The sequence below is a fragment of the Burkholderia sp. Bp9140 genome (assembly GCF_003853425.1).
Taxonomy (GTDB): domain Bacteria; phylum Pseudomonadota; class Gammaproteobacteria; order Burkholderiales; family Burkholderiaceae; genus Burkholderia.
This window is the reverse complement of record NZ_QTPQ01000031.1, coordinates 1-104,565: the sequence shown is the minus strand read 5'-3', so window position 1 is coordinate 104,565 and position 104,565 is coordinate 1. Positions and strand designations below refer to the sequence as shown.

At 67.2% G+C, this 104,565-nt stretch carries 105 protein-coding genes, 5 tRNA genes and 2 pseudogenes; 64 read left to right on the top strand and 48 right to left on the bottom strand.

The features are described 5' to 3' along the window. Positions 1 to 102 (top strand): annotated as a pseudogene (locus tag DIE21_RS24945) (electron transfer flavoprotein subunit alpha/FixB family protein); the annotation flags it as partial. 385 nt (positions 103 to 487) lie between these two features. On the opposite strand, the gene DIE21_RS24940 reads toward DIE21_RS24945, so the two are convergent. Beyond that, positions 488 to 1,774, bottom strand: coding sequence for a D-amino acid dehydrogenase (locus tag DIE21_RS24940; protein ID WP_124500202.1), 1,287 nt, complete (start codon positions 1,772 to 1,774; stop codon positions 488 to 490). 145 nt (positions 1,775 to 1,919) lie between these two features. Between DIE21_RS24940 and DIE21_RS24935 the strand changes: the two genes are divergently transcribed. Continuing rightward, on the top strand, positions 1,920 to 2,408 hold the full coding sequence (locus DIE21_RS24935; RefSeq protein WP_006762687.1) for an Lrp/AsnC ligand binding domain-containing protein: 489 nt from the start codon (positions 1,920 to 1,922) through the stop codon (positions 2,406 to 2,408). A 91-nt stretch (positions 2,409 to 2,499) separates the two neighbouring features. Next, on the top strand, positions 2,500 to 3,678 hold the full coding sequence (locus tag DIE21_RS24930; protein ID WP_124500201.1) for a PA0069 family radical SAM protein: 1,179 nt from the start codon (positions 2,500 to 2,502) through the stop codon (positions 3,676 to 3,678). Between the two features lie 17 nt (positions 3,679 to 3,695). Here DIE21_RS24930 and DIE21_RS24925 read toward each other — a convergent pair whose 3' ends face one another. Together DIE21_RS24925 and DIE21_RS24920 are read right to left on the bottom strand one after the other, a co-directional pair. Continuing rightward, positions 3,696 to 4,163 (bottom strand): NINE protein, encoded by a 468-nt coding sequence (locus tag DIE21_RS24925; protein WP_124500200.1) that lies wholly within the window; start codon positions 4,161 to 4,163, stop codon positions 3,696 to 3,698. Positions 4,164 to 4,273: 110 nt separating this feature from the next. Then, positions 4,274 to 5,413, bottom strand: coding sequence for a sorbosone dehydrogenase family protein (locus DIE21_RS24920; RefSeq protein ID WP_124500199.1), 1,140 nt, complete (start codon positions 5,411 to 5,413; stop codon positions 4,274 to 4,276). Positions 5,414 to 5,567: 154 nt separating this feature from the next. Between DIE21_RS24920 and rpsP the strand changes: the two genes are divergently transcribed. The 6 genes from rpsP (at position 5,568) to DIE21_RS24890 (ending at position 9,695) form a co-directional block, all read left to right on the top strand. After that, a complete protein-coding gene (gene rpsP, locus DIE21_RS24915) occupies positions 5,568 to 5,822 on the top strand; it encodes a 30S ribosomal protein S16 (RefSeq protein WP_006476550.1) in 255 nt (84 codons plus the stop codon). A gap of 42 nt (positions 5,823 to 5,864) precedes the next feature. Beyond that, positions 5,865 to 6,542 (top strand): ribosome maturation factor RimM, encoded by a 678-nt coding sequence (rimM, locus tag DIE21_RS24910; protein ID WP_124500198.1) that lies wholly within the window; start codon positions 5,865 to 5,867, stop codon positions 6,540 to 6,542. Further along, complete coding sequence (trmD, locus tag DIE21_RS24905; protein WP_124500197.1) at positions 6,542 to 7,336, top strand: tRNA (guanosine(37)-N1)-methyltransferase TrmD; 795 nt, start codon at positions 6,542 to 6,544, stop codon at positions 7,334 to 7,336. Before rimM ends, trmD begins: the two co-directional genes overlap by 1 nt. 133 nt (positions 7,337 to 7,469) lie before the next feature. Then, a complete protein-coding gene (rplS, locus tag DIE21_RS24900) occupies positions 7,470 to 7,862 on the top strand; it encodes a 50S ribosomal protein L19 (RefSeq protein WP_006753174.1) in 393 nt (130 codons plus the stop codon). A gap of 87 nt (positions 7,863 to 7,949) precedes the next feature. Beyond that, positions 7,950 to 8,636 carry a CoA pyrophosphatase gene (locus tag DIE21_RS24895; protein ID WP_124500196.1) on the top strand — a complete coding sequence of 229 codons (687 nt, stop codon included), beginning with the start codon at positions 7,950 to 7,952 and terminating at the stop codon, positions 8,634 to 8,636. Positions 8,637 to 8,756: 120 nt separating this feature from the next. Beyond that, on the top strand, positions 8,757 to 9,695 hold the full coding sequence (locus DIE21_RS24890; RefSeq protein WP_124500195.1) for a CobD/CbiB family protein: 939 nt from the start codon (positions 8,757 to 8,759) through the stop codon (positions 9,693 to 9,695). A gap of 77 nt (positions 9,696 to 9,772) precedes the next feature. On the opposite strand, the gene DIE21_RS24885 is transcribed toward DIE21_RS24890, so the two are convergent. From DIE21_RS24885 to DIE21_RS24875, 3 genes are read right to left on the bottom strand one after another with little or no spacing between them, the layout of a single operon-like run. Further along, complete coding sequence (locus tag DIE21_RS24885; protein WP_124500194.1) at positions 9,773 to 10,090, bottom strand: putative signal transducing protein; 318 nt, start codon at positions 10,088 to 10,090, stop codon at positions 9,773 to 9,775. Between the two features lie 48 nt (positions 10,091 to 10,138). Next, positions 10,139 to 11,080: a ribosome small subunit-dependent GTPase A gene (rsgA, locus tag DIE21_RS24880; RefSeq protein ID WP_124500193.1), complete on the bottom strand. Its 942-nt coding sequence runs from the start codon at positions 11,078 to 11,080 to the stop codon at positions 10,139 to 10,141. Next, positions 11,077 to 12,336: a M48 family metallopeptidase gene (locus tag DIE21_RS24875; protein ID WP_124500192.1), complete on the bottom strand. Its 1,260-nt coding sequence runs from the start codon at positions 12,334 to 12,336 to the stop codon at positions 11,077 to 11,079. The genes rsgA and DIE21_RS24875 overlap by 4 nt, the downstream gene beginning before the upstream one ends. A 99-nt stretch (positions 12,337 to 12,435) precedes the next feature. Between DIE21_RS24875 and orn the strand changes: the two genes are divergently transcribed. Further along, positions 12,436 to 13,056, top strand: a complete 621-nt coding sequence (gene orn / locus DIE21_RS24870; protein ID WP_124500191.1) for an oligoribonuclease — start codon at positions 12,436 to 12,438, stop codon at positions 13,054 to 13,056. 34 nt (positions 13,057 to 13,090) lie between these two features. On the opposite strand, the gene mog is transcribed toward orn, so the two are convergent. Together mog and yjgA are read right to left on the bottom strand one after the other, a co-directional pair. Beyond that, positions 13,091 to 13,699 (bottom strand): molybdopterin adenylyltransferase, encoded by a 609-nt coding sequence (gene mog / locus DIE21_RS24865; protein ID WP_124500190.1) that lies wholly within the window; start codon positions 13,697 to 13,699, stop codon positions 13,091 to 13,093. Next, the gene (gene yjgA / locus DIE21_RS24860; protein WP_311767465.1) at positions 13,683 to 14,303 is read right to left on the bottom strand and encodes a ribosome biogenesis factor YjgA; all 621 of its coding nucleotides are present in this window, start codon (positions 14,301 to 14,303) and stop codon (positions 13,683 to 13,685) included. The genes mog and yjgA overlap by 17 nt, the downstream gene beginning before the upstream one ends. 128 nt (positions 14,304 to 14,431) lie before the next feature. Here yjgA and pmbA point away from each other — a divergent pair, with 128 nt between their 5' ends. Next, on the top strand, positions 14,432 to 15,802 hold the full coding sequence (gene pmbA, locus DIE21_RS24855; protein ID WP_124500188.1) for a metalloprotease PmbA: 1,371 nt from the start codon (positions 14,432 to 14,434) through the stop codon (positions 15,800 to 15,802). 137 nt (positions 15,803 to 15,939) lie between these two features. Here the strand turns inward: pmbA and DIE21_RS24850 are convergent, their stop codons facing one another. Both DIE21_RS24850 and DIE21_RS24845 read right to left on the bottom strand, forming a co-directional pair. Then, positions 15,940 to 16,440, bottom strand: a complete 501-nt coding sequence (locus DIE21_RS24850; RefSeq protein WP_124500187.1) for a dihydrofolate reductase — start codon at positions 16,438 to 16,440, stop codon at positions 15,940 to 15,942. Between the two features lie 302 nt (positions 16,441 to 16,742). After that, positions 16,743 to 17,072, bottom strand: coding sequence for a hypothetical protein (locus tag DIE21_RS24845; protein WP_124500186.1), 330 nt, complete (start codon positions 17,070 to 17,072; stop codon positions 16,743 to 16,745). Between the two features lie 510 nt (positions 17,073 to 17,582). On the opposite strand from DIE21_RS24845, the gene DIE21_RS24835 reads away from it, so the two are divergent. Both DIE21_RS24835 and DIE21_RS24830 read left to right on the top strand, forming a co-directional pair. Further along, positions 17,583 to 18,980, top strand: a complete 1,398-nt coding sequence (locus DIE21_RS24835; RefSeq protein ID WP_124500185.1) for a sigma-54 dependent transcriptional regulator — start codon at positions 17,583 to 17,585, stop codon at positions 18,978 to 18,980. A 41-nt stretch (positions 18,981 to 19,021) separates the two neighbouring features. Continuing rightward, positions 19,022 to 19,993, top strand: coding sequence for a thymidylate synthase (locus tag DIE21_RS24830; RefSeq protein ID WP_124500184.1), 972 nt, complete (start codon positions 19,022 to 19,024; stop codon positions 19,991 to 19,993). 108 nt (positions 19,994 to 20,101) lie between these two features. Here the strand turns inward: DIE21_RS24830 and DIE21_RS24825 are convergent, their stop codons facing one another. Beyond that, on the bottom strand, positions 20,102 to 22,627 hold the full coding sequence (locus tag DIE21_RS24825) for a DUF6600 domain-containing protein (RefSeq protein ID WP_124500183.1): 2,526 nt from the start codon (positions 22,625 to 22,627) through the stop codon (positions 20,102 to 20,104). 162 nt (positions 22,628 to 22,789) lie between these two features. Beyond that, positions 22,790 to 23,497, bottom strand: a complete 708-nt coding sequence (locus DIE21_RS24820) for a helix-turn-helix transcriptional regulator (protein ID WP_124500182.1) — start codon at positions 23,495 to 23,497, stop codon at positions 22,790 to 22,792. Positions 23,498 to 23,671: 174 nt separating this feature from the next. Here DIE21_RS24820 and DIE21_RS37335 point away from each other — a divergent pair, with 174 nt between their 5' ends. Then, a complete protein-coding gene (locus tag DIE21_RS37335) occupies positions 23,672 to 23,812 on the top strand; it encodes a hypothetical protein (protein WP_185642838.1) in 141 nt (46 codons plus the stop codon). Between the two features lie 144 nt (positions 23,813 to 23,956). Continuing rightward, entirely contained in the window at positions 23,957 to 24,469 is a 513-nt protein-coding gene (locus DIE21_RS24815; RefSeq protein ID WP_014897688.1) for an acyl-CoA thioesterase, read from the top strand. Between the two features lie 54 nt (positions 24,470 to 24,523). On the opposite strand, the gene fumC is transcribed toward DIE21_RS24815, so the two are convergent. From fumC to DIE21_RS24800, 3 genes are all read right to left on the bottom strand, one after another. Beyond that, a complete protein-coding gene (gene fumC, locus DIE21_RS24810) occupies positions 24,524 to 25,918 on the bottom strand; it encodes a class II fumarate hydratase (RefSeq protein WP_124500181.1) in 1,395 nt (464 codons plus the stop codon). A gap of 219 nt (positions 25,919 to 26,137) precedes the next feature. After that, positions 26,138 to 27,526, bottom strand: a complete 1,389-nt coding sequence (gene norM / locus DIE21_RS24805; protein ID WP_124500180.1) for a multidrug efflux MATE transporter NorM — start codon at positions 27,524 to 27,526, stop codon at positions 26,138 to 26,140. Positions 27,527 to 27,655: 129 nt separating this feature from the next. Beyond that, positions 27,656 to 27,874, bottom strand: a complete 219-nt coding sequence (locus DIE21_RS24800; protein WP_006753074.1) for an RNA-binding S4 domain-containing protein — start codon at positions 27,872 to 27,874, stop codon at positions 27,656 to 27,658. A gap of 280 nt (positions 27,875 to 28,154) precedes the next feature. Between DIE21_RS24800 and DIE21_RS24795 the strand changes: the two genes are divergently transcribed. Next, positions 28,155 to 28,565 carry a hypothetical protein gene (locus DIE21_RS24795; protein ID WP_124500179.1) on the top strand — a complete coding sequence of 137 codons (411 nt, stop codon included), beginning with the start codon at positions 28,155 to 28,157 and terminating at the stop codon, positions 28,563 to 28,565. Positions 28,566 to 28,682: 117 nt separating this feature from the next. On the opposite strand, the gene DIE21_RS24790 is transcribed toward DIE21_RS24795, so the two are convergent. The 7 genes from DIE21_RS24790 to fdxA form a co-directional block, all read right to left on the bottom strand. Continuing rightward, a complete protein-coding gene (locus DIE21_RS24790) occupies positions 28,683 to 29,459 on the bottom strand; it encodes a DUF4088 family protein (RefSeq protein ID WP_124500178.1) in 777 nt (258 codons plus the stop codon). A 159-nt stretch (positions 29,460 to 29,618) separates the two neighbouring features. Further along, entirely contained in the window at positions 29,619 to 29,957 is a 339-nt protein-coding gene (locus DIE21_RS24785) for an AzlD domain-containing protein (protein ID WP_044844796.1), read from the bottom strand. Continuing rightward, the gene (locus DIE21_RS24780; protein ID WP_124500177.1) at positions 29,954 to 30,727 is read right to left on the bottom strand and encodes an AzlC family ABC transporter permease; all 774 of its coding nucleotides are present in this window, start codon (positions 30,725 to 30,727) and stop codon (positions 29,954 to 29,956) included. Before DIE21_RS24780 ends, DIE21_RS24785 begins: the two co-directional genes overlap by 4 nt. A gap of 120 nt (positions 30,728 to 30,847) precedes the next feature. Then, positions 30,848 to 31,810: an AraC family transcriptional regulator gene (locus DIE21_RS24775; RefSeq protein WP_124500176.1), complete on the bottom strand. Its 963-nt coding sequence runs from the start codon at positions 31,808 to 31,810 to the stop codon at positions 30,848 to 30,850. Positions 31,811 to 31,870: 60 nt separating this feature from the next. After that, on the bottom strand, positions 31,871 to 32,356 hold the full coding sequence (locus DIE21_RS24770) for a CreA family protein (RefSeq protein WP_124500175.1): 486 nt from the start codon (positions 32,354 to 32,356) through the stop codon (positions 31,871 to 31,873). 107 nt (positions 32,357 to 32,463) lie between these two features. After that, positions 32,464 to 32,539 (bottom strand) — tRNA-Asn (locus DIE21_RS24765). A gap of 103 nt (positions 32,540 to 32,642) precedes the next feature. Beyond that, on the bottom strand, positions 32,643 to 32,966 hold the full coding sequence (gene fdxA, locus DIE21_RS24760; RefSeq protein WP_006753067.1) for a ferredoxin FdxA: 324 nt from the start codon (positions 32,964 to 32,966) through the stop codon (positions 32,643 to 32,645). A 267-nt stretch (positions 32,967 to 33,233) separates the two neighbouring features. Here fdxA and pncB point away from each other — a divergent pair, with 267 nt between their 5' ends. The 5 genes from pncB (at position 33,234) to rmuC (ending at position 39,209) form a co-directional block, all read left to right on the top strand. Then, entirely contained in the window at positions 33,234 to 34,433 is a 1,200-nt protein-coding gene (gene pncB, locus DIE21_RS24745) for a nicotinate phosphoribosyltransferase (protein WP_124500173.1), read from the top strand. Positions 34,434 to 34,519: 86 nt separating this feature from the next. Then, positions 34,520 to 35,182 (top strand): lactate utilization protein C, encoded by a 663-nt coding sequence (locus DIE21_RS24740; RefSeq protein ID WP_124500172.1) that lies wholly within the window; start codon positions 34,520 to 34,522, stop codon positions 35,180 to 35,182. Between the two features lie 50 nt (positions 35,183 to 35,232). Then, on the top strand, positions 35,233 to 36,663 hold the full coding sequence (locus DIE21_RS24735; protein ID WP_124500171.1) for a sodium:proton antiporter: 1,431 nt from the start codon (positions 35,233 to 35,235) through the stop codon (positions 36,661 to 36,663). A gap of 81 nt (positions 36,664 to 36,744) precedes the next feature. Beyond that, the gene (locus DIE21_RS24730) at positions 36,745 to 37,734 is read left to right on the top strand and encodes a D-glycerate dehydrogenase (protein ID WP_124500170.1); all 990 of its coding nucleotides are present in this window, start codon (positions 36,745 to 36,747) and stop codon (positions 37,732 to 37,734) included. Continuing rightward, positions 37,731 to 39,209, top strand: coding sequence for a DNA recombination protein RmuC (gene rmuC, locus DIE21_RS24725; RefSeq protein ID WP_124500169.1), 1,479 nt, complete (start codon positions 37,731 to 37,733; stop codon positions 39,207 to 39,209). The genes DIE21_RS24730 and rmuC overlap by 4 nt, the downstream gene beginning before the upstream one ends. A gap of 98 nt (positions 39,210 to 39,307) precedes the next feature. Here rmuC and DIE21_RS24720 read toward each other — a convergent pair whose 3' ends face one another. The 6 genes from DIE21_RS24720 to DIE21_RS24695 form a co-directional block, all read right to left on the bottom strand. Continuing rightward, positions 39,308 to 39,793: a GNAT family N-acetyltransferase gene (locus DIE21_RS24720; RefSeq protein WP_124500168.1), complete on the bottom strand. Its 486-nt coding sequence runs from the start codon at positions 39,791 to 39,793 to the stop codon at positions 39,308 to 39,310. Continuing rightward, positions 39,790 to 40,065 carry a hypothetical protein gene (locus DIE21_RS24715; RefSeq protein ID WP_006476519.1) on the bottom strand — a complete coding sequence of 92 codons (276 nt, stop codon included), beginning with the start codon at positions 40,063 to 40,065 and terminating at the stop codon, positions 39,790 to 39,792. Before DIE21_RS24715 ends, DIE21_RS24720 begins: the two co-directional genes overlap by 4 nt. 37 nt (positions 40,066 to 40,102) lie before the next feature. Continuing rightward, on the bottom strand, positions 40,103 to 41,398 hold the full coding sequence (glp, locus tag DIE21_RS24710) for a gephyrin-like molybdotransferase Glp (protein WP_124500167.1): 1,296 nt from the start codon (positions 41,396 to 41,398) through the stop codon (positions 40,103 to 40,105). 106 nt (positions 41,399 to 41,504) lie between these two features. Further along, on the bottom strand, positions 41,505 to 42,122 hold the full coding sequence (mobA, locus tag DIE21_RS24705; protein ID WP_124500166.1) for a molybdenum cofactor guanylyltransferase MobA: 618 nt from the start codon (positions 42,120 to 42,122) through the stop codon (positions 41,505 to 41,507). A 28-nt stretch (positions 42,123 to 42,150) separates the two neighbouring features. Further along, positions 42,151 to 43,263, bottom strand: a complete 1,113-nt coding sequence (moaA, locus tag DIE21_RS24700) for a GTP 3',8-cyclase MoaA (protein ID WP_124500165.1) — start codon at positions 43,261 to 43,263, stop codon at positions 42,151 to 42,153. Positions 43,264 to 43,395: 132 nt separating this feature from the next. Next, a complete protein-coding gene (locus DIE21_RS24695; RefSeq protein WP_124500164.1) occupies positions 43,396 to 46,542 on the bottom strand; it encodes an Rne/Rng family ribonuclease in 3,147 nt (1,048 codons plus the stop codon). 721 nt (positions 46,543 to 47,263) lie between these two features. Here DIE21_RS24695 and DIE21_RS24685 point away from each other — a divergent pair. Genes DIE21_RS24685 through DIE21_RS24670 form a run of 4 tightly spaced genes read left to right on the top strand, consistent with a single transcriptional unit; the run spans position 47,264 to position 50,345 of the window. Further along, positions 47,264 to 48,268 carry an RluA family pseudouridine synthase gene (locus tag DIE21_RS24685; RefSeq protein WP_124500163.1) on the top strand — a complete coding sequence of 335 codons (1,005 nt, stop codon included), beginning with the start codon at positions 47,264 to 47,266 and terminating at the stop codon, positions 48,266 to 48,268. A 5-nt stretch (positions 48,269 to 48,273) separates the two neighbouring features. Further along, positions 48,274 to 48,933 carry an HAD-IA family hydrolase gene (locus DIE21_RS24680; RefSeq protein ID WP_124500162.1) on the top strand — a complete coding sequence of 220 codons (660 nt, stop codon included), beginning with the start codon at positions 48,274 to 48,276 and terminating at the stop codon, positions 48,931 to 48,933. Further along, complete coding sequence (locus tag DIE21_RS24675; RefSeq protein ID WP_124500205.1) at positions 48,930 to 49,340, top strand: Rieske 2Fe-2S domain-containing protein; 411 nt, start codon at positions 48,930 to 48,932, stop codon at positions 49,338 to 49,340. Before DIE21_RS24680 ends, DIE21_RS24675 begins: the two co-directional genes overlap by 4 nt. A 12-nt stretch (positions 49,341 to 49,352) precedes the next feature. Next, a complete protein-coding gene (locus DIE21_RS24670) occupies positions 49,353 to 50,345 on the top strand; it encodes a S49 family peptidase (protein WP_124500161.1) in 993 nt (330 codons plus the stop codon). A 70-nt stretch (positions 50,346 to 50,415) separates the two neighbouring features. Here the strand turns inward: DIE21_RS24670 and DIE21_RS24665 are convergent, their stop codons facing one another. Beyond that, positions 50,416 to 51,138: an SAM-dependent methyltransferase gene (locus DIE21_RS24665; protein WP_124500160.1), complete on the bottom strand. Its 723-nt coding sequence runs from the start codon at positions 51,136 to 51,138 to the stop codon at positions 50,416 to 50,418. Further along, positions 51,135 to 51,764, bottom strand: a complete 630-nt coding sequence (locus DIE21_RS24660) for a Maf-like protein (protein ID WP_124500159.1) — start codon at positions 51,762 to 51,764, stop codon at positions 51,135 to 51,137. The genes DIE21_RS24665 and DIE21_RS24660 overlap by 4 nt, the downstream gene beginning before the upstream one ends. Before the next feature lie 255 nt (positions 51,765 to 52,019). On the opposite strand from DIE21_RS24660, the gene DIE21_RS24655 reads away from it, so the two are divergent. The 22 genes from DIE21_RS24655 (at position 52,020) to nagZ (ending at position 71,909) form a co-directional block, all read left to right on the top strand. After that, positions 52,020 to 52,655: a DUF177 domain-containing protein gene (locus DIE21_RS24655; RefSeq protein ID WP_124500158.1), complete on the top strand. Its 636-nt coding sequence runs from the start codon at positions 52,020 to 52,022 to the stop codon at positions 52,653 to 52,655. A gap of 98 nt (positions 52,656 to 52,753) precedes the next feature. Then, positions 52,754 to 52,933 (top strand): 50S ribosomal protein L32, encoded by a 180-nt coding sequence (gene rpmF / locus DIE21_RS24650; RefSeq protein ID WP_006051932.1) that lies wholly within the window; start codon positions 52,754 to 52,756, stop codon positions 52,931 to 52,933. Positions 52,934 to 53,062: 129 nt separating this feature from the next. After that, on the top strand, positions 53,063 to 54,169 hold the full coding sequence (gene plsX / locus DIE21_RS24645) for a phosphate acyltransferase PlsX (protein ID WP_124500157.1): 1,107 nt from the start codon (positions 53,063 to 53,065) through the stop codon (positions 54,167 to 54,169). Then, positions 54,170 to 55,159: a beta-ketoacyl-ACP synthase III gene (locus DIE21_RS24640; RefSeq protein WP_124500156.1), complete on the top strand. Its 990-nt coding sequence runs from the start codon at positions 54,170 to 54,172 to the stop codon at positions 55,157 to 55,159. It abuts the gene before it with no gap. Positions 55,160 to 55,244: 85 nt separating this feature from the next. Next, the gene (gene fabD, locus DIE21_RS24635) at positions 55,245 to 56,177 is read left to right on the top strand and encodes an ACP S-malonyltransferase (RefSeq protein ID WP_124500155.1); all 933 of its coding nucleotides are present in this window, start codon (positions 55,245 to 55,247) and stop codon (positions 56,175 to 56,177) included. Positions 56,178 to 56,213: 36 nt separating this feature from the next. Further along, on the top strand, positions 56,214 to 56,963 hold the full coding sequence (gene fabG / locus DIE21_RS24630; protein ID WP_006752487.1) for a 3-oxoacyl-ACP reductase FabG: 750 nt from the start codon (positions 56,214 to 56,216) through the stop codon (positions 56,961 to 56,963). A 145-nt stretch (positions 56,964 to 57,108) separates the two neighbouring features. Further along, the gene (acpP, locus tag DIE21_RS24625; protein WP_004197638.1) at positions 57,109 to 57,348 is read left to right on the top strand and encodes an acyl carrier protein; all 240 of its coding nucleotides are present in this window, start codon (positions 57,109 to 57,111) and stop codon (positions 57,346 to 57,348) included. 162 nt (positions 57,349 to 57,510) lie between these two features. Continuing rightward, entirely contained in the window at positions 57,511 to 58,743 is a 1,233-nt protein-coding gene (gene fabF / locus DIE21_RS24620) for a beta-ketoacyl-ACP synthase II (protein WP_124500154.1), read from the top strand. 12 nt (positions 58,744 to 58,755) lie between these two features. Continuing rightward, positions 58,756 to 59,220: a protein YgfX gene (locus DIE21_RS24615; RefSeq protein ID WP_124500153.1), complete on the top strand. Its 465-nt coding sequence runs from the start codon at positions 58,756 to 58,758 to the stop codon at positions 59,218 to 59,220. A 91-nt stretch (positions 59,221 to 59,311) separates the two neighbouring features. Next, positions 59,312 to 59,911 carry an RNA polymerase sigma factor RpoE gene (gene rpoE, locus DIE21_RS24610; RefSeq protein ID WP_006752490.1) on the top strand — a complete coding sequence of 200 codons (600 nt, stop codon included), beginning with the start codon at positions 59,312 to 59,314 and terminating at the stop codon, positions 59,909 to 59,911. Positions 59,912 to 59,999: 88 nt separating this feature from the next. Further along, complete coding sequence (locus DIE21_RS24605; RefSeq protein ID WP_124500204.1) at positions 60,000 to 60,617, top strand: sigma-E factor negative regulatory protein; 618 nt, start codon at positions 60,000 to 60,002, stop codon at positions 60,615 to 60,617. 5 nt (positions 60,618 to 60,622) lie between these two features. Further along, positions 60,623 to 61,675 (top strand): MucB/RseB C-terminal domain-containing protein, encoded by a 1,053-nt coding sequence (locus tag DIE21_RS24600; protein WP_124500152.1) that lies wholly within the window; start codon positions 60,623 to 60,625, stop codon positions 61,673 to 61,675. A gap of 16 nt (positions 61,676 to 61,691) precedes the next feature. Beyond that, positions 61,692 to 63,191 carry a DegQ family serine endoprotease gene (locus tag DIE21_RS24595; RefSeq protein ID WP_124500151.1) on the top strand — a complete coding sequence of 500 codons (1,500 nt, stop codon included), beginning with the start codon at positions 61,692 to 61,694 and terminating at the stop codon, positions 63,189 to 63,191. 7 nt (positions 63,192 to 63,198) lie between these two features. Beyond that, complete coding sequence (locus DIE21_RS24590) at positions 63,199 to 63,435, top strand: glutaredoxin family protein (RefSeq protein ID WP_124500150.1); 237 nt, start codon at positions 63,199 to 63,201, stop codon at positions 63,433 to 63,435. A 234-nt stretch (positions 63,436 to 63,669) separates the two neighbouring features. Continuing rightward, positions 63,670 to 65,463 (top strand): translation elongation factor 4, encoded by a 1,794-nt coding sequence (gene lepA / locus DIE21_RS24585; RefSeq protein WP_124500149.1) that lies wholly within the window; start codon positions 63,670 to 63,672, stop codon positions 65,461 to 65,463. A 16-nt stretch (positions 65,464 to 65,479) separates the two neighbouring features. Next, positions 65,480 to 66,373, top strand: a complete 894-nt coding sequence (gene lepB, locus DIE21_RS24580; RefSeq protein ID WP_124500148.1) for a signal peptidase I — start codon at positions 65,480 to 65,482, stop codon at positions 66,371 to 66,373. 153 nt (positions 66,374 to 66,526) lie between these two features. Continuing rightward, positions 66,527 to 67,795 carry a ribonuclease III gene (gene rnc / locus DIE21_RS24575; RefSeq protein ID WP_124500147.1) on the top strand — a complete coding sequence of 423 codons (1,269 nt, stop codon included), beginning with the start codon at positions 66,527 to 66,529 and terminating at the stop codon, positions 67,793 to 67,795. 60 nt (positions 67,796 to 67,855) lie between these two features. Then, positions 67,856 to 68,755, top strand: coding sequence for a GTPase Era (era, locus tag DIE21_RS24570; protein ID WP_124500146.1), 900 nt, complete (start codon positions 67,856 to 67,858; stop codon positions 68,753 to 68,755). Then, positions 68,742 to 69,581 (top strand): DNA repair protein RecO, encoded by an 840-nt coding sequence (recO, locus tag DIE21_RS24565; RefSeq protein WP_014897645.1) that lies wholly within the window; start codon positions 68,742 to 68,744, stop codon positions 69,579 to 69,581. Before era ends, recO begins: the two co-directional genes overlap by 14 nt. Further along, positions 69,578 to 70,354, top strand: a complete 777-nt coding sequence (gene pdxJ, locus DIE21_RS24560; protein WP_124500145.1) for a pyridoxine 5'-phosphate synthase — start codon at positions 69,578 to 69,580, stop codon at positions 70,352 to 70,354. Before recO ends, pdxJ begins: the two co-directional genes overlap by 4 nt. A gap of 69 nt (positions 70,355 to 70,423) precedes the next feature. Further along, a complete protein-coding gene (gene acpS / locus DIE21_RS24555) occupies positions 70,424 to 70,864 on the top strand; it encodes a holo-ACP synthase (RefSeq protein WP_124500144.1) in 441 nt (146 codons plus the stop codon). Positions 70,865 to 70,880: 16 nt separating this feature from the next. After that, a complete protein-coding gene (gene nagZ / locus DIE21_RS24550) occupies positions 70,881 to 71,909 on the top strand; it encodes a beta-N-acetylhexosaminidase (RefSeq protein WP_124500143.1) in 1,029 nt (342 codons plus the stop codon). Positions 71,910 to 72,059: 150 nt separating this feature from the next. Here nagZ and DIE21_RS24545 read toward each other — a convergent pair whose 3' ends face one another. From DIE21_RS24545 to earP, 3 genes are all read right to left on the bottom strand, one after another. Continuing rightward, entirely contained in the window at positions 72,060 to 73,445 is a 1,386-nt protein-coding gene (locus tag DIE21_RS24545; protein ID WP_124500142.1) for a sigma-54 dependent transcriptional regulator, read from the bottom strand. Between the two features lie 271 nt (positions 73,446 to 73,716). Beyond that, entirely contained in the window at positions 73,717 to 74,274 is a 558-nt protein-coding gene (efp, locus tag DIE21_RS24540) for an elongation factor P (protein ID WP_124500141.1), read from the bottom strand. Positions 74,275 to 74,411: 137 nt separating this feature from the next. After that, positions 74,412 to 75,599 carry an elongation factor P maturation arginine rhamnosyltransferase EarP gene (gene earP / locus DIE21_RS24535; protein WP_124500140.1) on the bottom strand — a complete coding sequence of 396 codons (1,188 nt, stop codon included), beginning with the start codon at positions 75,597 to 75,599 and terminating at the stop codon, positions 74,412 to 74,414. 76 nt (positions 75,600 to 75,675) lie between these two features. On the opposite strand from earP, the gene uvrC reads away from it, so the two are divergent. From uvrC to DIE21_RS24505, 6 genes are all read left to right on the top strand, one after another. After that, positions 75,676 to 77,706 (top strand): excinuclease ABC subunit UvrC, encoded by a 2,031-nt coding sequence (gene uvrC, locus DIE21_RS24530; RefSeq protein WP_124500139.1) that lies wholly within the window; start codon positions 75,676 to 75,678, stop codon positions 77,704 to 77,706. A gap of 107 nt (positions 77,707 to 77,813) precedes the next feature. Then, the gene (gene pgsA / locus DIE21_RS24525) at positions 77,814 to 78,401 is read left to right on the top strand and encodes a CDP-diacylglycerol--glycerol-3-phosphate 3-phosphatidyltransferase (protein WP_059447979.1); all 588 of its coding nucleotides are present in this window, start codon (positions 77,814 to 77,816) and stop codon (positions 78,399 to 78,401) included. A 145-nt stretch (positions 78,402 to 78,546) separates the two neighbouring features. Next, positions 78,547 to 78,622: transfer RNA gene (locus DIE21_RS24520), tRNA-Gly, on the top strand. 52 nt (positions 78,623 to 78,674) lie between these two features. Then, positions 78,675 to 78,750, top strand: a tRNA-Gly gene (locus DIE21_RS24515). Between the two features lie 51 nt (positions 78,751 to 78,801). Continuing rightward, positions 78,802 to 78,877 (top strand) — tRNA-Gly (locus DIE21_RS24510). 101 nt (positions 78,878 to 78,978) lie between these two features. Beyond that, positions 78,979 to 79,052: transfer RNA gene (locus DIE21_RS24505), tRNA-Cys, on the top strand. A gap of 156 nt (positions 79,053 to 79,208) precedes the next feature. Here DIE21_RS24505 and DIE21_RS24500 read toward each other — a convergent pair. After that, positions 79,209 to 79,411: pseudogene (locus tag DIE21_RS24500) on the bottom strand (transposase); the annotation flags it as partial. Between the two features lie 266 nt (positions 79,412 to 79,677). Here DIE21_RS24500 and DIE21_RS24495 point away from each other — a divergent pair. Further along, positions 79,678 to 81,198: a sensor domain-containing diguanylate cyclase gene (locus tag DIE21_RS24495; RefSeq protein ID WP_124500138.1), complete on the top strand. Its 1,521-nt coding sequence runs from the start codon at positions 79,678 to 79,680 to the stop codon at positions 81,196 to 81,198. Positions 81,199 to 81,320: 122 nt separating this feature from the next. Here DIE21_RS24495 and DIE21_RS24490 read toward each other — a convergent pair whose 3' ends face one another. From DIE21_RS24490 to DIE21_RS24470, 5 genes are all read right to left on the bottom strand, one after another. Beyond that, positions 81,321 to 81,611, bottom strand: a complete 291-nt coding sequence (locus DIE21_RS24490) for a hypothetical protein (protein WP_124500137.1) — start codon at positions 81,609 to 81,611, stop codon at positions 81,321 to 81,323. A 137-nt stretch (positions 81,612 to 81,748) separates the two neighbouring features. Next, complete coding sequence (locus DIE21_RS24485; protein ID WP_124500203.1) at positions 81,749 to 82,078, bottom strand: hypothetical protein; 330 nt, start codon at positions 82,076 to 82,078, stop codon at positions 81,749 to 81,751. A gap of 577 nt (positions 82,079 to 82,655) precedes the next feature. Next, positions 82,656 to 82,988, bottom strand: coding sequence for a hypothetical protein (locus DIE21_RS24480; RefSeq protein WP_260426740.1), 333 nt, complete (start codon positions 82,986 to 82,988; stop codon positions 82,656 to 82,658). Between the two features lie 442 nt (positions 82,989 to 83,430). After that, complete coding sequence (locus DIE21_RS24475) at positions 83,431 to 83,979, bottom strand: GNAT family N-acetyltransferase (protein WP_124500135.1); 549 nt, start codon at positions 83,977 to 83,979, stop codon at positions 83,431 to 83,433. Further along, on the bottom strand, positions 83,976 to 84,635 hold the full coding sequence (locus tag DIE21_RS24470; RefSeq protein ID WP_124500134.1) for a helix-turn-helix domain-containing protein: 660 nt from the start codon (positions 84,633 to 84,635) through the stop codon (positions 83,976 to 83,978). The genes DIE21_RS24475 and DIE21_RS24470 overlap by 4 nt, the downstream gene beginning before the upstream one ends. 149 nt (positions 84,636 to 84,784) lie before the next feature. Between DIE21_RS24470 and DIE21_RS24465 the strand changes: the two genes are divergently transcribed. Both DIE21_RS24465 and map read left to right on the top strand, forming a co-directional pair. Then, complete coding sequence (locus DIE21_RS24465) at positions 84,785 to 85,021, top strand: ParD-like family protein (protein ID WP_124500133.1); 237 nt, start codon at positions 84,785 to 84,787, stop codon at positions 85,019 to 85,021. Continuing rightward, a complete protein-coding gene (gene map, locus DIE21_RS24460; RefSeq protein WP_124500132.1) occupies positions 85,021 to 85,827 on the top strand; it encodes a type I methionyl aminopeptidase in 807 nt (268 codons plus the stop codon). The genes DIE21_RS24465 and map overlap by 1 nt, the downstream gene beginning before the upstream one ends. Before the next feature lie 121 nt (positions 85,828 to 85,948). Here the strand turns inward: map and DIE21_RS24455 are convergent, their stop codons facing one another. Together DIE21_RS24455 and DIE21_RS24450 are read right to left on the bottom strand one after the other, a co-directional pair. Next, complete coding sequence (locus DIE21_RS24455; RefSeq protein ID WP_124500131.1) at positions 85,949 to 86,461, bottom strand: GAF domain-containing protein; 513 nt, start codon at positions 86,459 to 86,461, stop codon at positions 85,949 to 85,951. Positions 86,462 to 86,607: 146 nt separating this feature from the next. Further along, on the bottom strand, positions 86,608 to 87,525 hold the full coding sequence (locus tag DIE21_RS24450; protein WP_124500130.1) for a LysR family transcriptional regulator: 918 nt from the start codon (positions 87,523 to 87,525) through the stop codon (positions 86,608 to 86,610). 110 nt (positions 87,526 to 87,635) lie between these two features. On the opposite strand from DIE21_RS24450, the gene DIE21_RS24445 reads away from it, so the two are divergent. Together DIE21_RS24445 and DIE21_RS24440 are read left to right on the top strand one after the other, a co-directional pair. Continuing rightward, complete coding sequence (locus tag DIE21_RS24445; protein ID WP_124500129.1) at positions 87,636 to 88,502, top strand: pirin family protein; 867 nt, start codon at positions 87,636 to 87,638, stop codon at positions 88,500 to 88,502. A gap of 127 nt (positions 88,503 to 88,629) precedes the next feature. Continuing rightward, the gene (locus DIE21_RS24440; RefSeq protein ID WP_124500128.1) at positions 88,630 to 89,121 is read left to right on the top strand and encodes a GNAT family N-acetyltransferase; all 492 of its coding nucleotides are present in this window, start codon (positions 88,630 to 88,632) and stop codon (positions 89,119 to 89,121) included. A gap of 14 nt (positions 89,122 to 89,135) precedes the next feature. On the opposite strand, the gene DIE21_RS24435 is transcribed toward DIE21_RS24440, so the two are convergent. From DIE21_RS24435 to DIE21_RS24425, 3 genes are read right to left on the bottom strand one after another with little or no spacing between them, the layout of a single operon-like run. Continuing rightward, positions 89,136 to 90,008, bottom strand: a complete 873-nt coding sequence (locus DIE21_RS24435; protein WP_124500127.1) for a cytochrome c oxidase assembly protein — start codon at positions 90,006 to 90,008, stop codon at positions 89,136 to 89,138. Between the two features lie 10 nt (positions 90,009 to 90,018). Continuing rightward, positions 90,019 to 90,459, bottom strand: a complete 441-nt coding sequence (locus tag DIE21_RS24430) for a copper chaperone PCu(A)C (protein WP_124500126.1) — start codon at positions 90,457 to 90,459, stop codon at positions 90,019 to 90,021. Positions 90,460 to 90,467: 8 nt separating this feature from the next. Continuing rightward, positions 90,468 to 91,112 (bottom strand): SCO family protein, encoded by a 645-nt coding sequence (locus DIE21_RS24425; protein WP_124500125.1) that lies wholly within the window; start codon positions 91,110 to 91,112, stop codon positions 90,468 to 90,470. 568 nt (positions 91,113 to 91,680) lie between these two features. Here DIE21_RS24425 and otsB point away from each other — a divergent pair. Beyond that, a complete protein-coding gene (otsB, locus tag DIE21_RS24415) occupies positions 91,681 to 92,433 on the top strand; it encodes a trehalose-phosphatase (protein WP_124500123.1) in 753 nt (250 codons plus the stop codon). Continuing rightward, complete coding sequence (gene otsA, locus DIE21_RS24410) at positions 92,430 to 93,809, top strand: alpha,alpha-trehalose-phosphate synthase (UDP-forming) (protein ID WP_124500122.1); 1,380 nt, start codon at positions 92,430 to 92,432, stop codon at positions 93,807 to 93,809. The genes otsB and otsA overlap by 4 nt, the downstream gene beginning before the upstream one ends. A gap of 110 nt (positions 93,810 to 93,919) precedes the next feature. Here otsA and DIE21_RS24405 read toward each other — a convergent pair whose 3' ends face one another. Further along, positions 93,920 to 94,804 carry a patatin-like phospholipase family protein gene (locus tag DIE21_RS24405; protein WP_124500121.1) on the bottom strand — a complete coding sequence of 295 codons (885 nt, stop codon included), beginning with the start codon at positions 94,802 to 94,804 and terminating at the stop codon, positions 93,920 to 93,922. A 210-nt stretch (positions 94,805 to 95,014) separates the two neighbouring features. Then, positions 95,015 to 96,844: an ABC transporter ATP-binding protein gene (locus DIE21_RS24400; protein ID WP_124500120.1), complete on the bottom strand. Its 1,830-nt coding sequence runs from the start codon at positions 96,842 to 96,844 to the stop codon at positions 95,015 to 95,017. 561 nt (positions 96,845 to 97,405) lie between these two features. On the opposite strand from DIE21_RS24400, the gene DIE21_RS24395 reads away from it, so the two are divergent. From DIE21_RS24395 to DIE21_RS24380, 3 genes are all read left to right on the top strand, one after another. Next, positions 97,406 to 98,470, top strand: coding sequence for a glycosyltransferase family 4 protein (locus tag DIE21_RS24395; protein ID WP_026044940.1), 1,065 nt, complete (start codon positions 97,406 to 97,408; stop codon positions 98,468 to 98,470). Between the two features lie 237 nt (positions 98,471 to 98,707). Then, positions 98,708 to 99,508, top strand: a complete 801-nt coding sequence (locus tag DIE21_RS24385; RefSeq protein ID WP_124500118.1) for a hypothetical protein — start codon at positions 98,708 to 98,710, stop codon at positions 99,506 to 99,508. A 37-nt stretch (positions 99,509 to 99,545) separates the two neighbouring features. Next, the gene (locus DIE21_RS24380) at positions 99,546 to 100,010 is read left to right on the top strand and encodes a DUF2214 family protein (RefSeq protein ID WP_124500117.1); all 465 of its coding nucleotides are present in this window, start codon (positions 99,546 to 99,548) and stop codon (positions 100,008 to 100,010) included. Between the two features lie 222 nt (positions 100,011 to 100,232). On the opposite strand, the gene gudD is transcribed toward DIE21_RS24380, so the two are convergent. Then, positions 100,233 to 101,585 carry a glucarate dehydratase gene (gene gudD / locus DIE21_RS24375; protein WP_124500116.1) on the bottom strand — a complete coding sequence of 451 codons (1,353 nt, stop codon included), beginning with the start codon at positions 101,583 to 101,585 and terminating at the stop codon, positions 100,233 to 100,235. A 367-nt stretch (positions 101,586 to 101,952) separates the two neighbouring features. On the opposite strand from gudD, the gene DIE21_RS24365 reads away from it, so the two are divergent. Next, positions 101,953 to 102,714 (top strand): FadR/GntR family transcriptional regulator, encoded by a 762-nt coding sequence (locus DIE21_RS24365; protein ID WP_124500115.1) that lies wholly within the window; start codon positions 101,953 to 101,955, stop codon positions 102,712 to 102,714. A gap of 216 nt (positions 102,715 to 102,930) precedes the next feature. Here DIE21_RS24365 and DIE21_RS24360 read toward each other — a convergent pair whose 3' ends face one another. After that, positions 102,931 to 104,079, bottom strand: coding sequence for a branched-chain amino acid ABC transporter substrate-binding protein (locus DIE21_RS24360; protein ID WP_124500114.1), 1,149 nt, complete (start codon positions 104,077 to 104,079; stop codon positions 102,931 to 102,933). Between the last annotated feature and the right edge of the window lie 486 nt (positions 104,080 to 104,565).

Below are 104,565 nucleotides of genomic sequence, written 5' to 3'. Positions count from 1 at the left end.
ATCAACAAGGATCCGGAAGCGCCGATCTTCAGCGTGGCCGATTACGGCCTCGTCGGCGATCTGTTCGCGCTCGTGCCGGAACTCGTGAACGAGCTCGGCTGACGCGGCATGCCGCTTCGGCGGTAAGTTACGCAGCAAGACAAGGGGCGCGATGAGCGCCCCTTTTTTTGCGCCACGGCCGGAGTGGGCGAGGGCATTCTTCGATGCGAACGAAGATCGCGATCACGCAATGCTGCGACGAACGTGTCCTGATGCGGTCAGGCAGGCAGGCCGAAGCGTCGATCGTCGGCGCGAAGGGCAACGAGAGCGAGCTCGCCGTGATGGCGGACCCGTTCCGGTCCGGCGACGCGTTCCCTGCAACGAAAAAGGCGCCTCGCATGAAAAACACCCCAAGGGTTGGATTCGCATCCAACTTTTGGGGTGCAGTTCAGCAGGGCGCCCTTTCGTTGATGCCGCTCCGACCCTTGCCGCAGCGGGCCGTTCCGGCTTATGCGTATGCCGGGCGCGGCTGGCCGGCCACATCCTTCAGGTAGCGATGCACCGACAGGTCGTCGGCCTGGATCGCCGGCTTCTTGCCCGAGATCAGGTCGGCGAGCAACTGGCCCGACCCGCACGACATCGTCCAGCCGAGCGTGCCGTGGCCGGTGTTGAGGAACAGGTTCGAGACCGGCGTGCGGCCGACGATCGGCGTGCCGTCCGGCGTCATCGGGCGCAGGCCCGTCCAGAACGTTGCCTTCGACGTGTCGCCGCCGCCCGGGAACAGGTCGTTCACGCACATTTCGAGCGTCTCGCGGCGCGCTGTGCGCAGGTTCTTGTCGAAGCCGACGATCTCGGCCATGCCGCCGACGCGGATGCGCTGGTCGAAACGCGTGATCGCGATCTTGTAGGTTTCGTCGAGCACCGTCGAGACGGGGGCAGCCGCCTCGTTGACGATCGGCGCGGTGATCGAATAGCCCTTCAGCGGGTAGACGGGGATCTTCATCAGGTTCGAGACGAAGCGGGTCGAGTACGACCCGAGCGCGACGACGTACGCATCCGCGCGCACCATCTCGCTGCCGCACTGCACGCCGGCGATCTTGCCGCCCGCGATCGCGAGCGCGTCGATCGGCGTGTTGTAGCGGAACTTCACGCCGAGCGATTCCGCGAGCGCCGCGAGGCGCGTCGTAAACAGCTGGCAGTCGCCCGTTTCGTCGCCCGGCAGGCGCAGGCCGCCCGTCAGCTTGTGCGACACGGCGGCGAGCGCCGGTTCGGCATGCTTCAGTTCGGCCGGCGACAGCAGTTCGAACGGCACGTTCGCTTCCTGCAGCACCGCGATGTCCTTCGCCGCGCCGTCGAGTTGCTGTTGCGTGCGGAACAGCTGCAGCGTGCCGCCCGTGCGGCCTTCGTACTGGATGCCCGTGTCGGCGCGCAGCGCCTGCAGGCAATCGCGGCTGTATTCGGCGAGGCGGACCATGCGGCCCTTGTTGACCGCATAGCGCTCGGCCGTGCAGTTGCGCAGCATCTGCCACATCCACTGGAGCTGGAAACGCGTGCCGTCGAGGCGGATCGCAAGCGGCGCGTGCTTTTCGAACATCCACTTGACGGCCTTCAGCGGCACGCCGGGCGCGGCCCACGGCGCGGCATAGCCGGGCGAGATCTGGCCCGCGTTCGCGAAGCTCGTATCGAGTGCCGGGCCGGCCTCGCGGTCGATCACCGTGACTTCATGACCGGCGCGCGCGAGGTAATACGCGCTTGCCACGCCCACCACACCGCTGCCCAGAATGACGACTCGCATAGCTGCTCCAGATGGAAGGATTCAGGTCGAGGCCGGGCGCACCTGCGTCTCCGTGTAACCTCTATCTGATCTAGTTTTTTGCGCTATGGTATTGTCGAATGTGTAGGTTTTGTTATCGTATTTTTCAGGTTTTCAGCATAAACAAATGAGAACGCAACGCCAGCCAGTACGCTCGCTCGACAAGCTCGACCGGCGCATCCTCAAACTGCTCCAGGACGACGGCCGGATGGCGATGAAGGACCTCGCGGAACAGGTCGGACTGACCGTGACGCCATGCATCGAGCGCGTGCGGCGCATGGAGCGCGACGGCGTCATCACCGGCTATCACGCACGCGTCGATCCGGGCCAGCTCGGCGCCGCGTTGCTGGTGTTCGTCGAGATCACGCTCGGCCACAAGGGCGGCAACATGTTCGAGCAGTTCCGTCGCGAAGTGATGAAGATCGACGAGGTGCTCGAATGCCATCTCGTGTCCGGCGACTTCGACTACCTGATCAAGGCGCGGATCGGTGAAATGGCCGACTATCGCAAGCTGCTCGGCGACATCCTGCTGCAGCTGCCCGGCGCGGTGCAGTCGAAGAGCTATGTCGTGATGGAGGAAATCAAGGAGACGCTGACGATTTCGGTCGGCGAATGACCGCGGCTGCGACCCGCTGTCGGTCCTTCTATCCCGCCCTTGGCATGCTGCACCCAATACTGTATAAATATACAGTATTGGGTGCAGGCGAATGGGTGAGCGCATGGACGGTCGGTCCGACAACGAATTTCCGATAGCGCCGCCGGCGCCCCGCAAGGGGCGCGGTGCGGTCGACAACCTCCAGGGGCGGTACGAAACGGCGCTGCGCGAAGCGGTCGACGACGGCTGGACGCATGAATCGGACGACGCCGATCTGCCCGCTTCGCTGCGCACACAGGTGTTTGAGGAGCGCGCAAAGAGCATCCTGACGCACAACCAGTCGCCGGACATTCCGTTCAGCGTGTCGCTCAATCCGTATCGCGGCTGCGAGCATGGCTGCATCTACTGCTTTGCACGGCCGACCCATAGTTATCTGGGCCTGTCGCCGGGGCTCGATTTCGAGAGCCGCATCTATGCGAAGGTCAACGCGGCCGAACTGCTCGAGCGCGAGATTTCGCGCAAGCGTTACGTGCCGGAGCCGATCGCGCTCGGTGTCAATACCGACGCATACCAGCCGGTCGAGCGCGATCTGCGCATCACGCGCAGCGTGATCCAGGTGATGCACGATCGCGGGCTGCCGTTCGCCGCGATCACGAAATCGTCGCTGATCGAGCGCGATCTGGACCTGCTGGCCCCGATGGCCGAACGCGGGCAGGTGATGGCCGCGGTCACGATCACGACGCTCGACGCCGATCTCGCGCGCACGCTCGAGCCGCGTGCGGCGACGCCGGCGCGCCGGCTGCGCACGATCCGCGCATTGCGCGACGCGGGCGTGCCGGTGGGCGTCAGCATCGCACCGATGATCCCGTTCGTCACCGAGCCGGACATGGAGCGCGTGCTGGAAGCCTGTGCGGAAGCCGGTGCGACGCATGCGAGCTACATCATCCTGCGGCTGCCGTGGGAGGTCGCGCCGCTGTTCAAGCACTGGCTCTCCGCGCATTTCCCCGATCGTGCGGAGCGCGTGATGAACCGCGTGCGCGACATGCGCGGCGGGAAGGACTACGACTCGGATTTCTCGAAACGGATGAAGGGGGAGGGGATCTGGGCCGACCTGTTGCGTCAGCGTTTCCGTCAGGCCGTGAAGCGGCTCGGGTTGAACGAGCGCGCGAACGGCATTCTGGATCTGTCGCAGTTTCGCTGTGCGCCGGCGGCCGGGGCGGCAACTCGGCGTACGGTGGCGGGCGCAAGCGGCGCGAAGTCGCGTGACGACATGCAGTTGAGCCTGTTCTGACCGACGCGTGTCGGCGTTTACTGCGAAATCTGCTTCGCCGCCTCGACTTGCGATTCGAAATACGTCTGGAACGACAGCGCGAGCGCGGTCATCAGCAGGAACGCGCCGATCAGCAGCGAGAAGATCACGATGAAGATCACCGTCCAGCCCGACCGGCTGTGCTTGCCCGTATCGGCATTGAATTGCGCGTCCCATTTTTCGTCGGGGCGCAGGCCGTAGACGAGCGCGGCGAGGAACGCGGCCAGCAGCGAGATCGCACCCGGCACGGCGAGCCACCAGCCGAGGCCGGCGCTGCGCTGGGTCGCGGCGAGCAGCATGAAACCCGGAATCCCGACAATCGTCGCGAGCAGGTGCGCCCAGCCGTACATGTCGCGCAAGCCGTACAGGTAGAAGCGGTGCGCGCCGAGTGAACCGAACAGGAACGCGAGGGCGGCGGTGAGCGTCTTGGAGCGGAAGCGGCGGGACGGTGCGGTGCTGCTGGACATGGGTGGCGGCGGATTGTCGTTGGCATGGGCGGCCGGCAGGCCGGCGCGGGGCGCTCGGCCCGGCACGCATTCTACGATGCCCGGTCGGGCCCGGTCACCCCTCGCCTGCGTCAAGGTGCCGCATAGGTGACGCGGTAGATGGCGCCCGCGTAGTCGTCGCTGACGAGCAGCGAGCCGTCCGGCAGCGGCAGCACGTCGGCCGGGCGTCCCCACGCGGTGCCGTCCGCGCGCAGCCAGCCGGTAATGAACGGTGTCTGGCGCGCGTGGCTGCCGTCGGCCGACACGACCGCGCGCATCACGCGGTAGCCGACCTTCGTGCTGCGGTTCCACGAACCGTGCTCGGCAATGAAGACGTTGTTGCGATACGACGCCGGGAACATCAGCCCCGTATAGAAGCGCATGCCGAGTGCGGCGACGTGCGCGCCGAGTTTCAGCACGGGCGGCACATAGCGGCGGCACACGTCGGCGCTCCCGAATTCGGGGTCGGGTGTGTCGCCGCCGTGGCAGTACGGAAAACCGAAGTCGAGTCCCGCGCGCGGCGCGCGGTTCAGCTTGTCGTCGGGCACGTCGTCGCCCATCAGGTCGCGCCCGTTGTCGGTGAACCATAGCTCGCCCGAATCGGGGTGCCATGCGAAGCCGACGGTATTGCGCACGCCGCGGGCAAATACTTCGCGGCCGCTGCCGTCGGCGTTCATCCGTGCGATGATCGCGTAGCGGCCGCGATCGGCGAGGCACACGTTGCACGGCGCGCCGGTCGGCACGTAGAGCTTGCCGTCGGGCCCGAACGCGATGAATTTCCAGCCGTGCTGGTGATCGGTCGGCAGCGCGTCCGTCACGACTACCGGCGCGGGCGGCCTGGCGAGCCGGTCGTCGATGTGGTCGAGGCGCAGGATGCGCGATACCGCGGAGATATAGAGCGCGCCGTCGCGATACGCGACCCCGACGGGCATGTCGAGCCCCGATGCGATCACGTAGCGGGCGGTGATCCGGCCCTCTTGCAGCGCAAATGCATGCACGCGGCCTTCTCGCGAGCCGACATACAGAATCCCGCGCGGCGACCACGCCATTTCGCGCGCGGTCGGAACGGCGTCGGTCAGCATGTCGACATGGAAGCCGGGCGGCACGACGAGTTCGCCCACCGGTGGTGCGGCGCAAGCCGCGGTGGCTGCGAGGCAGGTACCGAGGCCGGCCAGCAAGCCCGCGAGGCGGCGCTGTACGCGGCGCGCCGGAGTGACGCGAAATGGCGGCATGGCGGCGGGGGAGCGTCGTGGACACGACGATTGTATGCCCGGCGGACAGGGCGTTTGCGGAATTTTTGCGCGTAAGTGTTTGTTGTGGCTTTGGTTTCCGGCTATAATCGCACGTTTCAGTAGTTTCGAACCCGGTTTTCCCGAAGGATTTCATATGGTTATCATCCGTCTGGCTCGCGGCGGCTCGAAGAAGCGCCCGTTCTACAACATCGTTGCTACCGATTCGCGTAACCGTCGTGACGGCCGCTTCATCGAGCGCGTCGGCTTCTACAACCCGGTCGCTACGAAGGGCGAATCGCTGCGTATCGCTCAGGACCGCCTGACGTACTGGCAAGGTGTTGGCGCGCAACTGTCGCCGACCGTCCAGCGTCTCGTGAAGGAAGCGCAAAAGGCGCAACCGGCTGCCTAACATGGCGCGGTGTGCCGGTCGTGCCGGCTGCAAGGAGCATTGATGTCCGGTCACGATTCCGGTAACGCAAAGCGCGGGCGAGCGTCGTTTGGCGCATTCGTCCGCAAGCCGGTCGAGCGCGACGTTGTCGCGAGCGCCGGTAGGGCTGCCGAGCAGGGCAGTCTCGAAGCGGCGCAAGCCTGGCCCGACGATGCCGTCGAGGTCGGGGCAGTGGTCGACGCCTACGGCCTGAAGGGCTGGATCAAGGTGGCGACGCATGCCGACGCCGGTCGCGGCGGCGACGCGCTGCTTAACGCGCGCTGCTGGTGGCTGGAACGGGGTGGGGAGCGGTTGTCCGCCCGCATCCTGCAGTCGAAGACGCACGGCGACACTGTCGTCGCGCATGCCGCGGGTGTCAGCGACCGCGATGCCGCACTGGCTTTGCGCGGCTTTCGCGTGTTCGTGCGCCGGGAAGATTTTCCGGCATTGGCCGCGGACGAATTCTATTGGGTCGACCTGATCGGCCTCGAGGTCGTCAACGAGCAATCGGTGGCGCTCGGGACAGTGAGCGGGATGATCGACAACGGCGTGCATTCGATCATGCGCGTCGAGTATCCGGCAGTCGGCAAGGATGGTCAGCCGACCACCGACGAGCGGCTGATTCCGTTCGTCGGCGTATACGTCAAGACGGTGGATCAGGCGGCACGTCGCATCGTCGTCGACTGGGACGCCGATTACTAATGAACCAGGTTACGGAGAGCGCGGTGCAGTTCGACGTCGTCACGCTCTTTCCCGAAATGTTCCGCGCGCTGACCGACTGGGGAATCACCAGCCGGGCCGTGAAGCAGGAGCGCTTCGGGCTGCGCACCTGGAACCCGCGTGATTTCACGACGGACAACTACCGCACGGTCGACGATCGTCCGTACGGCGGCGGTCCGGGCATGGTGATGCTGGCCAGGCCGCTCGAGGCCGCGATCGGCGCTGCGAAGGCAGCGCAGGCGGAGCAGGGCGTCGCGAGCACGCGTGTGGTGATGATGTCGCCGCAAGGTGCGCCGTTCACGCACGAACGTGCGGTGCGGATGGCGCAGGAGCCGGGTGTCATCGTGCTGTGCGGCCGCTACGAGGCGATCGATCAGCGTCTGCTCGACCGTTGCGTCGACGAGGAAATCAGCCTCGGCGATTTCGTTCTGTCCGGCGGCGAACTGCCGGCGATGGCGATGATGGATGCCGTCGTGCGCCTGCTGCCCGGCGTGCTGAACGATGCGCAGTCGGCCGTGCAGGACAGCTTCGCCGACGGGCTGCTCGATTGTCCGCATTACACGCGCCCCGAGGAATACGAGGGGATGCGCGTGCCGGACGTGCTGCTCGGCGGGCATCATGCCGAGATCGAGCGGTGGCGGCGCCAGGAAGCATTGAAGAATACGTTGCGGAAGCGGCCGGACCTGATCGTCCGGGCGCGCCGCGAGAAGTTGCTGAGCCGTGCCGACGAGGCGTGGCTTGCGAACCTCGCACGCGAAGCGAAGAACGCCTCCTGAGGCGGCGTCGCGGGCGGGAAATGGCGGTGCCGTGCATGCGTGCGCGGTGCCTGATGTGAATCCATCCTCTATCGGGGCCAGGCCTGGAAGCAGGCGGGTGCAAACGCCGACAAGATGGCTTTAGGAGTCTGTGATGAATCTGATTGCAAAACTTGAGCAGGAAGAAATCGAGCGCGCGCTCGCCGGCAAGACGATCCCCGAATTCGCCCCGGGCGATACGGTGATCGTGAACGTGAACGTGGTTGAAGGTAACCGCAAGCGCGTTCAGGCTTACGAAGGCGTCGTGATCGCGATTCGCAACCGTGGCCTGAACTCGAACTTCATCGTCCGCAAGATCTCGTCGGGCGAAGGCGTCGAGCGTACGTTCCAGACCTACTCGCCGCTGCTGGCGAGCATCGTCGTGAAGCGTCGCGGTGATGTGCGTCGCGCGAAGCTGTACTACCTGCGCGAGCGTTCGGGCAAGTCGGCTCGAATCAAGGAAAAGCTGGTGTCGAAGGATCGCGCCGCAGCAGCTTCCCAAGAGTAAGAGCTGTAAGGAAAAAGCACCCTCCCGGGTGCTTTTTTCATTCTGGCGCGACAATATGCTCGATACGTCACGAACCCGAGAGCCCCATTGAATCGCCGCCCCATCATTGACCCCGAAGTGCTGCCGGTCGAAGGCACCGGTGCCGGCCTGCCATCCATCGATTCCCGCCTGATGACGCCGCCCGGGCTGCGCGAGCGTTTCGCGCGCACGCTCGAATGGAGTGTCGAGCCGAGCGACGCACGATTGCAGGAGGGCGTTGATCCGCGCAGCGCCGCCGTCCTCGTACCGCTCGTCGTCCGCGAGAGCGGCCTCACCGTGCTGCTGACCCAGCGCGCCGATCACCTGAACGACCATGCCGGACAGATCAGCTTCCCCGGCGGCCGCCGCGAGCCGTTCGATCGCGATGCGACGGCGACCGCGTTGCGCGAGGCGAAGGAGGAAATCGGACTGGCCGCCGAACGGGTCGAGATTCTCGGTGCGCTGCCCGACTACCTGACGGGTACCGGCTTCTGCGTGGCGCCCGTCGTGGGGCTCGTGCATCCGCCGTTCACCGTGCAGGCCGACACGTTCGAAGTCGCCGAGATTTTCGAGGTGCCGCTCGCGTTCCTGATGAGTCCAGCGAACCACCAGGTGCGCGTGTTCCGCTGGGAAGGCGGCGAACGTCGTTTTTTTGCGATGCCCTATCCGAATGGTGAATCGACCGGGCATTACTTCATCTGGGGCGCAACTGCCGCCATGTTGCGCAATCTGTACCGCTTCTTGGCAGCCGGATAACATCCCGACTGATCCTGCCCACGCGGCCGGCTCCCGGCCCGTCGCGCCAGCAGCCATGCGTCGCTTACGCTGTGCTATCGTTATGCAAAAAATGACATAACTCCGAAGACGGCGCCACGCATGACTTTCTTTTCGGTTCTCCTCGCTCTCATCATCGAACAGGTCCGCGCGTTGTCGCCGAGCAATCCGGTGTTCGCGCTGTTCCAGTTTCATGCGGAAACCGTCGCGCATGGCCTCGACGCCGGCAAGCAAAAGCATGGCGTGCTCGCATGGCTCGCCGTCGTGCTGCCGTGGGTACTGGTCGTCGCACTGGTCTACTTCCTGCTGTACAAGGTGAGCTTCGTGCTCGCGTTCATCTGGAACGTCGTCGTGGTGTATTTCACGCTCGGCTTCCGCCAGTTCAGCCACTACTTCACCGATATCCATCTCGCGCTCAACAACGACGATGTGCCGCGCGCGCGAGAAATCCTGCACGAATGGACGGGCCTCGACACGGTCGACATGCCGGTCGGCGAAATCGTCCGCCATACGCTGATTCATGCGGTCGTAGCGTCGCATCGCCACGTGTTCGGCGTGTTCTTCTGGTACGTGCTGCCGATCGGTCCGGCCGGTGCCGTGCTGTACCGCATCTCCGAGTATCTCGCACGCAGCTGGTCGACGCCGGCCGACGATCGCACGGCCGCGTTCTCGACGTTCGCGCAGCGCGCGTTCTTCGTGATCGACTGGATTCCGTCGCGGCTGACCGCGCTCGGCTTCGCGATCGTCGGCAACTTCGAGGATGCGATCTACGCGTGGCGCAATCACACGCGCCAGTGGCCCGACCCGAACGACGGCGTGCTGCTCGCGGCCGGTAGCGGCGCGCTCGGCGCGCGCCTCGCGGGGCCGCTCGCGGAACCGTCGAGCCTCGACGCGCTGGCGGTCGGCGACAGCGGGCCGTTGACGGTTGGTGATGATTGCACGCCGCGTACGCTGCAGTCGGCGGTCGGCCTGGTGTGGCGCGCCGTGATCCTGTGGATGATCCTGCTGTTGCTGCTGACGCTGGCGGTCTGGGTGTCGTGACGCGCTCGCTCGGCGCCCGATGAAATGAAAAGGCCGGCTCGATGCCGGCCTTTTTGCCGTGCGTCAGGTCAATCCGTTCAGTCGTCGCGCGGATCACGCACGGCGCCGCATTGCCAGCAGGCGGTGAACTGGGCCTCGAGCGCCTCGCCGCATTGGCGGCAGCGCCACGGCGCGGCGCCGGCCGACGGGCCGTGCGACGCCGCATCGAGGAGCCGCCGCGCGAGCGCGTCGTCGCGCTCGTCATCGAGCCACAGCTCGGGCGCGCATGCGTCGGCGGGCAGGCCGCCGAGCGCACCGGTCGCGTAGCAGTTGTGCAGCTCGCAACCGATGCCGGCCACCTGCAGCACGTTCGCCCAATGCTGCGCGGTTGCAAGATCGGGGGCCTTGAAACGCATCGCGGCTCCTGTCGGTGAAGGCCAGGCCGCCTTCTGCCCGCAGCGCGGTCAGCGGACGATCTGGCTTGCCTCGTGCACGAGCTGCGCGTAAAGCGCATGCCGCGACGGCGCAATGCGGCCATCGGCGACGGCGTCGAGAATTGCGCAGCCCGGCTCCTGCAGATGATGGCAATTATAGAAACGGCAGTCCGCGAGCAGTGGGCGGAATTCCGGAAACGCACGCTCGAGGCGGCCTTCGGTCAGGTGGTAGAGGCCGAATTCCTGGAAACCCGGCGAATCGATCAGCGCGCCGCCGCCTTCGAGCGGGTACAGGCGCGTGAACGTCGTCGTGTGGCGGCCGCTGTTGAGCGCGGCCGAGATTTCGCGGGTCGCGGCCTCGGCATCGGGCACGAGCAGGTTCACGAGCGTCGACTTGCCCATCCCGGACTGGCCGAGCAGGATCGTCGAATGGCCGGCCAGATGCGGCATCAGCTGCGCGCGCGCATCGTCGGGCGAGCCCTTCACCGACAGTTCGAGCACGTCGTAGCCGAGCGCGCGGTAGGGTGCGAGGCGCTCGCGGGCGACCGGCAGCGCGGCCTCGACGTCGATCTTGTTCAGCACGACGAGCGGCTTCAGTTCGTTCGCTTCGGCCGCGATCAGCGCGCGGCCGAGCAAATCCTCGCTGAAATAGGGCTCGGTCGCGAGCACGATCAGCAACTGGTCGAGGTTGGCCGCGAACAGCTTCGACTTGAACTGGTCGGAACGGTACAGCAGGTTGCGCCGCTCGCCGATCTCGACGATCACGCCCTGGTCGGCCGATGCCTGTTCGTACACGACGCGGTCGCCGACCGCGATCTCGCTTTTCTTGCCGCGCGGGAAGCACTGCAGCATCGGGCCGCCGTCGCCGGGGGCGACGATGTAGTGGCGACCGTGCGCCGCGATCACGCGGCCTTCGACACGCGGCGCGCCCGGTGCGCGCGGGGCCGGCTTGCGGGATGTCGGCCGGCTCATGCGTGCTGCATCAGGCGGTCGATCCGCTGCGACGCAGGCGGATGCGAGTAGTAGAAGGCCGTGTAGACGGGGTCGGGCGTGAGCGTCGACGCGTTGTCCTCATAGAGCTTCACGAGCGCGCTGACGAGATCCTGCGCGTCGGTCTGGCTGGCCGCGAACGCGTCGGCCTCGAACTCGTGCTTGCGCGACGTGAGGCTGCTGAACGGCGTCGCGAAGAACAGGAACACCGGGATCGCGAGGAAGAACAGCACGAGCGCGGCGCCCGCGTTGCTCGAGTCGAGTGACGGTGTGACGCCGAGCCCCGTGTAGAACCACGTGCGCTGCGCGAGCCAGCCGAGCAGCGCGAGCAGCACGAGGCTCAGCACGAACGACACCAGCATCCGCTTCATCACGTGGCGGCGCTTGAAGTGGCCGAGTTCATGCGCGAGCACGGCCTCGATTTCCTGGCCGGTCAGCCGCGCGAGCAGCGTGTCGAAGAACACGATCCGCTTCGATGCGCCGAAGCCCGTGAAGTACGCGTTGCCGTGCGCGGAACGGCGGCTGCCGTCCATCACGAACAGGCCCTTCGACGCGAAACCGCACCGTTTCATCAGCGACTCGATGCGTGTGCGCAGCGCCTCATCCTTCAGCGGTTCGAACTTGTTGAAGATCGGCGCGATGAAGGTCGGGTAGATCAGCAGCACGAGCATCTGGAATGCGACCCAGACGATCCAGGTCCACAGCCACCACAGACTGCCGGCCTGGTTCATCAGCCACAATACGACGAACAGCAGCGGCAGGCCGAGCACGGCGCCGAGGAGCGTGTTCTTCAGCATGTCGGTGAAGAACAGGCGCTTGGTCATCCGGTTGAAGCCGAACCGCTGCTCGATCCCGAACTGGCGGTAGTACTCGAACGGCACGTCGATCACGCTCGTGATCGCGAGGACGGCGGCGACGAGCGCGACCTGCTGCCCGTAGCCGCGGCCGAGCCAGCCCGTCAGCAGCGTGTCGAGCGCGCCGACGCCGCCGAGCAGCGTGAGGCCGACCAGCACGGCCGCGCTGACGACGATCTCGAACATCGCGAGCCGCGTGCGCTCGACCGTGTAGTCGGCCGCGCGCTGGTGGGCGGTCAGCGGAATGGTCGCGCTGAACTGCGCGGGCACGCCGTTGCGGTGTGCGGCGACGAAGCGGATCTGCCGCGACGCGAGCCACAGCTTGGTGACGACCATCGCGAGCACGGCGATCGCGAACAGCAGGGTGAACGAAAAGGGTGACATCTGAGGCGCCAAAGGGTTCTATGCGAGAATTATATGTTCTTGCGGACCGGGCCCGCTCACGCGATGCCGCCCGCCGTCCGCCATTTTCCAGGATGACCCATGACCGATACCGCCGCTTCCACCAGCCAGCCCGCGCTCGTGCGCAACGAGTTGAACCTCGTCTGGCTCGACATGGAGATGACGGGCCTCGACCCGGATAACGACCGCATCATCGAAATCGCGGTCGTCGTGACCAATTCCACGCTCGACATCGCGGTGGAAGGCCCCGTGTTCGCGATCCACCAGAGCGACGAAACGCTCGCGAAGATGGACGACTGGAACAAGTCGACGCACGGCCGCTCGGGCCTGATCGACCGCGTGCGCGCGTCGACCGTGACCGAGGCGGACGCCGCCGCTCAGCTGGAGGCGTTCCTCGCGCAGTACGTGTCGCCCGGCAAGTCGCCGATGTGCGGCAACTCGATCTGCCAGGATCGCCGCTTCATGGCGCGCTGGATGCCGGAATTCGAGCGGTTCTTCCATTACCGCAACCTGGACGTCAGCACGCTCAAGGAGCTGTGCCGCCGCTGGCAGCCCGCGATCTACAAGGGTTTCCAGAAGCGCGCGATGCACACCGCGCTCGCCGATATCCACGAGTCGATCGACGAACTGAAGTACTACCGCGAGCATTTCCTGATTCCGGCCGCGTCGGCGCCGGCAGGCGAGTCCGCGCCGGCCGCCTGAGCGGGCCGGCACGCGCCCGGCGCTCGATACGCGCTCAGCGCCGCGCGCTCTTCGGCCGGAACGCCGCGACCACCGCGGCGTCGGTCTCGATGTACGGGCCGCCGATCAGGTCGATGCAATAGGGCACCGCGGCGAAGATGCCGGGCACGGTCGACTTGCCGTCAGCGTCGCGCAGCCCTTCGAGCGTTTCCCGGATCGACTTCGGCTGGCCGGGCAGGTTGATGATCAGCGCCGCGTGGTCGGCCGTCTCGCGGATCACCGCGACCTGCCGCGACAGGATCGCGGTCGGCACGAAATTCAGGCTGATCTGCCGCATCTGTTCGCCGAATCCCGGCATTTCCTTCGTCGCCACGGCCAGCGTGGCCTCCGGCGTCACGTCGCGGCGCGCGGGGCCGGTGCCGCCCGTCGTCAGCACCAGATCGCAGCCGGCCACGTCGACGAGTTCGGCCAGCGTGGCCGAGATCGTCGGCGCGTCGTCCTGGATCAGCCGGGTTTCGGCGCGCCATGGCGAGCGCAGCGCGCCGGCGAGCCATTCCTGCAGCGCCGGGATGCCCTTGTCCTCGTAGACGCCCGTGCTGGCGCGGTCGCTGATCGACACGAGGCCGACCACGAGCTCGTCCGGGTGGTCAGGCTTCGTCGTCATGGTCGTCTCCGGCATCGTCCGGCGCGTCGTCGCCGTCAGCCTCGTCACTGTCAGCCTCGTCCGTACCGCTCGCGGTCTTGATCCACTGGAACAGTTCGCGGAAATAGCGCGGCGGCTTGCCTTGCTGCGCTTCCTTGCGCGCGTTGCGGATCAGCGTACGGCCTTCCTGGATGTCGGCTTCGGGGTGCTGGTGGAGGAATTCGGTCAGCGCGTCGTCGCTGGCGAGCAGCTGTTCGCGCGTGCGCTCGATCCAGTGCAGGCGGGCGGTTGCAGCCCTGTTCACGCCTCGCTGGGCGTCGAGCGCGGTGCGCAGCGCGGCGGTTTCTTCGTCGGTCAGCGAGCGCATTACGCGGCCGACATACTGGAGCTGGCGGCGCTTGCCTTCGTGATCGGTGATCCGGCGCGCCTCGCGCACGGCGTCCGCGAGGGCCTCGGGCATCGGCATGCGCTTGAGCGCGTCCTTCGGCAGGTCGACCAGCGCCTGGCCGAGCTCCTGCAGCGCGTGCATCTCGCGTTTCAACTGGGATTTGCTGGGGCGATCGTAGCCGTTGCCGGTGTCGTCGTCGGCGTGCTCGATCGGCTGGATTCGGGTTTTGCGTGTCATGGGCGGCATTGTATCGCGGCGCGGACACCCCAAGCTTGTCGGTATATGGCCCCGGACCTTGCTATGATCGCGGGATACGCAACATTTTGAACATGCGGGCGGCTCGCCCGCCACCGGATATCACGACGATGGCAGCCAATCTCGACGTACAAGCGCGCTATTTCCCGCACACGCAGGACCAGCTCAAAGAAATTGCCTCGGACATCCTTCGCCATGCGAAGGCGCTCGGCGCGACGGACGCCGCGACCGAAATCTCCGAAGGCGACGGCCTGTCGGTGTCGGTGCGCCGCGGCGAGGTCGAGACGATCGAACACAACCGCGACAAGATGGTCGGCGTGACGGTGTTCATCGGCAAGAAGCGCGGCAACGCGAGCACGTCGGATTTCTCGCCGGCCGCGATCAAGGATACCGTCGCCGCCGCGTACAACATCGCGCGCTTCACGGCCGAGGACGACGCGGCCGGCCTCGCCGAGGCGGAACTGCTCGAAACCGACCCGCGCGACCTCGACCTCTATCACCCGTGGGCGCTGACGGCCGACGAGGCCGTCGAGCTCGCACGCCGCGCGGAAGACGCCGCGTTTGCGGTCAGCCCGCAGATCCGCAACTCGGAGGGCGCAAGCGTGTCGGCGCAGCATTCGCAGTTCGTGCTCGCGACGTCGCGCGGCTTCCTTGCCGGCTACCCGTACTCGCGCCACTACATCGCGTGCGCGCCGATCGCGGGCAGCGGCCGCCACATGCAGCGCGACGACTGGTATTCGTCGAAGCGCAGCGCGGTCGATCTCGCGGCGCCGGAAGCCGTCGGGCGCTACGCGGCCGAGCGTGCGCTCGCGCGAATGGGCGCGCGTCGTCTCGACACCCGCAAGGTGCCCGTGCTGTTCGAGGCACCGCTCGCGGCGGGCCTGCTCGGCGCGTTCGTGCAGGCCGTCAGCGGCGGCGCGCTGTACCGCAAGACGTCGTTCCTCGTCGACAGCCTCGGCAAGCCGGTGTTCGCACCGCATGTCCAGGTCGTCGAGGATCCGCACGTGCCGCGCGCGATGGGCAGTGCGCCGTTCGATGAGGAGGGCGTGCGCACGCGTGCGCGCAGCGTCGTCAACGACGGTGTCGTCGAAGGTTACTTCCTGTCGACCTATTCGGCGCGCAAGCTTGGCACGCAGACGACCGGTAACGCGGGCGGCTCGCACAACCTCGCGCTGCGCAGCTCGAACACGCAGCCGGGCGACGACTTCGACGCGATGCTGAAGAAGCTCGGCACGGGCCTTTTGCTGACCGAACTGATGGGGCAGGGCGTGAACTACGTGACCGGCGACTATTCGCGCGGCGCGGCCGGCTTCTGGGTCGAGAACGGCGTGATCCAGTATCCGGTCGAGGAAATCACCGTCGCGAGCACGCTGCAGGAGATGTTCCGGCATATCGTCGCGATCGGCGCGGATTCGATCGTGCGCGGGACGAAGGAAACGGGTTCGGTGCTCATCGAGCAGATGACGATCGCCGGGCAGTAAGCGGCGCGGCATCGGCCGCCAGGAAACGAAAAAGCCCGACCGGCACGCGTGAACTGCACCCCAAAAGTTGGATATCGATCCAACCTTTTGGGGTGTTTTTCATGAGCCGGTCGGGCTTTTTTATCGCGTGCCGCGTGTCAGTCGCGCCTGCGCGCGTAGACGACGAACGCATAGCCGAAGGTGTTCGGCGCGGCGGCCTGGTGCGGCTCGCGCGACACTTCGTGCCAGTGCGCGGGATCGGGGGCCGGGAACGACGCGTCGCCGTCGAAGTCCGCATCGATCTCGGTGACGACCAGCTTGTCGGCGAGCGCGAGGCCTTCCGCATAGAGCTGCGCGCCGCCGATCAGGAACGCTTCTGCCACCCCGTCGCGCGCGGCGAGCGCGAGCGCGTCGGCGAGCGACGTGACGGTGTCGCAGCCGTCGAATCGGCGCGCTGCGTCACGCGTGACGACGATGTTGCGGCGGCCCGGCAGCGGCCGGCCGATCGACTCGTGGGTCTTGCGGCCCATCACGATCGGCGCGCCCATCGTCGTGCGCTTGAAGAACGCGAGGTCCTCGGGAAGTTTCCAGGGCAACTGGTTGTCGCGGCCGATGATGCCGTTGCGGGCGCGCGCGACGATCAGGGTCAACGTCGTCATGAAGGTCGGGGAAGAGAGAACCGGAATGGCGCCGATTCTACCGGAACCGCGGCACGCGCCGGCTTCGGTGCGGATGCGCCGGCAGGCCCGGTGTGCCGGCGCGCGCACATCGTCGCCGCTCGCGACGATGTGCGGCCTTCGCATCACAACGTCCTGAATAAAAAGAGTGCCCGCCGGGGGACGGACACAAAAACGGTTCGCGTCGTGACGTCGACGAAACCGGGCACGATCGGCATCGCCCGCTTCGCATCAATTCAGTATGTAATCCTCATTAAATGGATGGCGCCGGTATCGTGTGCGCATCATCGACGCACGCCGTTCCCGGATTTTTCTTCCATCGCGTGCTGCGCGTCGCCGGGGTGCGGCGCGGGGCGCGGCACGGGCAGCGGCAGCGGAGACGGCGGGGGGATCTCGTCCCACAGCGTCACCGATGTCTTGTCGGACGAACGCGGCTGCGGCACGGCGACGGGTACGATGATGAACCGGTTGCCCTGTTGCATGCCCGGTGCGTCATCGGCGAGCAGCGCGCGCGCGCGTTCCGCGCTTTCGTCCGCGCGTACCGGCATGAACAGGCACGCGAGCGCGAACGCAATCGTCACCTGCCCGAAAGACCGTGAAAAAAGTGTTCGCATGGCCGCCTTCTCCGATCCGTTACGCATTCAGCGAAATGCATGCCATCGGGCGAAGAGCGTTGTCGCGTCTACGATTTGTGCGCGAGCATTGTGAATCGCGGTGGAAAACGCCGGGAAATGTTTCAGCCGTGAAACGGAGGGGCTCGGGAATACTGCGGATTCAATCGATACGCTCCAAGGATGAAAATCGGCGCATGTGTCGATGCATGCGCGTGTCGCTGCGCGTGCGTTATGTGCAGACGATTGATGTACGTCGACCACTGAGCGATGAGACCGCTCGCCCATTCGCGCCGCAATCGGTTTGTCTTGTTCGGCGCCTATAACCAAGCTGTCTTGGTCAAAAAATAACTGGACGCGAGATAAGCGCCATCATGCGAGGCTTGTCGTTGCCGCGCATCGGCATGGCGAATCGAGCCGCTTCGGCTGACCCGATTCGATCCGATTCGATCCTTTTCGCACGCGACTGGCGTGCGCGGCAATCGTTAGACGGTTGATGAACGGGGTGGGCATATGGGAGCCGATCAGCGGCATGTGATCTATTTCTCGCGCGAACCGAACGACGCGTTGCGCGGGCATTTCGACGAATGCGGGTGGCGCGTCGATCTCGCGGAAAGCGCACGCGACGTGCGGCGTGTCGTGCAGCACGGCGTGGCATCCGCCGGCCTGCTCGATTTCTCGCCGGGTTTCAGGCCCGCGGATCTGCGCGAACTCGAAGCGTGTCTGAGCATCCAGCACATCGGCTGGATCGCGGCGACCCGGCGTGGCCAGTTGCAGGACGCCACGCTGCGACACCTCATTCGTGACTATTGCTTCGACTACGTGACGATGCCGTACGAGACGTCGCGCATCGTCGAGACCGTCGGCCATGCGCATGGCATGGTCGCGCTGACCGATCCGGTGGCGTCGCCGGTCGGCGCCGGGCGCGCCGAAGGCGAGATGGTCGGCACCTGCGACGCGATGCTCGGGCTCTTCAGGACGATCCGGCGTGTCGCGACGACCGATGCGCCGGTGTTCGTCTCCGGTGAATCGGGTACCGGCAAGGAACTGACGGCCGTCGCGATTCACGAGCGCTCGGCGCGCGCGCACGCGCCGTTCGTCGCGATCAACTGCGGTGCGATTCCGTCGACGCTGCTGCAGGCCGAACTGTTCGGCTATGAGCGCGGTGCGTTTACGGGCGCGAACCAGCGCAAGATCGGCCGCGTCGAGGCCGCGAACGGCGGCACGCTGTTTCTCGACGAGATCGGCGACCTGCCGCTCGAGAGCCAGGCGAGCCTCTTGCGGTTTCTGCAGGAAGGCAAGATCGAGCGGCTCGGCGCGCATGTATCGGTGCCGGTGGACGTGCGCGTGATCTGCGCGACGCACGTGGACATGGAAACGGCGCTGCGCGAAGGGCGTTTCCGCGAGGACCTGTTCCATCGCTTGTGCGTGCTGAAGATCGAGGAGCCGCCGCTGCGCGCGCGCGGCAAGGATATCGAGCTGCTGGCGCGCCACATGCTCGAGCGTTTCAAGGGCGATGCGCATCGCCGCCTGCGCGGCTTCTCGCCCGACGCGATTGCCGCGTTGTACGGCTATTCGTGGCCGGGCAACGTGCGCGAGCTGATCAATCGCGTGCGCCGCGCGATCGTGATGTCGGAGGGCAGGATGATTACCGCGGCCGATCTCGAACTCAACGAATTCGCGATACTGGCGCCTGTCTCGCTCACCGAGGCGAGGGAAGCGGCCGAACGGCAGGCGATCGAGCAGGCGCTGCTGCGTCACCGCGGCCGTTTCGCCGATGCCGCGCGCGAGCTCGGCGTGTCGCGTGTCACGCTCTACAGGCTGATGTGCGCGCACGGAATGCGCGATCGCGGCGACCCGATGGGAGGGTTTTCGGCGCCGTTGCCGGAGGTTCCGCATCACGCTTGCTAAAATTGGCGGGTACGGCCGCCCTCGCGGCCGAAGGAACCCGCATGAAACAGTACCTCGATCTCGTTCGCACCATCCTCGACACCGGCACCTGGCAGGAGAACCGCACCGGCATCCGCACCATCAGCATGCCCGGTGCGATGCTGCGGTTCGACCTGCAGCAAGGTTTTCCGGCCGTGACGACCAAGAAGCTCGCGTTCAAGTCCGCGATCGGCGAACTGGTCGGTTTCCTGCGCGCGTCGCGCAGCGCGGCCGATTTCCGCGCGCTCGGCTGCAAGGTGTGGGATGCGAACGCGAACGACAACGCTCAGTGGCTCGCGAATCCGTATCGCCAGGGCATCGACGACCTGGGCGACGTGTATGGCGTGCAATGGCGCCAGTGGCCCGGCTACAAGGTGCTCGACGCGGGCGCCGATGCGCAGATCGCCGACGCGACGCGCCGCGGTTTCCGGATCGTTACACGCTTCGACGAGGACGGTGCGCCGAAGGTGCTGCTGTACAAGGCGATCGACCAGTTGCGCCAGTGTCTCGACACGATCATGGAGAACCCGGCCGACCGCCGCATCCTGTTTCACGCATGGAATCCGGCCGTACTCGACCAGATCGCGTTGCCCGCGTGCCATCTGTTGTACCAGTTCCTGCCGAACGTCACGAAGCGCGAGATTTCGCTGTGCCTGTACATCCGCAGCAACGATGTCGGGCTCGGTACGCCGTTCAACCTGACGGAAGGCGCCGCGCTGCTGTCGCTCGTCGGCCGGCTGACGGGCTACACGCCGCGCTGGTTCACGTATTTCATCGGTGACGCGCACGTCTACGAGAACCAGCTCGACATGCTGCAGCAGCAGCTCACGCGCGAGCCGTACGAGAGCCCGCGGCTCGAGATCGCCGAGCGCGTGCCGGACTACGCGAAGACGGGCGTGTATGCGCCCGAATGGCTCGAGCAGATCGAGCCGTCCGATTTCTCGCTCGTCGGCTACCGGCACCATGAGCCGCTGACGGCGCCGATGGCAGTCTGAGCAGCGGCGTCCGCTGGCGGAACGGGTTGCGCGACCGCCCCCGGCAGAATGAAGAAGGCCCGACCGGCACACCTGCCGGTCGGGCCTATTTGCTTCATCGGGCGACGGTCATTGATGGCGCCGCTCGTCGTGACCGCCGGGTGGCGGATTGCTCGGGTGCGGCGCCTCGACATGCGGCGCCGGTTGCGGCCGCGGTTCCATGTGCGGTGCGGGCATCGACGGCCGAGGGTCCATGCGCGGCGCGGGCATCGACGGTCGCGGCTCCATCCGCGGGGCCTGCGGTCGCGGCATTTCATGCACCGCGGGCGGGCGGGATTCGTTCACACGCGGCGGTGCGACTTCGCGGTGCGGTGCCGGTTGCGCGAAGTCGGGGCGCGGTCGCGGTGCCGGAGCAGCCCGCTCCGGACGCGACTGCGCATGCTGGGCCGGTGCGGAGAAATCGGGGCGCGGACGCGGCTGCGGAATCTGCGCGGTCGTGTCGAGTCGCGGTTGCGGCAACGCGCGCGGCGTTTCCTGCCGCGCGCCGGGCTGCGTTCCGGGCGCGCCTTCCGGATGCGGGGCCGGCGCCGCGCCGCGCACGGGCGGCAACGCATTCTGGCCCGCTGCGTGGAGCGCGGCCGGCGGCGTCGGGCGCTGACGCTCCATCGGCGTGTGCGGCTGCATCCAGACAGGGGCGGGCGCCGCGGCTGCATGCGCGTGGTCGCGCCCGGTCGGTTCGTTGCCGGCCGTCGGCGGATGCGGGACGCCATTCCCCGGGCCCAAGGCCTGATGCGGAGCCGGATTACCCGGCGCCTGTGGCGGCGCGCCGTTGGCGAAGCGCGGTGCATTGGGAGCTTCGCCGTTCATCGGTCGCGCGCCATTCGGCACGACCGGCATCGGTGCACCGGGCCGTGCAGCCTGTGCCGGGGCCGGCTGGCCTTCGTGCGGCGCGTGCGCCGGTTGCACGACGGGGCCGTGCGGATTCACGAGCTGCACGTTGCGCATCGCCCATGCACCGGCTTTCGGATTGCCCGGCACGCGAACCGGGCGAGCCGTATAGTCGGCCGGCACGCTGGTCCTGACGACGGGCGCGCCCGCGCCCGACACGTGCTGGCCTTGCCGTGCGAGATGGGCGGCCGCCTGGTCGCGATATGCGGCCGGCACCGCCGGATTGCGCGTTGCGACGAACGTGTGCTGGCCGATCGACGCCGGTGGACGGTGGCTGGCCGTGCGCAATCCGCCGGTAAAGCTCTGGCGCACCGGCGCAATGCCGGGCGTGCCCGGCATCACGTGCGCATTGCGCCATTGCCGCGGATCGACGTGCTGCGAGAAGTGTGCGACCGGCTGGCCGTGCACGAACGCGGACGCCGGCACGGCCGTGATCGCGTGCGGCGCGCGGAAGTTCATGTACGTCTTGTTGATGTTCGTGATGTTGGTGATGTTCGTCACGTTCACGGTCTTGTTCACTGTGACGTTGTTCACCACGATGTTCCGGTTCACGCGATCGTAGTAATGCGGGCTCCAGCCGCCCCAGCCGGGATGCCACGGTTCGCCCGGGCCGAGTGCGAACCATGCGCAGCCGGCTGCCGCGACGCCGCCGACCGTCAGCGCGACGCTCCAGTCGGGACCGCCGCCGCCGCCCACGAACGCGACGAGCGCCGGCGCATAGACGGGCGGCTGGCTGACGACCATCGGACCGGGCACCCACGCCCAGCTGTCGTCCACATAGGCCCAGCGGCCGTAGTGGTACGGCGCGAAGCCCCACGGCGCATCGTCGACCCACGTCCAGCCCCACGGCGCCTGCCAGATCCAGTGACCGTCGTGATACGGTGCCCAGTCGGCCGGCGTGTCGTTCGGCACCCAGACCGCACCGTAATTCGGGGTTTCGCGCCACGTGCCGTTCGCGTCGAGGTCCTGGTAGCCGGGCACGTCGCGCGAGACGTAACGAGCCGACACCGAGCGCTGCTCGGCCGCATCGCGGCCGGCGGCCCACTGGTCGAGCGCATCGGGGGGCGGCGCGGCCGATTGCTGCGCGACCTGCAGATCGGTGCCGGTGAACACGACCTGCTGCCCGGGCGACAGCGGATACTGCCCGTTGCTGCCGTAGACGGTCGCGCTGCCGCTGCGCACGGTGACCGTCGTGCTCGCGCCGTTCGGCGCGACATCGACGCGATAGTCGCCGGGGCCCGTGATGCCGAGCGCGAGGTTGGGCGTATCGATTTCGTACGACCCGCCGGACGGCAGATCGCGCACGTGTGTCGAGACGGTGCCGAGTCCGACCTTCAGTTGCGTCGTCGTGTCGTCGAGGTTGAGCACCGACAGGCTCGTCGATTCGCCGAGTCGCACCGCCGTCGAGCCGATGTGCACCTCCGAGCGCGCGCCGGCGTCGTTCCACAGCTGGTCGCCCGTCGTCAGCGGCCGGTTCACGGCGGCGTACGACCACGTATCGGTGCCGGCCGGCTCCGTTGTCACGGCACCCGACATGTAGTTGAGCCGGGCGACGCGGCTCGGCGGATCGCCGCCCGGCTGCCGGGAGGCGGCCGCATACGGCGCGGCCTGTGTCGCTTGCGCGAATGCGGAGGGCAGGGTCGCCAGCGCGGCAAACGCGAGCAGCGTGCAGCGGGAGGTTCGCTTGAGCGTGAACAGGGAGGCCATGATGAGCGTCTTCGTCGTTATCGCGGCGCGTCGATTCGTGCCGTCCAGTTCACAATATCCGCTTGGCCTGTTTCAGTGCTCGGTGTTTTGTAAATCGAATGGCACGCGATGTAACAAAACCTGTCCATCGCGCGCCGTTGTCGTCCGGCCGCAATGCGCGTGTCAAGCGGACGTAAGCCAGTCGTCGAAAACCTGTTGTCCGGGCACGGTGACCCGCAGCACGCGTGGCCGTGCAGTGCGCTCGATCCAGCCGTGGGCGCAGAAGCTGTCGAGCAGTGCCGCGCCGAGCGCGCCGCCGAGATGCGCGCGGCGCTCGCTCCAGTCGAGGCAGCCGCATGCGAAGCGGCGCCGGCGCGCGCGCTGCTGCGCGACGTCGATGCCCCAGCGCGCGAGCGCCTGTGCGCCGAGCTCGGTGGTCTCGATCGCATCGCCGTCCGCGCGCAGCCAGCCGCGCGCGGTGAGCCCGTCGAAGATGCGGACCGCGAGTTCGCCGGCCATGTGGTCGTAGCAGGTGCGCGCGTAGCGCAGCTCGGCCGGCACCGTGCGCGACGGCGGCGGCACCGGACGGTTCGGCGCGGCCGCTCGGGCCACGTTCGCGAGCGCCTCGAGCGACGCCGCGATGTCGGCCGACGCGAGCCGGTAGTAGCGGTGCCGGCCGCGCACCTCGAGCGCGAGCATGCCGCCTTCGGTCAGGCGCGCGAGGTGCGCGCTCGCGGCGGACGGCGACAACCCCGCGATCATCGTCAGTTCGCCGGCCGGCCGCGCGCTGCCGTCCATCAGCACCCATAGCATCGCGGCGCGCCCCGGGTCGGCGATCAGTGCGCCGATCCGGCTCAGGCCCGGAAAGTGGTGGTCGTCTGGATCGGTCATCGTCGTGTCTCGTCGGGCGGAATGACTGCAGTGTAGGCGCTGCGCACATTCGATGTTTCGTGTCCGGATGAAATGTCGGATGCGGGCAGGGCGCGTACGGCCGCGACCGCCGGCCGCGCACGCGTAGAATGGCCGGACACGGCGGCAGTGGGCCGCCGGATGCGACACGATGCAATGATGAAGACGATTTTCTGCCTGTTGGCGGCCGCGTTCGTCTGCGCGGCCTGTGTGCAGGGCGGTGCGGGCGCCGGCGAGCGGGGCGGCAGCCTCGAGATGTATGGGACGATCGATCAGGGAATCACGGTGCGCCGCTGACGGGCGCCGGTTTCCGGAGCCGATGCCGGGTTCAACGTGTGGATCGGCGGGCGGTCGCGGCCGCGCGGCGGGTACTGCGACGAGTTGCCGCAGTGCAACGTATAATGCGCCGATCGCAGTACCCCGCCGCCTGGAGCTACCACGATGTCCCAACCGTCCCCCGTACCGGCCGCCCTCGACCGCACCGAAACCGTATTCCGCTTCCTCGCCGAGCCGTCGTCCGTGAATTTCGGCGGCAAGGTGCACGGCGGCGCGCTGATGAAGTGGATCGACGAGGTCGCGTATGCGTGCGCGGCAGTCTGGTCGAGCCGCTATTGCGTGACGGTCAGCGTCGGCAATATCCGCTTCCAGCGACCGATCCTCGTCGGCAACCTGGTCGAGCTGAAGGCGCGCGTCGTCGCGACGGGCCGCACCAGCATGCACATCCATGTGTCCGTGCATGCCGGCGATCCGAAGGGCGGCGTGCTGCGCCAGACGACCGACTGCCTCGTCGTGTTCGTCGCGGTCGACGAGAACGGCAACCCGGTGCCGGTGCCGCCGTTCGTGCCCGAGACCGACGAGCAGAAGGTGCTCGCGAAGTATGCAGCCGACGTGCGTGCCGCGCTCGACAAGATCGTCGAGATGAAGCCCGAGGAAGTGGCGAAGGGCACTGTCTGACGGCAACGGGCGCCGCGCGTTCGCGCCGCACCCGTCATCGCGTCAAATTCCCGATTACCGCGATCCGGTCATCTCTTCGGGGCGCACCCACGCATCGAATTCCGCCTCGCTCAGGTAGCCGAGCGCGAGCGCGGCGGCCTTCAGCGTCGTGCCTTCCTTGTGTGCCTTCTTCGCGATCTGCGCGGCCTTGTCGTAGCCGATGTGCGGATTGAGCGCCGTCACGAGCATCAGCGATTCGTTCAGCAGCAGGTCGATGCGTGCGCGGTTCGGCTCGATGCCCACCGCGCAGTGGTCGTTGAAGCTCTGCGCGCCGTCGGCGAGCAGCCGCACCGACTGCAGCACGTTGTGCGCGATCATCGGCCGGAACACGTTCAGCTCGAAGTTGCCGCTGGCGCCCCCCACGTTCACCGCGACATCGTTGCCGAACACCTGGCAGCACAGCATCGTCACGGCTTCCGACTGCGTCGGGTTCACCTTGCCCGGCATGATCGAGCTGCCCGGCTCGTTTTCCGGAATCGACAGTTCACCGAGCCCGCAGCGCGGCCCGCTCGCGAGCCAGCGGACGTCATTGGCGATCTTCATCAGGCCGGCCGCCACCGTCTTCAATGCGCCGTGCGCGAACACCAGCGCGTCGGCGGCGGCCATCACCTCGAACTTGCTCGGCGCGGTCGCGAACGGCAGCTTCGTCAGCCGGCCGATCTCGTCGGCGACGCGCACCGCGAACTCCGGGTGCGCGTTCAGCCCGGTGCCGACGGCGGTGCCGCCGAGCGCGAGCTCGTACAGGTGCGGCAGCGCCGACTCGACGTGCCGGACGCCCTGGTCGAGCTGTGCGACATAGCCGGAAAATTCCTGCCCGAGCGTGAGCGGCGTCGCGTCCTGCAGGTGCGTGCGGCCGATCTTCACGATGTCGGCGAAGGCCCTGGACTTCGCGTCGAGCGTCGCGCGCAGCGTACGCAGCGCGGGCAGCAGGTGGTTGACGATCGCGTAGGCGGCCGCGACGTGCATCGCGGTCGGGAACACGTCGTTCGACGACTGGCCGCGGTTCACGTCGTCGTTCGGGTGGACCTTGCGCGCTTCGCCGCGCTCGCCGCCGAGCAGCTCGCTCGCCCGGTTCGCGATCACCTCGTTGAGGTTCATGTTGGTCTGCGTGCCGGAGCCCGTCTGCCACACGGCGAGCGGGAATTCGCGCGGATGCTTGCCCGCGATGATCTCGTCGGCCGCGTCGATGATCGCGCGGGCCTTGTCGTCGGCCAGCACGCCGAGCGACTGGTTCACGGCGGCCGCGGCGCGCTTGACGATCGCGAGCGCGTGGATCAGCTCGGGCGACTGCTTCTCCGTCGAGATCCGGAAATTCTGCAGCGAGCGCTCGGTCTGCGCGCCCCAGAGCCGGTCGGCCGGCACGGCGATCTCGCCGAACGTGTCGCGTTCCATCCGAACTGCTTCGTTCATGATGCACTCCTCTTGGGAAGGGGAAAGGCCGCGCGTCGCGCGGCGTCTGGCGTATCGTGAGGCGGTCGCGCCGCTGGCGCGGCGTCCTGGGTCTTCAGCGCAGGGCCGGCAACGCACGTTCCCCTGAGGTGAAAAAATCATTCGCGGCCAGCGCAAGCCCGTTATGCGCGCGAGCAGGCCCTAGCATAGCGCCGGCGGCGATTTTGCGTCGTGTCGCGTTCAGCGCGTCGATGCGATGAGCGACGCGGTCTTCATGTGAAAGCGACATGCCATCAGCACGGCGACACTGGCGAGGCCCGCCGCGAGTCCCCACCACAGGCCGCGTGCGCCGAGGCCCGCATGGAACGCCAGCCAGTAACCGGTCGGGAAGCCGATGCCCCAGTAGCCGAGGGTCGCCGCGAGCATCGGGATACGCGTATCACGCAGCCCGCGCAGCGCGCCCGACGCGACAGTCTGCATCCCGTCCACGATCTGGAACACCGCGGCGATGCCGAGCAGCGACGCCGCAAGCGATACCGTCGCCGCGTTGGCCGGGTCGTCGAGGTGCAGGTACAGGCCGACGATCGCATGCGGCGCGACGATCAGCACGAGCCCCGACAGCGACATGAACGCGACGCCGAGGCCGAGCGCGACGAAGCCCGCATGCCGCGCGGCGACCGGCTCGCCGGCGCCGACCCAGTAGCCGACCCGCACGTTGGCGGCCTGGCCGATCGCGAGCGGCACCATGAACGCGACCGACGCGACGTTCAGCGCGATCTGGTGCGCGGCAAGCGACGTCGCACCGAGCACGCCGATGGTCAGGCCGGTGGCGAGAAAGAGCATCGATTCGACCCCGTACGTGATCGCCACCGGCCAGCCGATGCCGATCAGCTCGCCCATCACGGGCAGTTTCGGGCGGGCGGCGGTCACGAAGTGGCGGAACCGCTGGCGGCCGTGCAGCAGCCAGATCAGCGCAAGCGCGGTGAGCCAGATCGTGATGGTCGTCGCGACCGCCGAGCCGAGGAAGCCGAGCCGCGGCAAGCCGAATGCGCCGTGGATCAGCCCGTAATTCAGCACGCCGTTGACCCCGACGCCGCCGATCGATACCCACAGCAGGCGCCGTGCGGCCCCGATCGCGGGCAGGAAGGCGCGCATCAGCCCGACGCCGATCAGGCTGCCGAGCGCCGCGAACCGCAGGATGCCGGTGTATTCGCCGACATGACGCGCGAGCGCCGGCGGCTCGTGGAACATCAGCAGGATCGGTTCGGACAGCGACAGCGCGACGATCGCCGGAATCGCGAGCAGCAAGGACAGTACGAAGCCGGTCCAGTAGATGTGGGGCACGCGATCCTCGGCCTGCGCGCCGCGCGCATGGGCGACGCTCACGCTCACCGACGACAGCACGCCCTGCAGCACAGTCACGATGACGAAGAAGAAGTTCGCGCCGAGGCCGCCCGCCGCGAGCGAATCGGGGCCGAGCGAGCCGAGCAGCACCGTGTCGGTGACGCTCATCGCCATCTGCGAGAGCTGCGCGATCGCGAGCGGCGCGGCGAGGCGTGCGGTATCGGCGGCATGACTGGACAGGGACGGCGGCGCGGCGGCCGTCCGCGTAAGACCGGAATGCGACATGGAATGGGCGCTCGCGCGGGTGCGGGCCCGCGCTGTCTGTATTTATTTTGAGAGACGGTTAGCTTACGGCTTTATTCGAACGGTGTCGAACGCGTGCGCCGATGGCCATGTCACGGTCAGGGGGAACCGCTATGCGTCGTGAACCGCGATCCGCGTATCGCCGAACAGCACGACCTGGCCCGCGCGAATCTTGCAGGTCTTGCGCAGCTCGACCACGCCGTCGACTTTCACCGCGCCGGACGCGACGAACATCTTCGCGGTGCCGCCGCTGTCCGCGAGGCCGGTGATCTTGAGAAGGTTGTGCAGTTCGACGTATTCGCCGGTCAGCGTGAAATCCAGATTGGGCATGACGAAGGAAGCGCGCGATGCGCGGGAGGAATCGCCCCGCATCATACGGCACGGCGGCCTGGCGCGCGAGCGCGGACGTTCGTTCAGGCTCGCGCGCCGCAGTTGTTAAGGACTGTGAGCGATTCGTCAGCAAATGAAACGGTGGGTAACAGTCTGAGAGATTCGAGAACCTGCCGGGCGGCCCGCGGGTCTTTCGTCGTACCTGCTGCGTGTTGCGGCAGGGGACGCGACGGAGCGTATCGATGCGCTCCGCGCCCACAACTTCTTGAGGAGGATTGTCATGTCCAGGATTCGTACGATGCTGATCGGTGCCGCGCTGACGGCGTTCGCCACTTCGGCCGCATTTGCGCAGACGGGCGCCGCGACACAGGGCGCCGCGGGCGCCGGCGTGCAGACGCAGGCGCCGGCAGCAGGGGCAGGTGCCGACGCGGCGATGCAAGGCGGAGCCGGCGCGAACGCGTCGGGCAATGCGGTCGGCGGCGCGACCGATGCGGTGGGTGCGGCAGCCGACGGCGCGAAGGATACGGCGGCGTCGTCGGTCCACTCGGTCAAGAAGCACGCGAAGCATGCGACGAAGTCGGCCAAGCACCATGCAGGCTCGGCGAAGTCGAAGGTGGGCGACGAGGCGGCCGAAGGCAGCGCGTCGGCCGGCGTGCAGGGCGGTGCATCGGCCTCGGGCGCCACGCAGTAAGCGGTGCCCGACTGCCGCACGACGCTCGCCCCGGACGGCGCGTCGTGACGGCGATCGAACGGCGGCCCGGTTCGCTTCGCGCGAACCGGGCCGTTCTTCATTCGCGGGGGCGGGCCGTCATGGCCGGCGCTGTTCCGGCCCCGGTCCGGGCGCCGGCCGCATGGCGGACGGCGCGAACACGCTGCGCAGCCACGCGGCGAGCCGCGCGAATACGTCGTACGGCTCGTCGACAAAGATCTCGGGCTTCAGCAGCCGCAGGTATTCCATGATCTGCTGCGCTTCCTGTTTCTGGAACGAACCGTGCGCGAGTCCGAGCCGCAGCAGGCCGCGCAGTTCGCCGAGCTTGTCGCGCGCGGCGCTGCCGACGCTCATCTCGCACGCGAGCTTTGCCTCGTAGACGCGCTGGCGCAGCGATTCCGCGAGCCGCCACGCAGGCGTCTGCATCATTTCCTCGAGCGCCTGGATGTCGTGCACCGCGCTCTTGATCTGCGCGGCGAGCGGATCCACGAGCGACGCGTCGCCCTGCGCTTCGGCGACGATCGCCTTGGCCCAGTCGCGGCACGCCTTCGCGAGCTCGTCGGGCGTCCATTCGGAGCGCGACGCGAAGCCGAAGCCGAATTCGCCGGCCTGTCGCATCAGGATCGCGACGACGTCCGGAAATTCCTTGTCGAGCGCGCGTTTCGCCCATGCGTACTGGCCGCCTTCAAGCATCCGCTGCACGGCATGCTCGGTCAGCGGCACCATGTTGTCGAGCAGCTTGGCGCGCAGGAAATCCTCGAACGACGGCGTCGCGAACTGCGGGTCGAGTTTCAGCGATACGCGCACGAACGCGTCGTAGTCCTTGCGCAGGGACGCAAGCGTGTCGTCCTTGAGGGAAAGGGTGATCTGGCCCATGGGTCGTCTCGATGGCGGCCCGCGCGTGCCGGCGCCCGACGCCGTGCACCGGTACGGGCGCAGCGTCGACGGACCGGTTCGCGCCGAGGCCGATGGCGGATCTTCATCCCCTTTATCGGCGCGCCGGACGGAAACTTGAGCGCGGCCGGTGAAGTTCGCTCAGGCCGGCAGCCAGTGCGGCATCACGACCCCTTGCCAGAAGAAGAACACCGCGAGCCCGACCGCGATCGTCACGAGCGGCCGGCGCGTCGTCGCCGACACCAGTACGGCGGCGAGCGCGCCGACGAGCTGCGGATTGCGCCAGGTCAGCTCGGCCGTGCCGCCGTGCGGCGAGACGGTCATCGGCACGATGATCGCGGTCAGCACGGTGACGGGCACGAAGCCGAGCGCGGTCCGTACGAGCGGCGGGAAGGTCAGCCGCTCGCCGAACAGGAACAGCGTCGTCCGGATCGCATAGGTGATCACGGCCATCCCGAGGATCAACAGCGCGTAGCTCACGAGGCGGCCTCCGTGCGTGAACCGGCGCGCGAGCGCTCGTGCATCAGCGTGAGCGCGACGCCGATCATGACGCCGGCGGCGACCGCGCCCAGCAAGCCGAGCTTGTACGGCCAGCCCTGCCAGAAGTATGCGAGCGTGCCGGCGGTCGCCGCGGCCGCGAGATAGCGCAGCGTGCCGAGCTGCGGGACGACGATCGCGATGAAGGTCGCCGCCATCGCGAAATCGAGGCCGAGCGACTGCAGGCCCGGGAAGGCCGCGCCGAAGCCGATGCCCGCGAGCGTCCAGACCTGCCAGTTCAGGTACATCGCGAGGCCCGAACCGAGGAAGTAGTGGGGGCCGATCGCACCGGGCGGGAAGTGCCGGTAGTGCGCGTAGGCGACCGCGAACACCTCGTCGGTCATCAGTGCGCCGAGCGTCGCGCGCCAGCGCAGCGGCAGGTGCGCGACGTACGGCGCGAGCGTCGCGCTGTACAGCAGGTGACGCAGGTTCACGATCAGTGTCGTCGCGAGCACGACGACGAAGCTCGCGCTGCCGGCGATCAGGCCGAGCGCGATGAACTGCGCGGAGCCCGCGAACACCGCGAGCGACATCAGCGCGCCGTGCCATGCGGCGAGCGGGCCGCCGCCGACGAGCGTGCCGAAGATCACGCCGAACGGCGCCGCGCCGATCATCATCGGGATCGTGTCGCGTGCGCCGTCGAGCCATTCGTTGAACGGACGGCGAGGCGGGGGCGATGGTGCGGGGGTGGGATTCAAGGGACGCTTCTCCATGAAATGGAGGATAGCGGGCCGATGTCGCGGCGGCTTGTATGTTCTTGCGCCCGCGGGTGCCGGAGGCGCAACCTGCGGGCCGGCAGTCGCGTGTTGTCGAATGCGGGGGGAGCGCGCGCGTCAGCGCGCCTGCCAGCGTCCGGGCGGCACGCCGAACATCCGTTTGAAATGTCGCGTGAAATGGCTCTGGTCGACGAAGCCGCTGGCCGCGGCGACGTCGGCAATCGGCACGCCCGCACGCAACGGCGCGAGCGCGCGCTGCAGCCGCAACTGGTTGCGCCACGCATGCGGCGGCATCCCGGTCGTGCGGGTGAACAGGCGTGCTGCGTGAAACGGCGACAGGCCGGCGGCCCGCGCGACGTCGTCGAGCGTGACCGTGCACGTGAGATCGGCGGCGAGCCGTTCGCGCATCGCATCGACGCGCGGCTCGTCGGCCGCGAGCACCGCGGGCTGCAGCCGCGCGTCGGCATGGCGTGCGATCAGCGTCGACAGCGCATCGAGCATCGCCGTTTCGGCGGCGAGCGGATCGTAGGCGCGCGGTGCGCCGGTCCCCGGAGCGCCGGCCGCCGGAACGCCGGCCGCCGGAACGCCGGCCGCCGGAACGCCGGCCGCCGGAACGTCATCGACCGGCTGGCCATGCGGGTGGGCGGACGGCATGCGTTCGCTGCCGGCCTCCATCATCCGGTGGGCCAGTGCGAGCCGCGCGGCGAGATCGGTGTCGCGGATCACGTCGGACGGGAACCACGGCGCATCCTGCGGCCGGCCGGCGATCGCGCTGGCGAGTGCGCGAATGTAGTCGACCGGCACATAGCTCACGCGATAGCACCAGCCTTCGTCGGTCGCGCGCGAGCCGGTGTGCACTTCGCCGGGATTGATCACGGGCACGGTGCCTGTTTCGGCGACATGGCCGCTGCCGCGACACGTGTAGCGCTCCGCGCCCTCGAGGATCACGGGAATCGTGTACGCGTCGTGCCAGTGCGGCGCGAACGTATGATCGCGATAGGTAGCCGTGAGCAGATCCGCATCCGGCAGCAGCGGCGTGCGCCAGTAGCGTGCGGAGTCGGGAAGGCGGGTGGCGGACATGGTCGGGCGCGGGGCGGTCGAATCGACAGTGTAGCGCTCGCGCGCCCGGCAGGCGCGGGCTTACTTGACCGGAATCGTCGTGCCGGCCGGCATCGGCACCGCGGTGACGGCGTTCTTCGGGCTGCCGCTGACGATGCGGTCGCTGTAGGTCAGGTAGACGAGCGTGTTGCGCTTCTTGTCGACCACGCGCACGACGTGCAGCGTCTTGAAGATGAACGACATCCGTTCGCTGAATACGTCGGTCTGCTGCTTGAGCGGCTCCTTGAAGCTGAGCGGGCCGACTTGCCGGCACGCGATCGACGCTTCGCTCGGATCCTCGGCGACGCCGAGCGTGCCCTTGATCCCGCCGGTGCGCGCACGCGACACGTAGCAGGTGACGCCCGTCACGAGCGGATCGTCGTACGCTTCGACGACCACGCGGTCGGAGCCCGTCACGCGGAAATGGGTGTTGACGCTGCCGACTTCCTCCGCGTGCGCGAGCGGCGCGGCGGCAAAGGCGGAAAGCAGGAGGGCGAGCGGCGCGGCGGAAAGGGGGCGGTGCTTCATCGACGGAACCGGATGCGAATGCGGGACAGAGACTCTAGCATGCGCGGCGGTGCCCGACGGGCGCCGGAAAAACAAAAGGCCCGTCGCATGACGGGCCTTTCGCTGTCTGGCTCCCCGACCTGGGCTCGAACCAGGGACCTACGGATTAACAGTCCGGCGCTCTACCGACTGAGCTATCGGGGAACAAACAACAACAGCAGAGAAACGAGATTGTATGGAGTGGTGGCTAACCTGTCAACACCTTTGGGCCGCGGCGCACAAAAATTTTTGCGGCGCCGCCGCGCGATCAGCGCTCGAGCAGGTGCAGCTTTTCCTGCACGTCCTTCCACTCGTCCGCGTCGGCCGGCGCCGGCTTGGTCTTCGTGATCGACGGCCAGTTCTTCGCGAGCTCGGCGTTCAGCTCGGTGAACTGCTGCTGGTCGCCCGGAACGTCTTCTTCGGCATAGATCGCATTGGTCGGGCACTCGGCGACGCACACGGCGCAGTCGATGCACTCGTCCGGATCGATGGCGAGAAAGTTGGGACCTTCACGGAAGCAATCCACCGGGCACACATCCACGCAATCCGTGTATTTGCACTTGATGCAGCCTTCGGTCACAACGTGAGTCATCAAAACGCTCCTGCTTGGCGGTATATATGGGGTGGCGTTTGCGCCAAAAGCGGCATTGTAACTGAAGCGCAAAACCCGCATGACGTGGTCGGCTTTCCGGCTTATATCGTTTCGTGATTAGTTTATGGGGCTGACGGCGGATGCCGCGCCGGTGCCGGGCAGGGACGGTTTCACGATGGTCGGGCCCGCATTCGGGTAACATGGCCGACAGACCGGGCGGCGCGCGGTGCGCCGGGGCCCTGTCACGATATTGGCGGTGCCGTAATCATGATCATCACTTCGCTGCTCGACACGGATCTCTACAAGTTCACGATGATGCAGGTCGTCCTGCATCACTTTCCTGCCGCAAACGTCGAGTACCGGTTCCGGTGCCGCACGCCCGGCGTCGATCTCGTGCCGTACATCGACGAGATCCGCGACGAGGTGCGCGGTCTCTGTTCGCTGCGCTTCACCGACGTCGAACTCGACTACCTGCGGCGCATGCGCTTCATCAAGAGCGATTTCGTCGACTTTCTCGCGCTGTTCCACCTGAACGAGAAATACATCTCGATCACGCCTTCGCCGAAGGGCAGCGGCGAGATCGACATCGTGATCGAGGGGCCGTGGCTGCACACGATCCTGTTCGAGATCCCGGTGCTCGCGATCGTCAACGAGGTCTATTTCCGCAATACGCAGCGCGAGCCCGACTATCGCGAAGGCCGCGAGCGGCTGCGCGAGAAGGTCAAGCTGCTCGGCGCGAAGCCCGAGTTCGCCGATTGCAAGATCGCCGACTACGGCACGCGCCGGCGCTTCTCGAAGGTGTGGCACGAGGAGGTCGCGCTGACGCTGCGCGACGGGCTCGGGCCGCAGTTCGCGGGCACGAGCAACGTGTTCTACGCGATGAAGCACGACCTGACGCCGCTCGGCACGATGGCGCACGAATACCTGCAGGCCTGCCAGGCGCTCGGCCCGCGGCTGCGCGATTCGCAGACCTACGGTTTCGAGATGTGGGCGAAGGAGTATCGCGGCGACCTCGGGATCGCGCTGTCGGACGTCTACGGGATGGACGCGTTCCTGAACGACTTCGACATGTACTTCTGCAAGCTGTTCGACGGCGCGCGCCACGATTCGGGCGATCCGTTCGAGTGGGGCGAGCGCATGCTGCGCCACTACGAGGCGAACCGCTGCGACCCGCGCACCAAGGTGCTCGTGTTCTCGGACGCGCTCGACATCCCGAAGGTCATGCAACTGTATGAACGGTTCCGCGGCCGCTGCAAGCTTGCGTTCGGCGTCGGCACCAACCTCACGAACGATCTCGGCTACGTGCCGCTGCAGATCGTGATCAAGATGGTCCGCTGCAACGGGCAGCCGGTTGCAAAGCTGTCGGATTCGCCGGGCAAGAGCATGTGCGATGACAAGGCGTATCTCGCATACCTGCGCCAGGTGTTCGGCATCGCGCAGCCGGTCGACGACGACGCATCGCAGTAGGCGTCGGCCATCCGGCCAGGTGCGTCGCGGCGAGGGCGGCCGGTATAATCCGACGGTATCGCACGCCAACGTCACGAGGACCGTTCATGGACACTTCCGCTGCCCGTCGCCAGATCCTCGCACGCATTCGCGCGGCGCAAGGACGCGCGCCCGAACCCGATGCAACGGAGCGCGACGGCGTCACCGACTATCTCGCCCGCCATCCCGAGGGGCCGCGCCCGCCGATGCCGGCCGACCTCGTCGCCGCATTCGTCGATGAAGCGGCGCGCCTGTCGACGACGGTCGACGAAGTCGCGACTCTGGCCGATGCGCCCGCCGCCGCTGCCCGCTATCTTTCCGCACACGGCCTGCCGATGCAGGCCGTCGCATGGCGCACGCTGGCCGAGCTCGACTGGGCCGGCGCGGGCCTGTCGGTCGAATGCCGCAAGCCGCGCGACGGCGACCTCGTCGGGCTGACCGGCTGCTTCTGCGCGACCGCCGAAACGGGTTCGCTGGTGCTGCTGTCCAGCCCCGACACCTATGCATCGGCCGGGCTGCTGCCGGAGACGCACATCGCGATCGTGCCGGCGTCGCGGATCGTCGCGGGCCATGAAGACGCATTCGCGCTGATTCGCGCGGAGCGCGGCGAACTGCCGCGCGCGGTCAATTTCGTATCGGGCCCGTCGCGCACGGGCGATATCGAGCAGACCATCGTGCTGGGCGCGCACGGCCCGTACCGCGTTCACGCGATCATCGTGCGCGGCGCATGACGCGCGCCCGATCCATCCTCACTCGACTCACTTGTACAAGGAAGTTCTGCATGAAACGACATGCCGCCTGGGCGGGCATGGCGTCGGGAGCCGCGCTTGGCGCCGTTCCCGCGTTCGCATCGGCCGCCACGCTCGACGGTGCCACGCTGTCCGCACTCTGGGGCATCCCGTTCGCCGGGGTCCTGCTGTCCATCGCGGTGTTTCCGCTCGTCGCACCGGTGTTCTGGCATCACCATTTCGGCAAGATCGCCGCGGCGTGGGCGATCGCGTTCCTGGCCCCGTTCTCGGTCGCGTTCGGCGCGGGCACGGCATTCGGCACGCTCGTGCACGCGCTGCTCGAGGAGTACATCCCGTTCATCGTGCTGCTGACCGCGCTCTATACGGTCGCCGGCGGCATTTGCGTAAACGGCAACCTGCACGGCACGCCGAAGCTGAACACGGCGATCCTCGCGCTCGGCACGCTGCTCGCGAGCGTGATGGGCACGACGGGCGCCGCGATGCTGCTGATCCGCCCGCTGCTGCGCGCGAACGATAACCGCAAGCATGTCGTGCACGTCGTGATCTTCTTCATCTTCCTCGTTGCGAACGCGGGCGGCTCGCTGTCGCCGCTCGGCGATCCGCCGCTGTTCCTCGGTTTCCTGAACGGCGTGAGCTTCTTCTGGACGACCACGCATCTCGCGCTGCCGATGCTGTTCATCTGCGCGGTGCTGCTGGCGCTGTTCTTCGTGCTCGATACGTACTTCTACCGCAAGGGCGGCGAGGAGCGGCCGGCCGCGCTCGACCCGACGCCCGACGATGCCGCGCTGTCGATCGACGGCAAGGTCAACTTCGTGCTGCTCGCGGCCGTGATCGGCCTCGTGCTGATGAGCGGTATCTGGAAACCCGACATCACGTTCGACGTGTGGGGCACGCACGTCGCGCTGCAGAATCTCGTGCGCGACGTCGCGCTCGTCGTCGTGGCGCTCGCATCGCTCGCGCTGACGCCGCGCTCGGCGCGCGAGGGCAACGCGTTCAACTGGGCGCCGATCGAGGAGGTCGCGAAGCTGTTCGCCGGGATCTTCGTGACGATCGCGCCGGTGATCGTGATCCTGCGCGCGGGTTCGGACGGTGCGTTCGCGCAGATCGTCCATCTCGTCACGGGGCCCGACGGCAAGCCGATCGACGCGATGTACTTCTGGGCGACCGGCCTGCTGTCGTCGTTCCTCGACAACGCGCCGACCTACCTCGTGTTCTTCAACCTCGCGGGCGGCGACGCGCAATCGTTGATGACGACGGGTGCGACGACGCTCGCCGCGATTTCCGCAGGGGCGGTGTTCATGGGCGCGAACAGCTACATCGGCAATGCGCCGAACTTCATGGTGAAGGCGATCGCGGAGTCGCGCGGCGTGAAGATGCCGAGCTTCTTCGCGTATCTCGGCTGGGCGTTCGTGGTGCTGGTACCGGTATTCCTGCTGACGTCGTGGATTTTCTTCACGGCTTAGTCTGACGATTTTCAATCAAGCGCGGACGGTTCCGGCGGCGCATGCCGCGCCGTGTTCCGGTCGCGGCATGCGGAGATGGCGATGCAGAAGATCCTGGTCGCACGTCCGATTTTTCCGGACGTGATCGAGCGGCTCGAGCAGTATTTCGAAGTCGACTGGAACAACGGCGACGCGCTCGCCGCCGATGCGCTCGCCGCGCGTCTCGCCGACAAGGACGGCGCGCTGACGGCGGGCGATCCGGTCGGCGCGGCCGCGCTGGCGGCGGCGCCGCGCCTGCGCGTCGTGTCCAACATGGCGGTCGGCTACAACAACTTCGACATGGCCGCGTTCAACGCGGCGAACGTGCTCGGCACCAACACGCCCGACGTGCTGAACGAGTCGACCGCGGATTTCGGCTGGGCGCTGATGATGGCCGCCGCGCGCCGGATCGCGGAATCCGAGCACTGGCTGCGCGCGGGGCACTGGCAGAAGTGGGCGTACGACGGGTTCCTCGGCAGCGACATTTACGGCTCGACGCTCGGCGTCATCGGAATGGGGCGCATCGGCCAGGCGCTTGCACGCCGCGCGCGCGGCTTCGGGATGCAGGTGATCTATCACAACCGGTCGCGGGTTGCCCCCGAGATCGAGGCCGAGCTGAACGCCGAATACGTATCGAAGGACGCGTTGCTGGCGCGCGCCGATCACGTCGTGCTCGTGCTGCCGTACACGAAGGAGAACCATCACACGATCGGCGCTGCCGAGCTCGCGAAGATGAAGCCGACCGCGACGCTGACCAACATCGCGCGTGGCGGCATCGTCGACGACGCGGCGCTGGCCGCCGCGCTGCGTGCCGGGACGATCGCCGCGGCCGGCCTCGACGTGTACGAAGGCGAGCCGAGCGTCCATCCGGCGCTGCTCGAGGTGCCGAACGTCGTGCTGACGCCGCACATCGCGAGCGCGACCGAGAAGACGCGCCGCGCGATGGCGGACCTCGCGGCCGACAACCTGATCGCCGCGCTGGGCGAAGGGCCGCGCGCAGGGCAGCCGCCGAACCCGATCAACCCTGACGTGATCGGGAAGCCGCGCGCATGACGACGATGTTGTTGCTGGCGGCGGTTGTCTTGCTGGCCGTCGCGCTTGCGGTGGCGGTCGTCGCGATCGTGCGCGGCGGCGGCCGCCACGACGATGCGGCTGTGCTCGGCGACCAGATCGAGGACGCCGCGCACGCACAGGCGCTCGCGGTCGAGCGGCTCGAACGCGAGCTGCGCGGCGAGATCGTCGAGAACGCGCGCGGCTCGCGCACCGAGCTGGCCGGCAGTTTCTCGCAGCTGCAGCAGACGCTCGCGACGCAGCTGACGAGCATCGCGACCGTGCAGAACAACCAGATCGAAGGTTTCGCGCAACAGCTCGGCAAGCTCGTCGCCGGCAACGCGCAGCAGTTCGACGCGATGCGCGAGAGCGCCCAGCGCCAGGCGCAGCAGGCGCGCGAAGAGCAGACGGTCGCGCTGCGGCTGTTCGGCGACACGCTGAACCGGCAGCTCACGCAACTGACCGAGGCCAACGATCGCCGGATCGGCGAAGTGCGTGCGACGCTCGAGCAGCGGCTGAAGGAAATCGAGACGAACAACGCGGCGAAGCTCGAAGAGATGCGCCGCACCGTCGACGAGAAGCTGCATGCGACGCTCGAGCAGCGGCTCGGCGAATCATTCAAGCTCGTGTCGGACCGGCTCGAGCAGGTGCACCGCGGGCTCGGCGAGATGCAGACGCTCGCGGCCGGCGTCGGCGACCTGAAGAAGGTGCTGACCAACGTGAAGACGCGCGGCACCTGGGGCGAGGTGCAGCTCGAGGCATTGCTCGAGCAGATGCTCACGCCCGACCAGTACGCGAAGAACGTCGCGACGGTGCCGAAGAGCGGCGAACGCGTCGAGTTCGCGATCCGGCTGCCGGGGCGCGACGCCGGCACGCGCGACGCGCCGCCGGTGTGGCTGCCGATCGACGCGAAATTTCCGCGCGAGGACTACGAGCGCCTGATCGACGCGCAGGAACGCGCCGATTCGGTGGCGGTCGAGGAAGCGGCCCGTGCGCTGGAAGCGCGCGTGCGGATGGAGGCGAGGACGATCGCCGAGAAGTACGTCGCGCCGCCGCATACGACCGATTTCGCGCTGCTGTTCCTGCCGACCGAGGGGCTCTATGCGGAGATCCTGCGTCGCCCGGGGCTGACCGACCAGCTGCAGCGCGACTATCGCGTGACGGTGGCGGGGCCGACCACGCTGACCGCATTGCTGAACAGCCTGCAGATGGGTTTCCGCACGCTCGCGATCGAGCAGCGCTCGAGCGAAGTGTGGCAGGTTCTCGGTGCGGTGAAGACCGAGTTCGGCAAGTTCGGCGATGTGCTCGCGCGCACGAAGGCGCAGCTCGAAACGGTCACGCGCTCGATCGAGGCGGCCGAGCAGCGCACCCGCGTGATGAACCGCAAGCTGAAGCAGGTCGAGGCGCTGCCGGGCGATACGGCGGCCGGGCTGCTCGGCGCGGAAGGTGCGGACGGCGCCGATGCGGATGATGTATGACGCATGACGGGTGCAGGTGCAACCGCTGGAACGAAAAACGGGCGCCGCGGCGCCCGTTTTCTTTTAAGGCAGCGACGACCGGCGGGGCCGGCACGCGTTCAGCGTGCGGCGAGCGTGTCCAGCGCGTCGCCGGTTACGCGCACGATGCGCCAGTCCGGCAGCACGGTCGCGCCCATCTTCTCGTAGAAGTCGATCGCCGGCTGGTTCCAGTCGAGCACCGACCATTCGAAGCGTCCGCAGCGGCGCTCGACGGCGAGTGCCGCGAGCTGCCGCAGCATCGCGGTGCCGAGGCCCGTGCCGCGCTGCAACGGTTGCACGTACAGATCCTCGAGATACAGGCCGCGACGGCCGAGGAACGTCGAATAGTTGTGGAAGAACAGCGCATACGCGACGATCGCGCCGTCGCGCTCGGCCACCAGCGCTTCGGCGGCGGGACGTTCGCCGAACAGCGCGTCGGCGAGATCGGCGTCGCTCGCGACGAACAGGTGCGTGAGCTTCTCGAACTCGGCCAGCTCGCGCATCAGCGCGAGGATCGCGCCGACATCGCGCGCTTCGGCCGCGCGGATCAGCGGCGTGCCGCTCACGCTTCCTCCGGCGGATCGGACAGCACGATCTCGATGCCGCCGAAGCGCGACGCGACCCAGTTGTATGCGTGGCAGGCGATCCACAGCAGCACGAAACCGAGGATCGCGTTCAGCAGCAGCGCGCTCAGGATCGTGCTCAGCTCGACCATCCCGTAACGGATGTACGCGACCAGGATGCCGAGCAGCACGATCGGCACGCTGAACGTCAGGTAGACGAGGATCAGCGCCTTCGCGGTCTGTCCCGCGGCGATCGACGAGATTTGTTTCTTCATGTGCGGATTGCCCCCGTAGAGATATACCGATTGGAATTCAGATCAGGCCGTCAAGCGGCAGGATGTCGACCGGGGCGCCCGCGCCGACTGCCGCGGAATCGTGGCCCAGGACGATGAAACAGTTGGCGGCCGCGAGACCGCTCAGCGAGGCGGAGCTCTGCGAACCGGCCGGTGCGACGTGCCACTGGCCGTCGGCGGCGCGCGTCGCGACGGCGCGCAGGTATTCAGTGCGGCCCGGACGCTTTTTCAATGCCTGCGTGCTGAGCGCCGTGTACGTCGCCGGCGGCGACGTGTGTGCGCCGGCCAGCGTCAGCAGCGCGGGGCGCACGATCGCGTAGAACGTTACGGCGGATGCGACCGGATTGCCGGGCAGCCCGAAGAACAGCACGTGGCCGGCGGCGTCGCCCGCGCGCGCGAGCGTGCCGCACGCGAGCGGCCGGCCGGGCCGCAGCGCGAGGCTTGCGAAGGTCACGTCGCCGAGCCGCGCCATCACGTCGCGCGTGAAATCGGCTTCGCCGACCGACACGCCGCCCGACGTGATCACCGCGTCGGCCTGCGCGGCGACGGCATCGCGCAGCGCGCGTTCGAGCGCGGCCGGGTCGTCGCGGACGATCCCGAGATCGAGGGCGTCGATGTGCAGCCGTTCGAGCATCGCGATCAGCATCCCGCGATTGCTGTCGTACAGCGTGCCGCGGTCGAGCGGCTCGCCGGGTTCGCGCAGTTCGTCTCCGGTCGAGAACACGGCGACGCGCACGCGGCGGCGCACCGTGACTTCGCGCAACCCGAACGAGGCGAGCAGGCCGAGGTCGGACGGGCGCAGGATCCGGCCAGCGGCGAGCGCGCACGCGCCACGCGCGAGATCCTCGCCGGCCCGGCGGCAGTTCGCGCCGCGCGCGACATCGTGCGCGGGGAAGCGGATGACGCCGCCGTCGACGCGCACGCGTTCCTGCGGAATGACCGTGTCGCATCCGGACGGCATCGGCGCGCCGGTCATGATGCGGATGCACGCGCCGGGCGCCACCGCGCCATCGAACGGATGGCCGGCGAACGCCGTGCCGGCGACCGTCAGCGTGATGTCGGCGGCCGCTGCAGGCGCGCCTGCGCTGCCGTCGAACGCATAGCCATCCATCGCCGAGTTGTCGTACGCGGGAATGTCGAAGGGCGCGTTCACGTCGACCGCAAGCACGCGGTCGAGTGCGTCATGCAGCGATACCGTGTCGCACGCGTCGACCGGCACCACGAACCGGCATGCGAGCGCCTGCGCGTCGGCGAGCGACAGCGGGGCAGCGGAATCGGGTGCGGTTCGGGAGGCGGGCGAGGATTGCGTGGTCATCAGTCGGACTGCGCCGCAAGGCGTTTCGGGTTCGTGGCCGGTGGCGCGCCGGAGGGCGCCTGAGCGCGAAGGCGCATGCGGCGGGCGGGAACGGAGGCCGGTGCCGTCAGCGGCGGGCCAGCGCGGCGAGTTCCTGCCGGGAATTGGCATTGTAAAACGCACGCTCGTCGCGAAACTCGACTTCGACCGTCTTGTGGCGTGCGTACCACGCACGGACTTTGCGTTCGCCGGCCGCGAGTCCTGCGGCGAGATCGTCTGCAAGCGACGTGCGCAGCAGCGCGAAAGTCGGCTGCGGCGAACGCGTGTGCCGCGCGTCGACGGTTACCGCCATCGCAATGTCGGCCTGTTGCGCGTCGAGCGCCGCGTGCAGCCGCGCGACGAGGTCGGCCGGCAAATAGGGCGTATCGCACGGCGCGCACGCGACGAGCGGCGCGCGCGCTGCCCGCATGCCGGCGAGCAGGCCCGCGAGCGGGCCGGGGAAATCGGGTGTTTCGTCCGGCACGATGCGCGCGTCGAACGGCGCACCGAGCTCGGCGTAGCGATCGGCATTGCGATTCGCGCTGATCAGCGTCTCGTCGACCTGCGGCGAGAGCCGGCGCAGCACGTGCAGCGCGAGCGGCGTACCGTCGAGCAGCTGCAGGCCCTTGTCGGCGCCGCCCATGCGTGTGGCACGGCCGCCTGCGAGCAGCAGGCCGGCGATGGAGGGCGAGGCGGAAGCGGACATCGCGGGAAGTCGGGGCGGGCGGCGCGCGTCAGCCGCCGATGTACGACATTTCGACGCGCTTGCCGGCTCCGTCGGGCGCGGTATCGGCGGCCGCGCTGCCGCGCAGCTGCGAATAGCGGTCGGTGCGGGCCTGCCAGATCCGGGCGATCGCGGTCGCGATCTCGGCGTCGCTGGCGCCGCCGCGCACCAGGGCGCGCAGGTCATGACCCGTCGACGCGAACAGGCACAGATACAGCTTGCCTTCGGTCGACAGCCGCGCGCGCGTGCAGTCGCCGCAGAATGCCTGCGTGACGCTCGAGATCACGCCGATCTCGCCGCTGCCGTCCGCGTAGCCCCAGCGCTGCGCGGTTTCCGCCGCGGTGTGCGGGTCGAGCGGCACGAGCGGGAACTGCTCGGCGATCCGAGCGACGACGTCCGCGGACGGCAGCACCTCGGCCATGTTCCAGCCGTTCGACGTGCCGACGTCCATGTATTCGATGAAGCGCAGGATCACGCCCGTGCCGCGGAAGCGCTCGGCCATCGGCAGGATCTCGCCGTCGTTGGTGCCGCGCTTCACGACCATGTTGACCTTGACCGGCGCGAGGCCGGCGGCCTGCGCGGCGAAGATGCCGTCGAGCACGTCGGCGCTCGCGAAGTCGGCGTCGTTCATGCGCTTGAACAGCGTGTCGTCGAGCGCGTCGAGACTGACCGTCACGCGCGTGAGGCCGGCGTCCTTCAGCGCGCGCGCCTTGCGCGCGAGCAGCGAGCCGTTGGTGGTCAGCGTCAGGTCGAGCGGGCGGCCGTCGTGGGTCGTCAGGCGCGCGAGGCGCTCGATCAGGAATTCGAGGTTCTTGCGCAGCAGCGGCTCGCCGCCCGTGATCCGGATCTTTTCGACGCCGTGTGCGACGAACAGCCGCGCCACGCGCTCGATCTCTTCGTGCGTGAGCAGGGCGCTGTGCGGCAGGAACGGGTAGTCCTTGTCGAACACGTCCCGCGGCATGCAGTACACGCAGCGGAAGTTGCAGCGGTCCGTCACCGAGATACGCAGGTCGCGCAGCGGCCTGGCGAACGTGTCGGCCAGGGCGCCGTCAGGAGTGTGCGCGACGCCGGAGATATCCGGCATCCCGCTGACGTCGGCGAGAGGAATGATGCGTCGGGACATGTTGAAAGAAGTGCGAGCCAGGCCTCTATTTTAGCCGCAAGCGGCCGGCCGGGCCGGTGGGCGGAAACCCGCAGCGCGGAAATGAAAAAGCCCGCACGGAGGCGGGCTTTTCCTGGTCGGGCGATGCGCCGCTTAATGGTGCGACGTTTCGACCTGCTGCATCGGGGTCGTGTCGACCGGCGGCAGCGCCTTGCGCTCGCGCGGCACGCGGGCCGCACGCGGCAGGTGCGACGCGGCTTCCTGGGCAGCGCGGAACTTGTCGGCATCGGTGTTCACCCACACGAGACCGGCCTGTTCCAGCACGACATCGAGGCTCGCCGAAGCGGGCGCAGCGGCCGGTTGCACGGGCGCCGGAGCCGGCGCGGCAACGGCTTCGACCGGTGCAGCTTCGACGTGAGCCGGTGCGACGGCTGCCGGCGCAGCTTCGGCAGCGACGACCGGTGCCGGCGCGGCTTGCTCGACGGGCGCGGACTGCGGCGCTTCGACGGCAGCCGGCGCGGCCGGCACTTCGAACGCATCGGTCGGCGAAACCGCGACCGGAGCCGGGCCGGCGTCCGGAGCAGCGACCGGCGCGACCGGTGCCGATTCGGCTGCCAGGGCGACCGGGGCGGGCTCGATCGGCGCGACCGGCGTCGCTTCGACACGAACCGGTGCCGGTTGCGGCTCGACCGCGGCCGGCGCGACTGCTTCGGCACGCTGTTCGACTACGGCCTCGGCAACCACGGCGCCCGCTGCGGCGACGGCTGCCACGGCGGCTGGTGCGGCCGTATGGGCCGGCTCGACCGCGCTCGGGGCTTCCGTCGTCACGGCCTGCACGGCGGCTTCGCCGTCCGCGCCTTGCTCGGCGTGGTCGATGACTGCGCCTTCGTCCTCGCGCTCGCGACGACCGCCACGGCGGCCGCGGCGGCGGCGGCGACGTTCCTCGCCGTCACGTGCGCCGGCTTCCGCGTCGGCTGCGATATCGGCGCCCGGCAGGGCGACGGCTGCGGCCTGGTCGGCTTCCGCTTCCGGATGGTTCTCGCCACGGGTGACGGTCTCGAGCGTAGCCGCGTGTTGCGTCGGCTTGCGGCGCTCGCCGCGCTCGCGACGTTCGCCGCGTTCCTGGCGCTCGCCGCGGCCGGCTGCCTCGACGGCTTCCGGCTGCTCGGTGCGCTCGCGCGGTTCGCGGTTCTCGCGCGGTTCACGGCTTTCGCGCGGTTCGCGGGGTTCGCGACCTTCGCGCGGGCCACGGCCCTCACGACCTTCGCGGCCTTCACGGCTTTCGCGCGGCTCGCGACCCTCACGCAGTTCGCGACCCTCGCGCGGTTCACGCGGCTCGCGAGCTTCCTTGCCTTCGCGTTCCTGGCGTTGCGACTGGCCGCGGACTGCCGCTGCCTGGTCGCCGCGACCGCCCTGAGCCTGCTGGGCGCCGCCACGGCGGTTGCGGTTGCGATCGCCGCCGCGTTCGCCGCGCTGCTCGGACTTCTCGGTGCGCTCGCCGCGCGCCGGACGGGCAGCCTGCTCCTTCGCCGGTGCCGGAGCAACCGGCGCGGGTGCCGGAGCCGGCGACATGCCGAACAGACCCTTCAGCCAGCCGATGAAGCCGCCGCTTGCCGCGGCGACCGGGGCGGGCGCCGCAACCGGCTCGGCCGGACGCTGCGGTGCGGGGCTCGGGGCCGGACGCTCGGGCGTAATGCCCTTGACGGCCGCTTCCTGCTTCGGCTTCACGTCGGCTGCGCGCTTGCTGTAGCCGGTTTCCGACTCCAGTTCGCGGGCGGCTTCCTCGGCCATCTTCCAGGACGCACGCGGATCGTCGAGGCGCGCGTCGTCGTGGCGCAGGCGCTCGAGCTTGTAGTGCGGCGTATCGAGGTGCTTGTTCGGGATCAGCACGATGCCGACCTTGAAGCGCGACTCGATCTTGTTGATTTCCTGACGCTTTTCGTTGAGCAGGAAGGCGGTCACCTCGACCGGCACCTGGCAGTGGATCGCCGCGGTGTTTTCCTTCATCGCTTCTTCCTGAATGATCCGCAGGACCTGCAGCGCGGACGATTCGGTATCGCGGATGTGGCCGGTGCCGTTACAGCGCGGGCACGTCACGTGGCTGCCTTCCGACAGGGCCGGGCGCAGGCGCTGGCGCGACAGTTCCATCAGGCCGAAGCGCGAGATCTTGCCCATCTGCACGCGCGCACGGTCGTGCTTGAGCGCGTCCTTCAGGCGCTGCTCGACTTCGCGCTGGCTCTTGGCCGACTCCATGTCGATGAAGTCGATCACGATCAGGCCGCCGAGGTCGCGCAGGCGCAGCTGGCGGGCCACTTCGTCCGCCGCTTCGAGGTTCGTGCGGGTCGCCGTTTCCTCGATGTCCGCGCCCTTGGTCGCACGCGCCGAGTTCACGTCGATCGCGACGAGCGCTTCGGTGTGGTCGATCACGATCGCGCCGCCCGACGGCAGCGGCACCGTGCGCGAGTATGCGGTCTCGATCTGGTGCTCGATCTGGAAGCGGGAGAAGAGCGGCACGTCGTCGTGGTAGCGCTTCACCTTCGACACGTTGTCCGGCATCACGATGTCCATGAACGCACGGGCCTGATCATAGATCTCGGTCGTGTCGATCAGGATTTCGCCGATATCGGGCTGGAAATAGTCCCGGATCGCGCGGATCACGAGGCTCGATTCCAGATAGATCAGCATCGGCTGGCCGGCATTGCCGCTTTGCGACGCCGCTTCGATCGCGCGCCACAGCTGCAGCAGGTAGTTCAGGTCCCACTGCAGTTCCTCGGCGCTGCGGCCGATGCCCGCGGTGCGGGCGATCATGCTCATGCCGTCCGGAATCTGCAGCTGCGCCATGGTTTCGCGCAGTTCCTGGCGCTCGTCGCCTTCGATCCGGCGCGACACACCGCCGCCGCGCGGGTTGTTCGGCATCAGCACGAGGTAGCGGCCGGCGAGCGAGATGAAGGTCGTGAGGGCGGCGCCCTTGTTGCCGCGCTCTTCCTTCTCGACCTGGACGATCAGCTCCTGGCCTTCGCGCAGGGCATCCTGGATGCGCGCGGAGCGCATGTCGATGCCTTCCTTGAAGTACTGGCGGGCGACTTCCTTGAACGGCAGGAAGCCGTGGCGGTCTTCGCCGTAGTTGACGAAGCACGCTTCGAGCGACGGCTCGATGCGGGTGATGACACCTTTGTAGATATTGCCTTTGCGCTGTTCGCGCCCGGCTGTCTCGATGTCGATGTCGATGAGCTTTTGTCCATCGACGATGGCGACGCGCAGCTCCTCCTGCTGCGTCGCATTGAACAGCATGCGTTTCATGAACGACTCCAGGCGGCTCCGCTGCCGGCGCCTCGCGGTTGTCAGTCGCGAGGGCGGGAACGACGGCAGGCCGCACCTTGTTGTGTTGTCACAAGCACGCTGGAGCGGGAAGGATGGCGGGGAGAATTGCCTGAAGAGGCGCTTGGGCCCGAAAGACGGGGCCGGCGGCCGTTGGGCACCTGCGAATACGGTTTCAAAGCACGGCGTTCACACACCGCACGCTGCACAAGCGCGCTAAGCCTGAGTCCGGGCATTGCCACGGGCGCGCGCAATGCGTCGCGCGCGCCGACGGGCGGCAGATGCTGCGGCTTGGGCCGCAGCGGGGAGTATCGAATCCAGCCCGACTTTCCCGCTTGGGGTGTACTTCCCTGGTTTGACGTCGCCAAGCCCCGCACCTTCGCGGGGCCAAATCGGGCGCAACGCCGTAATTTTCGCAACCGGCAGCCTGCGGACGCACTTCGCGCCGCCGGGCTGCCGATCAAATTCTTTTCAACCAACTTTCCGTTACCGCGGCGCCTTGCCGACCGAATCCGCCTGTGGGCGCGATCCTTGCCGACGGGCGGCGCCGTGCGTGCAACTTGCTGCATCTCTTTGATTAGGGGCGAGCAGCGGACCCCCGGCGCAAGTAAAATAGCAGTTTGCGCTTGCGCCTTGCCCGATTCAGCCGGGGCCGGCCTGTCAGGCCACCCTCAACGTCAGGCTGGGCAAAATTATATTCAGTATGAATGAGTTAGGCAAAATATCCCAGAATTCGGTCGCGAGCGGCCAGGTATCGATGATCCAGATCGACGAAAACTCGGCCGGTCAGCGGATCGACAATTTCCTGTTGCGCGTCTGTAAAGGCGTGCCCAAAAGCCATATTTACCGGATCCTGCGCAGCGGCGAAGTGCGCGTCAACAAGGGTCGGGTCGACGCCCAGTACCGCCTCGCGTTCGGCGACGTCGTCCGCGTGCCGCCCGTGCGGGTGGCGGCGGCCGACCTCGCGCGCGCCGACACGCCGATCGTGCCGCCCGCGCAGTTCGAGGTGCTGTACGAAGACGACGCGATGCTCGTCATCAACAAGCCGGCCGGCGTCGCGGTGCACGGCGGCAGCGGCGTCGCGTTCGGCGTGATCGAGCAGATGCGCCAGGCGCGTCCGCGCGCGAAATTCCTCGAACTCGTGCACCGGCTCGACCGCGAGACGTCCGGGATCCTGATGCTCGCGAAGAAGCGCACGGCGCTCGTCGGCCTGCACGAGCAGATCCGCGAAAACCGGATGGACAAGCGCTACTTCGCGTGCGGACACGGCGAATGGCAGCCCGACTGGGGCCGCCGCCGCGCGGTGAAGGCGCCGCTGTTCAAGTATTCGACCCCGGAAGGGGAGCGGCGGGTGCGCGTGCAGGACGACGGCCTGCCGTCGCACACGGTGTTCAACCTGATCGAGCGCTGGCCGGACTACGCGCTGGTCGAAGCGGAACTCAAAACGGGTCGAACCCATCAGATCCGTGTGCACCTCGCGCATCTCGGCCTGCCGATCGCCGGCGACGCCAAGTACGGCGATTTCGCACTGAACAAGGCGCTGGCGCGCGCGAATGCGCAGCCGTCGCTGAAACGGATGTTCCTGCATGCACACCGGCTGACGCTCGCGCACCCGCTGACCGGCGAGGCGCTGCAGTTCGACGCGCCGCTGCCGGACGAATGCCGGCGCTTCCTCGATCAACTCAGCGCTCTGCGCGATACCGCCTGACTCGCATGGCCCGACAGCAATTTGATCTGATCGTCTTCGACTGGGACGGCACGCTGATGGATTCGACTGCGCACATCGCGCACAGCATCCAGGCCGCTTGCCGCGATCTCGGCCTGCCCACGCCGTCGGACGAGGCGTCCCGCTACGTGATCGGCCTCGGACTGCGCGATGCGCTGCAGATTACCGCTCCGACCCTCGATCCGGCCGACTATCCGCGGCTCGCCGAGCGTTACCGCTATCACTACCTGCTGGACGATCAGCGCATCGAGCTGTTCGCCGGCGTGCGCGAACTGCTCGCGGAATTGCGCGATACGGGATATTTGCTCGCGGTCGCGACCGGCAAGGGCCGGGTCGGGCTGAACCGCGTGCTCGACCAGTCGAAGCTGACGAGCGTGTTCGATGCGACGCGCTGCGCGGACGAGACGTTCTCGAAGCCGCATCCGGCGATGCTGCACGAACTGTCCCGCGAATTGGGGCAGGATCTTGCGCGCACCGTGATGATCGGCGACACCACGCACGACCTGCAGATGGCCGCGAGCGCAGGGGCGGCCGGCATCGGCGTCTCGTACGGCGCGCATACGGCCGACGCGCTGGCCGCGCTGACGCCGCGCTTCGTCGCGCCGGACGTCGTCGCGCTGGCGGCATGGCTGCGGGAGCACGCGTGAGCGCGGCGCAGGAAGCCGTGCGCGTGTGCGCATCGGACGCGCTGGCCGACGGCGGCGCCGGCGTGCGCGTCGACGCGACGCTGCGCGGCGAGCAGGCGGTCGTGTTCTTCGTGCGCTACGACGGCCGTGCGTACGGCTACCTGAACCGCTGCGCGCACGTGCCGATGGAGCTCGACTGGGCCGAAGGGCAGTTCTTCGAGTCGTCGGGCCTGTACCTGATGTGCGCGACGCACGGCGCGATCTACGCGCCGGATACCGGCAAGTGCGTCGGCGGCCCGTGCCGCGGCGGCCGCCTGCGGCCGGTGGAGGTCGACGAGCGCGACACGCCGGACGGGCGTGCGGTATTCTGGGTGCCCGATGCCGACCTGCGTCCCGCCGCTCCGACCCCTCCCGCCACGACCGACTGACGACACCACTGCATGGCCGACCAACCGAATAGCCCTGATTCCGCGTCCCGTCCCGACAGCCGCGAGCCGAACTGGGAGCGCGCGGCGCTCGAGCGGATCGCGCTCGCCGCCGTCAAGGAGCAGCGCGCCGCGCGTCGCTGGAAGATCTTCTTCCGCTTCGCGTTCCTCGGCGTGTTCGTGCTGCTCGCGTTCGCGCTGATCGATTTTTCGAGCGACTCGAAGTTCTCGTCGAGCGGGCGCCACACGGCGCTCGTGACGATCGACGGCGAGATCGCGGCGGGCACCAATGCGAACGCCGACGACATCAACACGGCGCTCGATGCCGCGTTCGATGACGACGGCACGGCCGGCGTCGTGCTGCGGATCAACAGCCCGGGCGGCAGTCCGGTGCAGGCCGGGATGGTCTATGACGAGATCCGTCGGCTGCGCACGAAGTATCCGGGCAAGCCGTTGTACGTCGTCGTGACCGACATGTGCGCATCGGGCGGTTATTACATTGCGTCCGCCGCCGACAAGATCTTCGTCGACAAGGCGAGCATCGTCGGCTCGATTGGCGTGCTGATGGACGGGTTCGGCTTCACGGGCCTGATGGGCAAGCTCGGCGTCGATCGCCGCCTGCACACGTCGGGTGAAAACAAGGGCTTCTACGATCCGTTCTCGCCCGAGACGTCGAAGATGGACGCCCACGCACAGGCGCTGCTCGACCAGGTCCATGCGCAGTTCATCAAGGCCGTGAAGGATGGCCGCGGCAAGCGCCTGCACGAAACGCCCGACATGTTCTCGGGCCTGTTCTGGACGGGCGAGAAGAGCGTCGAGCTCGGGCTTGCCGACGGCTACGGCACGACCGACACGGTCGCGCGCGACGTGCTGAAGGCGCCGGATCTCGTCGACTACACGGTGAAGGAAAGCCTGACCAACCGCGTCGCGCGCAAGTTCGGCGCGGCGGTAGGCGGAGCGGCGATGAAGGCGCTCACCGCGGGCGGCACGTCGTTCAGCCTGCGCTGAGCGGCGGCCGGCCGCCGCCGCGGCGAACCGGGCGGGCGCCCCGTGCCGAGAAGCGGCTGCGGTGCGCCCCTCAGTTCGCGAGCAGCAGGAAGATGGCCGGGCGCTTGTGCAGATTCGGCGCAGGCGCCTTTTTCCAGTCCGCCACCGAGCGGCTGGCGATCGTCTCGGTCTCGAGGGTCAGGTCGGCCGCGACGCAGATCTGCGTCGACGGCGCACAGGTCGCGACGAGCGTGTCGAGCATCGCGTGGTTCCGGTACGGCGTCTCGATGAAGATCTGCGTCTGGCGCGCCTTGCGCGACAGTTGCTCGAGTTCGCGCAGGCGCTTCGCGCGTGCGGCCGCATCGACCGGCAGGTAGCCGTTGAACGCGAAGCTCTGGCCATTCAGGCCCGACGCCATCAGCGCGAGCAGGATCGAACTCGGCCCGACGAGCGGCACGACCTTCACGCCGCGCTCGTGCGCGCGGCGGACCAGCAGCGCGCCGGGATCGGCAACGGCGGGGCAGCCGGCCTCGGACACGAGCCCCGCATCCGCACCCGCCAGCACCGGCGCCAGCAGCCGGTCGATCTCGCCGGCTGGCGTGTTGACGTTCAGTTCGCGGATCTCGATTTCCTGGATCGGTCGCGTCGTGCCGATCTTCTTCAGGAACGCGCGGGTCGTTTTCGCGTTTTCGCCGATGTAATAGCCGAGCGTGCCGGCGCGAGCCTGCACGGCCGCAGGCAGTACGGCGGCGAGCATCGATTCGTCGCCCTCTCCGAGGGTGTTCGGGACGAGATAGAGCGTTCCGGCCGTCATGCGCGGTCTCCTTGGCTGGCGAAGAGTGGATAGCCCGCGGTGCGCAGCATCCGCGTGAGCGCGATCAGCGGCAGGCCGACGAGCGCCGTCGGGTCGTCGGAGTCGATCGCGTCGAGCAGCGCGATGCCGAGTCCTTCGGACTTCGCGCTGCCGGCGACGTCGTACGGCGTCTCCGCGCGCAGGTACGCATCGAGTTCGGCTTCGGGCAGTGAACGGAAGCGCACGTGGGTGACGACGTCCTCGCTCTGGGTTTCACCCGTGCGGCTGTCGTACAGGCTGAGCGCACTGTGGAACTCGACGTCGCGCCCCTGCATCGACAGGAGCTGCGCGAGCGCACGCTCGTGCGTACCGGGCTTGCCGATCTGGCGGCCGTCGAACGTCGCGACCTGGTCCGACCCGATCACGAGCACGCCGTCCGGCGCGTCGATCGTCGCGGCGACCGCGCGCGCCTTCGCGCCGGCGAGGCGCAGCGCGGTCGCGGCAGGTGTTTCGCCCGCGAGCGGGGTTTCGTCGAGCTCGGGTGACACGACGTCGAACGGCAGGCCGAGGCGCTCGAGGAGCGTGCGGCGGTAGCGGGAACTGGAGGCAAGAATCAGCCGCGGCGGGCGGCGAACGGTATCCGGCATGGTCGGTTGGGTCGGTGAGTCGTCGGGTGTAACGCGGTGTCGCGAGGGCGCAAGCATAAGTGATTGACCGAAAAAGGTAAAACAGGTATGCTTTCCCGCTTTTCGTCGGCAGGCTTTCACTGTGGTGGCGCCTGCCGGGTCTTCGGAAGTAAAGTACGTCATCGTACGCGGCGTAGATCGCGTACGTGAGCGGCGCCAAATGAGCGGCGCCAGCAAGCCGGATCCCGCAAGTCAGCCTGTAGGCAGGAGCGCAACATGAACACTTCTTCTGGCAAGCCTGCGGCATCGCTTGATCCGCACGCAGTCGACCTGTTCGAATTCGCCCGCAGCGGGCGGCAGGCAGCGGGTGCGGTGCGCCTGTCGCAACTGCCGCGCATGCTGAACGAAGTGCCGGCGGACGCGCCAGATCGCGACACGGTCATAACGTGGCAGGCCGAAGGGTTCACCCAGAAGGAGTTGCAGGACGACGGCGCCGATGGGCAGCAGCCGTATCTGCGCCTCGCGGTGCACGGCCATGCGTGGCTCACGTGCCAGCGCTGCATGACCCCGTACGACCAGGCGTTTGGCGTCGACATGACGTACCGGGTCGTCGCGACCGAAGAAGAGGCTGAGGAATTTCCGCTCGACGACGATGAAGCCGATGTGATCGTGGGCTCGCGCCAGTTCGATCTCGTCGACTTGATCGAAGAGGAATTGCTGCTTTCGTTGCCGCTCGTGCCCAAGCACGAGGTTTGCCCGGCAGTTCACGAAAGCCTCGTGTCGGGTGCGAGCGGTCCTTCGGAAGACGCGGACGATGAGTCCGTCGAAGACGAGGACGAAGGCAAACGGCCGAATCCGTTCGCGGCGCTGGAAGCGCTGAAGAAGGACGGGGACGGCAACAAGAAACACTAAGCAGTTGTGGCGCGGGAAGGCGTAAGGGCTTTGGGCCAGGGTAGTTAAGCGCCGGATCGGGCTGTGTTAGAATCCGAAAAATTATTTAGGAGTTAGTCATGGCAGTCCAGCAAAACAAGAAGTCGCCGTCGAAGCGCGGCATGCATCGTTCGCACGATTTCCTGACGGCAGCGCCGCTGGCAGTCGAGCCGAGCACGGGTGAAGTGCACCTGCGTCACCACGTCAGCCCGAACGGCTACTATCGCGGCAAGAAAGTCGTCAAGACGAAGAACGACTAAGCGTCAAGTCACGCGTTGCGCGCTACGATCGCCGTTCGCGTGACAACTGGTTCGCTTGACACTTTCCTGGCTCAACAAAAAGGCGGCATTCAACTGCCGCTTTTTTGTGCCTGAAATTCGTCGCATTCCATGACCGTAAAGCTCACAATCGATTGCATGGGAGGCGACCACGGCCCGTCCGTGACCGTTCCCGCGGCAGTCAAGTTCGTCCGCGCGCATCCCGATGCGCACCTGATGCTCGTCGGCATCGAAAGCGCGATCCGCGCCCAGCTGAAAAAGCTGAAAGCACTCGACGATCCCGCGCTGACCATCGTGCCCGCCACCGAAGTCGTGGCGATGGACGACCCTGTCGAAGTGGCGCTGCGCAAGAAGAAGGATTCTTCGATGCGTGTCGCGCTCAATCACGTCAAGGAGGGCGCGGCCCAGGCCTGTATCTCCGCCGGCAACACCGGCGCGCTGATGGCCGTTTCCCGTTATGTGCTCAAGACGCTGCCCGGCATCGAGCGGCCTGCGATCGCGTTCGCGCTGCCGAATCCGACCGGCTACACGATGATGCTGGACCTCGGCGCGAACGTCGACTGCGAGCCGCAGCACCTGCTGCAGTTCGCGGAAATGGGGCACGCGCTCGTCGCCGCGCTCGAAGGCAAGGAGCGCCCGACGATCGGCCTGCTGAACATCGGCGAAGAGGTCATCAAGGGCAACGAGACGATCAAGCGCGCAGGTGAACTGCTGCGCGCCAGCACGCTGAATTTCCGCGGCAACGTCGAAGGCAACGACATCTACAAGGGTACGGTCGACGTGATCGTCTGCGACGGCTTCGTCGGCAACGTCGCGCTGAAGACGTCCGAAGGGCTCGCGCAGATGCTGTCCGACATCATCCGCGAGGAGTTTGGCCGTTCGCTGATGTCGAAGCTGATGGCGCTGCTCGCGCTGCCGGTGCTGATGCGCTTCAAGAAGCGCGTCGACCATCGCCAGTACAACGGCGCGGCGCTGCTGGGGCTGAAGAGCCTCGTGATCAAAAGCCACGGTTCGGCCGATGCCTACGCGTTTGAGTGGGCGATCAAACGCGGGTATGATGCCGTCAAAAACGGCGTGCTGGAGCGCCTCACGCGCGCGATGGCGGACAATTCGGTATCGCTCGGCGATGGCGAACACGACGCGGGCGGCGCGGGCCGGACGAGCCCGGCCGCAGGCCATCACGCCGAACCTTCCGCTGCGCAATCCTCTAAAGCATAAATGGCCCAATCGACTCTCTATTCCCGCGTGCTCGGCACGGGCAGCTACCTGCCGCCCGACCGCGTCACGAACCAGCAGCTCGCCGATCGTCTCGCGAAGGAAGGCATCGAGACGAGCGATGAGTGGATCGTTGCGCGCACGGGCATCCATGCGCGCCATTTCGCCGCACCAGACGTCACGACGAGCGATCTCGCGCTCGAAGCGGCGCGTCGTGCGATCGAGGCGGCCGACATCGATCCGCAGTCGATCGACCTGATCATCGTCGCGACTTCGACCCCTGATTTCGTGTTCCCCAGCACGGCGTGCCTGCTGCAGAACAAGCTCGGCATCAAGAACGGCGGCGCGGCATTCGACGTGCAGGCCGTGTGCTCGGGCTTTGCCTATGCGATGGCGACGGCCGACAGCTTCATCCGCAGCGGCCAGCACCGTACGGCGCTCGTCATCGGCGCGGAGACGTTCTCGCGCATTCTCGACTTCAAGGACCGCACGACCTGCGTGCTGTTCGGCGACGGCGCGGGCGCGGTGATCCTGTCCGCGTCGGACGAGCCGGGCGTGCTCGGCAGCGCACTGCACGCGGACGGCAGCTATTCGAACATCCTCTGCACGCCGGGCAACGTCAATCGCGGCGTGATCGACGGCAGCGCGTTCCTGTACATGGACGGGCAGGCCGTGTTCAAGCTCGCGGTCAACGTGCTCGAAAAGGTCGCGATCGAGGCGCTCGCCAAGGCGAATCTCGCACCCGAGCAGGTCGACTGGCTGATTCCGCACCAGGCCAACATCCGCATCATGACCAGCACCTGCCGCAAGCTCGGCCTGCCGCAGGAGCGCATGGTCGTGACGGTCGACCAGCACGGCAATACGTCGGCGGCATCGATCCCGCTGGCGCTCGACGTCGCAGTGCGCGACGGCCGCATCCAGCGCGGCCAGCACGTGCTGATCGAAGGCGTCGGCGGCGGCTTCACCTGGGGCGCGTCGGTCTTCCGCTTCTGATCCGCGGCGCGCGAGCGCTGCACGCGGATCCCGAACCGGCGCGCCGTTCGCGCGCGCCGTCCGAATCGATTCAATTGGGGACGATATGAAATTTGCATTCGTTTTTCCGGGGCAGGGCTCGCAGTCGGTCGGCATGCTCATTGCATTCGCCGACCTGGCCGTCGTGCGCGAGACGCTCCAGGAAGCATCCGATGCACTCAATCAGGATCTCGGCAAGCTGATCGCCGAAGGTCCGGCCGACGAGCTGAATCTGACCACCAACACGCAGCCCGTGATGCTGACGGCCGCCTACGCGTGCTATCGCGCATGGCAGCAGGCCGGCGGCCCGGCGCCGTCGATCGTCGCGGGCCACAGCCTCGGCGAATACTCGGCGCTCGTCGCTGCGGGCGCGATCGCGTTCAAGGACGCAGTGCCGCTCGTGCGCTTCCGCGCGCAGGCGATGCAGACCGCCGTGCCAGTCGGCCAGGGCGGCATGGCCGCGATCCTGGGTCTCGACGACGACACGGTGCGCGCGGTGTGTGCCGAAGCCGCGGAAGCGGGCGTAGTCGAGGCGGTGAACTTCAACGCGCCGGCGCAGGTCGTGATCGCGGGCGCGAAGGCGGCCGTCGAGAAGGCATGCGAGATCGCGAAGGCGAAGGGCGCGAAGCGCGCGCTGCCGCTGCCGGTATCGGCGCCGTTCCATTCGTCGCTGCTCAAGCCGGCGTCGGACCAGTTGCGCGACTATCTCGCGAACGTCGACGTGAAGGCGCCGCAGATTCCGGTCGTCAACAACATCGACGTCGCGGTGGTCAGCGATCCGGCCGCGATCAAGGATGCGCTGGTGCGCCAGGCCGCAGGCCCGGTGCGCTGGGTCGAATGCGTGCAGCACATCGCGGGCACGGGCGTCACGCACGTGATCGAATGCGGTCCGGGCAAGGTGCTGGCAGGCCTGACGAAGCGCATCGACGGCAACCTGGTCGGCGCATCGGTGTTCGATCCGGCTTCGCTCGACGAAGCACTGAAGCTGGTGACCGCCTGACGCGGCGCCTTTCCTCAAGAGACGGATATTCGATTCATGGAAAAGACTCTCGATAAACAGGTCGCGATCGTGACCGGCGCTTCGCGCGGCATCGGCCGGGCGATCGCGCTCGAACTCGCGCGCCTGGGCGCGACGGTGATCGGCACGGCGACGAGCGAATCGGGCGCCGCCGCGATTACCGCCGGGTTCGCGGAAGCGGGCGTGACGGGCCGCGGCGCGGTGCTGAACGTCAACGACGCGGCGGCTGCCGAAGCGCTGATCGACGCGACCGTGAAGGAATTCGGCGCGCTCCACGTGCTCGTCAACAACGCCGGGATCACGCAGGACCAGCTCGCGATGCGGATGAAGGACGAGGACTGGGATGCGGTGATCGACACCAACCTGAAGTCGGTGTTCCGCCTGTCGCGTGCGGTGCTGCGCCCGATGATGAAGGCCCGCGGCGGCCGCATCATCAACATCACGTCGGTGGTCGGCTCGGCCGGCAACCCGGGCCAGGCCAACTACGCGGCCGCGAAGGCCGGCGTCGCGGGCATGACCCGTGCGCTCGCACGCGAGATCGGCAGCCGCGGCATCACGGTGAACTGCGTCGCGCCGGGCTTCATCGACACCGACATGACGAAGACGCTGCCGGAAGAACAGCAGGCCGCGCTCAAGACCCAGATTCCGCTCGGCCGCCTCGGCAGCCCGGAAGACATCGCCCATGCCGTCGCGTTCCTCGCCTCGCCGCAGGCCGGCTACATCACCGGCACGACGCTGCATGTGAACGGCGGCATGTACATGTCGTAAGGATTTTCGTTTAACATCCGCGCCGTATCCCGTTTTTCAGGCGGATCGGCGCTTGATCGGCCATCAAGCCAACGCGCGTTTTTGCCGGCAGCAAACCTGATAAAATGCGCGCACTTGTAAATCTGAACTTTCCCTCGGAGGGGTAATGGATAACATCGAACAACGTGTCAAGAAGATCGTCGCTGAACAACTGGGCGTCGCTGAAGCCGAGATCAAGAACGAAGCATCGTTCGTGAACGACCTGGGCGCGGATTCGCTCGACACGGTCGAACTGGTGATGGCGCTCGAAGACGAGTTCGGCATGGAAATCCCGGACGAAGAAGCAGAGAAGATCACGACCGTTCAGCAAGCGATCGACTACGCTCGCGCAAACGTCAAGGCGTAAGCGCCTTTCGCGCTTGTCCGCCACGTCGCCGCGATCTTCGCGATTGACGCACCATCCTGCCGGCATTCGCGCCGGACGGACTAACAGCCACAGGGCTCGCAGGGCTGATTCCTGTGGCCACTGTGGCTTTTGTTTTTGTCATCCAATGGAAAAGAGGTTACCGTGAGCCGCCGTCGTGTTGTCGTTACAGGCCTGGGGCTGATTTCGCCCGTTGGCAATAATGTTGCCGACGGCTGGGCCAATCTCGTCGCCGGCAAGTCCGGCATCGCCACCGTCACGAAGTTCGATCCGTCGAACCTCGCCGTGCATTTCGCGGGCGAGGTGAAGGGTTTCAGCGCCGAGGAATACATTCCCGCGAAGGAAGCCCGCAACATGGATACGTTCATCCATTACGGCATCGCAGCCGGCGTCCAGGCAATCCGGGACAGCGGCCTCGAAGTGAACGAAGCCAATGCGGAACGCATCGGCGTGCTGGTCGGCTCCGGCATCGGCGGCCTGCCGATGATCGAAGACACGCACCAGACCTACGTCGATCGCGGCGCACGCCGGATTTCGCCGTTCTTCGTGCCGGGTTCGATCATCAACATGATCTCGGGTCACCTGAGCATCATGTTCGGCCTGAAGGGCCCGAACCTCGCGGCCGTGACGGCCTGCACGACCGGTCTGCACAGCATCGGCCTCGCGGCACGCCTGATCCAGGCCGGCGATGCCGACGTGATGGTCGCGGGCGGCGCCGAATCGACGGTGTCGCCGCTGGGCATCGGCGGCTTCGCGGCCGCGCGTGCGCTGTCGACCCGCAACGACGATCCGGCTACCGCATCCCGTCCGTGGGACAAGGACCGCGACGGCTTCGTGCTGGGCGAGGGTTCAGGCGTGATGGTGCTCGAGGAGTACGAGGCGGCCAAGGCGCGCGGCGCGAAGATCTATGCGGAAGTCTCGGGCTTCGGCATGACGGGCGATGCGTACCATATGACCGCGCCGAACATGGACGGTCCGCGCCGCTGCATGGTTGCGGCACTGCGCGACGCCGGCGTGAATGCGGACGAGGTCCAGTACCTGAACGCGCACGGCACGTCGACGCCGCTCGGCGACAAGAACGAGTCCGAAGCGGTGAAGGCGGCATTCGGCGAGCACGCGTACAAGCTCGTCGTGAACTCGACGAAGTCGATGACGGGTCACCTGCTGGGTGGCGCGGGCGGCCTCGAGTCGGTGTTCACGGTGCTGGCGCTGCACAACAACGTGTCGCCGCCGACCATCAACATCTTCAACCAGGATCCTGAGTGCGATCTCGATTACTGCGCGAACACCGCGCGTGACATGAAGATCGACGTGGCCGTGAAGAACAACTTCGGCTTCGGCGGTACCAACGGCACGCTGGTGTTCAAGCGCGTCTGACGCTGAAATCGCTTGACGAGTCCATTCGATGCTCCGGCCGGGCGTCCGCAGCGCTTTGCGTTGCGGGCCTCGGCCGTGTCGTATGTCGTGCTGGCCGTGTTCGTTGCGGCGGCTGCCGCGTCCGCGTACCTGTTCTGGGCGCCGCGGGCCGGTGCCGCCGCCGGCGCGTGCGGGTCCGCGGCGACGGCCGCACTGCTTGCGGTGTGTGCCGCACGCACCTGTGCCCGTCGGCTGCCGGCCGAGCTGCGGATCGATGCATTCGGGGAGATTGCGGCGTTTGGCCGCACCGGGCGCCTGCTGGCCCGGGGCCGCGTGACCGGCCATGCACACTGGAGCAGCCTGCTGCTCGTGCTGTCGGTCGGGCAGGGCGCCCGGCGTGCCCGGCCGCTGCTGATTCCGGCCGATGCGCTCGATGCCGCGTCGTTCAGCGCGCTGTCCGTGCTGGCGCGTACCGCGGGCACGGCGGGGCGGGCATGACGGCGGTGCGGTTACCGACCGTAACCAGCGGCGGGCGCCGGAACGCTACAATAACGTTCCGCGTTGCATCCCTAGTTAACGGATTTGTCAGGTGAGTGAAAAAGAAATCGATCAGGCTCTGGTCGAGCGCGTACAGAAAGGCGACAAGGCAGCGTTCGAACTCCTGGTCTCCAAATACCACCGCAAGATCATTCGGCTGATCTCGCGCCTCGTGCGCGATCCCGCCGAGGTCGAGGATGTGGCCCAGGACGCGTTCATCAAGGCGTATCGTGCACTGCCGCAATTTCGCGGCGAGTCGGCGTTCTACACGTGGTTGTACCGGATTGCCGTCAATACGGCGAAGAACTACCTTGCGACGCAGGGCCGCCGGGCACCGACCTCCACCGAGGCCGATGCCGAGGAAGCGGAAACTTTCTCCGACGCAGACCAACTAAGGGATATCAACACGCCTGAGTCGATGTTGATGAGCAAGCAGATTGCCGAGACGGTCAACGCTGCAATGGCCGTCCTGCCCGAAGAACTGCGCCAGGCGATTACGCTGCGCGAGATCGAGGGACTGAGCTACGAAGAGATCGCGGAAATGATGGATTGTCCGATCGGGACGGTCCGGTCGCGGATCTTCCGGGCGCGCGAGGCAATCGCTGCGAAATTGCGTCCGCTGCTCGATACGCCCGAAGGCAAGCGCTGGTAAGCGCGACGGGTGCAACGACGCGGGTCGGGGTCTAGTTACGGATAGAGTCGTGAAATCACGACGGGGTGTGTGCAAGATGGGGAGCATCATGGGGTCGGTCAATACGCAGTCGCAAGCGTGCTCGCGCGGCGAGCGCCTTTCCGCTCTGGTCGACGGTGAACTGTTCGACGGCCCGGAACACGGGCAGTTTCTGGCTGAGCTCGACCGCGCGGATCGCGCTGCGTGGGCCCATTACCACCTGATCGGCGATGCGCTGCGCTCGGACGAGCTCGCGCTGTCGCCCGCGCTGAGCGTCGCGTTTACCGCGCGCATGTCGGCCGCGCTCGAAAGCGAGCCGCACCTGCTCGCGCCGGCTGCCGCGCCGGTCGCGCGCAAGCTGCTGTCGCTGCGCCGCCGTGTCGTGCCCGCGTTCGCGGTGGCCGCCGCGGCCGCCACGCTGACGTGGATCGTCGTCCCGCAAATGCAGACGGCCGGTGCGCCGGGCGCCGTCCAGGTCGCATCGGCAGGCGCGCCGCAGAGCGGCAGCCTGCAGCGCGTGACGGTTGCGCAGGCATCGGCGCAGCCGGGCCTGCAGGACGTCAACATCATTCGCGACGCAAGTCTCGACCAATACCTTGAAGCGCACCAGCAATTCGCTCAGCAGCCCGTCGTCACGGGCTCGATGCCGCTGATCCGCGCTGCCGTGACCACCACGCCAGGCCAATAAACCCGATGCGGACATTGCAGTTGAATCACGCCATCTCCGGATGGAAGCGGCTGCCGGCCCTCCTGCTTTGCGCAGCCGCCCTGTTGTCCGTTCAATCCGTCCCAGCCAGCGCCCAGCAACCGGACGACCCCGTCGCCACCCGCAAGGGTGCGGCGGACTGGCTCGACCGCATCCAGCAGGCGGCGCAGCAGCAGAGCTACGAGGGTACGTTCGTCTACCAGCGCGGCGGTTATGTCCAGTCGTCGCGCATCGCACACGTCGCGTCCCGGGACGGCGAGTTCGAGCGGATCGAGTCGCTCGACGGCAAGCCGCGCAAGGTCCTGCGGCATAACGACGAGCTTTACACGTTCGTGCCCGAGCGCAAGCTGTGCGTGGTCGAGCGCCGCCAGACGCGCGATTCGTTCCCCGCGCTGCTCGGCGCGGGCGGCGAGCACGTGATGTCCGTTTATGACGCGAAGCTGCTCGGCAAGGACCGTGTGGCAGGGATCGACGCGCAGGTGGTCGAGCTCGTGCCGAAGGATGCATACCGCTTCACGTACAAGCTGTGGGCCGACGCCCGTACCGGGCTGCTGCTGCGTTCGCAGACGCTCGATGCAAGCGATCACGTGCTCGAGCAGGTCGCGTTCTCGCAACTGCAGACGGGTGGCGCGACCGGCGACAAGTCCGCGATCGCGGCCGGCATGCGGAACCTGAGCGGCTGGACGGTGGTCCGTCCGCCGGTCGCGACGGTCGACATGGAAGCGCAGGGCTGGCAGATCGCGCCGACCATCGCCGGCTTCCGGAAGATTCGCGAGGTGCGCCGGCCGATGGCCGCGCGCGACGCCGGCGATCCACCGATCGCGGTCGACCAGGCCGTCTTCACCGACGGGCTCGCGACGATCTCCGTCTTCATCGAGCCCGCCGAAAAGAACACGCGCAAGGAAGGCGCGGGCAGCACCGGCGCGACCCACGTTCTCGTGAAGCGCCGCGGCGACTACTGGATCACCGTGCTCGGCGAAGTGCCGCCGGCCACGTTGCAGCAGTTCGCGTCTGCCATAGAATACAAGGCTTCCAAGTAACGCTACGGCTTCCGACATGACGAAACTCACGCTGCGCAAAGTGCTCGCGGCGGCGGCGCTGTGGGCCTGCCTGCCGCTCGTCCCGCAAACCGCGGCCGCTGTCACGCCTCCCGCTGCCAGCCTTCCCGACTTCGCCGATCTGGTCGAGAAGGTCGGCCCGGCCGTCGTGAACATCCGGACCACCGCGAACGTGCCGATGCCTGGCCCGCGCGGCGGGCTCCCGCCGGGCTTCGACAACGGCGACATGTCGGAATTCTTCCGGCGCTTCTTCGGCATTCCGCTGCCGCAGGCGCCCGGCAACGGTGGCGGCAACGGCAACCCGAAGAACGCGCCGGCGCCGGACAATCCGCCCGACACCGAGCAGAACCGCGGCGTCGGTTCGGGCTTTATCGTGTCGGCAGACGGTTACGTGATGACCAACGCGCACGTCGTCGACGATGCGGACACCATCTACGTGACGCTGACCGACAAGCGCGAATTCAAGGCGAAGCTGATCGGTGTCGACGACCGCACGGACGTCGCGGTCGTCAAGATCCAGGCGTCCAGCCTTCCGGTCGTCGCGATCGGCGATTCGAACAAGGTGCGCGTCGGCGAGTGGGTCGTCGCGATCGGCTCGCCGTTCGGCCTCGACAACACCGTGACGGCCGGCATCGTCAGTTCGAAGAGCCGCAACACGGGCGACTACCTGCCGTTCATCCAGACCGACGTCGCGGTGAACCCCGGCAACTCGGGCGGCCCGCTGATCAACATGCAGGGCGAGGTGATCGGCATCAACTCGCAGATCTACAGCCGCACCGGCGGGTTCATGGGCATTTCGTTCGCGATTCCGATCGACGAGGCGATGCGCGTGGCCGACCAGCTGAAGGCAACCGGCAAGGTCACGCGCGGCCGCATCGCGGTGGCGATCGGCGAGGTGACGAAGGACGTGGCCGACTCGATCGGGCTGCCGAAGGCGGAGGGCGCGCTGGTCAGCAGCGTCGAGCCGGGCGGTCCGGCCGACAAGGCGGGCATCCAGCCGGGCGACATCATCCTGAAGTTCAACGGCCGGCCGGTCGATGCGGCATCGGATCTGCCGCGCATGGTCGGCGACACGAAGCCGGGCACCAAGGCGACCGTGAGCGTGTGGCGCAAGGGTCAGGCGCGCGATTTGCCGATCACGATCGCCGAGACGCCGGCGGAGACGACGGTGAAGGCCGAGCAGCGCAAGAATGCGCCGCAGAAGCCGCGCCAGGCCAATTCGCTCGGCTTGACGGTCAGCGACATTCCGGCGGATCAGATGAAGTCGCTGAAGCTGAAGAACGGCGTGCAGATCGACGGTGTCGACGGCCCGGCGGCGCGGGCGGGCCTGCAGCGCGGCGACATCGTGCTGCGCGTCGGCGACACCGACATCACGAGCGCGAAGCAGTTCGCCGAAGTGACCGCGCAGCTTGATCCGCAGAAGGCGGTCGCAGTGCTCGTGCGGCGCGGCGACAACACGCAGTTCGTGCCGGTGCGCCCGCGCCCGGCCCAGAAGTAACGCGCCGATGTTCACGCTCTACGGCCGCGGCTGGTGCCACCTGTGCGACGACATGCGCGACGCGCTGGCCCCGGTGGCGGCCGAATTCGGCGTTGTGCTCGACTACGTCGACATCGATGCCGATCCGGCACTCGTCGCCCGCTACGACGAGGACGTGCCGGTGTTGCTGCTGGACGGCACGGAAGTCTGCCGCCACCGGTTCGACGAGGCGAAGGTACGCGGTGCACTCGCGGCCCGGCGCTGAGCCGGGCCGGGGTGCCTGACGCGCCCCGCTCGGGGCTGTCGGCGGCAGGATCGCCCGCCAGCGCGTCCGGCAGGGTGCCCCGGGCCAGGCGTCCCTGACCGGGCGTCCCTAACCGGGCGTCCCAAATTACCGCCCGGCAAAGGCCTTTTCGGCTAAAATAGGCCGTTTTTTCACCGACTTACAAGGCGTGCTCCGCAGTCGTCGAGCGCGCCTTTTTCGCTTGATCGGCACTGAATGGATCATATTCGCAATTTCTCGATCATCGCGCACATCGACCACGGCAAGTCGACGCTCGCGGATCGCATCATCCAGGTATGCGGCGGCCTCGCCGACCGTGAAATGGAAGCGCAGGTGCTCGACTCGATGGATATCGAGCGCGAGCGCGGCATCACGATCAAGGCGCAGACGGCTGCACTGTCCTATCGCGCCCGCGACGGCAAGGTCTACAACCTCAACCTGATCGATACGCCGGGGCACGTCGACTTCTCGTACGAAGTCAGCCGTTCGCTGTCCGCGTGCGAAGGTGCGCTGCTCGTGGTCGACGCGAGCCAGGGCGTCGAGGCGCAGACGGTCGCGAACTGCTACACGGCGATCGAGCTCGGCGTCGAGGTCGTGCCGGTGCTGAACAAGATCGACCTGCCGGCCGCGAACCCCGAGAACGCGATCGAGGAGATCGAGGACGTGATTGGCATCGACGCGACCGATGCGACGCGCTGCAGCGCGAAGACGGGTCTCGGCGTCGAGGACGTCCTCGAGGCGCTGATCGCGAAGGTGCCGCCGCCGAAGGGTGATACGGCCGCGCCGCTGCAGGCGCTGATCATCGACTCGTGGTTCGACAACTACGTCGGCGTCGTGATGCTGGTTCGCATCGTCAACGGCACGCTGCGTCCGAAGGACAAGATCAAGATGATGGCGACCGGCGCGCAGTATCCGGTCGAGCACGTCGGCGTGTTCACGCCGAAGTCGCGCAATCTCGAATCGCTGTCGGCAGGGCAGGTGGGCTTCATCATCGCCGGCATCAAGGAACTGACGGCCGCGAAGGTCGGCGATACCGTCACGCACGTGACCAAGGCTGCCGCCGAGCCGCTGCCGGGCTTCAAGGAAGTGAAGCCGCAGGTGTTCGCGGGCCTCTATCCGGTCGAGGCGAACCAGTACGACGCGCTGCGCGAATCGCTCGAGAAGCTGAAGCTCAACGACGCGTCGCTGCAGTACGAGCCGGAAGTGTCGCAGGCGCTCGGCTTCGGTTTCCGCTGCGGCTTCCTCGGGCTGCTGCACATGGAAATCGTGCAGGAGCGGCTCGAGCGCGAGTTCGACATGGACCTCATCACGACCGCCCCGACGGTCGTCTACGAGGTCGTGCAGAGCGACGGCTCGACGATCATGGTCGAGAACCCGGCGAAGATGCCGGAGCCCGGCCGCATCGCCGAAGTTCGCGAGCCGATCGTCACCGTGAACCTGTACATGCCGCAGGACTATGTCGGCTCCGTGATCACGCTGTGCGAGCAGAAGCGCGGCTCGCAGATCAACATGCAGTATCACGGCCGCCAGGTGCAGCTCACGTACGAGATCCCGATGGCCGAGATCGTGCTCGACTTCTTCGATCGCCTGAAGTCGGTGTCGCGCGGCTATGCGTCGATGGACTACGAGTTCAAGGAATACCGTTCGTCGGACGTCGTGAAGGTCGACATGCTGATCAACGGCGACAAGGTCGATGCGCTGTCGATCATCGTGCACCGGTCGCAGTCGCAGTATCGCGGCCGCGAAGTTGCCGCGAAGATGCGCGAGATCATCCCGCGCCAGATGTACGACGTGGCGATCCAGGCCGCGATCGGCGCGCACATCGTCGCACGCGAGAACATCAAGGCACTGCGCAAGAACGTGCTCGCGAAGTGCTACGGCGGCGACATCACGCGAAAGAAGAAACTGCTCGAGAAGCAGAAAGAAGGTAAGAAACGCATGAAGCAGGTGGGTTCGGTCGAGATCCCGCAGGAAGCGTTCCTCGCGATCTTGCGCGTCGAAGACAAATAACAGGACTGATCCTTTTATGAATTTTGCGCTGATTCTTTTTGTGCTCGTCGTCGTGACGGGCGTAGCGTGGGTGCTGGACAAACTGGTGTTCCTGCCGCGGCGACGCAACGCGGCCGATGCGGCGATCGAGGAGTTCGATCGCCAGCAGTCGCGCATCGACAAGCGTTTCGCGGACGAAAACGCGGTGCAGACGCGTTCGAAGCTGCGCGACGAAAAGCTGCGCCAGCCGTGGTGGCTCGAGTACACCGCGAGCTTCTTCCCGGTGATCCTGGCGGTGTTCGTCGTGCGTTCGTTCATCGTCGAGCCGTTCAAGATCCCGTCGGGCTCGATGGTGCCGACGCTGCTGGTCGGCGACTTCATCCTCGTCAACAAGTTCGAGTACGGTCTGCGCCTGCCGATCGCGAACACGAAGATCACACAGGGCAGCCCGCTGTCGCGCGGCGACGTCGTCGTGTTCCGCTATCCGAAGGACGAGTCGGTCGACTACATCAAGCGCGTGATCGGCCTGCCGGGCGACACCGTCGCCTATCAGGACAAGCAACTGACGATCAACGGCCAGCCGGTGCCCGAAACGCCGCTGCCGGATTACTTCGACGACGAGCGCCAGAACTACGCGAAGCAGTTCGAGGAAACGATCGGCGCGAAGAAGAACGCGATCCTCAACAACCCTGCCGTGCCGCCGTTCGTGATGGGCGCCTACGACTATCCGTATCGCGACAACTGCACGTACAACAGCCGCGGCGTGATCTGCAAGGTGCCGCCGGGTCATTACTTCATGATGGGCGACAACCGTGACAACAGCGCGGACAGCCGCTACTGGGGTTTCGTGCCGGACAACAACATCGTCGGCCGCGCGTTCTTCATCTGGATGAACTTCGGCGACCTGAAGCGCATCGGTTCCTTCAACTGATCGCGTTCGACGTACACGCAATATGCGACGCACGGGCCGCGTCGCGTATTGCCGAACTACTTTAAGAACCGGCGGTAACACCGCCTCGTCACGCCTTTTCGCGTCCGGCCGTGCCGTTTCGGCCCGACCGGCGCCCGCGTTATACTCCTGCACATGCCCCTATCCCAGTTGGAAAGCCGGCTGCGCTACGAATTTCGCAATGCGGAATTGTTGCGCCAGGCTTTGACCCATCGTAGTCACAGTGCCACGCACAACGAACGGCTCGAGTTTCTCGGCGACTCCGTTCTGAATTGCGCGGTGGCCGCCCTTTTGTTCCAGCGTTTCGGCAAGCTGGACGAAGGCGACCTGTCGCGCGTGCGCGCCAATCTCGTCAAGCAGCAGTCGCTGTATGAAATCGCTCAGGCCCTGAATATCTCGGAAGGGCTGCGGCTGGGCGAGGGCGAACTGCGCAGCGGCGGCTTCCGCCGCCCGTCGATCCTCGCGGACGCGTTCGAAGCCATCATCGGGGCCGTGTTCCTCGATGGCGGCTTCGAAGCCGCCCAAGGGGTCATCAAGCGCCTCTATATCCCGATTCTCGACCATATCGATCCGCGCACGCTCGGCAAGGACGCGAAGACGCTGCTGCAGGAGTACCTGCAGGGGCACAAGATCGCGCTGCCGACCTACACGGTCGTCGCGACGCATGGTGCGGCGCACAATCAGCAGTTCGAGGTCGAATGCACGGTGCCGAAGCTCGACGTGAAGGTGTCGGGCTCCGGCGCGAGCCGGCGGGCGGCCGAGCAGGCTGCCGCGAAGAAGGCGCTCGACGAGGTGCTGGCGGCCGCGCCGATGCTGGCCGCAAAGCCGAAACGTTCGAAGAACGCACGCGGATCGAAGCACGTCGAGCCCGAAATCGTGCCGGGCGTGAAGGGCGTGCAGGAAGCGCTCGACCTGCGTTCTCCGGAACGGAAGGAGCGTGCGGTGGCGCGCGACGCGAAGATGGCTGCTGCGTCTGCTGCGTCCGACGCCGGCGCGCAGCCGACCGAGCGGCCGGCGCAGGCGCCGATGGCCGCGATTCGCGCGGCGCACGTGGAAACGGCTGCGGACAAGGCTGACCGTTCCGCGAAGCCGGCAGCCGACAAGCCTGCCGAAAAGGCGTCCGACAAGCCGTCGGATCGCGGCGAAACCGGCTCGCGCGCGGCGGACAAGCCGGCCGAGCGCGCCGACAAGCCGGCGGAAGGCACACCCCGTGCAGCCGACAAGCCGGCGGGCCAGGCGACCGATCCGGTCGTGTCGTCCGCTGACAAGCCGGCGGCCGGTTCCGATGCCGCTTCGCGTGCGGCGCCGCGCGCCCGCGACGCCGCGGCGCCCGACACCGAGACGCCGCCAGGCGGCGCAAGCCTCGCCGCCGCGCAGGCGCGCGCGGCCGATGCCGACCACTGAATTGCCCATCGATCGTGCCGCGCGCCGCGCGGCCGGTTCCGAACCTGTCTCCCAAACGATATGAACACTCCCGCTCCTACCGGTTTCCGTTGCGGCATGATCGCGATCGTGGGCCGCCCGAACGTCGGCAAGTCGACGTTGATGAACGCACTCGTCGGCCAGAAGATCAGCATCACGTCGCGCAAGGCGCAAACGACCCGCCATCGCATCACCGGCATCAACACGTTCGACGACGCGCAATTCGTGTTCGTCGACACGCCGGGTTTCCAGACCCGTCACAGCACCGCGCTGAATCGCTCGCTGAACCGCGCGGTCACGTCGACGCTCACGTCGGTCGACGTGATCCTGTTCGTGATCGAGGCCGGCCGCTTCGGGCCCGACGACCAGAAGGTGCTCGACCTGATCCCGCCCGGCATGCCGACGCTGCTGATCGCGAACAAGATCGACCGTGTGGCCGACAAGGCGACGCTGTTCCCGTTCATGCAGCAGATGAGCGCGCTGCGCGAATTCACCGAGCTCGTGCCGCTGTCGGCGCAGCGGCCGGAAGACATCAAGCGCCTGCTGGACACGATCAAGCCGTACCTGCCGGAAGGCGAGCCGATCTATGGCGAGGACGAACTGACCGACCGCAGTTCGCGCTTCCTCGCGGCCGAAATCCTGCGCGAGAAGGTGTTCCGCTGGACCGGCGACGAACTGCCGTACACGAGCACCGTGCTGATCGACAAGTTCGAGGAGGAAGGGCGCCTGAAGCGCATCTTCGCGACGATCCTCGTCGAACGCGATTCGCACAAGGCGATGGTGATCGGCAAGAAGGGCGAGAAGCTCAAGCAGATCAGCACCGAGGCGCGGATGGACATGGAAAAGCTGTTCGACGGCCCCGTGTACCTCGAGACCTTCGTGAAGGTGAAGAGCGGCTGGGCCGACAACGAGGCGGGGCTGCGCGCCTATGGGTACGAATGACGCGCTGACGTCGACCGAAGACGCGGTGACCGCCGGCGCGAACGACGCGCCGCTGCCGGCACCGCCAGAACCGCCGCGTCGCAAGGCGCGGCGCGCGACGTCTCGCACGTCCGATTTCCGCGTCGCCGAGCAGCCGGCGTTCGTGCTGCACAGCTATCCGTACCGGGAAACGAGCCTGATCATCGACGTGCTCACGCGCGATCACGGCCGCCTCGCGCTCGTCGCGAAGGGCGCGAAGCGCCCGCACTCCGCGCTGCGCGGTGTGCTGCAGACGTTCCAGCCGCTGCTGCTGTCCTGGTCGGGCAAATCCGAAGTGCGCACGCTGACGGGCGCCGAGTGGGTGGGCGGGATGTTGCCGCTCGGCGGCGACGGGCTGCTGTGCGGCTTCTACGCGAACGAGCTGCTCGTGAAATTCTGCGCACGCGAGGATCCCCAGCCGCCGCTCTTCAATCATTACGTGCTGACCCTCACGCGCCTCGCGCACGGCGAGCCGGCGGTGCAGGTGCTGCGCTCGTTCGAGCGCGTGCTGCTGCGCGAGACGGGCTATGCGATGGCGCTGAACCGCACGGTCGCGCGCCGCGCGGTCGAACCCGATCGCCGCTACGTGTTCGATCCCGAACGCGGCGTGCGCAATGCGGACGACGACGTGCCGTCGCACTGGCCGGTGATTACCGGACAGACGTTGCTCGACATGGAGCAGGACGATTACCATCGAGCCCAGACGGTTGCGCAAAGCAAGACGCTGATGCGCTTCCTGCTGAACACCTATCTCGGCGGCACGCCGCTTGCCACGCGTCAGATCCTGATCGACCTGCAAAACCTATGAGCTTCTTCCTGACAACGCCGACCGTCATCGACCTCGGCGTGAACATCGACCACGTCGCGACGCTGCGCAACGCGCGCGGCACGACCTATCCCGATCCGATCCGCGCGGCGCTCGCCGCCGAAGAGGCCGGTGCGGACGCGATCACGCTGCACCTGCGCGAGGACCGCCGCCACATCGTCGACGCCGACGTGCGCAAGCTGCGCCCGCTGCTGAAGACGCGGATGAACCTCGAATGCGCGGTGACGGCCGAGATGCTCGACATCGCATGCGAAGTCCGTCCGCACGACGCGTGCCTCGTGCCCGAGAAGCGCGAGGAGCTCACGACCGAAGGCGGCCTCGACGTCGCCGGCCGCTTCGAGGCCGTGCGTGCGGCCTGCACGCAGCTCGCCGACGCCGGTGTGCGCGTGTCGCTGTTCATCGATCCGGACGAAACACAGATTCGCGCCGCGCACGAAGCCGGCGCGCCGGTGATCGAGCTGCATACCGGCCGCTACGCCGATGCGCACGACGAAGCCGAGCAGCAGCGCGAATACGAGCGCATCGTGGCGGGCGTGCACGCCGGCGCGCAACTGGGCCTGAAGGTCAATGCCGGTCACGGCCTGCATTACACGAACGTGCAGCAGATCGCCGCGATCGACGGCATCGTCGAACTGAACATCGGCCACGCGATCGTCGCGCACGCGCTCTTCGCGGGCTGGGACAACGCGGTGCGCGAGATGAAGGCGATCATGGTTGCCGCGCGTGTCGCCGCGTTGCACGGCGGCGCGCGCTGACGATGCATTCCGCGCGCGCGCGTTTTACTCGCCACCCGGCATCGTCCGCGCATCACGGCGGGCGCTGACATGGCGATCTATGGCATCGGCACCGACATCGTCCAGGTAAGCCGCATCGCGGCCGTGCTCGAGCGCACGGGCGGCCGGTTTGCCGAGAAGGTGCTGGGCCCCGACGAACTGCGCGTGTTCCACGCGCGCCGCGCGCGCTCCGAGGCGCGCGGCATCGCGTTTCTCGCGACGCGTTTTTCCGCGAAGGAAGCGTTCTCGAAGGCGATCGGGCTCGGCATGCACTGGCCGATGACGTGGCGCGCGCTGCAGACCCTCAACCAGCGCAGCGGCGAACCGTACGTCGTCGCGTCGGGCGAGCTGGCCGACTGGCTCGCCGCACGCGGCATCACGGCACGCGTGACGGTCAGCGACGAACGCGACTACGCGGTGTCGTTCGTAGTCGCCGAGACCGACGCCGCGTCGCCGCCTGCACCCGTATCTGTTTCCCGACCCACTCCCTGACGGACTTCCCGATCCGATGAAAACGACTCCTGGCCCGGTCATGCTCGACGTCGTCGGCACGGCCCTGTCGCGCGACGATGCGCGGCGCCTTGCGCATCCGAACACCGGCGGCGTGATCCTGTTCGCGCGGCATTTCCAGAACCGCGCGCAGCTGACCGCGCTGACCGATTCGATCCGCGCGGTGCGCGAGGACATCCTGATCGCCGTCGATCACGAAGGCGGCCGCGTGCAACGATTCCGCACCGACGGCTTCACGGTGCTGCCCGCGATGCGCCGCCTCGGCGAACTGTGGGACCGCGACGTGCTGCTCGCGACGAAGGTCGCGACCGCGGTCGGCTACATCCTGGCCGCCGAGCTGCGTGCATGCGGGATCGACATGAGCTTCACACCCGTGCTCGACCTCGACTACGGGCACTCGAAGGTGATCGGCGATCGCGCGTTCCATCGCGACCCGCGCGTCGTCACGCTGCTCGCGAAGAGCCTGAACCACGGGCTGTCGCTCGCCGGCATGGCGAACTGCGGCAAGCATTTCCCGGGGCACGGTTTCGCGGAAGCCGATTCGCACGTCGCGCTGCCGACCGACGACCGGCCGCTCGACACGATCCTCAAGCAGGACGTCGCGCCGTACGACTGGCTCGGCCTGTCGCTGTCCGCGGTGATCCCCGCGCACGTGATCTACACGCAGGTCGACAAGCGGCCGGCCGGCTTCTCGCGCGTGTGGCTGCAGGACATCCTGCGCGGGCAGTTGGGCTTTGCGGGCGCGATCTTCAGCGACGACCTGTCGATGGAGGCGGCGCGCGAAGGCGGCACGCTCACGCAGGCGGCCGACGCGGCGCTCGCCGCCGGCTGCGACATGGTGCTCGTCTGCAACCAGCCGGACGCGGCCGAGGTCGTGCTGAACGGGCTGAAGGCGCAGGCGTCGGCCGCGTCGGTGCGGCGCATCAAGCGGATGCGGGCGCGCGGCAAGCCGCTCAAGTGGGACAAGCTGATCGTGCAGCCCGAGTACGTGCAGGCGCAAGCGCTGTTGCGTAGCGCACTGGCGTAAGCGGGGAAGGGCGGCGCGATGCCGCCCTCCCGTTGCCGAAAAAACCGCGCGTTCGCGCGGTTTCTTCATCGGGATGCGAAACGCGGGCAAACCGCCATTACGCAACTAACCGTCAAATCCAGCCGGCGCCCCGAACAACCTCGCGCCCGGTCAGTTGACCTTCATCCGCTGCAGCTTGTTGTACAGCGTCTTGGGGCTGATGCCGAGCAGCGTCGCGGCGCGATGGCGCGTGCCGCCGACCGCGTCGAGCGTCGCGCGGATCAGCAGGTCCTCGACGTCGGACAGCGGGGTGCCGACCTTGATCTGGACGCTGCTGCCGTTCAGCGCGGCGCCGGTCGCGAAGGTCGCTTCGCCCGCGCGGAGCGTCTCGATGAAATCGCCGGACGCGTCGTAGGCGAAGCGCACGCGCTCGTGCAGTTCGCGCACGTTGCCGGGCCATTCGTAGGACAGGCATTCGCGTACGAAGCCCGACGCCGCGCGCTTGTCGGTCGTGCTGCGTCCGGTGGCGCGTGCGTCGCGATTCAGTTCGTCGATCAGTGCGTCCGCGATGGCGAGCGCATCGCCGTCGCGCTCGCGCAGCGGCGGCATCGTGATCGATGCCGCGTCGAGACGCAGCCACAGATCCTCGCGCAGCGTGCCGTTCGCGACTGCCTCGCGCGCCGGGCGGCGCGTGGTCGCGATCAGCCGGAAGTCGCTCGTGATCGAACTCGTGCCGCCGATCCGCATGAAGTTCTGCGAGTCGAGCGCATGCAGCAGCGCCTCCTGCAGCACGAGCGGCAACGCGGTGATCTCGTCGAGGAACAACGTGCCGCCGCCGGCCTGTTCGAACAGGCCCGATTCGCGCCGTTCGGCGCCGTCGAACGCGCCGCGCTCATGGCCGAACAGCACGCTGTCGAGCGACGCGCCGTAACGCCCGGCCTGCGCGATCGTGCGGCAGTCGAACGTCACGAACGGCCCCTTGCGGCGCCGGCTCAGGTCGTGCAGCGTGCGCGCGGCCAGCTTCTTGCCGGCGCCGGCTTCGCCCGCGAACAGCACGGCCGTTTCGGAGCCCGCGTTGTGTTCGATCATGTCGTACACGTGCTGCATCGCCTCGCTGCGGCCGACCAGTGCCCCGAAGCGGCCGAGGTGGCGCAGCGACGCGCGCAGCGTCCGCACTTCGTCGATCAGTTCGTAGGGCCGCGGAATCCGGGCCAGCAGGCTGCGCAGGCGCGGAATGTTGATCGGCTTCAGCAGGTAGTCCCAGATGCCGTGACGCAGGCCTTCGATCGCGCTCTCGACCGTCGCGTTGCCCGTCAGCACGATCACCGGCAGCGAGCCGTTCGGCTGCTGCTGCGGCAGGTGCTGGAGCAGGTCGAACCCGCTGCCGTCCGGCAGGTTCAGGTCGACGAGGACGACATCGGGAATCGAGCGGCCGAGCGCCGTGCGTGCCTCGGCGAGCGACGTGGCCGTGTCGACCGAGAAGCCGTCTGCTGCGAGCAGCGCGGTCAGGCCGGACAGACTGTTGGGATCGTCTTCGACAATCAGGGCGTGTGGCATGGTGGACGCGAGTCGAGTCAAGAGAGGCGGGCTGTCGGCCATCGAGCCGGCCGCAGCCGCATGTCAGATTAAAAACTGATTTTATGCCCCGCTGAACGCCTGACGTGCATTATTTCTCCGTTGATATAAAACAGTTACCGATGATACAAATTGAATACCTTTAGTGCTGGATTTTGTGCTGCCTATGGTACCGCCGCACCGGTGCTGTCGACGGCAGGCAAACAAAAAGCGCCCCGCAGGGCGCTTTTTTCGATACGGAATTCGCGGGCGATTACGCGCGGCTGCGGTATTCGTTCGTACGCGTATCGATTTCGATCTTGTCGCCGGTGCTGCAGAACAGCGGCACTTGCAGTTCGAAGCCCGTCGCGAGCTTGGCGTTCTTCAGCACCTTGCCCGACGACGTGTCGCCCTTGACGGCCGGTTCCGTGTAGGTGATCTCGCGAACCAGGATCGTCGGCAGTTCGACCGAGATCGCCTTCTCGTTGTAGAACACGACTTCGCAAGCCATGCCGTCTTCGAGGTAGTTCAGCGCTTCGCCCATCATTTCCGCTTCGACTTCGTACTGGTTGTAGTCGGCGTCCATGAACACGTACATCGGGTCGGCGAAGTACGAGTACGTCACTTCCTTGCGGTCCAGCACGACGACGTCGAACTTGTCGTCGGCCTTGTAGACCGATTCCTGGCCTGCGTTCGTCAGCAGGTTCTTCATCTTCATCTTGACGACGGCGGAGTTACGGCCCGACTTGTTGTATTCCGCCTTTGCGATGACCCATGCTTCGCTGCCGATCTGCACGACGTTGCCTACGCGGAGTTCCTGTGCGGTCTTCATAAAAACTGTCCTGATCCAATCAAATAAATAGGTGCCTGAGCGTTGCGCAACGGCTGACGGCGCAAGCGGGGTGCGTTCCGGTGGGCGCCAAGCGCCTCAAGCGCGAGCGCTTGCGTGGTCAGCCGTCGGATAACCGTTTATTTTAACTGAGATTTTGCGTATTCCGCCAGCTTTCCGGCGAGATCGCCGACGCTCGCCAATGCGTCGGCCCAGCGGGCCGCGTTGGCGTCGAACGCGGCACGGTGTTGCAGCAAATCCGCCCAATCGGGCGTGCCGGCGCCATTCCACGCGTGCCAGAAGCGCTCGAGCGCCGCGCGCGGCGCGTCGGCAAGCCCGGCCGACAGGTGCGCGAGCGCCGCGTCGAGCTTCGGCAGGTGCGCATCGTCGGCCTGCGGGTAGATGTGCCACACGAACGGCTTGCGTGCCCATTGCGCGCGGACGAACGAGTCCTCGCCACGCACGAAATTGACGTCGGCCGCCCACAGCAGCAGGTCATAGTCGGCCTGCGGGACGAACGCGAGCCCGTAAGCGGTCAGGTTGCCGCGCTTCCCGCGTGCGCCGGCGCCGAACGATTCGACCCCGAAAAAACGGGCGAGAGCCGGCGATACACGGCCGGCGGGCACGAGCGCGACGACGGGCGACGGGCTGTCGCGCCACTGCGCGAGCAGTGCGTCGACGGCCGGATTTTCATACGCGAACAGGCTGACGACCGTCGTGCCGGGCGCCGGCGGCGCGTCGCCGGTCGCATGCTGCCACCACGCGGCACGCGCCGCCGCGTCGGCTGCGAAGGCCGTGCGGCGCGCGTCGAGGCCGCGTTCCTTCAGCACGCCGCCCGTGCCGGCCGACAGTCCCGGGAAGAAGAACGTCTTCAGCAGCGGGTAGCGCGGGTGCGGCGACGGCCGCAAATGGAAATCGGCGACCCAGTCCTCGGCGCTCAGGTATTCGAGATTGATCCATACGGGGCGGCGCGCGCGGCGCGCCATCGCCGCGAGATACGCGCCGGGCAGCTCGCACGCGAACGCCTCGATCACGACGTCGGCGATCTCCAGCGCGTCGCCGACTTCCGCATGCCAGTGTTCGACCGCGATGCCGTCGAGCATCTGCCGCCCGGCATCGGGATCGACCCCCGGCAGCAGCCGCGCGAACGTGTGCAGGTCGTCGATGAAGAGGCGCACCTGCCAGCCGTGTTCGTGCGCGAGCTGGCGGGCGAGGCGCCAGCACACGCCGATGTCGCCGAAGTTGTCGATCACGGTGCAGAAGAGGTCGCACGCGATCGGTTCGTCGGGCGCGAGCGGTGAAGCGGGGGCGGGGGCGGTGCGGGGCATCGAAGCGGGCCGGTGAATGCTCTAAACTGGCGATTCTAATGGACCCGTTCCGCGCCACAAGGCACCCGGATCACGCATGACATCCCCAGAAGCCGCCGACACCCCGTTCGAACCCAAGAAGATCCTCGCGCAGTTGCCGCACATGCCGGGCGTCTACCGCTACTACGACACCGCGGGCGCCGTGCTTTACGTCGGCAAGGCGCGTGACCTGAAGAAGCGCGTATCGAGCTATTTCACGAAGACGCAGCTGTCGCCGCGCATCGCGATGATGGTCACGCGCATCGCGCGCATCGAGACGACCGTCACGCGCTCGGAGGCCGAGGCGCTGCTGCTCGAGAACAACCTGATCAAGGCGCTCGCGCCGCGCTACAACATCCTGTTTCGCGACGACAAGTCGTATCCGTACCTGAAGCTCACCGCGCACCGCTTTCCGCGCATGGCGTACTACCGCGGCTCGGTCGACAAGCAGAACCAGTACTTCGGGCCGTTCCCGAGCGCGTGGGCCGTGCGCGAGAGCATCCAGATCCTGCAGCGCGTGTTCCAGTTGCGCACCTGCGAGGATTCGGTCTTCAACAACCGCACGCGGCCGTGCCTGCTGCATCAGATCGGGCGCTGCACGGCGCCGTGCGTCGGCGCGATTTCCGAGGACGACTACGCGATCGACGTGTCGAACGCCGCGCGCTTCCTGCTCGGCCGGCAGTCGGAAGTGATGAAGGAGCTCGAGCAGAAGATGCACGCGTTCGCGGCCGAGCTGAAGTTCGAGCAGGCGGCCGCCGTGCGCAACCAGATGAGTTCGCTCGCGACGGTGCTGCACCAGCAGGCGATCGAGGTCGGCAGCGACAGCGACGTCGACATCCTGGCGGTCGTCGCGCAGGGCGGACGCGTGTGCGTGAACCTGGCGATGGTGCGCGGCGGCCGGCACCTCGGCGACAAGGCGTATTTCCCGACGCACGTCGAAAGTGCGCTGACGCTTGCCGAAGGCGGGCTCGGCGACGAGGCCGAGGCGGCGCACGGTGCCGGCGAAGCCGCCGCGGCGTTGCCCGACCAGCCCGCGGAAGAGGCTGCCGCCGCGCGTGGCGCGGGGGCGCCGGTGGAGGCCGAGGTGCTCGATGCGTTCATCGCGCAGCACTATCTCGGCAATCGCGTGCCGCCGGTGCTGGTCGTGAGCCATGCGCCCGCGAGCCGCGACCTGCTCGAGCTGCTGTCCGAGCAGGCCGGTCACAAGGTGTCGCTGGTGCGGCAGCCGCAGGGGCAGCGGCGCGCGTGGCTGTCGATGGCCGAACAGAATGCACGGCTCGCGCTCGCACGGCTGCTGTCCGAGCAGGGCTCGCAGCAGGCGCGCACGCGCGCGCTCGCGGAGACGCTCAACTTCGAATGCGACGATCTCGCGACGCTGCGCATCGAGTGTTTCGACATCAGCCACACGATGGGCGAGGCGACGCAGGCGTCGTGCGTCGTCTACCACCATCACAAGATGCAGTCGGGCGAGTACCGTCGCTACAACATCACCGGCATCACGCCGGGCGACGATTACGCGGCCATGCGGCAGGTGCTGACGCGCCGCTACGAGAAGATGGTCGAGCAGGCCGCGCAGGCGGCGGCCGCCGACGACGCGGCCGGCATCGACGGCGAATCGACGCGCCAGGCCGAGGCATCGAGCCTGCTGCCGAACATCGTGCTGATCGACGGCGGCAAGGGACAGGTCGAGATCGCGCGACAGGTGTTCACCGAGCTCGGGCTCGACACGTCGATGCTGGTCGGCGTCGCGAAAGGCGAGGGGCGCAAGGTCGGCCTCGAGACGCTCGTGTTCGCGGACGGTCGCACGCCGCTCGAACTCGGCAAGGAGAGCGCCGCGCTGATGCTCGTCGCGCAGATCCGCGACGAGGCGCACCGCTTTGCGATCACCGGGATGCGCGCGAAGCGGGCGAAGGCGCGCCAGACCTCGCGGCTCGAGGAACTCGAAGGGGTTGGCGCGAAACGCCGCCAGCGGCTGCTCGCGCGGTTCGGCGGGCTGCGCGGGGTGGTCGCCGCGAGCGTCGAGGAGCTGGCAAGCGTCGACGGCATCTCGCACGCGCTCGCCGAGCAGATCTACAAGCAGCTTCACTGATCCGGCCGTGCGACCGGCCGAGCCTGAGCGCGTTCTCGCGTTCTCGCGTTCTTGTGGCAGGCCGGTCGACACGGCACAATTGCGAATCCTTTACTGACCCGCATGCCATGCCGTTCAATTTCCCGATTTTCCTGACGTGGGTACGGATCGTGCTGATCCCGCTCGTCGTCGGCGTGTTCTATCTGCCGGACACGGTGATGGGCGGTGCGCACCGCAACCTCGCGGCGGCGGCGATCTTCATCCTCGCCGCGCTGACCGACTGGTTCGACGGGTTTCTCGCGCGCAAGTGGAACCAGACGTCGTCGTTCGGCGCATTCCTCGATCCGGTCGCGGACAAGCTGATGGTGACGGCCGCGCTGCTGATCCTCGTGCAGATTGCGCGGGTCGATGCGGCGATCGCGCTCGTGATCGTCGGTCGCGAAATCGCGATCTCGGCGCTGCGCGAATGGATGGCACAGATCGGCGCGTCGAAGAGCGTCGCGGTGAACCAGCTCGGCAAGTTCAAGACCGCGTGCCAGATGGTCGCGATTCCGATGCTGCTGTACTACGGCCCGCTGCCGCTCGGCATCGCGACGATCGACACGCGCGTGTGGGGCGAGTGGCTGATGTATCTCGCGGCGGTGCTGACGATCTGGTCGATGCTGTACTACATGAAGCTCGCATGGCCGCAGATCCGCGAGCGCGGCGGCGCGTGACGGGGCCGGCACATTCGCTCGCGCAGGTTTTTGGAAAAAGGGCTGGAAAAGCCCTTGACATACGAATGTGCCTTCGACATAATCTCGCTTCTCCGCTGCACGACGAAGTAAGTGTGTGACGGGGAAGCAGTAGCGCAGCAATACTGCGGGAGTAGCTCAGTTGGTAGAGCGCAACCTTGCCAAGGTTGAGGTCGCGAGTTCGAGACTCGTCTCCCGCTCCAGATTTTTCTGGCAGCGTGTTGTACGGCAAAGCGCTGCAGATGCAGGACACATGCGGGAGTAGCTCAGTTGGTAGAGCGCAACCTTGCCAAGGTTGAGGTCGCGAGTTCGAGACTCGTCTCCCGCTCCAGATTTTTCTGGCAGCGCGTTGTACGGCAAAGCGCTGCAGGTGCAGGACAATGCGGGAGTAGCTCAGTTGGTAGAGCGCAACCTTGCCAAGGTTGAGGTCGCGAGTTCGAGACTCGTCTCCCGCTCCAAGTCATGGGGAAGCCACGCTTCCCTTTTTATTTGATGGACTGACGGTCCTCGAATAAAAAATCTGTCGCTTGCCTCCGTGGCATCAGGACAGTCCGCTTTTGGCGCGATAGCAAAGCGGTTATGCAGCGGCCTGCAAAGCCGTTTAGGCCGGTTCGACTCCGGCTCGCGCCTCCAAGTAGCAGAGAAAAAGCCCTGAGAAATCAGGGCTTTTTCTTTTTCCGGCCCGTTTCCCAAGATGGCAATGCTGGCCTGCCCCCTTCGGTAGGGCCAGCCGGCGTCTGGCAAAGTCCTGTTATCCCAGCTCCCGGAATGCGGCAGGAGCCTCCGCTGTAGCGTCTTCAGCCGTGCGTTCTCCGCCTCAAGATCCTTCAGCCGGCGCGCTTCCGACACCTCCATGCCGCCGAACTTCGCGCGCCATGTGAGAACGACGCATCACTGAAGCCATGCTTCCCGCACAGCGTCTTCACCGGCATGCCGGCCTCGGCTTCCTTCAGAAGCGCGATGATTTGCGCTTCCGTAAAGCGCTTCTTCAAGTTCGCTTCTTCTCCGAAAACGAACTCTACTAGGTTCTGACTGGCCCGGTTTGCCGGGGGCAGGTCAACTCGCAGCAGACGGTGCGATCCGTCAAATTGTGTCCCTCGAAGACACCGGCAGTTTTGTCATCGGTCGGACACAAAGTTGCTTTTTGCTGTTCGCGTTCCGGTCGGCTTCGCGCCGAGTTTTCAAATGCACCTGTCCGATTTAGTATGCGGAAAACATGCCACGCCCCGGGCGCGGCTCATTTTGCGGTGAGGAGACCATGCATCGTCGGACTGCAGCCCCCTACGTCATCGTGGCGGTCGGCATTGTGATCGCCTGCGCGTTGATGGGTCTGTGCGTGCTGCAGCTATTCCAGAGCCGTAACGACGCCCTGGAGCGCGCCAGCGAAACCTCGCGTAATCTCGGCCTGATGGCTGAGCGCGACATCGAGCGCAACTTCGAACTCTACGACCTGTCCTTGCAGGCGCTGATCCACGGCCTGCAGCGGCCCGACGTGATGGCGGCGGCGCCCACGTTGCGACGCGGCGTGCTGTTCGACCATGCGATGAATGCCGCCTTTATCGGTTCGCAACTGGTGCTCGATGCCAAGGGCAACATCATCCTGGATTCGGCCAGCGACGTGCCTCGCAAGGGCAATTTCGCCGATCGCAGGTACTTCACCGTCCACCGCGATAACCCTGATGTTGGTCTTTACGTCAGCGATCCGTTCGTGTCGCGCCTGCGTGCCGGCATGCTCAGCATCGTGTTGTCGCGGCGCATCTCGAATCCGGACGGGTCGTTCGCCGGCATCGCGCTGATTGCAGTCAACCTCGAGTACTTCCACCGGCTGTTTGCGGGCCTGTCGCTGGGGCAGCACGGTTCGATGTCGCTGATCGGCAAGGACGGCATCATGGTGATGCGTCAGCCGTACAACGTCAGCAGCGTCGGCCGCGACATCAGCAAGGCTGCGACCTTTCGACGATTTCGGAGCGCGCCGGAAGGCGTGTTCTCGGAAACGGCGTCGATTGACGGCGTACGTCGGCTCTACTACTTCAAGAACCTGCCGACTCTGCCTCTGATCATCATGGTCGCGGAAGCCGAGCAGGAGATTTATGCCGCGTGGCGGCACCGCGCCGTGACGATCGGCGCGTTAGTGGCCACCTTCGGCGCCGCTTTCATCGCTCTGTCGATCATGCTCAGCGGGCAACTGCGCCGCCGGATGCGCGCTGAGTCCGAACTGGTGCTGCTCGCACGCACCGACGGGCTCACCGGCCTGAACAATCGTCGCAGTTTCGGGGAGGTGCTGGATCGGGAGTGGCGTCGCGCCAAGCGGGCGCATTCGGTCTTCTCGCTGCTGTTCGTCGACGTCGACCGCTTCAAGGCTTACAACGATACTTACGGCCACCAGGCAGGGGATGATGCGCTGGCTGCGGTCGCCCGTTGCATCGGCGAGAACATCCGACGCCCGGCCGATACCGCGGCTCGCTATGGCGGGGAGGAATTCGTCGTGCTGCTCCCGGACACGCCGCAGACCGGAGCCACGCAGATTGCAGAACAGATTCGTGCGGCAATCGACGACCTGGCACTTGAGCACGCCGGTAGCGAATATGGGCGAGTGACAGCCAGTATTGGTCTGGCGACCTGGACGCCGGATCAGGACGGCGACCCTAGCGCGGTGATCAGGGAGGCCGACGAGGCGCTGTACTATGCGAAGACAACCGGTCGGAACAGGGTCGCTGCTTCTCAGGCAGCAGCTGACGGAGCGATCTGGCGGCTCCAGGAACGCCAAAGCCCGCTGTGAGCGGGCTTTCCTGCGTGCTACCGATTTGCTGCAGCAAGGGGCAGGAGCCTTGCTGGATAAGCTTCGTGCTTATCATTCCATCCGCTGAACTACGGGGGGAACGGTCAGCGGACGCTTGAGCTTTAAAAATCCGAACTGTCGAGCTGTATGCGTTGACCGGACTCAGGTGGCGCATGCCGGCTGATTGCAAGAGCGACATGGTCTCGGTTGCCCTCGAACGCCGCGAGAAGTTGCTCTGGCGTCTCCAAGTCACTTCCAAACTTCTCACGAATAACATCGGCTGGAAGTCTGAATGCGACATAGCCCCATCCACGGCGGTACGCAGAGAAAATTAGACCTGCATCCTCGCAGTAAACAGGGGCGGTGACATTGGTAACATCATCAGACATGTTGGTTTGGAGTGGCTCGTTCATCGCTGAGCTTGGAGTATTGCATCCACGCGTGAAAACTCAAGCTTCAACCGTGCTGATGCGAGCATTTCGGCGGCCGGTGTCGAGCCTTGTCAGGCAATGCGCAGGGACTGCTGCATCATTGGAGTGACGTTGGCAGGTTATCGTCGGGGTCCTTTCATGCCTTCCGACTCCATGGCCGCATTCCACTCCTCATTTGCCTCGATGGGGTCCATCGCTTCGTCAATCGACGCCGTTGCACGCTCGGCGGCGGCTCTGGTTTCGTCTGGCGGGGATGTGACGTCGCCGTCACCATCACCGTCACCGTCACTCGGGGGATGCAGCATGTCATTGAGCATCGCGCCCAACTCCGGCGTGTCCCATGGTAGCCCACGCCGAGTTCGGTCCTTGATGTAGTGCCTCACTTCCGCGTCCTGCTCAACGGTAAGCGGCAGCCCTCGGAAAGTGCTTTGGGGGCCAGGGTCAATCATCACATTCTCCTGCTTCCATTGAACTTTCAGTGTACTCGCCATTGCGAACACGAGAACCATGATCGCAACACTGGAGCTGGCAGGAATCAACAAATGCTTCCGTATGACGGGAACAGCTTTGATCGCACCGGGCATTGGATCCACGGTGAAACTGCGACAGGGAGAAGGATGTGAGCGGGGAGAGAGCGCTTTTTGAGCAATGGTGGTTTCGCGACACGCCAAGCGAATATCGCGCTGCCGTCATCCATCGAGTTCGGGATCAAGACGGCTATGTAAAGGGAACACGGGCGGCGGCTGCATGGGATGCGTGGAAGGGCGCACGGTACTGACTCGCGTTGTTTCGCGAAGCCCCGATCGCATGTTGAAGCGTAGGCCGCAGCCTGGGTTCCAGGTGGGAGGGCAGTCAGTTGCGTCGATTCCAGGTGGCTTATTCGAGTGGTCAATCTATATAAACGATTGATTTTAAAAATACTATGACGGCCTGCAAAGCCATTTAGGCCGGTTCGATTCCGGCTCGCGCCTCCAGCAAGAAAAGAAAAGCCCCGCTTCGGCGGGGCATTTGTTTCCGCGCCTCATCCTATTCCGCCGGATACGTCAACGTCACCAGTTCGCACTTCGACGTGCTCTTGCCGTCGTAGTCGTAAATCGCGAGCAGATGCTGGCCCTTGCTGTTCACGATCGGCAGCGTGATCGCGCGGCGATTCGGGTTGTTGCCGCCGGCGGGATCGTCGGAGCTCTGCTTGCGGATTTCGGACTCGAGATCCGACGGCGTGTTGATGCCGTTCTCCGGACCGCGGCTGCGCACCCGGCTGTAAAAGTGAAAACCGTTGTCGGTCCAGCCGCGCGGCAGCATGTTGCGCCACTGGTTGTTGGTGACTTCCTTCCACGGCAGATCGATATTGCCGCTCAATGCAAACGGCGTCGGACAGGCGCCGGCCGCGAACGCTTGCCCGCAGAAAAGCGGGACGGCGGCAAGCGACCACGCAACGCATCGGACCGTGAGTCGAGCGAGGCCGGCGTCGTGTCGCGATCGGGAATGGTGCGGCAGGGCATGGGGCGTTTTCATACGGCATCCTCCGGGTGATGGATCGGTGTGCGACCGCACCGCGGCCGCTGGGGAATACCGTATCGCCGCCGTTCTCGCGCAAGAATGCGGCGAACGTCACACGCGTCGTCACGGGGCGAAGGTGAGGGGCCGAGGCCCGGGATGCCAGGGAAAGCCAGGCGGCGCGGCGACCACGCGGCGCGATGGTTGATCGCGCGTTGTCGCGGCGAGGGCGGTGATCGTAGTGGCGCAGGCCGCTTGCAGCGCCGGTGCCGGCGCGAGATCGCCGGGCGCCCGGCGATTCCGATCAGCCGTCGACCGGCTGCACGGGCGTGTCGAGCCTCAACTGATAGAACGCCGCGTCGAGCCAGCGGCCGAACTTGAAGCCCGCTTCGGTGATCGTGCCCGAATGCACGAAGCCGAGGCGCGTATGCAATGCGACGCTGCCGCCGTTGGTCGCGTCGATGCAGCCGACCAGCACATGCACGTCGGCTTCGCGCGCACGACGGATCAACTCCCGCAGCAGCAGTTCGCCGAGCCCGCGGCCGCGATGGTCGCGATGCACGTAGACGCTGTGTTCGACCGTGTACTTGAACGCCGGGAACGCGCGGAACGTGCCCCAGCTCGCGAAGCCGACCAGCGTGCCCGCCTCGTCGACCGCGCCGACGACCGGAAAACCGCTGGCGCGCTTCGTCGCGAACCACGTAACCATCGCTTCCGGCGGGCGCGGCCGGTAGTCGTACAGCGCGGTCGAATTCACGATCGCATCGTTCAGGATCTCGAGGATGGCGGCTGCGTGCTCGGCCTCGCTGCAATCGATCAGGCGCACGTCGTCGCGCTGTTTCGGGGAATTCATAGGGGCTCCTGCGCCTGTCGGCTTTGAACGGATGACACACTCCGCGCGCCGGCGGCGGCGGGGACGTCGCAGATCGCGACGACATAACGCGCGACCTGCGACGACGGGTTGCTGAAAACCAGCGGCTGATCGACGCGCATGGCCAGGCAGTCGCCTTCGTGAAGTTCGTGAAGCTGGCCGCCGAACGTGACGTCGACGCGTCCATGGACGACCCACACCTGTTGATGCAGTGCGCTTTCGCGCCCGCCGGAGTCGTATGCGACGCACGCGCCGGGCGGGAAATCGATCTCGACGAGCTGAATCGGCGACGGCCAGCCGGGCGGCGACAGATTGCGCCGCACGTAACCGGATGCCGGATCGCGCCATTCCGCCTGCTGCGCGCGCCGCACCAGAGGGTGCGCGGGCGCGTCGTCGCGTTCGCCGTCGAACAGCCCGGCCAGCGACACGCCGAGACCCGCCGCGAGCTTGTCGAGCACGACGGCCGTCGGGCTCGCCGACGCGCGCTCGATGAGCGAGATCATCGAACGGCTGACGCCGGAACGCGCGGCGAGCGCATCGAGCGTGTAGCCTCGTAGCGTGCGCAAGTCGCGCACGCGCCGGGCGATGCGTTCGTTGATGCCGGTGTCGTCGGCAGGGGACCGGGTTGATTCTTTCATGATGGATTTATTGTCCAGCAAATTGGAATTCGAGGTCAACGGGATTCCTGCTGCCTCGGATCGGCGGTTCGCTGGCGGTCGGGCGCTTGCCCGGCGACCGGGGTGAGCGTAATATACGGAACGACTACATTTCGTTTAATTAGAGACATATGGGAATCATCAAGATATCCGAGCACATGCACGAACGGCTGCGCTCGACCAGTACCGCGCTGAGCCGTTCGATCAATGCGCAGGCGGAGCACTGGCTGCGCGTCGGGATGCTGGCGGAACTCAATCCGTCGCTGTCCTACGGCGATATCTGTCGGATGCTGATCGAGACTGAAGCCCGCGGCGGCGATGCCGGTCCGACGGAGTCGGTGGCCCACGGCTTCGAGCAGGTGGCGTAATGGCGAGGCGCGAAATCCCGATCCGCGGTGCCGCGGAAATCGCCAGGTCGCGCGAGGCAGCGAAGCTCGCGTCCCGGGTGCTGACGATGATCACCGAGCACGTGAAGCCGGGCGTCACCACCGACGAACTGGACGCGCGCTGCCGCGAATACATCGTCGACGAGCTCGGCGCGATCCCGGCGAACATCGGCTACCACGGGTATCCGAAAACCCTGTGCACGTCGGTCAACCACGTGGTCTGTCACGGCATTCCGTCGTCGCGGCCGATGCGTGACGGCGACATCGTGAATCTCGATATCGCGGTGATCAAGGACGGCTGGTTCGGCGACACGAGCCGCATGTACTTCGTCGGCGAGCCGGGCGAACTGGCGCGGCGCCTCGTCGCGACGACCTACGAGGCGATGCATGCGGGCATCCGCGCGGTTCGTCCGGGCGCGACGCTCGGCGACGTCGGCTATGCGATCCAGCAGGTCGCGCATCGCGAAGGGTTCAGCGTGGTCCGCGAGTACTGCGGGCACGGGATCGGCGACGTGTATCACGACGAGCCACAGGTGCTGCACTACGGCCGCCCGGGCACCGGCGTGCCGCTGCGGCCGGGAATGATCTTCACGATCGAGCCGATGCTGAATGCGGGCAAGCGCGATACGCGCGTGCTGGCGGACGGCTGGACGGTCGTCACGAAGGACCATTCGCTGTCCGCGCAATGGGAGCACATGGTCGTGGTGACGGAGCAGGGCTTCGAGATCCTGTCGGACGACGTGGCGCCGCAGGCGTTCGCGGCGCTTTCCGGCACGCACGCGGCCTGACGCGCGGCAAGCCGCGCGCAGCGGCCAACGAATGCGGGCCCCGTCATGAGGCCCGTTTCATGTGCAGTCGCGCGGCGGCGCGATCAGCAGGCGGCCGTTTCTGACGCCGCGACCGGCAGCGTCACGCTGCCTGGCCGCGCGCCTTCTGCCACGCGTGTTCGACGAACACGCGGCACAGCGCTTCCATCCCGTTGCGGTCCTCGTCGTCGAAGCGCGCGGCGACGGGGCTGTCGACGTCCCACACGCCGATCAGCGTGCCGTCGGCGGCCACCAGCGGCACGACGATTTCCGATTCCGACGCGGCATCGCAGGCGATATGGCCCGGGAATTCATGCACGTCGCGCACGACCTGCGTCTCGCGGGTCTGCGCGGCCGTGCCGCACACCCCCTTGCCGAGCGCGATACGCACGCACGCGGGCTTGCCCTGGAACGGGCCGACCACGAGTTCCGATCCGTCGAAGAAATAGAAACCGGCCCAGTTCAGTCGGTCGAGCGAGTGATAGACGAGCGCGGAGAAGTTCGCGGCGTTCGCGGTCAGGTCGCGTTCCGATTCGACGAGTGCGCGCGCCTGCTCGACGAGCGTCGCATAGAGTTCGGCCTTGGAGGCGTGAGGGTCGTTGGACAGCGTGAACATGGCTGAAATGCGATAAGGGTGGTGAAACGGCGGGATGGTGAAAAGCGCGATGCGCGTCCCGCAGTCTACGGCACGTGCGGCCTGTCTGCAGCGCCTGGTTCGCGGGGCGCGATGCCGAACGCGCGCGCAGGTGCCCGCGACGCCGCTCAATCGGGTTCGAGTCCGGCGAACCGTTCGGCCAGGAAATCGAGCAGCGCACGCACCGCCGGCAGCAGCCCGCGCCGCGACGCGAACACCGCATGCACGATCTCGCGGCGCGGCGCCCAGTCGGGCAGCACGGTCACCAGTTCGCCGCGCGCGACTTCGTCGCGCACCATCATCGTCGGCAACTGCACGACGCCGACGCCCGCGACGGCCGCCGCGCGCAGTGCGAGCATGCCGCCCGTCACGAGGCGCGGCTGGTGGTGGATTTCCGCCTGCGCGCCGTCGGGGCCGCGCAGCCGCCATACGTGCGCGGCCTGTGGCACACCGTGATCGAGGCTCGGCAGGCGGGTCAGGTCGGCGGGAACGGCCGGCGTGCCGAGTTCGCGCAGCAACGCGGGGCTCGCGACGAGGCACTGGCCGCGCTCGGCCAGCACGCGCAGCGCCAGATCGCTGTCCTCGAGCGGCGGCGGACGCACGCGGATCGCGACGTCGATCCCTTCGCCGACCACGTCGACGCGCCGGTTGGTCGCTTCCAGATGAATCTCGACGCGCGGGCACGCGACCATGAACGCGGCGATCATCGTGCCGACCAGCGAATCGAGCAGCACGACCGGGCAACTGACGCGCACGATGCCGCGCGGCTCCTCGTGCAGCAGCGCGATCGCCTCGTCGGCGGCGTCCGCCTCGACGAGCATCGCGCGACAGTGCGCGTAGTAGGTCTGGCCGACGTCGGTGACGGTGAAACGGCGCGTCGAGCGCTGGATCAGCCGCATCCCGAGCCGCGCCTCGAGCAGCGCGAGGCGGCGGCTCAGCTTCGATTTCGGCAGGTTCAGCGCGCGCCCGGCCGGCGCGAAGCCGCCGTGCTCGACCACCTGCACGAAGTAATAGAGATCGTTCAGATCCCGTTCGTTATCGTTCATCAAATGGAACGCTGAGTGCGATTTTGGCAGTCTACCGGATCGATCGTTCCATCTCTATATTCGTGTTCAGGATGCGAAACACGTGTTTCGCCGCAATTCGGAGAAGGCAAATGAAGAAGATCCAGGGTGTTTACAGCGCGCCGCGCGGCCATTGGGTCGGCGACGGTTTTCCGGTGCGTTCGATGTTCAGCTATCAGTCTCACGGGGCGCACCTGAGCCCGTTCCTGCTGCTCGACTACGCGGGCCCCGCGAACTTCGAGCCGGCTTCGGCGCCGCGCGGGGTGGGCCAGCACCCGCACCGCGGGTTCGAAACGGTGACGATCGTCTACGACGGCGAAGTCGCACACCGCGACTCGACCGGCGCGGGCGGCGTGATCGGCGCGGGCGACGTGCAGTGGATGACGGCCGCGAGCGGGATCCTGCACGAGGAATTCCACTCGGAGGCATTCACGAAGCGCGGCGGTCCGCTCGAGATGGTGCAGCTGTGGGTGAACCTGCCCGCCGCCGACAAGATGGGCGCACCTGGCTACCAGACGCTGCTGAACGCGGACATCCCGGTGGTCGAACTGCCGGACGGTGCGGGTCGCGCGCGGATCATCGCGGGCGAACTCGACGGGCGGCGCGGCCCGGCCCGCACGCACACGCCGATCGACGTGTGGGACGTGCGGCTTGCAGCCGGCGGCCGTGCGCGGTTCCCGATCGCTGAAGGGCGGACGCTTGCGGTGGTCGTGCTGAGCGGTACGCTGATGGTGAACGGCGAGACCGTTGCCCGCGAAGCGCAGTTCGTGCAACTGAGCCGCGACGGCCGCGATGTCGACATCGAAGCGAACGGCGATGCCAAGCTGCTGATTTTGAGCGGCGAACCGATCGATGAGCCGATCGTCGGTTACGGGCCGTTCGTGATGAACTCGCAAGAGGAAATCCGGACCGCGGTCGACGATTTCAACAACGGCCGCTTCGGCAGGATGCCGTCATGACGGACAGGCCCCGCGCAATTGCGGGGCCGTTTCCCATGCGCGGAAGGGCGGTCGCGTGCCGCGTGCGCTTCGAGGCATAATCGACGGTTGCCACGCGCCGGCCGGCGCGCCCGAATCAGGACCGACCATGAACGCTTCCGCACCTGCCGCATCCCCGCGCGCCGACGATCTCGACTGGCGCTGGAACTCCTTCGACGCGCTGACGGCGCGCGAAGTCTATTCGATCCTCGATGCGCGCAGCGCCGTATTCGTCGTCGAGCAGAACTGCGTGTATCGCGACATCGACGGTGCGGACCAGGCCGCATGGCACCTGGCCGCGTACGATCCGGCGGGCCGCCTGGCCGGCTACCTGCGCGTGCTGCTGCCGGATGCGCAGAACGCCGACGTGCGCATCGGCCGCGTGCTGACGACCGCGCCGTTTCGCGGCGCCGGCCTCGGCAACGCGCTGCTGTCGCGCGCGCTCGAGCACATTCGCGCGCAGTGGCCGGATACGCCGGTGAGCCTGCATGCGCAGGCCCACCTGCAGCGTTTCTACGGGGCATTCGGCTTCACGCCGAGCTCGGACGTGCACGACGAGGACGGCATCCCGCACGTGTGGATGACCAGCGCGCGCGGCTGACGCGCGGCGCGCCGTCAGTGGGCGGCGCGCGTCACCGACGCTCGCTCCGCGCGCCGGGCCGCAACCCGCTCGTCGAGCAAGCGGCCGCGTGCGGACAGCCGCAGCCAGTGCCGCAGCGCGATCAGCGCGCCGATCACGCTCATCATCGAACCCGGAATCCACAGCAGCAAGCCGCCGATCTGCTGGTCGCGCAGCGGGCTGAGCCACGTGAAGGCGCGCCCGCAGATCGAGTAGATCGGATACAGCTCGTGCGGCGTGAAGAAGATCAGCGCGCCGAGCGCGATCTGCGGCGGGATCGCCGCGACGACGCTCAGGATCCGGCGGCCCGGCGACAGCCGCGCGGGCGGCGCGGGACGCGGATCGACGACGAGCCACCAGAACAGCAGCCCGTCGATCACCATGCTCCAGTTCATCATGCGATACAGGCGCCAGTCGAGCATCGCGATGAAGTGGATCGGCGACAGCAGCCAGAAATAGATCAGCCCGACGAACAGCACGACCGCGACGACCGGATGGAACACCACGTCGAGCGTCGCGCGCACGGGTGCCCAGGCAAGCGCGGGGCGCACGAAGCGCTGCCGCCAGCGAAACGGAATGCCCGCGCGGATCGCCGCACCCGGGTACGCCAGCGCGATGAAGAACGGTCCGAGGTGATGCAGCACCAGGTGCTGCGCGCGGTGCATGAAGAACTCGTGCTCGAAGAAGTAGTCGAGCCGCGTATGCAGCGCGATATAGAGTGCCGTCAGCCCGAGCCAGAACGAGAACTGCCGCAGCGGCGACACCTTCGCCTTTCTCGCGCCGCGTGCGAACAGCACGGCGGCCGTCAGCACCGCGATGACCACGGTCGGCGACGGTTCCCACGGATCGAGCCAGTACAGGGCGTTCATCGCGCGCGCATCACTTCGCCTGGGCCGGCGATTTCACGGCGAACGGCGTGTCGACCGTTTCGCCGTCGGAGAACTTCAGGCGCAGGCGCACGGTGTCGCCGGGCTTGATCGCGTGCTTCGGTTCCTCGAGCATGAAGTGATAGCCGCCCGGCGCGATGTCGACCTTGCCGCGCGCGGGGATCGTCAGCTTGTCGACCATTTCCATCTTCTGCGTCGAGCCGTTCGACACGGTCTGGTGCAGCATCGCCATCCCGTAGTCGGGGCTGTCGACGTCGACGAGATCGACCGGCTTGTCGCCCGTGTTGACGAGCGTCACGTAGCCGCCCGCAGGCAGCTGGTTCGGCAGCCAGCGCACCCACGCATTCTGCGCGGTGATCGCGCCGGCGGCGTAGGCGTGCGCGCCGGTGCATAGCGCGGCGAGGAGGGCGAACGTCTTGAGGGGCGTCTTCATGTCGGAATTCATGTGGTGGAGGCAGTGTCGATGATCCGGCGCACATCGGCGGCGATGGCGTCGGGCGAATCGCGGTCGGTCGCGAGCAGGCGCGCGCGACCGTTCGCGTCGAAGATGTAGACGGCCGAGCTGTGCGTGACCTCGTAGCCGCCGGACGGATCGCGCTTTTCCATCTGGTACGCGACGCGATAGCGTTTCGCGAGCGATTCGATCTGGCCGTCGGTGCCGGTCAGGCCGCGCGCGTGCGCGGCGTCGAACGCAGCGACGTACGACTGCATCGCCTGCGGCGTGTCGCGCGCGGGATCGACCGAGACGAACAGGATGCGCACGTCGTTCGCCTGCGGACCGAGCTTCGCGAGCACTTCCATCAGCCGTGCCATCGTTTCGGGGCAGACGTCCGGGCAGTGCGTGTAGCCGAAGTAGACGAGCGCGATGCGGCCGTGAAATGCGTTTGCATCGACCGGGTGGCCGTCGCCGCCGGTCAGCGTGAACGACAGGTCGGGCAGGTGGCCCGTGACGTTGGTCAGGTGCCAGTCCGGCTCGTCGTGCGTGCAGGCGGCGAGCGCGACGGCGACGGTCAGCGCCGCGGCCGTGCGGACGAAGCGGGTCAAGCTGAGGGAGCGCCGGTGTGGCGCGGGACGGGCAGACGACATCTTAGGGACTGTTTCCATATGGAACGCGCATGCGTTGCCACGAGAACGGCCGCTCGCGAGGCGCGCGACGCCGCGAATACTGACGTATTCGCAAGGAGCGCAACGCGGCGAGCGGCCGTTCTCGTGGCAACCCCAAATTAAAAAATTCATGTCACGGGAATGCCCGAAATCGCCCGTATGGCGGCGTCGTTCATCGCTTGTTTGGCTCGGCCAAACGGCGCTCCTCACTCCTTGCCATACGGGCGATTTCGGGCATTCGCATGTGCGTTCCATATGGAAACAGTCCCTAATGCTCGATCGGACGGAACGGTCGTCGGCCGGCGCGGCGCCATGCGTCGCGCGGCCGACGGTTGCCGACTGTAGCGCAAATCCCGCGCCCGCGTCCTTTCGAAACCCGTACGGCACGGGCGAACGGGGCAATATGTCGCAGTTGACGCGGGCGGCGGCGCGAGGTCCGCGCTGCGCCGGTTTCGCCCATCTCGGTACGCAGGCGCGGTAAGATGCGCACAATTCCATTCTTGCAGCGGCGGCCCCGCGTTTGCAGGCCGCTCCTCAAACCATCGAATCGATGCAATCCGTTCCGGCTTCCCTGTCCCTGACCGACACCGCGTTCTTTTTCGACTTCGACGGCACGCTCGTCGAGCTGGCGCCGACGCCCGACAGCATTCACGTGCCGCCGTCGCTGCTGACGCTGCTCGACGAATTGCGGCGCCGCTCGCACGGCGCGGTCGCCGTCGTATCGGGTCGCGGCATCGACAATCTCGACACGTTCCTGAACATGCCGGACCTGCCGATCGCCGGCCTGCACGGCGCCGAGCGCCGCGACGCGAACGGCGACACGCAGCGCATCGGCTTCAACGACGAACGGCTGCTGCGCATCGAGCGCGAACTCGCGGCCGTCGTCGATCGTCATCCGGGCATGCTGCTCGAAATCAAGGGGGCGGCCGTCGCACTGCACTACCGCAACGCGCCGGAGCGCGAGCCGGCCGCGCGCGAGGCGGCCGAGCGTCTCGTCGCCGAATATGCGGATGCGTATGTCCTGCAGCCCGGCAAGATGGTGTTCGAGATCAAGCCGAAGGGCGTCGACAAGGGGCGCGCGCTGGCCGCATTCCTCGACGAGCCGCCGTTCGCGGGCCGCGTGCCGCTGTTCGCGGGCGACGACCTGACCGACGAGAAGGGTTTCGCGGTGGTCAACGCGCGCGGCGGCCTGTCGATCAAGGTCGGCGCGGGCGAGACGTCGGCCCGCACGCGGCTCGACTCGGTCGACGCGCTGCACGCGCAGATCGCCCGCTGGCTTGGCGCGGAGCAGCCGGGCGCATGAGCCGACTCATCATCGTTTCAAACCGCGTCGCGCCGATTTCGGAAGGCGAGCCGGCGGCGGGCGGCCTCGCGATCGGCGTCTACGATGCGCTGAAGGAGACGGGCGGCATGTGGTTCGGCTGGAGCGGCGAGGTGGTCGCGTCCGGTGCGCCGCAGATCCGCATCGAGGAGCGCGGCCCCGTGACGTTCGCGACCGTCGGGCTGTCGCGCCGCGATTACGACCAGTACTACCGCGGTTTCTCGAACGCGACGCTGTGGCCGGCATTCCATTACCGCGCGGACCTGATCCAGTACGACCGCCACGAGTTCGAAGGCTACCGCCGCGTGAACGACTGGCTCGCGCAGCAGCTCGTGCCGCTGCTGCAGGACGACGACGTGATCTGGGTGCACGACTATCACCTGATCCCGTTCGCGCGTGCGCTGCGCGAGGCCGGCGTGAAGAACCGCATCGGCTTCTTCCTGCACATCCCGTTTCCGGCCGCGCAGGTGCTCGTCAACGTGCCGCCGCATCGCGAGCTCGTCGAATCGCTGTGCGCGTTCGACCTGCTCGGCTTCCAGACCGAGCCCGACCTGCGCGCGTTCTGCGACTACATCGAGTTCGAGGCCGGCGGCGAAGCGGCGCGCGACGGGCGCACGGTGCGCGTGAGCGCGTTCGGCAACACGCTGCGCGCGGCCGCCTATCCGATCGGCGTGTACCCGGACGAGATCGCGTCGCTCGCGCAGGCGGGCGAAAACGGCAAGGCCGTGCGCACGCTGGCGACGTCGCTGCGCGCGCGCCAGTTGATCATGAGCGTCGACCGGCTCGATTACTCGAAGGGGCTCGTCGAGCGGTTCCGCGCGTTCGAGAAGCTGCTGGAGCACCAGACATCGATCCGCAACCGCGTGTCGTTCCTGCAGATCGCGCCGTCGACGCGCGCGGACCTGCGCGCGTACCAGGACATCCGCCTGCAGCTCGAAGCGGAGTCGGGGCGCATCAACGGACGCTATGCGGAGCTCGACTGGGCGCCGATCCTCTACATTCACCGCCAGTACGACCGGCAGGTGCTGGCCGCGCTGTATCGCCTCGCGCGTGTGGGCTTCGTGACGCCGCTGCGCGACGGGATGAACCTCGTCGCGAAGGAGTATGTGTCCGCGCAGAATCCGGATGATCCGGGCGTGCTCGTGCTGTCGCGTTTCGCGGGCGCGGCGCGCGAGCTCACGGGTGCGCTGATCGTCAATCCGATCGATATCGACGGGATGGCCGATGCGCTGTCGCAGGCGCTGACGATGCCGCTCGCCGAGCGGCGCACGCGTTACGCGGACATGATCGCGCAGCTGCGCGAGAACAACGTGTCGGTGTGGCGCGACAACTTCCTGCGCGATCTGCAGCACGGCTAGCCGGCTGTCTCCGGGGCAATAAAGTTCTTTGCGGATTTCCGGGGAGAAGCCCCGGCACTCCGGCAATCGGCGTGCGTCGGTCACGAGTCCGCACGGCACGTGAGCAACCATTAATGCGACAGCGTCGCGGCATGATCGTGCTCGCGCAGCTCGCCAGGAATCGCGCACTGCGCGAGCCCGCCCGCATCGATCCACGCGCGTGTCCGTTCCGCGGCCTTGTCGATCAATTGCGCGCACTGCGAGTAATCGTATGACGACACTTCGAGCGGACAGAGCGGCGGCACGACATGGATTTGCGCGCGTGCGGCGTACAGCTCCAGGTCGCGCACCAGTTGCCGCGCGATCACGAGCGTCAGCGCGTGCGTCGCATGGGCGATCGCGCTGCGCGGCGGCATGCGTAACGCACAGGCGAACCCGGCCGGCAGCACGACGATCCGCTTGACGCCGAGCGCGATCGCAACGGAGATTGGCGTATTGTTCGCGACGCCGCCGTCGACGAGTTCCACGCCGCCGATGCTGACCGACGGAAACACGCCGGGAATCGCCGCGCTGGCCTGCACGGCATCCACGACCGAGCCGGCGGACAGCACGACTTCGTGGCCGTTCAGCACGTCAGTCGCGACGATGTGGAGCGGCAACGCTGCCTGCTCGATCCGCCGGTACGGCAGGTTCTTTTCCAGCAGCAGGCGCAGCGCATCGGCCTCGACCAGATGCGGCCGGTTGCGCAGCAGCATCGCGATGACGCTGCGCACCGAGAACGGCATGACGTCCTGGCGGCGGATTCTGCACCACAGCGCGGCGAGCGTCGCGACGCCGTCCGCGTCCGGCCGGCCGGCGAAGTAGGCGGCATTGATCGCGCCCGCCGACGCGCCGACGACGCAATCGGGCCGTTCGCCGCTCGCGACCAGCTCGCGGAGCATGCCGACCTCGATCGCGCCAAGACTGCCGCCGCCGGCGAACACGAAGGCGGTCGAGGGAGTGGGATCGGAAGTCACGGTGCGCCCTCCTGCGGTTGGCTGCGACAGTGCCTTCTCCATGATGGATCGTGCGGCGCCCCGGATGCCCTGATGAAAACCCTGCCGGCACGCGGTCCCGGCCGCTCGGCCGACGATGCGCGCCGCGTTCCCCGGAATGCCGCGATGAGCCGAAAAAAAACCGCCGTGCATGAAGCACGGCGGTTTTTTTGTTGGCTGCGCGCCGCGGCGTCAGGCCGCGCGTTCGCCGGTCGGTGTGGTGCCGTCGGGCGCGTGATGGCGCCCGTGCTGCTTCGCGAGCAGGTCGCGGTACAGGCCCGGGCGGTTGCGCAGCACGTCGGGGCTGCCGTCGTCGATCACCTTGCCGTTGCTCATCACGATGATCCGGTCGAAGTTGCGCAGCGTCGACAGCCGGTGCGCGATCGCGATTACCGTGCGGCCGACCATCAGGCGGTCGAGCGCGCTCTGGATCGCTTCCTCGGATGCGCTGTCGAGTGCGGACGTCGCTTCGTCGAGCAGCAGGATCGGCGCGTCCTTCAGGATCGCGCGCGCGATCGCGATGCGCTGGCGCTGGCCGCCCGACAGCTTCACGCCGCGGTCGCCGACGATCGTGTCATAGCCTTCCGGCATCGCCTCGATGAACTCCGAGCAGCGGGCGTCGCGCGCGGCGGCGAGCACTGCCTCGCGGGTCGCGTCGGGGCGGCCGTACGCGATGTTGTCGTAGATGGTCCGGTGCAGCAGCGAGATGTCCTGCGGCACGAGCGCGATGGCATGGCGCAGGCTGTCCTGCGTGATCGCCTTCACGTCCTGGCCGTCGACCATCACGGCGCCGTCCTGCGTGTCGTAGAAGCGCTGCAGCAGCGCGAGCACGGTCGACTTGCCGGCGCCCGACTTGCCGATCAGGCCGACGCGCTGGCCCGGTTCGATATGGAGGTCGAAGTGGTCGAGGATCGCGCGGCGGTGCGGATACGCGAACGTCACGCGTTCGAAATCGACGCGTCCGCCCTTGGCCGACAGCGGCTGCGCGTCGGAGCGGTCCGGCATTCCGTGCGGCTCGAGCAGCGTCTTCACGGCTTCGGACAGGCGTGCCACGTGCTGCGTGACGTCGACGAGCGCGACCGCCAGATCGCGCGTGCCGTGCAGGATCGTGAAGCCGAGCGAGCTGACGAGCACGATGTCGCCGGACGTCGCGCGGCCCTGGTCCCACAGCCACAGCGCCCAGCCGAGCAGGCCGGCGGACAGCATCGCGGTGATCACCGCGTGCAGCAACCGCAGTTTCTCGAGATAGAGCAGGCTTTGCTGGCGCGCATCCATCTCGGCCTTCACCGTCGCACCGAAGCGCTTCTGTTCGCGCAGCGTCATCCCGAACGCACGCACGAGGCCCATGTTGCCGATCACGTCGACGAGCTCGCCGTCGACCGCGGCGGCCTTCGACGCGAACGCGTGATGGCGCGCGGAGCCGCGCCCGGCGAGCTTGAACAGCACGACGGAGAGCACGGCCGAACAGCCGAGCAGGCCGGCGGCCATCAGCGGGTTCACGACGATGATCATCAGGATCGCGCCCATCACCGCGATGCACGGCGGCAGCACGTTCCACGCCATCGTGTTCTCGGACGTATAGACGGCGTTCGACGTGGCGGTGATGCGGCTTGCGAGCGTGCCCGGCTGCTTTTCCGAGTAGTACGTCGGCGAATGGCCGATCAGGTACTGGAACAGGTCGCGCCGCAGGTCGCCGGTGACCGCGACGAACGTGTGCGCGGCGACCCAGCCGCCGACGCGCCACAGCAGGTTGTCGGCCGCGATCAGCCCGACGAGCAGCGCGAAGGCGCTCCACAGCGGGCCCGGATGATGGCGCCCGGCCGCGAGCACGTCGATCAGGTGCTTGATCGCGTATTGCGAGCCGAGCGCGCACCCGACGGCGGCCAGCACGCTGCAGAGCACGACGAGGTGCGCGACGGGATGCAGGCGGATGTAGCGGAACAGGAACGCGATCGGCCGATGCGCGTAGCTCGACAGCTTCGCGTTGTGGGCGTTGCGCTGGGCAGGGGTGAGAGATTCCAAAATATGCGTGCGGTGATTCGGTGATTGAGCGGAGCGGCTGGGTCGCAGCCGGCGGTCGCCCGGACTGAATAATCCGGCATTGTAAACAAGGCCGTGCATTGCGCTGCGCGAATCTTGCCTTGGCCAGGGGCGCGCGTTCAATTCTGAGATAAAATCCTGCATCCCGTCCTGCCGTACGCACCGGAATCGCATCGGCAGTGGCGAGATGACACGGAACGCCAAAAGGGCCTTCCACTCTAGAACGGACGCCCAAGTCCGCGGGTTGCAAAGTGTTGCGCCTTTGTAACAAAGTAAAGTGTTTGAAATGTCGTGCGCCGTATCGGGATTAACCCTAGATAATCGGCTCCGGGTTCGATTCCAGGTTTTTTACGAACCCCTGTCAACGGGTCTTCGTTTCAAACGTTCTATGCCTGTCGCGTCGCCGACGCTCCTTGAGCAGCGCGGGTTCGACGCCCCCGGCAGGCTGATTCGTCCGATGGTCGGACGAAATGCATCCAGCCCGGACCGCCGGCAGGTTGCCGACCCATACCTGGTTTTTAGCCGAATTTTTAGGAGTTACGCATGCGAATCGCCCAAATCGCTCCGTTGCACGAAGCGGTGCCCCCGAAGCTTTACGGTGGTACCGAGCGAGTGGTGTCCTACCTCACCGAAGCACTTGTCGAGATGGGGCATGACGTCACGCTCTTCGCGAGCGGCGATTCGCAAACGTCGGCGAAGCTCGAAGCGTGCTGGCCGCAGGCGCTGCGCCTCGACCCGACGATCCGCGACGTGATGGCCCCGCACATGCTGCTCCTCGAGCAGGTGCGCCGCCGCGCGGAAGAGTTCGACGTCCTGCACTGCCACATCGACTACTACCCGTTCTCGCTGTTCTCGCGCCAGCCGGTCCCGCATCTGACGACGATGCACGGCCGTCTCGACCTGCCGGAACTGCAGCCGATCTTCAACGCGTTCAGCGACGTGCCGGTCGTGTCGATCTCCGACAATCAGCGCATCCCGCTGCCGCAGGCGAACTGGCTGTCGACCGTGTACCACGGCCTGCCGGAAAACCTGCTGACGCCGATCCCGAACGTGAAGCCGAGCTACCTCGCGTTCCTCGGCCGCATCTCGCCGGAGAAGCGCGTCGACACCGCGATCCGCATCGCCGAGCAGGCCGGCCTGCCGATCAAGATCGCCGCGAAGCTCGACAAGGCTGACCGCGCGTACTACGAAGAGAAGATCAAGCCGCTGTTCGCGCTGCCGCACGTCGAGTACATCGGCGAAATCAGCGAGTCGGAAAAGACCGAATTCCTGGGCAACGCGCACGCGCTGCTGTTCCCGATCGACTGGCCGGAGCCGTTCGGCCTGGTGATGATCGAGGCGATGGCCTGCGGCACGCCGGTGATCGCGTTCAAGCGCGGCTCGGTGCCGGAAGTGATCGACAACGGCGTGTCGGGCTTCGTCGTCGAAGACGAACTGTCGGCCGTCGCGGCGCTCAAGCGCCTCGATACGCTGCCGCGCGAGAAGGTGCGTGCGGCCTTCGAAGCGCGCTTCTCGTCGAAGGTGATGGCGCAGAACTACGTGAAGGGCTACGAGGAACTGCTGCGCCAGAAGCGCCGCACGGTGCTGCGCGAAGTCAACGCAGGCTGATGGCGGGCCGCCGGCCGCGCCGCGGCTGATGGCCGTCATCGACGCCCCGTCCGGGTCCCCGGCGGGGCGTTGTCACATCTGCGGCGCGGATCTGTTGTATTCTCGCCGCGCCCGACGCCGCGAACGCCCCAGGAAGCGGTCCGGCACGCCATCCGGCCGTCTGTCCAGACGGTAATGTCCCTATAATGGCCGTGCCGTGAAATCCGGCCCCGCACGAACATCGAGAGGAGAGCAGTCTTGGCGAGAACGAAAACCACGCGCGCAGCGCCGGCCCCCGGCGCCGGCGTGATCTTCGCGTTGCGCGCGATCGGTCTCGTGCTGCTCGCGCGCTGGCTGTTCTCGATGTCCCAGATGGGCTATCGCGCGTCGCTGTCGGCGATGGTGTCGTCGCCCTGGGCGTTCGTCTATCTCGTGCTGATCTTCCTGCTGCTCGCGCTGCCGGGCGCCGTCGCGCGCGCCGAGCGGCCGTTCCATCCGCTGCCGCAGTGGCTGCGCCAGGCGCTGCGCGTCTTCGCGCTGATCGGTTGCCTGTTTGCCGTGTGGTCGATCGGCGCGTTCGCCTGGGCGGCCGGCTGGCGCCATGCGCTGCACGCGGTGGCGGCGACCAACGGCTGGCTCGTCGCCGCGCCGGCGCTGTATGCGGCGATCGTGTGGATGTGCCGTCCGCGGCCGCTGTGGCGTACCAACGTGGCCGCGCGCCGTTTCGCGGTCGGCCGCTACGCGATCTCGCTCGATACGCTCACGCGCACCGCGATCGTCTGGATGGAGAGCCGCAAGGTTGGCCAGTACGATGCACGCGAACTGTCGGTCCGCTGGCCCGGCCGGGTCGCGCCTGCGGCAGGCGAGCAGGGTGCGCGGCCGGCCGCCGTGCCGCCGCGTCGCGGCAGCCTGTTCCGGCGGTCGAAGGTGGAGCTGCTGTGGGATTCGCCGGCGGCCGTCGGCCATAACCGGCAGATCGTGATGCGCGCGCCGCTCGCGACCGAGGGCGACCGCGTCGCGGTGCTGGCGCTCGACGCGGCGCTCAAGCAGATCGTCTGACAAGGCCTGCGCGGCGCGCGGGCGACAAGGAGGCGCAATGATCGTCCGCTGGTTGCTGGCAGCCGTTCACCTGATGGCGTTCGGCGTTGCGTTCGCCGCGATCGCGGGGCGCAACCGCGCGCTGCGCCGGGTCATCGCGTCGGCGCAGGCCGCCGACCTGCCCGGCGTGTTCAAGGCCGACGCGGCCTGGGGATTGTCCGCGCTGCTGTTGATCGCGACAGGACTCGCGCGCGCATTCGGCGGCTTCGAGAAAGGCTCGGCGTATTACCTTCACGAGCCGCTCTTCCACCTCAAGATGACCGCGCTCGTACTGATCCTGCTGCTCGAGATCGTGCCGATGCTCGGGCTGATCCGCTGGCGCATCGCCGCGCGGCAGCAGCAGATGCCCGATCTCGGCCGGGCACGGACCTATGTGCGGATCGGCCACTGGCAGGCCGTGCTCGTGATGGTCATCGTGCTTGCCGCGTCGGGGATGGCGCGGGGGATCGGGGCGGCCGGGTAGGCTGGCCGGCCAGGCGTCACCGGGTCGGTTCGGCGCGGCAGGTGCAATTGGCCGACCGCGGCGGTTTACGTTCTTCCGGGCCGCGGTTCGACCGGCCGGCGCTGCCCGGCCCGATCCCGTTCGGCGCCCGCAGGCCCTTCCCCCGGGCATCCGTCGATGCGCCGGTGAACCCGACGCATTCGGTTCCGTCCGGGCGGAATCGCCGCCCGGTTCATGCCGCGCTCAGCGAACGAGGCACGGGCGCTTGTTGTTGAACGTCCACCCCGGAATCAGGTACTGCATCGCTGCCGCATCGTCGCGTGCGCCGAGCCCGTGCTGCTTGTACAGCTCGTGCGCGACCGCGACTGCATCCATGTCGATGTCGATGCCGAGGCCCGGCCGCTTCGGCACTTCCACGAGTCCGTTCTCGATCTTCAGCGGCTCGCGCGTCAGCCGCTCGCCGTCCTGCCAGATCCAGTGCGTGTCGATCGCGGTGACCTGGCCGGGCGCCGCGGCCGCGACGTGCGTGAACATCGCGAGCGACACGTCGAAGTGGTTGTTCGAATGCGAGCCCCACGTGAGACCCCAGTCGCGGCACATCTGCGCGACGCGCACCGAGCCCTGCATCGTCCAGAAGTGCGGGTCGGCGAGCGGGATGTCGACCGCCTGCAACTGCACCGCGTGGCCCATCTGGCGCCAGTCGGTCGCGATCATGTTGGTGGCCGTCGGCAGCCCGGTCGAGCGGCGGAATTCGGCCATCACCTCGCGGCCCGAGTAGCCGTTCTCCGCGCCGCACGGATCTTCCGCATACGCGAGCACGTGATGCAGGTCGCGGCACAGCCGCACGGCTTCGTCGAGCGACCACGCGCCGTTCGGATCGAGCGTGACGCGCGCTTCGGGGAAGCGCTCGGCCAGCGCCGTCACGGCGTCGACCTCGCGCGCGCCCTCGAACACGCCGCCCTTCAGCTTGAAGTCGTTGAACCCGTAGCGCGCATGCGCGGCTTCGGCGAGGCGCACGACCGCCTCGGGCGTCAGCGCGGCCTCGTCGCGCACGCGGGTCCAGTCGTCGGTCGCGCCGCGGCCGTCTCGATAGGGCAGCGCGGTCCTGGTACGGTCGCCGATGTAGAACAGGTAGCCGAGCATCTCGACGCGCTCGCGCTGCTGCCCTTCGCCGAGCAGCGCGGCCACGGACACGCCGAGATGCTGGCCGAGCAGGTCGAGCAGCGCGGCTTCGAGCGCGGTGACCGCGTGGATCGTGGTGCGCAGGTCGAAGGTCTGCAGGCCGCGGCCGCTCGCGTCGCGATCGGCAAAGGTGCGCCGCACGTCGTTGAGCACCGCATGGTAGTTGCCGACCGGCTGGCCGACGACGAGCGCGCGCGCGTCCTCGAGCGTGCGGCGGATGCTTTCGCCGCCCGGCACCTCGCCGACGCCGGTCCGGCCCGCGCTGTCCTTCAGGATCACGAGGTTGCGGGTGAAGAACGGGCCGTGCGCGCCACTCAGGTTGAGCAGCATGCTGTCGTGGCCGGCGACCGGAATGGCTTGCAGGTCGACGATGCGCGGCGTGTCATGGGAAGGCGAGGCAGTGACGGCGTTCATGGCGGCGATGGCGAAAGAGTGGGCAATGCCGGGCGGCAAAATCTTTGCCGCGCGCGGCGGGAGGTGCGATCATTCGACAACCGACGTGCGCGGCGTGCAAGCCCCGCATGTCGACAGCAACCCGAAAGGGTGGGGGCGACCCGCTCGATACCGGTGCCGCGCAGAAGCAGAAGCGCGAACGCCGGTCGATCGCGAACCACGGGACCCGGCAGGCGCTGATGCGCCGGCCTCGGTCAACAGGAGATCCGTATCGCGATCATCAGTCGTCGGATGACTTGTGACGCAGTATAATGAATCATCGGCGTTCGCTCAAACCCCGCGTAAACCCTCGGCTCACATTACGATCATTCAACAAGGAACCGGCCTCATGTCCGTGCCCACGCTTCCCGCAGCGCCGCGCCGTCGCGCACGCAGCCTCGCACAAGATGTCGTCGACGCGCTGACCGCGCAGATCGAAAACGGCACGCTGCGTCCCGGCGACAAGCTGCCGACCGAAACCGAAGTCATGGCGGCGCAGGGCGTCAGCCGCACGGTCGTGCGCGAAGCGATCTCGCGGATGCAGGCGAGCGGCCTCGTCGAGACGCGCCACGGCATCGGCAGCTTCGTGCTCGAACCGTCGCGCCGCCAGGCGCTCGGCATCGATCCTGCGACCATCACGACGCTGCGCGACGTGCTCGCGGTGCTCGAGCTGCGCATCAGCCTCGAAAGCGAATGCGCGAGCCTCGCCGCGCAGCGCGCGAACGATACCGATCTCGTCACGCTGCGGCGCGCGCTCGACGCGATCGCGTCGGGGGCGGGCGGCGGCCGCGACACGGCGCAGCTCGACTTCCAGTTCCACCTGCAGATCGCGCAGTCCACCGGCAACCGCTATTTCGTCGACATCATGACGCAGCTCGGCGCATCGATCATCCCGCGCACGCGCGTGAACTCGGCGCGCTTCGCCGGCGACGACCTCGAACGCTACGTCGGCCGGCTCAATCACGAGCACGAGGACATCTACGAGGCGATCGCGCGTCACGACCCGGAAGCCGCGCGCGCCGCGATGCGCACGCACCTGACCAACAGCCGCGAGCGCCTGCGCCGCGCGCACGAGGCGGCCGAGGCGGAACGCGACACCCAGCCCAGCTGACACGCGGCCGTCGTCACGGCCCGTGCGACGCCGCGGGCCGTGACGAGTATTGCTTAACGTCAGTCATCGTATGATTCTGGCGCGATTGCGTCGATCGTTTCGCTGCCGGCAGCCGATTCGCCTGCTCCCGCATCGGGCGACAGGAGGGGCGGGCAGCGTTCCCGCCGCCGCCCGCGCCCGGGCGGCCTGGCTACCCAGGTCGCCCATCCCGTCCGATCAGCCCCCCTTCGTCACGATGGTCTTCCACGCGCCGTTCTTCACCTGGTACAGCGTCGACATCCCGCTCTTCAGCGAGCCGTCGTTCGCGAACGAGATCCGGCCGGTGATGCCCTCGAAGTCGATCTTCTTCAGCGCCGGGCGGTAGACCTTCGGGTCGGTCGAGTTGGCCGCCTGCATCGCCTTGATCGCGGCCCAGGTCGCGTCGTAGCCGAACTGGGCGTACGACAGCACGTCGACGCCGAAGCGCTTCTTGAACCGCTGTTCGAAATCCTTGCCCTGCGGCAGCTCGTCGAGCGGACGTCCGTATTCCCATGCCATCGCGCCTTCCGCGGCCGGGCCGGCGATCTTGATGAACTCGTTGTCCTTCACGCCGCCGCCGCCGACGAACTGCGCGTTCAGCCCGAGCTGGCGCATCTGCTTGACGAAGTTCGCGGCGAGCGAATCGAGACCGCCGAAGAAGATCAGGTCCGGGTTCTTGCCCTTCAGGCTCGTGATCTGCGCGCGGAAGTCGACCGCCTGGTTGCTGGTGAACTCGCGGCCGATGAGGTTGCCGCCGGCCGCCTTCACGGCCTTCTCGAACTCGTCGGCCTCGCCCTGGCCGAACGCGGTGCGGTCGTCGATGATCGCGATGCGCTTCGCCTTGGTCACGTCGACCGCGTACTTGCCTGCGTTGCCGGCGTTCTGGCCGTCCGTCGCGATCACCATGAACATGTTCGCGAGCCCGCGCGACGTGAGCGTCGGGTTGGTCGCGGCCGGGTCGATCACCGGGATGCCGGCCTTGTCGTAGACCACCGACGCCGGAATCGTCGTGCCCGAGTTGAAGTGGCCGACCACCACCGACACGCTCTGGTCGACGAGCGCCTGCGCGGCCTGCACGCCGATGCGCGGGTCGGCCTGGTCGTCCTGCACGACGAGGTTGAAGTGCGCGGGCTTGCCGGCGATCTGCACCTTCTGCGCGGCGGCATCGTCGAGCGCGAGCTGCACGCCGTTCTGAAGATCCTTGCCATAGCCGGCGTTCACGCCGGTGAGCGGCGCGGCGAAGCCGACCTTCACGTCGGCCGCGTCGGCGGCCTGGGCGACCTGTTGCGAGAGGAGGGCAAATACGGATACGACCGACACCGACAGCAGGGAATGACGGAATTTCATGTTCGTTCCTCTTGTTCTTACACCAGCGGGTGGGTACCGCACGCAACCGGCGGGCCGGATGCGTGCGACGGGCGGGCGGTTCGACCGCTTCTCGGAATCGGGCGGGGAGGTCGGCATGCTGATGATTCCCGGAAGAATCTCCCGTCAGGCTCTGCGAGGAGCCCCGATCGCCTCGATTTATAGGTCGCCGATATGCACGGGTCTTGGCAATTTGCCGCGCAATCCATGCGGATTTGCGCATAGCTTCCGCGCGTGCGCAGGCGGCCGGTATCGGGAGTTTCCCGTCACGAACGGACGGGAGGCGGGGGTGGGTGGGCGGGGGGGGGGGGGGCGGCGGGGGGGGGGCGGGGGCGGGGGCGGGGGGGGGGGGGGGGGGGCGCCCCCCCCCGGCGCCCCCCCCCCCCCCCCCCCCGCGCCCCCCCCCCCCCCGCCCCGGGCTGGAGGCCAGGAAAAAAAAATACGGGGGGCAAGGGGGGGGGGAAAGAA

Bases quoted from the DNA above. Each gene is read 5' to 3' on its own strand.
- DIE21_RS24440 (WP_124500128.1), top strand. From the start codon at position 88,630: ATGAACGCTTCCGCACCTGCCGCATCCCCGCGCGCCGACGATCTCGAC.
- rsgA (WP_124500193.1), bottom strand. From the start codon at position 11,080: ATGAGCCGGCCGACATCCCGCAAGCCGGCCCCGCGCGCACCGGGCGCG.
- DIE21_RS24830 (WP_124500184.1), top strand. From the start codon at position 19,022: ATGAAACAGTACCTCGATCTCGTTCGCACCATCCTCGACACCGGCACC.
- DIE21_RS24825 (WP_124500183.1), bottom strand. From the start codon at position 22,627: ATGGCCTCCCTGTTCACGCTCAAGCGAACCTCCCGCTGCACGCTGCTC.
- uvrC (WP_124500139.1), top strand. From the start codon at position 75,676: ATGACATCCCCAGAAGCCGCCGACACCCCGTTCGAACCCAAGAAGATC.
- DIE21_RS24925 (WP_124500200.1), bottom strand. From the start codon at position 4,163: ATGTCCAGCAGCACCGCACCGTCCCGCCGCTTCCGCTCCAAGACGCTC.
- DIE21_RS24815 (WP_014897688.1), top strand. From the start codon at position 23,957: ATGTCCCAACCGTCCCCCGTACCGGCCGCCCTCGACCGCACCGAAACC.
- era (WP_124500146.1), top strand. From the start codon at position 67,856: ATGAACACTCCCGCTCCTACCGGTTTCCGTTGCGGCATGATCGCGATC.
- DIE21_RS24430 (WP_124500126.1), bottom strand. From the start codon at position 90,459: ATGAAGACGCCCCTCAAGACGTTCGCCCTCCTCGCCGCGCTATGCACC.
- glp (WP_124500167.1), bottom strand. From the start codon at position 41,398: ATGACCACGCAATCCTCGCCCGCCTCCCGAACCGCACCCGATTCCGCT.
- DIE21_RS24775 (WP_124500176.1), bottom strand. From the start codon at position 31,810: ATGTCCGCCACCCGCCTTCCCGACTCCGCACGCTACTGGCGCACGCCG.
- rnc (WP_124500147.1), top strand. From the start codon at position 66,527: ATGCCCCTATCCCAGTTGGAAAGCCGGCTGCGCTACGAATTTCGCAAT.
- trmD (WP_124500197.1), top strand. From the start codon at position 6,542: ATGAACCAGGTTACGGAGAGCGCGGTGCAGTTCGACGTCGTCACGCTC.
- DIE21_RS24475 (WP_124500135.1), bottom strand. From the start codon at position 83,979: ATGAATTCCCCGAAACAGCGCGACGACGTGCGCCTGATCGATTGCAGC.
- DIE21_RS24680 (WP_124500162.1), top strand. From the start codon at position 48,274: ATGGCCCGACAGCAATTTGATCTGATCGTCTTCGACTGGGACGGCACG.
- DIE21_RS24935 (WP_006762687.1), top strand. From the start codon at position 1,920: ATGAGAACGCAACGCCAGCCAGTACGCTCGCTCGACAAGCTCGACCGG.
- DIE21_RS24590 (WP_124500150.1), top strand. From the start codon at position 63,199: ATGTTCACGCTCTACGGCCGCGGCTGGTGCCACCTGTGCGACGACATG.
- DIE21_RS24470 (WP_124500134.1), bottom strand. From the start codon at position 84,635: ATGAAAGAATCAACCCGGTCCCCTGCCGACGACACCGGCATCAACGAA.
- otsA (WP_124500122.1), top strand. From the start codon at position 92,430: ATGAGCCGACTCATCATCGTTTCAAACCGCGTCGCGCCGATTTCGGAA.
- pmbA (WP_124500188.1), top strand. From the start codon at position 14,432: ATGGCAGCCAATCTCGACGTACAAGCGCGCTATTTCCCGCACACGCAG.
- DIE21_RS24850 (WP_124500187.1), bottom strand. From the start codon at position 16,440: ATGACGACGTTGACCCTGATCGTCGCGCGCGCCCGCAACGGCATCATC.
- DIE21_RS24545 (WP_124500142.1), bottom strand. From the start codon at position 73,445: ATGCCACACGCCCTGATTGTCGAAGACGATCCCAACAGTCTGTCCGGC.
- yjgA (WP_311767465.1), bottom strand. From the start codon at position 14,303: ATGACACGCAAAACCCGAATCCAGCCGATCGAGCACGCCGACGACGAC.
- pgsA (WP_059447979.1), top strand. From the start codon at position 77,814: ATGCCGTTCAATTTCCCGATTTTCCTGACGTGGGTACGGATCGTGCTG.
- DIE21_RS24485 (WP_124500203.1), bottom strand. From the start codon at position 82,078: ATGATTGACCCTGGCCCCCAAAGCACTTTCCGAGGGCTGCCGCTTACC.
- moaA (WP_124500165.1), bottom strand. From the start codon at position 43,263: ATGTCCCGACGCATCATTCCTCTCGCCGACGTCAGCGGGATGCCGGAT.
- DIE21_RS24595 (WP_124500151.1), top strand. From the start codon at position 61,692: ATGACGAAACTCACGCTGCGCAAAGTGCTCGCGGCGGCGGCGCTGTGG.
- rmuC (WP_124500169.1), top strand. From the start codon at position 37,731: ATGACGACGATGTTGTTGCTGGCGGCGGTTGTCTTGCTGGCCGTCGCG.
- DIE21_RS24445 (WP_124500129.1), top strand. From the start codon at position 87,636: ATGAAGAAGATCCAGGGTGTTTACAGCGCGCCGCGCGGCCATTGGGTC.
- efp (WP_124500141.1), bottom strand. From the start codon at position 74,274: ATGAAGACCGCACAGGAACTCCGCGTAGGCAACGTCGTGCAGATCGGC.
- DIE21_RS24365 (WP_124500115.1), top strand. From the start codon at position 101,953: ATGTCCGTGCCCACGCTTCCCGCAGCGCCGCGCCGTCGCGCACGCAGC.
- DIE21_RS24820 (WP_124500182.1), bottom strand. From the start codon at position 23,497: ATGACCGATCCAGACGACCACCACTTTCCGGGCCTGAGCCGGATCGGC.
- pdxJ (WP_124500145.1), top strand. From the start codon at position 69,578: ATGAGCTTCTTCCTGACAACGCCGACCGTCATCGACCTCGGCGTGAAC.
- orn (WP_124500191.1), top strand. From the start codon at position 12,436: ATGACCGATACCGCCGCTTCCACCAGCCAGCCCGCGCTCGTGCGCAAC.
- DIE21_RS24770 (WP_124500175.1), bottom strand. From the start codon at position 32,356: ATGAAGCACCGCCCCCTTTCCGCCGCGCCGCTCGCCCTCCTGCTTTCC.
- DIE21_RS24940 (WP_124500202.1), bottom strand. From the start codon at position 1,774: ATGCGAGTCGTCATTCTGGGCAGCGGTGTGGTGGGCGTGGCAAGCGCG.
- DIE21_RS24695 (WP_124500164.1), bottom strand. From the start codon at position 46,542: ATGAAACGCATGCTGTTCAATGCGACGCAGCAGGAGGAGCTGCGCGTC.
- gudD (WP_124500116.1), bottom strand. From the start codon at position 101,585: ATGAACGCCGTCACTGCCTCGCCTTCCCATGACACGCCGCGCATCGTC.
- DIE21_RS24395 (WP_026044940.1), top strand. From the start codon at position 97,406: ATGCGAATCGCCCAAATCGCTCCGTTGCACGAAGCGGTGCCCCCGAAG.
- DIE21_RS24835 (WP_124500185.1), top strand. From the start codon at position 17,583: ATGGGAGCCGATCAGCGGCATGTGATCTATTTCTCGCGCGAACCGAAC.
- DIE21_RS24490 (WP_124500137.1), bottom strand. From the start codon at position 81,611: ATGAACGAGCCACTCCAAACCAACATGTCTGATGATGTTACCAATGTC.
- DIE21_RS24795 (WP_124500179.1), top strand. From the start codon at position 28,155: ATGTCCAGGATTCGTACGATGCTGATCGGTGCCGCGCTGACGGCGTTC.
- fabG (WP_006752487.1), top strand. From the start codon at position 56,214: ATGGAAAAGACTCTCGATAAACAGGTCGCGATCGTGACCGGCGCTTCG.
- map (WP_124500132.1), top strand. From the start codon at position 85,021: ATGGCGAGGCGCGAAATCCCGATCCGCGGTGCCGCGGAAATCGCCAGG.
- DIE21_RS24670 (WP_124500161.1), top strand. From the start codon at position 49,353: ATGGCCGACCAACCGAATAGCCCTGATTCCGCGTCCCGTCCCGACAGC.
- rpmF (WP_006051932.1), top strand. From the start codon at position 52,754: ATGGCAGTCCAGCAAAACAAGAAGTCGCCGTCGAAGCGCGGCATGCAT.
- earP (WP_124500140.1), bottom strand. From the start codon at position 75,599: ATGCCCCGCACCGCCCCCGCCCCCGCTTCACCGCTCGCGCCCGACGAA.
- fumC (WP_124500181.1), bottom strand. From the start codon at position 25,918: ATGAACGAAGCAGTTCGGATGGAACGCGACACGTTCGGCGAGATCGCC.
- DIE21_RS24890 (WP_124500195.1), top strand. From the start codon at position 8,757: ATGACTTTCTTTTCGGTTCTCCTCGCTCTCATCATCGAACAGGTCCGC.
- lepB (WP_124500148.1), top strand. From the start codon at position 65,480: ATGAATTTTGCGCTGATTCTTTTTGTGCTCGTCGTCGTGACGGGCGTA.
- DIE21_RS24655 (WP_124500158.1), top strand. From the start codon at position 52,020: ATGAACACTTCTTCTGGCAAGCCTGCGGCATCGCTTGATCCGCACGCA.
- DIE21_RS24640 (WP_124500156.1), top strand. From the start codon at position 54,170: ATGGCCCAATCGACTCTCTATTCCCGCGTGCTCGGCACGGGCAGCTAC.
- DIE21_RS24665 (WP_124500160.1), bottom strand. From the start codon at position 51,138: ATGACGGCCGGAACGCTCTATCTCGTCCCGAACACCCTCGGAGAGGGC.
- fdxA (WP_006753067.1), bottom strand. From the start codon at position 32,966: ATGACTCACGTTGTGACCGAAGGCTGCATCAAGTGCAAATACACGGAT.
- mobA (WP_124500166.1), bottom strand. From the start codon at position 42,122: ATGTCCGCTTCCGCCTCGCCCTCCATCGCCGGCCTGCTGCTCGCAGGC.
- DIE21_RS24660 (WP_124500159.1), bottom strand. From the start codon at position 51,764: ATGCCGGATACCGTTCGCCGCCCGCCGCGGCTGATTCTTGCCTCCAGT.
- DIE21_RS24605 (WP_124500204.1), top strand. From the start codon at position 60,000: ATGGGGTCGGTCAATACGCAGTCGCAAGCGTGCTCGCGCGGCGAGCGC.
- DIE21_RS24685 (WP_124500163.1), top strand. From the start codon at position 47,264: ATGAATGAGTTAGGCAAAATATCCCAGAATTCGGTCGCGAGCGGCCAG.
- norM (WP_124500180.1), bottom strand. From the start codon at position 27,526: ATGTCGCATTCCGGTCTTACGCGGACGGCCGCCGCGCCGCCGTCCCTG.
- rpsP (WP_006476550.1), top strand. From the start codon at position 5,568: ATGGTTATCATCCGTCTGGCTCGCGGCGGCTCGAAGAAGCGCCCGTTC.
- DIE21_RS24450 (WP_124500130.1), bottom strand. From the start codon at position 87,525: ATGAACGATAACGAACGGGATCTGAACGATCTCTATTACTTCGTGCAG.
- DIE21_RS37335 (WP_185642838.1), top strand. From the start codon at position 23,672: ATGATGAAGACGATTTTCTGCCTGTTGGCGGCCGCGTTCGTCTGCGCG.
- DIE21_RS24920 (WP_124500199.1), bottom strand. From the start codon at position 5,413: ATGCCGCCATTTCGCGTCACTCCGGCGCGCCGCGTACAGCGCCGCCTC.
- DIE21_RS24875 (WP_124500192.1), bottom strand. From the start codon at position 12,336: ATGTCACCCTTTTCGTTCACCCTGCTGTTCGCGATCGCCGTGCTCGCG.
- recO (WP_014897645.1), top strand. From the start codon at position 68,742: ATGGGTACGAATGACGCGCTGACGTCGACCGAAGACGCGGTGACCGCC.
- DIE21_RS24600 (WP_124500152.1), top strand. From the start codon at position 60,623: ATGCGGACATTGCAGTTGAATCACGCCATCTCCGGATGGAAGCGGCTG.
- DIE21_RS24885 (WP_124500194.1), bottom strand. From the start codon at position 10,090: ATGCGTTTCAAGGCCCCCGATCTTGCAACCGCGCAGCATTGGGCGAAC.
- DIE21_RS24740 (WP_124500172.1), top strand. From the start codon at position 34,520: ATGGACACTTCCGCTGCCCGTCGCCAGATCCTCGCACGCATTCGCGCG.
- mog (WP_124500190.1), bottom strand. From the start codon at position 13,699: ATGACGACGAAGCCTGACCACCCGGACGAGCTCGTGGTCGGCCTCGTG.
- DIE21_RS24735 (WP_124500171.1), top strand. From the start codon at position 35,233: ATGAAACGACATGCCGCCTGGGCGGGCATGGCGTCGGGAGCCGCGCTT.
- lepA (WP_124500149.1), top strand. From the start codon at position 63,670: ATGGATCATATTCGCAATTTCTCGATCATCGCGCACATCGACCACGGC.
- DIE21_RS24780 (WP_124500177.1), bottom strand. From the start codon at position 30,727: ATGGAGAAGCGTCCCTTGAATCCCACCCCCGCACCATCGCCCCCGCCT.
- DIE21_RS24790 (WP_124500178.1), bottom strand. From the start codon at position 29,459: ATGGGCCAGATCACCCTTTCCCTCAAGGACGACACGCTTGCGTCCCTG.
- DIE21_RS24715 (WP_006476519.1), bottom strand. From the start codon at position 40,065: ATGAAGAAACAAATCTCGTCGATCGCCGCGGGACAGACCGCGAAGGCG.
- DIE21_RS24930 (WP_124500201.1), top strand. From the start codon at position 2,500: ATGGGTGAGCGCATGGACGGTCGGTCCGACAACGAATTTCCGATAGCG.
- DIE21_RS24435 (WP_124500127.1), bottom strand. From the start codon at position 90,008: ATGAACGCCCTGTACTGGCTCGATCCGTGGGAACCGTCGCCGACCGTG.
- DIE21_RS24465 (WP_124500133.1), top strand. From the start codon at position 84,785: ATGGGAATCATCAAGATATCCGAGCACATGCACGAACGGCTGCGCTCG.
- plsX (WP_124500157.1), top strand. From the start codon at position 53,063: ATGACCGTAAAGCTCACAATCGATTGCATGGGAGGCGACCACGGCCCG.
- acpP (WP_004197638.1), top strand. From the start codon at position 57,109: ATGGATAACATCGAACAACGTGTCAAGAAGATCGTCGCTGAACAACTG.
- otsB (WP_124500123.1), top strand. From the start codon at position 91,681: ATGCAATCCGTTCCGGCTTCCCTGTCCCTGACCGACACCGCGTTCTTT.
- DIE21_RS24845 (WP_124500186.1), bottom strand. From the start codon at position 17,072: ATGCGAACACTTTTTTCACGGTCTTTCGGGCAGGTGACGATTGCGTTC.
- acpS (WP_124500144.1), top strand. From the start codon at position 70,424: ATGGCGATCTATGGCATCGGCACCGACATCGTCCAGGTAAGCCGCATC.
- DIE21_RS24425 (WP_124500125.1), bottom strand. From the start codon at position 91,112: ATGTCGTCTGCCCGTCCCGCGCCACACCGGCGCTCCCTCAGCTTGACC.
- rimM (WP_124500198.1), top strand. From the start codon at position 5,865: ATGTCCGGTCACGATTCCGGTAACGCAAAGCGCGGGCGAGCGTCGTTT.
- DIE21_RS24730 (WP_124500170.1), top strand. From the start codon at position 36,745: ATGCAGAAGATCCTGGTCGCACGTCCGATTTTTCCGGACGTGATCGAG.
- pncB (WP_124500173.1), top strand. From the start codon at position 33,234: ATGATCATCACTTCGCTGCTCGACACGGATCTCTACAAGTTCACGATG.
- DIE21_RS24380 (WP_124500117.1), top strand. From the start codon at position 99,546: ATGATCGTCCGCTGGTTGCTGGCAGCCGTTCACCTGATGGCGTTCGGC.
- DIE21_RS24800 (WP_006753074.1), bottom strand. From the start codon at position 27,874: ATGCCCAATCTGGATTTCACGCTGACCGGCGAATACGTCGAACTGCAC.
- rplS (WP_006753174.1), top strand. From the start codon at position 7,470: ATGAATCTGATTGCAAAACTTGAGCAGGAAGAAATCGAGCGCGCGCTC.
- DIE21_RS24495 (WP_124500138.1), top strand. From the start codon at position 79,678: ATGCATCGTCGGACTGCAGCCCCCTACGTCATCGTGGCGGTCGGCATT.
- fabD (WP_124500155.1), top strand. From the start codon at position 55,245: ATGAAATTTGCATTCGTTTTTCCGGGGCAGGGCTCGCAGTCGGTCGGC.
- nagZ (WP_124500143.1), top strand. From the start codon at position 70,881: ATGAAAACGACTCCTGGCCCGGTCATGCTCGACGTCGTCGGCACGGCC.
- DIE21_RS24360 (WP_124500114.1), bottom strand. From the start codon at position 104,079: ATGAAATTCCGTCATTCCCTGCTGTCGGTGTCGGTCGTATCCGTATTT.
- DIE21_RS24455 (WP_124500131.1), bottom strand. From the start codon at position 86,461: ATGTTCACGCTGTCCAACGACCCTCACGCCTCCAAGGCCGAACTCTAT.